At 40.8% G+C, this 115,343-nt stretch carries 113 protein-coding genes, 1 tRNA gene, 1 other RNA gene, 1 pseudogene and 1 riboswitch (1 of these 117 only partly in view); of the genes and pseudogenes, 98 read left to right on the plus strand and 18 right to left on the minus strand.

From position 1 onward, the window contains the following. Positions 1-99 precede the first annotated feature (99 nt). On the minus strand, positions 100-2,379 hold the full coding sequence (locus tag FC33_RS03910; protein WP_146993436.1) for a transglycosylase domain-containing protein: 2,280 nt from the start codon (positions 2,377-2,379) through the stop codon (positions 100-102). Then, positions 2,372-3,004 carry a Holliday junction resolvase RecU gene (gene recU / locus FC33_RS03915; protein ID WP_057827319.1) on the minus strand — a complete coding sequence of 211 codons (633 nt, stop codon included), beginning with the start codon at positions 3,002-3,004 and terminating at the stop codon, positions 2,372-2,374. The genes FC33_RS03910 and recU overlap by 8 nt, the downstream gene beginning before the upstream one ends. 76 nt (positions 3,005-3,080) lie before the next feature. Between recU and FC33_RS03920 the strand changes: the two genes are divergently transcribed. From FC33_RS03920 to FC33_RS04095, 36 genes are all read left to right on the plus strand, one after another. After that, positions 3,081-3,632: an SLOG family protein gene (locus FC33_RS03920; RefSeq protein WP_057827536.1), complete on the plus strand. Its 552-nt coding sequence runs from the start codon at positions 3,081-3,083 to the stop codon at positions 3,630-3,632. 63 nt (positions 3,633-3,695) lie between these two features. Continuing rightward, positions 3,696-4,037, plus strand: coding sequence for a cell division regulator GpsB (gene gpsB / locus FC33_RS03925; RefSeq protein WP_057827320.1), 342 nt, complete (start codon positions 3,696-3,698; stop codon positions 4,035-4,037). A gap of 26 nt (positions 4,038-4,063) precedes the next feature. Next, positions 4,064-4,433: RNase P RNA component class B (gene rnpB, locus FC33_RS08190), an RNA gene on the plus strand. A 59-nt stretch (positions 4,434-4,492) separates the two neighbouring features. Then, a complete protein-coding gene (locus FC33_RS03930) occupies positions 4,493-5,623 on the plus strand; it encodes a THUMP domain-containing class I SAM-dependent RNA methyltransferase (RefSeq protein WP_057827321.1) in 1,131 nt (376 codons plus the stop codon). Positions 5,624-5,637: 14 nt separating this feature from the next. Beyond that, entirely contained in the window at positions 5,638-6,027 is a 390-nt protein-coding gene (locus FC33_RS03935; protein WP_146993437.1) for an EbsA family protein, read from the plus strand. Positions 6,028-6,224: 197 nt separating this feature from the next. After that, positions 6,225-6,713 (plus strand): 5-(carboxyamino)imidazole ribonucleotide mutase, encoded by a 489-nt coding sequence (gene purE / locus FC33_RS03940; RefSeq protein WP_057827323.1) that lies wholly within the window; start codon positions 6,225-6,227, stop codon positions 6,711-6,713. Then, entirely contained in the window at positions 6,706-7,830 is a 1,125-nt protein-coding gene (gene purK / locus FC33_RS03945) for a 5-(carboxyamino)imidazole ribonucleotide synthase (RefSeq protein ID WP_057827324.1), read from the plus strand. Before purE ends, purK begins: the two co-directional genes overlap by 8 nt. A gap of 294 nt (positions 7,831-8,124) precedes the next feature. After that, on the plus strand, positions 8,125-8,838 hold the full coding sequence (gene purC, locus FC33_RS03950; RefSeq protein ID WP_057827325.1) for a phosphoribosylaminoimidazolesuccinocarboxamide synthase: 714 nt from the start codon (positions 8,125-8,127) through the stop codon (positions 8,836-8,838). A 13-nt stretch (positions 8,839-8,851) separates the two neighbouring features. Then, positions 8,852-9,100, plus strand: coding sequence for a phosphoribosylformylglycinamidine synthase subunit PurS (gene purS / locus FC33_RS03955; RefSeq protein WP_057827326.1), 249 nt, complete (start codon positions 8,852-8,854; stop codon positions 9,098-9,100). Next, positions 9,101-9,766: a phosphoribosylformylglycinamidine synthase subunit PurQ gene (gene purQ / locus FC33_RS03960; RefSeq protein ID WP_057827327.1), complete on the plus strand. Its 666-nt coding sequence runs from the start codon at positions 9,101-9,103 to the stop codon at positions 9,764-9,766. Between the two features lie 19 nt (positions 9,767-9,785). Then, the gene (gene purL, locus FC33_RS03965; protein WP_057827537.1) at positions 9,786-12,011 is read left to right on the plus strand and encodes a phosphoribosylformylglycinamidine synthase subunit PurL; all 2,226 of its coding nucleotides are present in this window, start codon (positions 9,786-9,788) and stop codon (positions 12,009-12,011) included. Further along, positions 11,987-13,444, plus strand: coding sequence for an amidophosphoribosyltransferase (purF, locus tag FC33_RS03970; RefSeq protein WP_057827328.1), 1,458 nt, complete (start codon positions 11,987-11,989; stop codon positions 13,442-13,444). The genes purL and purF overlap by 25 nt, the downstream gene beginning before the upstream one ends. After that, the gene (purM, locus tag FC33_RS03975) at positions 13,434-14,498 is read left to right on the plus strand and encodes a phosphoribosylformylglycinamidine cyclo-ligase (protein ID WP_057827329.1); all 1,065 of its coding nucleotides are present in this window, start codon (positions 13,434-13,436) and stop codon (positions 14,496-14,498) included. Before purF ends, purM begins: the two co-directional genes overlap by 11 nt. Continuing rightward, positions 14,495-15,094 carry a phosphoribosylglycinamide formyltransferase gene (purN, locus tag FC33_RS03980; RefSeq protein ID WP_057827330.1) on the plus strand — a complete coding sequence of 200 codons (600 nt, stop codon included), beginning with the start codon at positions 14,495-14,497 and terminating at the stop codon, positions 15,092-15,094. Before purM ends, purN begins: the two co-directional genes overlap by 4 nt. Next, complete coding sequence (purH, locus tag FC33_RS03985) at positions 15,091-16,629, plus strand: bifunctional phosphoribosylaminoimidazolecarboxamide formyltransferase/IMP cyclohydrolase (protein ID WP_057827331.1); 1,539 nt, start codon at positions 15,091-15,093, stop codon at positions 16,627-16,629. Before purN ends, purH begins: the two co-directional genes overlap by 4 nt. A gap of 18 nt (positions 16,630-16,647) precedes the next feature. Further along, on the plus strand, positions 16,648-17,898 hold the full coding sequence (purD, locus tag FC33_RS03990; protein WP_057827332.1) for a phosphoribosylamine--glycine ligase: 1,251 nt from the start codon (positions 16,648-16,650) through the stop codon (positions 17,896-17,898). Between the two features lie 59 nt (positions 17,899-17,957). Beyond that, entirely contained in the window at positions 17,958-19,616 is a 1,659-nt protein-coding gene (locus FC33_RS03995) for a formate--tetrahydrofolate ligase (RefSeq protein WP_057827333.1), read from the plus strand. A 70-nt stretch (positions 19,617-19,686) separates the two neighbouring features. Further along, positions 19,687-20,139: a signal peptidase II gene (lspA, locus tag FC33_RS04000; RefSeq protein WP_057827334.1), complete on the plus strand. Its 453-nt coding sequence runs from the start codon at positions 19,687-19,689 to the stop codon at positions 20,137-20,139. Then, positions 20,132-21,037: an RluA family pseudouridine synthase gene (locus tag FC33_RS04005; protein ID WP_057827335.1), complete on the plus strand. Its 906-nt coding sequence runs from the start codon at positions 20,132-20,134 to the stop codon at positions 21,035-21,037. Before lspA ends, FC33_RS04005 begins: the two co-directional genes overlap by 8 nt. Before the next feature lie 138 nt (positions 21,038-21,175). After that, positions 21,176-21,703: a bifunctional pyr operon transcriptional regulator/uracil phosphoribosyltransferase PyrR gene (gene pyrR, locus FC33_RS04010; protein ID WP_057827336.1), complete on the plus strand. Its 528-nt coding sequence runs from the start codon at positions 21,176-21,178 to the stop codon at positions 21,701-21,703. A 181-nt stretch (positions 21,704-21,884) separates the two neighbouring features. Continuing rightward, the gene (locus FC33_RS04015) at positions 21,885-22,835 is read left to right on the plus strand and encodes an aspartate carbamoyltransferase catalytic subunit (RefSeq protein ID WP_057827337.1); all 951 of its coding nucleotides are present in this window, start codon (positions 21,885-21,887) and stop codon (positions 22,833-22,835) included. Continuing rightward, positions 22,835-24,115: a dihydroorotase gene (locus tag FC33_RS04020; RefSeq protein ID WP_057827338.1), complete on the plus strand. Its 1,281-nt coding sequence runs from the start codon at positions 22,835-22,837 to the stop codon at positions 24,113-24,115. The genes FC33_RS04015 and FC33_RS04020 overlap by 1 nt, the downstream gene beginning before the upstream one ends. Position 24,116: 1 nt before the next feature. Next, positions 24,117-25,202: a carbamoyl phosphate synthase small subunit gene (locus FC33_RS04025; protein ID WP_057827339.1), complete on the plus strand. Its 1,086-nt coding sequence runs from the start codon at positions 24,117-24,119 to the stop codon at positions 25,200-25,202. Beyond that, complete coding sequence (carB, locus tag FC33_RS04030) at positions 25,195-28,371, plus strand: carbamoyl-phosphate synthase large subunit (RefSeq protein WP_057827340.1); 3,177 nt, start codon at positions 25,195-25,197, stop codon at positions 28,369-28,371. Before FC33_RS04025 ends, carB begins: the two co-directional genes overlap by 8 nt. Positions 28,372-28,384: 13 nt before the next feature. Further along, positions 28,385-29,329 (plus strand): dihydroorotate dehydrogenase, encoded by a 945-nt coding sequence (locus FC33_RS04035; RefSeq protein ID WP_057827341.1) that lies wholly within the window; start codon positions 28,385-28,387, stop codon positions 29,327-29,329. After that, the gene (gene pyrF, locus FC33_RS04040) at positions 29,319-30,035 is read left to right on the plus strand and encodes an orotidine-5'-phosphate decarboxylase (protein WP_057827538.1); all 717 of its coding nucleotides are present in this window, start codon (positions 29,319-29,321) and stop codon (positions 30,033-30,035) included. The genes FC33_RS04035 and pyrF overlap by 11 nt, the downstream gene beginning before the upstream one ends. A 1-nt stretch (position 30,036) precedes the next feature. Further along, positions 30,037-30,660 carry an orotate phosphoribosyltransferase gene (gene pyrE / locus FC33_RS04045; RefSeq protein ID WP_057827342.1) on the plus strand — a complete coding sequence of 208 codons (624 nt, stop codon included), beginning with the start codon at positions 30,037-30,039 and terminating at the stop codon, positions 30,658-30,660. Between the two features lie 294 nt (positions 30,661-30,954). After that, a complete protein-coding gene (locus FC33_RS04050) occupies positions 30,955-31,920 on the plus strand; it encodes a LysR family transcriptional regulator (protein WP_057827539.1) in 966 nt (321 codons plus the stop codon). 40 nt (positions 31,921-31,960) lie between these two features. Then, positions 31,961-32,887, plus strand: a complete 927-nt coding sequence (locus FC33_RS04055; protein ID WP_057827343.1) for a manganese-dependent inorganic pyrophosphatase — start codon at positions 31,961-31,963, stop codon at positions 32,885-32,887. Positions 32,888-33,020: 133 nt separating this feature from the next. Next, the gene (locus FC33_RS04060; RefSeq protein WP_057827344.1) at positions 33,021-33,947 is read left to right on the plus strand and encodes an alpha/beta hydrolase; all 927 of its coding nucleotides are present in this window, start codon (positions 33,021-33,023) and stop codon (positions 33,945-33,947) included. Between the two features lie 143 nt (positions 33,948-34,090). Beyond that, entirely contained in the window at positions 34,091-34,588 is a 498-nt protein-coding gene (locus tag FC33_RS04065) for a DUF4947 domain-containing protein (protein WP_057827345.1), read from the plus strand. 12 nt (positions 34,589-34,600) lie between these two features. Continuing rightward, positions 34,601-35,197: a hypothetical protein gene (locus tag FC33_RS04070; protein WP_057827346.1), complete on the plus strand. Its 597-nt coding sequence runs from the start codon at positions 34,601-34,603 to the stop codon at positions 35,195-35,197. Continuing rightward, on the plus strand, positions 35,190-36,158 hold the full coding sequence (locus FC33_RS04075; protein ID WP_057827347.1) for a hypothetical protein: 969 nt from the start codon (positions 35,190-35,192) through the stop codon (positions 36,156-36,158). The genes FC33_RS04070 and FC33_RS04075 overlap by 8 nt, the downstream gene beginning before the upstream one ends. A gap of 65 nt (positions 36,159-36,223) precedes the next feature. Beyond that, positions 36,224-36,835, plus strand: a complete 612-nt coding sequence (locus FC33_RS04080) for a DUF443 family protein (RefSeq protein ID WP_057827348.1) — start codon at positions 36,224-36,226, stop codon at positions 36,833-36,835. A gap of 224 nt (positions 36,836-37,059) precedes the next feature. After that, positions 37,060-37,482: a hypothetical protein gene (locus tag FC33_RS04090; RefSeq protein WP_146993439.1), complete on the plus strand. Its 423-nt coding sequence runs from the start codon at positions 37,060-37,062 to the stop codon at positions 37,480-37,482. Between the two features lie 36 nt (positions 37,483-37,518). Continuing rightward, positions 37,519-38,124, plus strand: coding sequence for a DUF443 family protein (locus FC33_RS04095; RefSeq protein ID WP_162257618.1), 606 nt, complete (start codon positions 37,519-37,521; stop codon positions 38,122-38,124). A gap of 28 nt (positions 38,125-38,152) precedes the next feature. Here FC33_RS04095 and FC33_RS04100 read toward each other — a convergent pair whose 3' ends face one another. After that, a complete protein-coding gene (locus FC33_RS04100) occupies positions 38,153-38,752 on the minus strand; it encodes a hypothetical protein (protein WP_057827352.1) in 600 nt (199 codons plus the stop codon). 18 nt (positions 38,753-38,770) lie between these two features. Further along, positions 38,771-39,115 (minus strand): hypothetical protein, encoded by a 345-nt coding sequence (locus tag FC33_RS04105; protein ID WP_057827353.1) that lies wholly within the window; start codon positions 39,113-39,115, stop codon positions 38,771-38,773. A 243-nt stretch (positions 39,116-39,358) separates the two neighbouring features. Here FC33_RS04105 and FC33_RS04110 point away from each other — a divergent pair, with 243 nt between their 5' ends. From FC33_RS04110 to greA, 9 genes are all read left to right on the plus strand, one after another. Continuing rightward, positions 39,359-39,547: a hypothetical protein gene (locus tag FC33_RS04110; RefSeq protein WP_057827354.1), complete on the plus strand. Its 189-nt coding sequence runs from the start codon at positions 39,359-39,361 to the stop codon at positions 39,545-39,547. Positions 39,548-39,710: 163 nt separating this feature from the next. Then, positions 39,711-40,481, plus strand: coding sequence for a TrmH family RNA methyltransferase (locus FC33_RS04115; RefSeq protein WP_057827355.1), 771 nt, complete (start codon positions 39,711-39,713; stop codon positions 40,479-40,481). 114 nt (positions 40,482-40,595) lie between these two features. After that, positions 40,596-41,084, plus strand: coding sequence for an HD domain-containing protein (locus FC33_RS04120; protein WP_057827356.1), 489 nt, complete (start codon positions 40,596-40,598; stop codon positions 41,082-41,084). Positions 41,085-41,224: 140 nt separating this feature from the next. Beyond that, positions 41,225-41,566 carry a winged helix-turn-helix transcriptional regulator gene (locus FC33_RS04125; protein WP_057827357.1) on the plus strand — a complete coding sequence of 114 codons (342 nt, stop codon included), beginning with the start codon at positions 41,225-41,227 and terminating at the stop codon, positions 41,564-41,566. Positions 41,567-41,893: 327 nt separating this feature from the next. After that, positions 41,894-42,940: a phenylalanine--tRNA ligase subunit alpha gene (gene pheS / locus FC33_RS04130; protein ID WP_057827358.1), complete on the plus strand. Its 1,047-nt coding sequence runs from the start codon at positions 41,894-41,896 to the stop codon at positions 42,938-42,940. A 14-nt stretch (positions 42,941-42,954) separates the two neighbouring features. Beyond that, the gene (pheT, locus tag FC33_RS04135) at positions 42,955-45,375 is read left to right on the plus strand and encodes a phenylalanine--tRNA ligase subunit beta (protein WP_057827359.1); all 2,421 of its coding nucleotides are present in this window, start codon (positions 42,955-42,957) and stop codon (positions 45,373-45,375) included. A gap of 202 nt (positions 45,376-45,577) precedes the next feature. Further along, on the plus strand, positions 45,578-46,645 hold the full coding sequence (gene mltG / locus FC33_RS04140; protein ID WP_057827540.1) for an endolytic transglycosylase MltG: 1,068 nt from the start codon (positions 45,578-45,580) through the stop codon (positions 46,643-46,645). A gap of 18 nt (positions 46,646-46,663) precedes the next feature. Next, positions 46,664-47,320: a uridine kinase gene (gene udk, locus FC33_RS04145; RefSeq protein ID WP_057827541.1), complete on the plus strand. Its 657-nt coding sequence runs from the start codon at positions 46,664-46,666 to the stop codon at positions 47,318-47,320. A gap of 14 nt (positions 47,321-47,334) precedes the next feature. Next, on the plus strand, positions 47,335-47,808 hold the full coding sequence (gene greA, locus FC33_RS04150; RefSeq protein WP_057827360.1) for a transcription elongation factor GreA: 474 nt from the start codon (positions 47,335-47,337) through the stop codon (positions 47,806-47,808). Between the two features lie 279 nt (positions 47,809-48,087). Here greA and apf read toward each other — a convergent pair whose 3' ends face one another. Next, the gene (apf, locus tag FC33_RS04155) at positions 48,088-49,197 is read right to left on the minus strand and encodes an aggregation-promoting factor (protein ID WP_057827361.1); all 1,110 of its coding nucleotides are present in this window, start codon (positions 49,195-49,197) and stop codon (positions 48,088-48,090) included. A gap of 218 nt (positions 49,198-49,415) precedes the next feature. Between apf and FC33_RS04160 the strand changes: the two genes are divergently transcribed. Further along, positions 49,416-49,898, plus strand: coding sequence for a DUF6568 family protein (locus FC33_RS04160; RefSeq protein WP_057827362.1), 483 nt, complete (start codon positions 49,416-49,418; stop codon positions 49,896-49,898). A gap of 45 nt (positions 49,899-49,943) precedes the next feature. On the opposite strand, the gene FC33_RS04165 is transcribed toward FC33_RS04160, so the two are convergent. Further along, a complete protein-coding gene (locus FC33_RS04165; protein ID WP_057827363.1) occupies positions 49,944-50,294 on the minus strand; it encodes a hypothetical protein in 351 nt (116 codons plus the stop codon). Positions 50,295-50,410: 116 nt separating this feature from the next. After that, on the minus strand, positions 50,411-51,370 hold the full coding sequence (locus FC33_RS04170) for a nucleoside hydrolase (RefSeq protein WP_057827364.1): 960 nt from the start codon (positions 51,368-51,370) through the stop codon (positions 50,411-50,413). 306 nt (positions 51,371-51,676) lie between these two features. Here FC33_RS04170 and FC33_RS04175 point away from each other — a divergent pair, with 306 nt between their 5' ends. The 12 genes from FC33_RS04175 to FC33_RS04230 all read left to right on the plus strand — a co-directional run bounded on the left by FC33_RS04175 (position 51,677) and on the right by FC33_RS04230 (position 63,053). After that, entirely contained in the window at positions 51,677-52,753 is a 1,077-nt protein-coding gene (locus tag FC33_RS04175; RefSeq protein WP_146993472.1) for an ABC transporter ATP-binding protein, read from the plus strand. 2 nt (positions 52,754-52,755) lie between these two features. Beyond that, on the plus strand, positions 52,756-53,634 hold the full coding sequence (locus FC33_RS04180; RefSeq protein WP_057827366.1) for a carbohydrate ABC transporter permease: 879 nt from the start codon (positions 52,756-52,758) through the stop codon (positions 53,632-53,634). After that, positions 53,631-54,449, plus strand: a complete 819-nt coding sequence (locus tag FC33_RS04185) for a carbohydrate ABC transporter permease (protein ID WP_057827367.1) — start codon at positions 53,631-53,633, stop codon at positions 54,447-54,449. The genes FC33_RS04180 and FC33_RS04185 overlap by 4 nt, the downstream gene beginning before the upstream one ends. Then, positions 54,433-55,719, plus strand: a complete 1,287-nt coding sequence (locus FC33_RS04190; RefSeq protein WP_057827368.1) for an MBL fold metallo-hydrolase — start codon at positions 54,433-54,435, stop codon at positions 55,717-55,719. The genes FC33_RS04185 and FC33_RS04190 overlap by 17 nt, the downstream gene beginning before the upstream one ends. A 28-nt stretch (positions 55,720-55,747) precedes the next feature. After that, complete coding sequence (locus FC33_RS04195; RefSeq protein ID WP_057827369.1) at positions 55,748-57,034, plus strand: extracellular solute-binding protein; 1,287 nt, start codon at positions 55,748-55,750, stop codon at positions 57,032-57,034. Positions 57,035-57,147: 113 nt separating this feature from the next. After that, complete coding sequence (locus tag FC33_RS04200; protein ID WP_057827370.1) at positions 57,148-57,630, plus strand: DUF3013 family protein; 483 nt, start codon at positions 57,148-57,150, stop codon at positions 57,628-57,630. Positions 57,631-57,640: 10 nt separating this feature from the next. After that, positions 57,641-58,525 (plus strand): 50S ribosomal protein L11 methyltransferase, encoded by an 885-nt coding sequence (prmA, locus tag FC33_RS04205; RefSeq protein ID WP_057827371.1) that lies wholly within the window; start codon positions 57,641-57,643, stop codon positions 58,523-58,525. Position 58,526: 1 nt separating this feature from the next. Further along, complete coding sequence (locus tag FC33_RS04210) at positions 58,527-59,288, plus strand: 16S rRNA (uracil(1498)-N(3))-methyltransferase (RefSeq protein WP_057827372.1); 762 nt, start codon at positions 58,527-58,529, stop codon at positions 59,286-59,288. 35 nt (positions 59,289-59,323) lie between these two features. After that, the gene (locus FC33_RS04215; protein ID WP_057827373.1) at positions 59,324-59,653 is read left to right on the plus strand and encodes a hypothetical protein; all 330 of its coding nucleotides are present in this window, start codon (positions 59,324-59,326) and stop codon (positions 59,651-59,653) included. A 63-nt stretch (positions 59,654-59,716) separates the two neighbouring features. Beyond that, positions 59,717-61,942, plus strand: a complete 2,226-nt coding sequence (locus FC33_RS04220; protein ID WP_057827374.1) for a RelA/SpoT family protein — start codon at positions 59,717-59,719, stop codon at positions 61,940-61,942. 13 nt (positions 61,943-61,955) lie between these two features. Next, positions 61,956-62,402, plus strand: coding sequence for a D-aminoacyl-tRNA deacylase (dtd, locus tag FC33_RS04225; protein WP_057827375.1), 447 nt, complete (start codon positions 61,956-61,958; stop codon positions 62,400-62,402). An 18-nt stretch (positions 62,403-62,420) separates the two neighbouring features. After that, positions 62,421-63,053, plus strand: a complete 633-nt coding sequence (locus tag FC33_RS04230; RefSeq protein ID WP_057827376.1) for an HAD-IA family hydrolase — start codon at positions 62,421-62,423, stop codon at positions 63,051-63,053. Positions 63,054-63,231: 178 nt separating this feature from the next. Here FC33_RS04230 and FC33_RS04235 read toward each other — a convergent pair whose 3' ends face one another. Continuing rightward, on the minus strand, positions 63,232-64,125 hold the full coding sequence (locus tag FC33_RS04235; RefSeq protein ID WP_057827377.1) for an N-acetylmuramoyl-L-alanine amidase: 894 nt from the start codon (positions 64,123-64,125) through the stop codon (positions 63,232-63,234). A 373-nt stretch (positions 64,126-64,498) separates the two neighbouring features. Here FC33_RS04235 and hisS point away from each other — a divergent pair, with 373 nt between their 5' ends. From hisS to FC33_RS04275, 8 genes are all read left to right on the plus strand, one after another. Then, positions 64,499-65,776, plus strand: a complete 1,278-nt coding sequence (hisS, locus tag FC33_RS04240; protein ID WP_057827542.1) for a histidine--tRNA ligase — start codon at positions 64,499-64,501, stop codon at positions 65,774-65,776. Positions 65,777-65,791: 15 nt separating this feature from the next. Beyond that, complete coding sequence (gene aspS / locus FC33_RS04245; RefSeq protein ID WP_057827378.1) at positions 65,792-67,573, plus strand: aspartate--tRNA ligase; 1,782 nt, start codon at positions 65,792-65,794, stop codon at positions 67,571-67,573. 178 nt (positions 67,574-67,751) lie between these two features. Next, positions 67,752-69,101 carry an AbiH family protein gene (locus tag FC33_RS04250; protein ID WP_057827379.1) on the plus strand — a complete coding sequence of 450 codons (1,350 nt, stop codon included), beginning with the start codon at positions 67,752-67,754 and terminating at the stop codon, positions 69,099-69,101. 98 nt (positions 69,102-69,199) lie between these two features. Beyond that, positions 69,200-72,061, plus strand: a complete 2,862-nt coding sequence (locus tag FC33_RS04255) for a type I restriction endonuclease subunit R (RefSeq protein WP_057827380.1) — start codon at positions 69,200-69,202, stop codon at positions 72,059-72,061. Positions 72,062-72,086: 25 nt separating this feature from the next. Beyond that, a complete protein-coding gene (locus FC33_RS04260) occupies positions 72,087-73,688 on the plus strand; it encodes a type I restriction-modification system subunit M (RefSeq protein ID WP_057827381.1) in 1,602 nt (533 codons plus the stop codon). Further along, a complete protein-coding gene (locus FC33_RS08445; protein ID WP_146993416.1) occupies positions 73,688-74,878 on the plus strand; it encodes a restriction endonuclease subunit S in 1,191 nt (396 codons plus the stop codon). Before FC33_RS04260 ends, FC33_RS08445 begins: the two co-directional genes overlap by 1 nt. Positions 74,879-74,984: 106 nt before the next feature. After that, positions 74,985-76,178 carry an ATP-binding protein gene (locus FC33_RS04270; protein ID WP_057827382.1) on the plus strand — a complete coding sequence of 398 codons (1,194 nt, stop codon included), beginning with the start codon at positions 74,985-74,987 and terminating at the stop codon, positions 76,176-76,178. A gap of 387 nt (positions 76,179-76,565) precedes the next feature. Next, complete coding sequence (locus FC33_RS04275) at positions 76,566-77,495, plus strand: restriction endonuclease subunit S domain-containing protein (RefSeq protein ID WP_057827383.1); 930 nt, start codon at positions 76,566-76,568, stop codon at positions 77,493-77,495. A 33-nt stretch (positions 77,496-77,528) separates the two neighbouring features. Here the strand turns inward: FC33_RS04275 and FC33_RS04280 are convergent, their stop codons facing one another. The 5 genes and pseudogenes from FC33_RS04280 to FC33_RS08455 all read right to left on the minus strand — a co-directional run. After that, positions 77,529-78,452 carry a site-specific integrase gene (locus FC33_RS04280; RefSeq protein ID WP_057827384.1) on the minus strand — a complete coding sequence of 308 codons (924 nt, stop codon included), beginning with the start codon at positions 78,450-78,452 and terminating at the stop codon, positions 77,529-77,531. Positions 78,453-78,516: 64 nt separating this feature from the next. Continuing rightward, entirely contained in the window at positions 78,517-79,734 is a 1,218-nt protein-coding gene (locus tag FC33_RS04285) for a restriction endonuclease subunit S (protein ID WP_338033103.1), read from the minus strand. Positions 79,735-79,948: 214 nt separating this feature from the next. Beyond that, positions 79,949-80,719, minus strand: a complete 771-nt coding sequence (locus tag FC33_RS04290; protein WP_146993415.1) for a hypothetical protein — start codon at positions 80,717-80,719, stop codon at positions 79,949-79,951. Between the two features lie 165 nt (positions 80,720-80,884). Next, positions 80,885-81,031 carry a hypothetical protein gene (locus FC33_RS08450; protein WP_235803889.1) on the minus strand — a complete coding sequence of 49 codons (147 nt, stop codon included), beginning with the start codon at positions 81,029-81,031 and terminating at the stop codon, positions 80,885-80,887. A gap of 187 nt (positions 81,032-81,218) precedes the next feature. Continuing rightward, a pseudogene (locus FC33_RS08455) lies at positions 81,219-81,458 on the minus strand (MFS transporter); the annotation flags it as partial. A 219-nt stretch (positions 81,459-81,677) separates the two neighbouring features. Here FC33_RS08455 and FC33_RS04300 point away from each other — a divergent pair. The 3 genes from FC33_RS04300 (at position 81,678) to FC33_RS04305 (ending at position 83,670) form a co-directional block, all read left to right on the plus strand. Next, complete coding sequence (locus tag FC33_RS04300) at positions 81,678-83,183, plus strand: Y-family DNA polymerase (RefSeq protein ID WP_057827388.1); 1,506 nt, start codon at positions 81,678-81,680, stop codon at positions 83,181-83,183. A 10-nt stretch (positions 83,184-83,193) separates the two neighbouring features. Next, positions 83,194-83,367, plus strand: coding sequence for a hypothetical protein (locus tag FC33_RS08290; RefSeq protein WP_155519393.1), 174 nt, complete (start codon positions 83,194-83,196; stop codon positions 83,365-83,367). Positions 83,368-83,457: 90 nt separating this feature from the next. Beyond that, complete coding sequence (locus FC33_RS04305) at positions 83,458-83,670, plus strand: AbrB/MazE/SpoVT family DNA-binding domain-containing protein (RefSeq protein ID WP_057827389.1); 213 nt, start codon at positions 83,458-83,460, stop codon at positions 83,668-83,670. Between the two features lie 533 nt (positions 83,671-84,203). Here FC33_RS04305 and FC33_RS04310 read toward each other — a convergent pair. Both FC33_RS04310 and FC33_RS04315 read right to left on the minus strand, forming a co-directional pair. Continuing rightward, a tRNA-Ser gene (locus FC33_RS04310) sits at positions 84,204-84,291 on the minus strand. Between the two features lie 82 nt (positions 84,292-84,373). Then, positions 84,374-84,748, minus strand: coding sequence for a hypothetical protein (locus FC33_RS04315; RefSeq protein ID WP_057827390.1), 375 nt, complete (start codon positions 84,746-84,748; stop codon positions 84,374-84,376). A gap of 297 nt (positions 84,749-85,045) precedes the next feature. On the opposite strand from FC33_RS04315, the gene FC33_RS04320 reads away from it, so the two are divergent. The 15 genes from FC33_RS04320 (at position 85,046) to FC33_RS04390 (ending at position 98,286) form a co-directional block, all read left to right on the plus strand. Then, complete coding sequence (locus FC33_RS04320) at positions 85,046-85,501, plus strand: DUF441 domain-containing protein (RefSeq protein WP_057827391.1); 456 nt, start codon at positions 85,046-85,048, stop codon at positions 85,499-85,501. A 16-nt stretch (positions 85,502-85,517) separates the two neighbouring features. Beyond that, positions 85,518-86,387 carry a CvfB family protein gene (locus tag FC33_RS04325; RefSeq protein ID WP_057827392.1) on the plus strand — a complete coding sequence of 290 codons (870 nt, stop codon included), beginning with the start codon at positions 85,518-85,520 and terminating at the stop codon, positions 86,385-86,387. An 89-nt stretch (positions 86,388-86,476) separates the two neighbouring features. Further along, positions 86,477-86,845: a hypothetical protein gene (locus FC33_RS04330; protein WP_057827393.1), complete on the plus strand. Its 369-nt coding sequence runs from the start codon at positions 86,477-86,479 to the stop codon at positions 86,843-86,845. Beyond that, positions 86,826-87,608, plus strand: a complete 783-nt coding sequence (locus tag FC33_RS04335) for a segregation and condensation protein A (RefSeq protein ID WP_057827394.1) — start codon at positions 86,826-86,828, stop codon at positions 87,606-87,608. The genes FC33_RS04330 and FC33_RS04335 overlap by 20 nt, the downstream gene beginning before the upstream one ends. After that, on the plus strand, positions 87,583-88,179 hold the full coding sequence (scpB, locus tag FC33_RS04340; protein ID WP_057827395.1) for an SMC-Scp complex subunit ScpB: 597 nt from the start codon (positions 87,583-87,585) through the stop codon (positions 88,177-88,179). Before FC33_RS04335 ends, scpB begins: the two co-directional genes overlap by 26 nt. Continuing rightward, positions 88,179-88,916, plus strand: coding sequence for a pseudouridine synthase (locus FC33_RS04345; RefSeq protein WP_057827396.1), 738 nt, complete (start codon positions 88,179-88,181; stop codon positions 88,914-88,916). Before scpB ends, FC33_RS04345 begins: the two co-directional genes overlap by 1 nt. A 54-nt stretch (positions 88,917-88,970) precedes the next feature. Then, a riboswitch (FMN riboswitch) is annotated at positions 88,971-89,087 on the plus strand. Between the two features lie 76 nt (positions 89,088-89,163). Beyond that, positions 89,164-89,715 carry an ECF transporter S component gene (locus tag FC33_RS04350; RefSeq protein WP_057827397.1) on the plus strand — a complete coding sequence of 184 codons (552 nt, stop codon included), beginning with the start codon at positions 89,164-89,166 and terminating at the stop codon, positions 89,713-89,715. A gap of 100 nt (positions 89,716-89,815) precedes the next feature. Beyond that, positions 89,816-90,856, plus strand: a complete 1,041-nt coding sequence (locus FC33_RS04355) for a helix-turn-helix domain-containing protein (RefSeq protein ID WP_057827398.1) — start codon at positions 89,816-89,818, stop codon at positions 90,854-90,856. Further along, positions 90,849-92,309: a RecQ family ATP-dependent DNA helicase gene (locus FC33_RS04360; protein WP_057827399.1), complete on the plus strand. Its 1,461-nt coding sequence runs from the start codon at positions 90,849-90,851 to the stop codon at positions 92,307-92,309. The genes FC33_RS04355 and FC33_RS04360 overlap by 8 nt, the downstream gene beginning before the upstream one ends. 72 nt (positions 92,310-92,381) lie before the next feature. Further along, positions 92,382-93,035 (plus strand): LysM peptidoglycan-binding domain-containing protein, encoded by a 654-nt coding sequence (locus FC33_RS04365; protein ID WP_057827400.1) that lies wholly within the window; start codon positions 92,382-92,384, stop codon positions 93,033-93,035. Positions 93,036-93,106: 71 nt separating this feature from the next. After that, on the plus strand, positions 93,107-93,778 hold the full coding sequence (gene cmk, locus FC33_RS04370; protein WP_057827401.1) for a (d)CMP kinase: 672 nt from the start codon (positions 93,107-93,109) through the stop codon (positions 93,776-93,778). 86 nt (positions 93,779-93,864) lie between these two features. Beyond that, positions 93,865-95,064, plus strand: a complete 1,200-nt coding sequence (rpsA, locus tag FC33_RS04375; RefSeq protein ID WP_057827402.1) for a 30S ribosomal protein S1 — start codon at positions 93,865-93,867, stop codon at positions 95,062-95,064. An 89-nt stretch (positions 95,065-95,153) separates the two neighbouring features. Continuing rightward, positions 95,154-96,464 carry a ribosome biogenesis GTPase Der gene (gene der / locus FC33_RS04380; protein ID WP_057827403.1) on the plus strand — a complete coding sequence of 437 codons (1,311 nt, stop codon included), beginning with the start codon at positions 95,154-95,156 and terminating at the stop codon, positions 96,462-96,464. Between the two features lie 176 nt (positions 96,465-96,640). Then, positions 96,641-96,916: an HU family DNA-binding protein gene (locus FC33_RS04385; protein ID WP_057827404.1), complete on the plus strand. Its 276-nt coding sequence runs from the start codon at positions 96,641-96,643 to the stop codon at positions 96,914-96,916. A 110-nt stretch (positions 96,917-97,026) separates the two neighbouring features. Further along, a complete protein-coding gene (locus FC33_RS04390) occupies positions 97,027-98,286 on the plus strand; it encodes a tetratricopeptide repeat protein (protein WP_057827405.1) in 1,260 nt (419 codons plus the stop codon). A 143-nt stretch (positions 98,287-98,429) separates the two neighbouring features. Here the strand turns inward: FC33_RS04390 and FC33_RS04395 are convergent, their stop codons facing one another. Together FC33_RS04395 and FC33_RS04400 are read right to left on the minus strand one after the other, a co-directional pair. Further along, positions 98,430-99,248 (minus strand): site-specific integrase, encoded by an 819-nt coding sequence (locus FC33_RS04395; RefSeq protein ID WP_057827406.1) that lies wholly within the window; start codon positions 99,246-99,248, stop codon positions 98,430-98,432. Positions 99,249-99,343: 95 nt separating this feature from the next. Next, a complete protein-coding gene (locus FC33_RS04400; protein ID WP_057827543.1) occupies positions 99,344-100,165 on the minus strand; it encodes a YitT family protein in 822 nt (273 codons plus the stop codon). Between the two features lie 225 nt (positions 100,166-100,390). On the opposite strand from FC33_RS04400, the gene FC33_RS04405 reads away from it, so the two are divergent. The 14 genes from FC33_RS04405 (at position 100,391) to FC33_RS04470 (ending at position 114,675) form a co-directional block, all read left to right on the plus strand. Then, positions 100,391-101,596 (plus strand): CCA tRNA nucleotidyltransferase, encoded by a 1,206-nt coding sequence (locus tag FC33_RS04405; RefSeq protein ID WP_057827407.1) that lies wholly within the window; start codon positions 100,391-100,393, stop codon positions 101,594-101,596. Between the two features lie 14 nt (positions 101,597-101,610). Then, positions 101,611-103,512 carry an ABC-F family ATP-binding cassette domain-containing protein gene (locus FC33_RS04410; protein WP_057827408.1) on the plus strand — a complete coding sequence of 634 codons (1,902 nt, stop codon included), beginning with the start codon at positions 101,611-101,613 and terminating at the stop codon, positions 103,510-103,512. 18 nt (positions 103,513-103,530) lie between these two features. Continuing rightward, positions 103,531-104,490: a thymidylate synthase gene (locus FC33_RS04415; protein WP_057827409.1), complete on the plus strand. Its 960-nt coding sequence runs from the start codon at positions 103,531-103,533 to the stop codon at positions 104,488-104,490. Between the two features lie 11 nt (positions 104,491-104,501). Next, the gene (locus FC33_RS04420) at positions 104,502-104,987 is read left to right on the plus strand and encodes a dihydrofolate reductase (RefSeq protein WP_057827410.1); all 486 of its coding nucleotides are present in this window, start codon (positions 104,502-104,504) and stop codon (positions 104,985-104,987) included. Between the two features lie 102 nt (positions 104,988-105,089). Then, the gene (locus FC33_RS04425; protein WP_057827411.1) at positions 105,090-106,043 is read left to right on the plus strand and encodes a GDSL-type esterase/lipase family protein; all 954 of its coding nucleotides are present in this window, start codon (positions 105,090-105,092) and stop codon (positions 106,041-106,043) included. A gap of 4 nt (positions 106,044-106,047) precedes the next feature. After that, on the plus strand, positions 106,048-106,665 hold the full coding sequence (locus FC33_RS04430; protein ID WP_057827412.1) for a YpmS family protein: 618 nt from the start codon (positions 106,048-106,050) through the stop codon (positions 106,663-106,665). A gap of 6 nt (positions 106,666-106,671) precedes the next feature. Next, a complete protein-coding gene (locus tag FC33_RS04435; RefSeq protein WP_186806288.1) occupies positions 106,672-106,902 on the plus strand; it encodes a YozE family protein in 231 nt (76 codons plus the stop codon). 10 nt (positions 106,903-106,912) lie between these two features. After that, complete coding sequence (gene ylqF / locus FC33_RS04440) at positions 106,913-107,779, plus strand: ribosome biogenesis GTPase YlqF (protein ID WP_057827414.1); 867 nt, start codon at positions 106,913-106,915, stop codon at positions 107,777-107,779. After that, the gene (locus tag FC33_RS04445; protein WP_057827415.1) at positions 107,769-108,521 is read left to right on the plus strand and encodes a ribonuclease HII; all 753 of its coding nucleotides are present in this window, start codon (positions 107,769-107,771) and stop codon (positions 108,519-108,521) included. The genes ylqF and FC33_RS04445 overlap by 11 nt, the downstream gene beginning before the upstream one ends. Before the next feature lie 53 nt (positions 108,522-108,574). Beyond that, positions 108,575-109,438: a DNA-processing protein DprA gene (gene dprA, locus FC33_RS04450; RefSeq protein WP_057827416.1), complete on the plus strand. Its 864-nt coding sequence runs from the start codon at positions 108,575-108,577 to the stop codon at positions 109,436-109,438. Between the two features lie 67 nt (positions 109,439-109,505). Beyond that, entirely contained in the window at positions 109,506-111,629 is a 2,124-nt protein-coding gene (gene topA, locus FC33_RS04455; RefSeq protein ID WP_057827417.1) for a type I DNA topoisomerase, read from the plus strand. A 200-nt stretch (positions 111,630-111,829) separates the two neighbouring features. After that, positions 111,830-112,357, plus strand: coding sequence for an HslVU peptidase proteolytic subunit (hslV, locus tag FC33_RS04460; RefSeq protein WP_057827418.1), 528 nt, complete (start codon positions 111,830-111,832; stop codon positions 112,355-112,357). A gap of 10 nt (positions 112,358-112,367) precedes the next feature. After that, positions 112,368-113,780, plus strand: coding sequence for an ATP-dependent protease ATPase subunit HslU (gene hslU / locus FC33_RS04465; RefSeq protein ID WP_057827419.1), 1,413 nt, complete (start codon positions 112,368-112,370; stop codon positions 113,778-113,780). Between the two features lie 19 nt (positions 113,781-113,799). Continuing rightward, entirely contained in the window at positions 113,800-114,675 is an 876-nt protein-coding gene (locus FC33_RS04470) for an aldose 1-epimerase family protein (RefSeq protein ID WP_057827420.1), read from the plus strand. A gap of 56 nt (positions 114,676-114,731) precedes the next feature. Here the strand turns inward: FC33_RS04470 and plsY are convergent, their stop codons facing one another. Beyond that, positions 114,732-115,343 carry the 3' portion of a glycerol-3-phosphate 1-O-acyltransferase PlsY gene (plsY, locus tag FC33_RS04475; RefSeq protein WP_057827421.1) on the minus strand. 15 nt of this gene lie beyond the right edge of the window, so 612 of the gene's 627 nt are visible here — the last part of the coding sequence; the start codon falls outside the window, past its right edge; its stop codon occupies positions 114,732-114,734.

Below are 115,343 nucleotides of genomic sequence, written 5' to 3' on the forward strand. Positions count from 1 at the left end.
GCTTAGCTCGTTTGTTTTGGAGCCCAATTATAGGGATAGATACAACAAAAGAGGTTGCGATTTGTTATATCACAACCTCTTTTTAGCAGCTAAATAACATTAATGATGATCATTGTTATTGTTTTGATTATTATTGTTGTTATTATTCTGCTGATTATTATTTTGATTATTGTTGTTCTGGTTATTATTGTTATCGCTTTGCTGTTGTGATTGGCTATTTGCCTGAACCTTGCTTTGCTGGTCTGAATTTGAATTTGCCTGCGAGTTACTATTTTGACTCTTTTGTGAATCATCGATCTTTGAAAAGACGCTTTGGAATTTCGCCATGCTGCTCTTCTTTGAGAAGATCTCACTTGAAGGCGGTTGGGAACCAGCTAAGTAAAGTTGCCGGACACCGTTGATGTACTTAACGTAAACGTTGCTTGGCTTTACCCAGTCAGTGTTTGATACATCTTCGGACATGTATTCCATAATTTGCTTATAGAATTGCGAAGCGAGGTTCGCCGTCGGTTGCGTCATGTAATTTCCTGGTTGATACTGGTGATCATATCCAAGCCATACGGATACCGAGTAGTTCTTCGTATAACCATTGAACCATGAATCCATGATCGCGTTGGATGGAAATTCATTCGCAACATCTGATGGATAAGCGTTTGTTCCGGTCTTTCCGGCTTGGTAAAGGCCAGGAATATTCGCTTCCGTCCCAGTTCCCTTTGGTGAAGTAATAACCTGTTTCAACATGTCAGTGATCATGTATGCCGTTGACGGTTGCATTGCCCGTTTTCCTTCGTTAGAGTACTGTTTAACCGTTCCATCAGGCGTTTCGATCGCATTGACATATTGTGGCTTATAGTAAATTCCGCCATTAGCAAATGCTGCGTAGGCCGCTGCGTTTTGTAACGTTGATGATGGAAGTCCGATCCCGTTTGAATAGTGCAATCCAGACCTATAGTTAAAGCCAAGTCCTTGAAGGAACTTCGTTGCTTTTGGAAGACCAACACTGGCTAATGTTTGAATTGCAGGGATGTTCCGGGATTCAATCAAGGCTTCCCGCATTGTCATGTTACCTTCATATTTATGGTCAAGGTCATAAAGGGCAGTGTTTGAACCTGGATAGTTATATGGTTCATCTTTCAACATATGGTACGTTGCCCATTGCTTGTACTCGATTGCTGGACCATAATCCATTAACGGTTTAGCAGTTGAACCGTCAGTCCGATCAGTCTGAACGGCACGGTTCAGGCCGAAAGTAACGTTTCCTAATTTCCGTCCTCCAATCATTGCGACAACCTTTCCGTTGTGCGGGTTAATGATTGTTGAGGCAACCTGGATCTTGTTATTCGGGAAGTAGACGTAATTGTTAGTATTGGCAATTTCGTACAACTTTTCTTGAATATTCATATCAAGGTTAGTGTAGATTTTGAGACATTGAGCAAATGGATCGTATCCTTTGGCTTCAACGTCTTGAATAACTTCCTTCAAGTAAGGATCAGCGATTTTAGCTTTTTCGCTGTCTTCCACGTTGTTTTGGTGGACTGGAAGAAGTCCGTTATTGATATCTTCGGCTTGCGCTTGCTGTTCTTGACTCTTTGAAATCTTGTGATTTTCATACATTGCCTGAAGAACTTCATTCCGCCGTTCTAAGGCCAATTTTGGATTCGAATACGGGTTATATGAAGATGGCGCATTCGGAATTCCAGCGATCAATGCAGTTTGGGCTAAGTCAAGCTGACTTAATGATTTACCGTAATAGAATTTGGCAGCCGTTTCCATTCCATAGTTACCATATCCCATAAAGACCTTATTAATGTAGAATGTTAAAATTTGATCTTTTGAGTAATGCTTATCAAGCTGCAGAGCCAACCAAGCTTCTTGCGCTTTCCGTTTAAGTGTTTGGTCAGATTTGGAAGTTGAGAAGTATGACAATTTAATCAATTGCTGATCGATCGTACTTCCCCCTTGAAGGCCTGAACCTGGATTAAGGTTGTTTAAAAACGCCCCCAAAATTCGTTTCGGGTCAATTCCTTTTTGTTGATAGAATTGCCGGTCTTCAATTGAAACAATCGCATCTTTTAACTGTTGCGGAACCTTATCTTCAGCAATCAAAGTCCGATTGTCAGACCCCAGTGAAGTAATCTTTTTATTGTTCGCGTCATAAATGATCGTCGAACCTGGACTTGATAATTTGCTTGTTGAAAGTTCAGGTGCACTTTTTGCATAGTAGAAGAAGAGGGCTGAACCAGCCGCAACTCCAAGGACAAAGATAATCAAAATAACTAGCAAAACGCGCTTGATAATATGCCAAGGGCCCTTTGCGCGAACCGCTTCTTCAGCTTCTCGCCGATTAACTCTTGAATATTCTGGATCTTGATTACTCATTATTATCTCCTTCGATTTGGTTAATTAGTAAATCCACCGCTTTAAGGTATGGAATTCGAGGTTGCAAACTATATTCAATTTTAAAGCTCACGTCTTCGATTTCCTTTTTCGGGATCGACTTGCGTCCATGAGCTTGATTGTCCCAATAATTAAATAGAAGGGATGTCGGCATTAAATACAGTTCATCTTGCGAAACAAAACGAACGATTGTAAAACAGATTCCGTGTTGTTTTTCACAAGCTTTCATATGTTTGATTTGGTGATCATGAAAGTTGCTTAACGGGAAGGCGGTCTTATTTTTGGTTTCTTTTGCTTCAAAATCAAGGTAGTAACCCCGATAAATTCCGTTGTAGTCAGTCGTTGACGGCGTTTTGAAATACGCTTTTTTAATTACCGCTGCACTTCGCTTCGGGTAATCAACGTCAACAATTTGAATTGGAATGGGTTTCTTGTGGATGACGGCGATCTCGCGTTCAAGGTAGTATTGATTACTATCATTGATTTCCTGTTCAAGCGTCATTCCGCGATTGCCATAAACAATTCGACTTGGCGATTTATGTTTCGCCTTGAATGTGGTACTCTGCTTTTGAGAGTAGTGCTGACCATTCGGATAGTTAAGTGTCATCAAAATCACACTCCTATCCCGGTATTTTACCATTTATCAAGATTTTAGGCAAAATCGTGAAGGGCAGGTGAAGCAGTTGCGGTTATGGGTAACTGGTTATCGAAGTTATGAACTCGGAGTTTTTGCAAATAATGATCCGAAAGTCAAAGTGATTAAGTATTTACTAAAAAAACATTTTGAACAGAAATTTAATGATGGGCTTGAGTGGGTGATTACCGGCGGCCAACTCGGGGTTGAACAATGGGCTGCGGAAGCGGCAATAGAATTGAAGGAAGAGTATCCAGAATTGAAAGTTTCACTGATGTACCCGTTCAGTGAGTTTGGCAGTCAATGGAACGAACAGAATCGGATGCTGTTAAGCGATTTGGAATCCAAGGTTGATTTTTGTGCAAGTATCAGTAAACAACCATATCAATCGCCGGCACAATTGAAAAATTTTCAAAAGTTTATGCTGGACCATACGGACGAGGCAACGCTGATCTATGATTCGGAATATCCTGGAAAACCGAAGTATGATTATCAAGCCGTTCAACAATACGCAGAAAATCATGATTACCCGGTTACGATGTTTGACATGGATAATTTGCAAGACGCTGCAAATGAATTTCAAGAAAATCTTGGCAACTAAAAACAATTCTGCTATAATACTACTGTTATGAGTTAAGTACCTATCGGAGACGAGGTGTAATTTATGGAAAATGTCAATCTTACGCCTAAAGAAATCGTAAACAAGCATTTTAAACCTAAAATGCGCGGTTATGATCCAGCGGATGTTGATGAATTTTTAGATAAAGTTATCCAAGACTACGAGACTTTCACTAAAGAAAATCAACGGTTACAAATGGAAAATGATCGGCTTGTAAGCAAAGTTGACGAACTTACAAAGCAAGTTGCTGTTGGTAAGTCTGGTCAAGCTGCAAGACCAACTTCAAATGTCAATAACATGGACATTTTGAAGCGGCTTTCTAATTTGGAACGGCGCGTTTTTGGTGCTCAACTTAATGATGATAATGACCAAAATAGTCGTTTTTAATAATTAAATATGTTAATTAGCGTGTAGTGTTCGGGTAATCGCGGGCTGCATATGCAGTCTGAGGAAAGTCCAAGCTTGCACAGGCTGCGATGCCTGTAGTGATCGTGCTTGCTGAAAAAATAAGGCAAGGTACCTACATTGTAGGTAACGGCAGATAAAAAGGCTAAAACTTCGGTCATGCCTGAGTAGTCTTGAAAAGTGCCACAGTGACGAAGTAGTATTGGAAACGGTACTAGTGGAACGCGGTAAACCCCTCGAGCAGGTAACCCAAATTTTGGTAGGGGCGCTTCATGACGGAAATGAACTAATCATGGGGGCGAGTTTTTAACTCGGAGATAGATGATTACCACCGATTCCAGTCCTGGCTGGATGACGTACGGAACGTGGCTTATAGAGCACTACATATGACAGGAGGAGGTTGCGACATTGTTGCAACCTCCTATTTTTAATTAAGGATGAGGGAAATGGAAATAATCGCAACGTGCGCAGCTGGAATTGAAGGAATTCTTGGAAATGAACTGAAACATCTTGGTTATCATGCCAACGTTGAAAATGGGCGGGTACGCCTTGAAGGTGACTTTCAGGATATTATTCGCTTAAATTTGTGGCTTCGGACTGCTGATCGGGTAAAAATTGTTTTGGCAAAGTTTATGGCGAAAACCTTTGATGATTTGTTTGAAAATGTAAAACAAATTCCGTGGGAAGATTGGCTGGCACTCGATGCGGCTTTCCCGGTAAGCGGTAAATCGCAAAAGTCGCAATTGCATAATGTTCCAAGTGTTCAGGCAATTACCAAAAAAGCAATTGTCGAACGGATGAATCAAACTTATCACCGGCGGACAAAGTTTCCGGAAACGGGGGCTGAATATCCGGTTCAAGTTTCAATCAATAAAAACAAAGCAATGATTACCCTTGATACAACGGGATCAAGTTTATTTAAGCGCGGATATCGGTTGGATAAAGGGGGCGCGCCGATGAAGGAAAACATGGCTGCCGCTCTTGTTTTATTATCGCATTGGTACCCAGAAGATCCGTTTATGGATCCGGTATGCGGTTCAGGAACGCTTCCGATTGAAGCTGCTCTTCTTGGACGCAACATCGCACCGGGAATCAACCGCCATTTTGTTTGTGAACAGTGGCAGCAAGTCGATGAAGCAATGGTTACCAAACTTCGCGAAGAGGCCCGTGCAGTTGAAAACCATGACATTGACCTCGACATTGCCGGTTACGATATTGACGGACGAATGATCAACATTTCAAAGGTCAATGCGAAGGCGGCTGGCGTTTTACATGATATTCATTTTAAACAGTTAGCGGTTAAAGATTTTAAGACTGATAAGGAAAATGGCGTGATTGTTGCTAATCCGCCATACGGACAACGGTTAAGCGACCGGGACAGCGTTCATGTTTTATATGAACAAATGGGAAAAATCTATCGTCCAATGACTACGTGGAGTAAGTACATTCTTACAAGTGATTTAAATTTTGAAAAATATTATGGCGAACAGGCGACAAAAAGACGTAAACTATATAATGGTTCGCTGCGAACGGACCTCTTTCAATATTGGGGAAAGAAGAAACGTTAATTGAAGGTGAAGAAATGAAACAAAAGAGATATTACAGTCAACCAGATGTTCCAACCTCGATTGTTTGCTGGTCATTCACATGGATGATTTTTCTTTTCAGCATGCTTTTATGGCTGGAAATTACGGTCTTTCAAGTTTGGACTTTGATGACTTTGATTTTATTTTTGATCGTGGCCTTGGTCGAACTTCGGGGGCGGTATCTTCAAATTGAAGACGGAAAAATCAATTACCATGCATTGATCGTTTTTAATGGTCAAAGCATCAAGTTAAGCGATATTAAAGAAGTGAAACATAACCGGTGGGGTGTTGTCCGGTTCGTAACGGAAAAAGCGACCTACAGCTTTTTGATGATGCCGAAGACGGCTGCCCGGTTGGCAACGGATGTTGCTGAATTAATTAAATAAGAGAATTTGGAATGAAAGTCCAAAGGAGACCGTAACTGAAAACTGCGGTCTCTTTTTTGTTCGATTTTAGCTTTGATAACTCTTAATTTAATTCTGTTATTAATATTATTACACAATAAACGAACAATAAAAATAAATAATGTTTACAACGTTCAATTTATTTGGTAAGCTAACCTTAATGAAGGAGGAAGATATTCATGAATGCTCAAGTTAGTGTAGTTATGGGAAGCATCTCAGACTGGTCAACCATGAAGTTGACGGGTGAGATTTTGGATAAATTGAATGTTCCGTATGAAAAGCAGGTGGTCTCCGCTCACCGGATGCCGACTGAATTGATGAAATTTGGTCAAACGGCCCGTGAACGGGGAATTAAAGTAATTATTGCAGGGGCTGGCGGGGCAGCCCATCTTCCAGGAATGCTGGCGGCCAATACGATCATTCCAGTCATTGGGGTTCCAATTCAAACCCATGCACTTGGAGGAATGGATTCATTACTCTCAATCGGTCAAATGCCAGCTGGCGTTCCGGTTGCTACCATGGCGATTGGAGCAGCGGGAGCCCGGAATGCGGCTTTGATGGCATGCGAAATGTTGGCTTTAAATGATGATGCACTTGCAGACCGCTTAGTCGATTACCGGAGACAGCAGCATGATGCTGCCGTAGAAAGCAGTGCGCATCTTGAATAAGCAAATTGAACAGGGCGATACGATCGGAATTATTGGCGGCGGTCAATTAGGCCAAATGCTGGCATTTTCAGCTAAAGCAGCGGGAATGAAGGTCATTGTTCTTGATCCGGATCCAACTTGTCCAACCGGCCAGGTTTGTGATCGCCAAATTGTTGCGCCGTATGATGATGTGAATGCAATTCAGCAGTTAGCTGACGAAGCCGACGTGTTAACGTATGAATTTGAAAATGTTGATTTGGACGCGTTAGATGCGGTTAAAGATGTTGTTTCAATTCCTCAAGGAACAGAATTGTTGCGGATCACCAAGGATCGGATTCGTGAAAAAACATTTTTGAAAGAACACGGCTTTCAAACCGCCAAGTTTGCTGCAATTAACAGCGCGCAAGATTTTGAAGATGAATTAAAACGAATCGGTTTTCCATGTTATTTAAAAACTTGTGAAGGCGGCTATGATGGAAAAGGCCAGGTCCGGCTTAATAGTGAGGAAGATCTAGGACAAACTACAGAAATTTTGCGGCATTGTCCATGTATTTTGGAAAAGGCCGTTGATTTTAAGTGCGAATGTTCCGTGATGGTCGGACGGAATGTTGACGGCGATTCAAGTGTTTTTCCAGTCAGTGAAAACATTCATCGTAATCAGATCCTCCACGAAAGCATCGTTCCGGCAAGAATCCCAAGTGAAGTTGCGGCGCGGGCAGAAGAAACGGCCGTGGCCATTGCCCAGGCCCTCGACCTTTGCGGCATTTTAGGGATTGAAATGTTTATCGGAACTGATGATCAAGTTTACATTAACGAATTGGCACCGCGGCCGCATAATTCAGGTCACTATTCAATTGAAGCATGTAATTTTTCGCAATTTGACATTCATAACCGGGCAATTTGCAACTGGCCAATGCCGCAAATTAAGCTTCTGCAACCCGTTGTGATGGTTAACGTTTTAGGCCAGCATGTTTCTGGGGTGCGGAATTTAATTTTTGAGAAACCTAACTGGCATTTTCATGATTATGGAAAAAGTGCAGTTCGGCTGAATCGGAAAATGGGTCATATTACAATTTTAACGAATCAGCTTGATCAGACGTTGAAGGAAATTAATCAAACTGGAATTTGGGGACAATAAAAAACGAACATTTTTAATAATTGAAAATATAAAATTTATGTGTTTAAACCGTTAAAAGGCATCTTTGAAAAAAGATGCCTTTTTGTTTTATTCGAATAAATGCTGAATAAACAATTATAATTGATAATTTATAAAATAAAATTATATAATCATGAACAATAAAAACGATAAATGATAAAATTGTTTGAATATTTTGTTGACATTCGGTTATTCTTGGAATATTCTGAATGTATAATAATTGATTATTCAAAAATGTTCGCATAATAGTGAACAATATAAAGGAGATTATGATTGATGGTACATCAAATTTATGCTGGGAAAGCAAAGGAAATGTGGACAACGGAAGATGAAAATGTTTTGCGGGTCGTTTATTTAGACCAGGCGACAGCCTTAAACGGCAAGAAGAAAGACCATATCGATGATAAGGGGAAAACGAACAATGCAATTTCGACGTTGATTTTCAAATATTTTGAAGCAAACGGAATTGAAACCCACTTTATTAAAAGGATTTCGGATACCGAAGAACTTGTCAAAAAAGTCAAAATCATTCCGCTTGAAATGATCACCCGCAATTATTCTGCTGGCCACTTTGCAAGCCGTTACGGCGTTGAAGAAGGCAAAAAATTTGAAACTCCAGTTGAAGAGATGTGCCTTAAAAGCGATGAACTTGATGATCCTGCAATTAATGCTTCTCAAGCAATCGCCCTCGGAATTGTTACCCAATCGCAATTAGATACGATGTGGGTAATTTCACGGAAAGTTGATCAATTATTAACCCCGTTATTTGAAAAAGCAGGCATGCAACTGATCGATTTTAAGCTGGAATTTGGAACTTTACCAAACGGAAAAGTGATTCTTGCTGATGAATTTTCACCAGACAATTGCCGGTTATGGGATACGAAAACCCATCATCACTTAGATAAGGATGTTTACCGGAAAGACTTAGGCGAGTTGACCCCGGTTTACCAAGAAGTTCTTCAACGGTTAGAAAAGGTAATTTTACTTTAAAAGGAGGAGCACAATGAAAAAGTTTCGGGTATATGTAACGTATAAACCATCCGTTTTTGATCCCCAAGGTGATACGATCACTGACGCAGCAAAAGATTTAGGATATCAAACTATTCAGGCAATTCATGTTGGAAAATTCTTTGATATCGAAGTCGATGACTCAGAGGGAACGGCTGCTCAAACGGTTGAAGAATTAGCTGAAAAGTTGCTCGTAAACTTTAATCTCGAAGTTTATCGTTATGAACAATTGGGGGAAGATTAAATGAAAGTTGCAATCATTGTTTTTCCAGGATCAAATTGCGATAGCGATTTGCATTACGTTTTAGAAAACCTGTGCCATGTCAGCGCTGAATACGTTCCGTCAACGGCAACGAGTTTAGATGGATTCGATGCGGTCATGCTTCCTGGTGGATTTTCATACGGGGACTATTTGCGGTGCGGCGCCATTGCTGCTTTAACACCGATTATGGGAGCAGTTCGTCAATTTGCCGATTCAGGCAAGCCCGTGATTGGAATCTGTAATGGATTTCAAATTTTGACGGAAGCCCATTTGTTACCAGGGGTTTTGAAGAAAAATGATAATCTGAAGTTTATCTGCCGGCCAGTTGCGTTGCAGGTTGAAAATAATGCCACGCCTTTTACAACGAAGTACGTTAAGGATGAAAAAATTCATTTGCCGATTGCCCATTCAGATGGCAACTTCTACGCCGACCCGGCAACGATTGATGAGTTAGAACAAAATCATCAAATCGTTTTCCGTTATGTTGATCAAAATCCGAATGGAAGTGTGAACGATATTGCGGGAATTTGTAATCGGCGCGGTAACGTTGTTGGAATGATGCCTCATCCGGAAAGAGCGTCCGAAAAAATTGTCGGCAATGATGACGGCTTCAAAGTTTTCCAATCGTTGCTTACGCTTAAGCACTAAAAATGGAGGTTAATTTATGATTGATCAAGAAATGACACCCCAGGAAATCAAAGCCCAAAAGCCATATCTTGAATGGGGACTAACTGAAAAAGAATATGATTACATTTGCGATCATCTGATTCACCGGTTACCAAATTACACCGAAACGGGATTATTTGCGGTAATGTGGAGTGAACACTGTTCGTATAAAAAATCCAAGCCGTTGTTGAAACTTTTCCCGAATAAAAACGAACGCGTTTTACAAGGACCAGGGGAAGGGGCCGGCATCGTTGATATCGGTGATGATCAAGCCGTTGTTTTCAAAGCTGAAAGTCACAACCACCCATCAGCCGTTGAACCTTACGAAGGGGCAGCAACCGGAGTCGGTGGAATTTTACGCGATATCTTTAGTATGGGTGCCCGGCCGATCGCATCGCTTGATTCATTGCATTTTGGGGAAATCAATAATGCGCATACTCGTTATTTGATCAACGAAGTCGTTGCGGGAATCGGTGGTTATGGTAACTGCATGGGAATCCCAACCGTTGCGGGAGAAACGACGTTTGATGAATGCTATGAAGGCAACCCGTTAGTGAATGCTATGAGTGTGGGGTTGATGAATAAAAAGGATATCCAAAAAGGTCGCGCTTCAGGCGAAGGAAATCTGATCATGTATGTCGGTGCCAAAACCGGCCGGGATGGTATTCACGGTGCCACCTTCGCATCAACCGACTTTGACAGTGAACATGAAACCCAACGGTCAGCGGTTCAAGTTGGTGATCCGTTTATGGAAAAACTGTTAATGGAAGCCTGCCTTGAATTGATTCAAAAGCATGCTGACTGGTTAGTTGGAATTCAAGATATGGGAGCTGCTGGTTTAGTTTCATCAAGTTGTGAAATGGCCTCTAAGGCAAACAGCGGGGTCAAGATGAACCTCGATTTGGTTCCGCAACGGGAAAACGGGATGTCAGCATATGAAATCATGCTGAGTGAATCACAAGAACGAATGCTTTTATGTGTAAAAAAAGGAAATCAAGAAGATGTGCGGCAACTCTTTGAAAAGTATAACCTTGATGTTGTCGTTATTGGGGAAGTAACTTCTGACCATCAATATGTATTAACACATCATGATCAAATCGTAACCGATATTCCGGTATCGTCATTAACCGACGATGTTTTGCAAGAAAAGTGCCCTGAACGGCAACCGGAACGATTAACCCATCTTAAAGCAAATTCTCTTCCAAAAATTGATGATCCTGCACAAACGTTAGTTGGCTTATTACAACAACCAACCGTTGCATCAAAGAAAGTTTTAACGCAAACGTATGACTCGCAAGTCCGGGCTTCAACCGTTGCCGGCCCGAATGCAACCAACGATGCCGGCGTGATTCGGGTTCGCGGAACGCAAAAAGGATTGGCGATGACCACGGACGGAAACGGTCGGTTTGGATATTTGAATCCGCGGGTCGGCGGTCAAATTGCGGTTCTTGAAGCCGCAGCCAATGTGATCGCGAAGGGGGCTCAACCGCTTGCGATTACTGACTGTCTAAACTTTGGTGACCCAAATGACCCTGAAGTATACTGGGAGTTTCACCAATCAATCGCCGGAATGGCAGAACTTTGCCGGGAACTTAATACCCCAGTCATTTCAGGAAATGTTTCCCTTTATAACGAAAATAATGGTCAAGCAATTTATCCGACACCAATGGTTGGAATGGTCGGACTGATTTCAAATGTCGATCATGCAGTTTCAAATCATATCATTCAGGATGAAAACCTAGTTTATGTTGTCGGCCAAACGAAAGATGATTTCAGTGGTTCAGAACTTCAAAAAATGCTGACCGGCAAGATTGATGGGAAGGTCAATGAATTTGATTATCATCAAGCTGCATCAGCTTTGCAAAAAGCACTTACGGCCATGCAAGACCAACTGGTAACCGCTGCGCATGATGTCAGCGAAGGTGGCCTTGGGGTAACCCTTGCTGAAATGATTTTTGACACATCACTTGGAATGGACGTTGAAATGAACGATCAGGCCAACCGGTTGTTTAGTGAAACTCCGGGACGAATCGTCTTAACGGTTAAACCGGCGGACCAAGCTGCCTTTGAAAAGGTTCTTGGAAGCGCCGCAATGTTGATCGGGAAGACAACGGCGACCCATGAATTAAAAGTCAAGACAACCGATGCGGAATTCAAGTTGAACGGAACGCAGCTTCAACGTCAATGGGAGGATGCAATTCCATGCTTAATGAAATCAAAGGATTAAATGAGGAATGCGGCATTTTCGGGGTCTTTAACTCACCGCATGCCAATCAGTTAACGTATATTGGACTGCATGCTTTGCAACACCGTGGTCAAGAAGGAGCAGGGATCGTAACGGTCGATGACGATCATCATTTTTATCAACACCGTGATCGCGGATTGTTGAGTGAAGTCTTTAAGGATTCAAATGACCTTCATCGGTTAGAGGGCCAAACCGCGATCGGTCATGTGCGTTATGGAACAAGCGGTAATAATTCGATTGCGAATGTCCAACCGTTTCTCTTTAAATTTAACGATGGTGATCTCGCATTAGCCCACAACGGTAATTTGACAAATGCCCGGTCATTAAAGGTTCAATTGGAAAATAAAGGAGCGGTTTTCCAATCGAACTCAGATTCAGAAGTGCTGATTCACTTGATTCGGCAAAAACATTCAATGCCGTTTATGGATGCATTGAAGCAAAGTCTGAATGAGATTCACGGCGGCTTTGCATTCTTGATTTTAAAGCAGGATGCCTTGATTGCCGCGTTGGACCCGAACGGAATCCGGCCATTATGTGTGGGTCAATTATCAAACGGGGCATATGTTGTTGCCAGCGAAACGTGTGCGCTTGACGCTGTAGGGGCAACGTTTGTCCGCGATGTTCAGCCGGGTGAATTGATCATCATTGACCGCGACGGCATGCACATCGATCATTACACGACCGAAACGCAACTGGCAATTTGTTCGATGGAATATATTTATTTTGCTCGACCCGATTCGAATATTCACGGGGTGAACGTTCACCGGGCACGGAAGCGGATGGGAATGCGGCTTGCAAAAGAACAACCGGCGGATGCCGATATGGTGATCGGTGTTCCCAATTCGTCATTATCAGCAGCATCCGGGTATGCTGAAGCCGCCCATCTTCCGTATGAAATGGGATTGATCAAAAATCAATACGTTGCACGGACGTTTATTGAACCGACCCAAGAACTGCGGGAACAAAGCGTCCGGATGAAGTTGTCAGCGGTCAGCGGGGTCGTTAAAGATAAGCGGATCGTTGTTGTTGATGATTCGATCGTTCGCGGCACCACTTCGATTCAGTTAGTTAAACTGTTACGCAATGCCGGTGCTCGCGAAGTCCATCTCCGAATCGCTTCACCGCCATTCCGGTTCCCGTGTTTTTACGGAATTGACGTTTCGACCCGGGCGGAGTTAATGGCTGCTAACCATAGTATTGCGGAAATGCAACGGTTGATCGATGTTGATAGCCTTGGATTTTTAAGTGTTCAGGGATTGATCGATTCAATTGCCGTTCCGGATGCGGGCGATGCACCCAACGGAGGGATGACCGTTGCTTATTTTACCGGCAAGTATCCAACACCATTGTACGACTATGAAGCGGGATATTTAAAGTCATTAAAACAGCAAAGGGGAATGTTTGATGAAGACTAATCGATATCAAAAAGCAGGCGTGGATATTGAAGCCGGGAATCAATTGGTTGATCAAATCAAAAAGGATGTCCAATCAACGCAACGGATTGGCGCTGACGGAAAAATCGGCGAGTTTGGTGGAATGTTTGACTTGAGTGCGCTTGGTCATTATCGGCAGCCGGTGCTTGTTTCCGGAACCGATGGCGTAGGAACCAAGTTAATGATTGCCCAAATGATGGATCGCCACTCAACGATTGGAATTGACTGTGTTGCAATGTGTGCCAATGACATTTTAGCCCAGGGAGCAGAACCATTGTTTTTCCTTGACTACATTGCGACGGGGAAAAATGATCCGGATAAACTTGCTGAAGTCGTTAAGGGCGTTGCGGCCGGTTGTCGCCAGGCTGGAATGGCAATCATTGGCGGTGAAACGGCGGAAATGCCTGGAATGTATCCGGCTAACGAGTATGACATTGCTGGCTTTGGAACGGGAATTGCTGAACGTGATCGGTTATTGACCACTGATGATCCGCAAGCTGACGATGTCTTGATTGGCATTGCATCATCTGGCTTGCATTCAAACGGCTTTTCCCTTGTTCGGCAAATCTTATTCAATGAAGCGGGGTTCAAGGTTACGGATCAACTTGATGAGCTTGACGGGCAAACCTTAGGCGAAGCATTGCTTACACCGACAAAAATCTACGTTCAATCAGTTTTGCCGTTAGTCAAAGCAGGACAGATTCACGGCATTGCGCATATTACCGGTGGCGGGTTGCTTGAAAACGTTCCGCGGATGTTTGCGTCGAATTTAAAAGCTGAAGTCACGGTTAACTGGTCGATTCCAGCAATCTTTAACCTTTTGCAAAAGCAAGAAAATTTAGATTGGCATGATTGTTTCCTGACGTTCAACATGGGAATTGGCCTCGTGTTAGCCGTTGCCCCGCAAAATGCGGATACAGTTTTGAATCAATTGCGGGCGCAAGGTGAAACGGCGTGGATGATCGGCAAATTATCAAGGCGGCAAGCCAATCAAGCCTCAATCAAAATTTTGGTCGATGGGGGTGAGATCGAATGAGAGTTGCAATTTTTGCGTCGGGCAACGGAACAAATTTTGAAACGTTAGTCCAGGCATTCAACCGGCATGAAATTCAGCATGGCAAGGTGGTTTTACTTTTCTGTGACCATCCGAATGCCCCGGTGATCCAGCGGGCAAAGCGGTTGCAGATTCCGTACGAAACCTTTCCGTTGAAACAGTTTGCTTCGAAAGCAGAATATGAACAGGCAATTTTAACCAAGCTTCAGGAATATCAAGTTGATTTGATTGCCCTTGCCGGTTATATGCGGGTGATTGGACCGACGATTTTGAGTCATTATCCAAAACGAATCATTAACCTTCATCCGGCATACTTGCCTGAATTTCAAGGATTGCATGCAATTGAACGCGCGTTTGATGATCACCTGCAAAATGGCCGGACACAAACCGGGGTAACGCTGCATTACATTGATGAAGGATTGGATACTGGTCCGGTAATTCGCCAAGAGCATGTTCCAATCAAGCCGAATGATACGTTGGATGAACTTGAAACGCGGATCCATCAAACCGAACACCGGCTTTATCCTCAAGTATTAAATGAAATCATTTGTCAAATCAGTAAAGGAGAAAAAGAATGAAAAAAGCATTAATCAGTGTTTCAGATAAAACGAATCTTGTTCCTTTTGCCCAAGCATTAATTGAAAACGGCTATGAAATTATTTCAACGGGGGGCACCCGGAATTTCTTAAAACAAGTCGGCGTTCAAACGATTGACATTCAAGAAGTAACTCATTTCCCAGAAATTTTAGATGGCCGGGTTAAAACCCTTCATCCGAATGTCCATGCTGGTTTGCTTGCTAAACGTGATCATGCCGATCATATGCAAACCTTAGCCGACCACGGAATTGATCCGATTGATTTGGTATGCGTTAACTTGTATCCATTTAAAGAAACCATTTTAAAGGATCAAGATGATTTTGAAGGGGCAATTGAACAGATCGATATCGGTGGTCCAAGTATGTTGCGGGCAGCGGCCAAGAACTTCAAGGATGTAACTGTTGTTACGGACATCAACGATTATCAAAAGGTGATCGATGAAATTCAAGCCAATGGGGAAACGAGTTTGGCAACCCGGAAAGAGTTGGCAGCAAAAGTCTTTCGCGAAACAGCCGCCTATGACGCCTTGATCGCCCAATACTTCGATTACCAAACTGACGATCCAGCACCGCAAACATTGACTTTGCCATATCAATTGAAGCAAACGATGCGGTACGGTGAAAACAGCCACCAAAAAGCATGGTTCTACGAAGACGTTATCCCGAAGAGTTTTTCAATCAGCCAAGCTAAACAACTTCATGGTAAGCAACTTTCATACAATAACATCAAGGATGCGGATGCGGCATTACGGATCATCCGCGAATTTGATGAACCAACAGCGGTTGGCTTGAAACACATGAATCCATGCGGAATCGGTTGCGGAAAGACCATTGAAGAAGCATGGGACCGTGCTTATGAAGCTGATCCGGTTTCAATTTTCGGCGGAATCGTTGCCTTGAACCGGAAAGTTGATTTGGCTACGGCTCAAAAATTACACAAGTTGTTCTTGGAAATCATTATTGCTCCGGCATTTGACGATGATGCATATGATATTCTTGCCAAGAAGAAAAATGTGCGGTTGTTAACGCTGGACTTTGATCACCGCAGTGAACAACCGCGGCTTGAGACCGTCTCGGTAATGGGCGGCATGTTGATGCAAGAACAGGATGACTTAGAAGAAGATCCAACTCAATGGAAGATCGTTACCCAAAAGAAACCAACCGCTGACGAATTGAAGACAATGGCATTTGCATGGAAGGCCGTTAAGTTTGTTAAGTCAAATGCAATCTTAGTTGCTAACCCCAATCAAACGATTGGCGTTGGCGCTGGCCAACCGAACCGAATCGATGCGGTCAAAATTGCAATTGACCATGCAAAGGATAAGTTGAATGATCAATCTGTGCTTGCCAGTGATGCCTTCTTCCCAATGGATGATTCCGTTGAATATGCTGCTCAGCACGGAATTAAGCTGATCGTTCAACCGGGTGGCTCGATTCGGGACGAAGATTCGATCAAGATGGCTGATAAGTATGGAATTGTAATGGTGATGACCGGTCACCGGCACTTCCGGCACTAAAAAGAAACGGTGAATAAGATGAAGGTATTAGTAATTGGAAGCGGCGGCCGCGAATTTGCGATTTGCCGAAAATTGAAGGCGAGTGCCCTGATCGATGAAGTTTACTGCGCGCCGGGCAATCCTGGAATGGAACGGATCGGTGTTCATTCAGTCGGAATTCAAGAAAATAACTTTGAAGCATTGGCGGCATTTGCAAGCCAATATGCCATTACGTGGACAATGGTGGGGCCGGAAGATGCATTAGCAGATGGAATCGTGGATTACTTTACGAGCAATGGTTTGAAAATCATCGGGCCGGATAAACAAGCGGCCCAATTGGAAAGTTCAAAGGATTTTGCGTTGAACTTTATGCAAAAATTCCATATTCCAACTGCGCAACATCAAACATGCACTTCAATGGAAGAGGTTGATGCGGTGCTTGCCCAAACTTCATACCCAACGGTCATTAAGGAAGATGGTCTTGCTGGTGGGAAGGGCGTCTTTATCGTTGAAAATCAAAAGGAAGCCCTGAAGGTTCTTGCAACCCTGAAAGTTTCGCCGCAAACCCCAGTGATTTTTGAAGAATATCTTGATGGTCCGGAATATTCGATTTTTGTTTTGCTGAACCAAAAGTCATTTCAAATTTTACCGGTGGCACAGGATCACAAAAAAATCTTTGATCATGATCGCGGACCAAACACGGGCGGCATGGGGGCTTACAGTCCCGTTCCGCAATTTGATCAGGCGGCGTTTGACCGGACAGTCAAAGAAATCGTTGAACCAACGATCAACGGAATTCACACCATGGGTTTCAATTATACCGGAATTATTTATATTGGAATCATGATGACGGCCAATGGTCCGAAAGTGATCGAATATAATGTCCGGTTGGGTGATCCTGAAACCCAGGTCGTTTTGCCGCGGATTAAAAATGATTTTGGAAAATTGCTGACTGAATGCGTTGATCAGGAAGTCCTTGATCCGATTGAAGTCGATCCGCAAGCCTACGTCAACGTTGTCCTTGCAGCCAAGGGATACCCGCAAAACTATGTTAAGGGTCAATTATTACCGAATTTTGAAATTCAAAGCCGGGGGATGATCGATTACGCCAACGTTGCTGTTGATGACCAAGAACGATTGATCGGAAACGGCGGTCGGATTTTATCCGTAATCGGGATTGGCGATTCGATCAGAGAAGCCCAAGCGAATGCCTACGAAATCCTAAGCAATCATCCAGTCAGCCAAACATATTACCGGCATGATATTGCAAATCGCGCAGTTCAGAAATGAGTTTTTGGCTTAAATAAGATATAATAAAAATTACTTAATTTACATAGGAGGTTTACGCAATGAATGATATTGAAATTGCTCAACAAACAGAAATGGAACCAATTGTTGATGTTGCTCACAAAGTTGGTTTAACTGAAGACGACCTTGAATTATACGGGAAATACAAGGCCAAGGTTTCACTACCATTGAAGAAGAAAACGCAAACCAAAGGGAAGATGATCCTGGTAACGGCGATCAACCCAACACCTGCGGGTGAAGGAAAATCAACCGTAACGATCGGGTTAGCCGATGCAATGAGTGCAATCGGTAAAAAGACAATGGTTGCTTTGCGTGAACCTTCTTTAGGACCGGTTATGGGCGTTAAAGGCGGTGCAACCGGTGGTGGTTATTCACAAGTTGTCCCAATGGAAGACATCAACTTGCACTTTACCGGTGATATGCATGCCTTAACTGCCGCTAACAATACTTTAGCTGCTTTGATCGATAATCATATTTACCAAGGCAACGAACTTGGAATCGATCAACGGCGGGTGATTTGGAAACGCGTTTTGGATATCAATGACCGGGCATTGCGCCATACAGTGATCGGTTTGGGCGGTCCAACTCAAGGGGTTCCGCGGGAAGACGGTTTTGATATTACGGTTGCTTCTGAATTGATGGCTGTTTTATGTTTGGCAACGGATCTGAATGATTTGAAAAAGCGGATCGGTCAAATCGTAATCGGCTATAACTTTGACCGCGAACCAGTAACGGTTGATCAATTAGGCGTAACTGATGCGATCACATTGCTTTTGAAGGATGCCATCAAGCCAAACCTGGTTCAAACCCTCGAACATACTCCCGCTTTAGTTCATGGCGGCCCGTTTGCAAACATTGCTCATGGCTGCAACAGTATTATTGCAACCCGGACAAGTATGGAATTAGCTGATTACACGTTGACGGAAGCCGGTTTTGGAGCTGACTTAGGGGCTGAAAAATTCTTAGACATTGTATGTCCCCGGTTAGGCAAAACACCGGATGCAATCGTGATCGTTGCTACTGTTCGCGCATTGAAGATGAACGGCGGCGTTGCCAAGGACAATTTAAATGAAGAAAACGTTGAAGCTGTTCAAAAGGGATATGTCAACTTACAACGGCACATCCGTAACATGAAGCGCTATGGCATTCCGGTTGTAGTTGCGGTTAATAAATTTGCCACGGATACCGATGCTGAATTAAATCAGGTGATTGACCTTTGCAAGGCTGATAATGCGGATGCGTACATTTCAGATGGTTGGGCAAAAGGTTCAAAAGGCGTAATCGATTTAGCCCACGCAGTTGTCGATGCTTGTGACCAAGAATCAGACTTCAAGCCGCTTTATCAACCAGAAGATTCAATTGAACAAAAGATTGAAACCTTGGTTACGAAGTTCTATGGTGGCGCAAAGGTTGAATACAGTCCAAAGGCTAAACGCCAAATCAAACAATTCGCCAAACTTGGCTGGGATAAAATGCCGGTCTGCATGGCCAAGACCCAATATTCATTCTCAGATAATGCGAAGTTGCTTGGCGCTCCAACCGGCTTTACCGTTCACATCCGGGAATTTGTTCCAAAATTAGGGGCTCAATTTATCGTTGCGTTGACCGGAAATGTATTAACCATGCCTGGTTTACCAAAGGTTCCAGCCGCCAACGGAATGCATGTTGATGAAAACGGCAAGATCAGCGGCTTGTACTAATTTTGGAATTATACAAATCACTCAAAAAAAGGTAAACTAAATATCGAAGTTTAAAAACGGAGGTAGGAAGATGCCTTTAATTGGTTATCTAGCGGTCAGTCTGATGATTTTCGGACTTGACCAGTTAGTGAAATATCTGGTCGTAACGCATATTAAACTTGATACGACGATCAGCTTTATTCCGCATGTTCTCTCGTTGAGTAATGTACGCAATGATGGCGCAGCATGGAGTATCCTTCAAGGGCAGCAGTTATTGCTGTTTGTGATTACGATTGCAGCGTTAGTGGTTATGCTTGTTTTGCTGAAGAAAAATCGGAATGATCGGTTGTTTGTCTGGGCATTGACCCTGATGATCGGGGGGACATTGGGTAACTTTCTTGACCGGTTGCGGTTAGGGTACGTGGTTGATATGTTTACCTTTGATTTTATGAACTTTCCGATTTTTAACGTTGCTGATTGTGCGTTGACGGTCGGGGTGATTTTACTGATAATTGCGTTATTTACAGGTGATGACAATGAGTGATTATGTAATTACTGATCAAACAGGAAGAATTGACAAAGTGTTAACGGCCCTTGAACCGGGAATTACCCGCTCGCAGTTGAAGAATTTGATCAATGACGGGCATGTGACGGTCAACGGGCAGGCGGTGAAACCAAAATATAAGGTGCACGCTGGCGATAAAATTTCACTGGTCAAACCTGAACCGCAATCGTTAGAATTAACGCCTGAAAATATTCCGCTTGATATTGTTTATGAAGACGATGACGTGATTGTCGTCAATAAACCGCAAGGAATGGTGGTTCATCCTGCTCCCGGGCATCCGGATCACACGCTGGTCAATGCGCTGTTATACCATTCGCCGTTATCAACGATCAACGGAACCTTCCGCCCGGGAATCGTTCACCGGATCGATAAGGATACGTCTGGCTTATTGATGGTTGCGAAAAATGACTTAGCGCATCAAAGTTTAGCTGAGCAGTTACGTAACAAAACTAATAAGCGGGAGTATCTCGCCTTGGTGTACGGTCAGATCAAAGAAGATGAGGGCACGATCGATGCGCCGCTTGGCCGAAATCCGCAAGATCGCAAGAAGCAAGCGGTCGTGAAGGGCGGCCGCTATGCCGTGACCCACTTTAAGGTAATCAAACGGTATGATAACTTTACGCTTGTAAAATGTATTCTTGAAACCGGTCGGACACATCAAATTCGGGTTCACATGAAGTACATTGGGCATCCGCTTGTCGGCGATCCGTTATACGGTCCGCGCAAGATGATCGGGAAGAATGGGCAGTTTTTACATGCTGCATTATTAGGGTTTAAGCACCCGCGGACGGGCAAGGAAATGGTCTTCGAAGCCCCGCTTCCAGAAAATTTTCAAAAAATGCTGGATAAGCTTGACAAGCAACAGCACAAAGGTTAAATTTAAATTGATAAAAGACCTTGAAACTAGTCCCGTGAGGCTAAAAAGGTTCGCAAACGTTCGTTAGCAAGCTGGCTTAGTCGATACGAAATTAGTTTTGTAGAGGCTGAGCCCTTTTGTTTTTGAGGAGGAATCAATATGGCAAAGGAAATTTATGATGAAATGGCGGTCAAACGGGCGCTTACCCGGATGACTTACGAAATCATCGAACGCAACAAAGGAATTGACAACCTGGTGATTGTTGGAATTAAGACCCGCGGAGCATACCTTGCTCAACGGATCGCTAAGCGCTTGGAACAACTTGAAGGTGCAAGTGTTCCCGTTGGCGAACTTGACATTTCAATGTACCGGGATGACCGGAAGCATACTGATGATCCGGTCGTAAAGGATTCGCAATTGCAATTCGACATTACCGGCAAACACGTGATCTTAGTTGATGATGTGCTTTTTACCGGCCGGACGATTCGGGCTGCATTGGATGCCTTGATGGATCAAGGCCGGCCAGATCGAATCAACCTTGCCGTATTGGTTGACCGGGGGCACCGTGAACTTCCAATTCGGCCAGACTTTATTGGAAAGAACATTCCAACAGCGATGGACGAACAGGTTGCCGTTTACGTAAAAGAAATTGACGGTAAAGATGGAATTGATTTAATTAAAAACTAAACATTTATATTAACCATTTAATTGACTCCAGAGAGGGCAAAACGGTTGGTATTCTGTTCTGAAATATAATTGTAATCGATAACTGTATTCCAAAATCAGAACCATAAAAAGGGTAACGCCTATCTGAAGTCAAATTCAGGTAGGCGTTTTTTGATACGCAAAATAAAGGAGAGAAATCATCATGGAAAATGAAATTGCATTTAACCATTTTGTTTCAGTTGAAAATTTAACAAATGATCAAATTTTAACATTGATCCACAATGCAGAAGGATTTAAGAATCAAACCCGGAAAGTGAGCTTAACCGAACCGGTATATGCGGCCAACCTCTTTTTCGAAAATTCAACCCGGACACACACCAGTTTTGATATGGCAGAACGGAAATTAGGAATCCAAGTTATTCCGTTTGATCCGAGCCACTCATCGGTCAATAAAGGGGAAACATTATATGACACGTTATTAACGTTGGAAGCTTTAGGGGTTCAATTAAGTGTGATTCGGCACTCAACGAATAATTACTACGAATCATTGATCAATTTAAATGATGATCAACACCTTCACATGGCAATTATGAATGGTGGCGACGGCAGCGGCCAGCATCCATCCCAAAGCATGCTTGATTTAATGACGATTTATGAAGAATTCGGTCATTTTGACGGGTTAAAGATTGCGATTGTCGGGGATATTACAAGTTCTCGGGTCGCCCGCAGTAACATGCAAGCTCTTCACCATTTAGGCGCTGAATTGTACTTTGCTGGTCCGGATTACTGGTATGATCCCCAATTTGATAAATATGGCAAACACGTTGACCTTGATGATGTGATCGATCAAATCAACGTTGCAATGCTTTTACGGGTCCAGCACGAACGCCACGCCGGCGATGAAAATGAAGACCAATTCTCAGCAACCAGCTACCATGAAAAATACGGGTTAACAAATAAGCGGTATCAGCAAATGAAGAAGAAAGCCATTATCATGCATCCGGGTCCGATCAACCGCGATGTCGAATTTTCATCAAACTTGGTTGAAGCTGAAAAATCACGGTTCTTCCGGCAAATGCAAAATGGCGTCTTCATGCGGATGGCAATGATCGAAGCCGTTTTGCGCGGCAATCATCTTGGAGGGCTTCAATAATGCAATTATTGTTAAAAAACGGTCAGGTTTATCAAAATAATAGCTTTATCAAAGCGGATGTTTTGATTGAAGATCAGAAAATCAAGGCCATTGGCAAGTTAAATTATAGCGCCGATCAGGAAATCGATGTTACCGGTAAGATCGTTGTTCCCGGACTGGTTGACGTTCACGTTCATTACCGTGATCCGGGTCTAACATACAAAGAAGATGTTCATACCGGGACAATGGCAGCGGCGCATGGCGGCTTTACTACCACCTGTGCGATGGCAAACGTTGATCCGGTTCCGAATACGCCAGAATTAATTCACCAGATGATGGCGCATAACCGGCAAATCGGGGTTGTGCATGTTTACCAGTATGCTCCGATCACCGCTGATCTAACTTCAGATCAATTGATCGACTATCAAGCAATGCAACAACTTGGAGTTTGTGGCTTCAGTAATGATGGGCACGGCGTTCAGCATGGCGGCACAATGTACAAGGCAATGCAGGGGATTCAAGCAGTCAACTTGCCATTGGCGGAACATGTTGAAGATGATTCACTGAAATTCAACGGGGTGATGAACGAAGGCGCAAACGCGGAGAAATTAGGATTAGCCGGAATCCCAGGGGAATGTGAATCTTCACAATTAGCACGGGATTTGGTTTTAGCAGCAAAAACGGGCGTGCATTATCATGTCTGCCATGTTTCAACGAAGGAAAGCGTGGAGATGATTCGCATCGCCAAGTCAATGGGAATCAACGTAACCTGTGAAGCAGCGCCGCATCATTTGTTATTAAATGACGGGATGATCACGACGGATGATGCGTATTACAAAATGAATCCGCCGTTGCGGACTGCTGAAGACCAGGAAGCCCTGATTGAAGGATTGCTTGACGGAACGATCGACATGATTGCCACTGATCACGCACCGCATGCAGATGATGAAAAGCTGCATGGAATGGTTGGTGCGGCATTCGGAATCACTGGCAGTGAAACGGCCTTTTCAAGTTTGTACACGCACTTGGTAAAGCCGGGTAAGTGTTCGCTTGAACAGTTGATTGATTGGCTGACCGTGCAACCCGCAAAATTATTCAACTTAACGCGGGCTGGAATGCTGCGGATCGGCGATGCCGCTGACATTGCGGTGTTTGATTTAGATCATCCATTCAAATTCAGTGAAGCAGACTATTTATCAAAAGGAAGAAATACACCGTTTACGGGACGTGAATTGTACGGGCAAACGGTAATGACAATTGTTGATGGCGAAATTAAATACCAACGAGAGAAGGAGCTTTAAGATGAAACGATACTTGGTTTTGGAAGACGGAAATGTGTTTGAAGGCGAAGCATTTGGTTCAAGTCACATTACGACTGGTGAAATTGTTTTTTCAACCGGAATGACGGGTTACCAAGAAGCAATCACCGACCAATCATATGCTGATCAGATTTTAGTATTTACAAACCCGCTGATTGGAAATTATGGGGTCAACCTTGATGATTATGAATCGTTGCAACCGAAGTGCCGCGGGGTCGTTTGCCGCGAATTGGCCCGGTATGCAAGCAACTGGCGCAAGCAGGACACCCTTGATCACTTTTTGAAACAGAATCACATTCCGGGAATCAGCGGAATCGATACCCGGCGGTTAACAAAAATCATTCGCGAACACGGGACGATGAAGGGGTGCCTTGTAAATTCGATCGAAGATAAGGAACACACGATCGAACAATTACGGGCAACGGTTTTGACCGACCAGCTGGTTGACATGGTTTCAACCAAACAACCGTATCCAAATCCAGGGACGGAACGGAATGTGATTGTCGTTGACTTTGGCGCCAAGCACAGTATTTTGCGGGAATTAGCTAAACGTAATTGCAATACGATCGTGATGCCGTATACCGTAACGGCGGAAGAAATTTTGCAACTTCATCCGGATGGCGTTTTGCTTTCAAACGGCCCTGGTGACCCGAAGAGCCTGCCGCAAGCCATCCAGATGATCCAAGGCATTATGGGAAAAGTCCCGATCATGGGTGTTTGCTTAGGTCATCAGTTAATGTGCCTTGCAAACGGGGCGGACACGTTCAAGATGAAATTCGGCCACCGCGGATTCAACCACCCGGTTCGGGAAATTGCGACGGGTGAAATTGCATTTACTTCCCAAAACCACGGATATGCCGTTGATCCGGAATCATTAAAGGGAACCGACTTAATGCCGACCCACATTGAAATCAACGACGGAACGATCGAAGGCGTTCGGCACCGCAAGTATCCGGCATTTTCAACTCAATTCCACCCGGATGCAGCTCCGGGGCCGCACGATGCAGTTAGTTTGTACGATGACTTTATGCAAATGATCGACAAGAGAAGGGGCGAACAAGGTGACTAAGAGAACTGATATTCACAAGATTATGGTACTTGGATCTGGACCAATCATCATTGGCCAGGCGGCTGAATTTGATTATTCCGGAACGCAAGCATGTTTGGCGTTGAAAGAAGAAGGGTATGAAGTTGTGTTAGTCAACTCCAACCCCGCAACGATCATGACTGATAACGAAATTGCCGATCATGTTTACCTTGAACCGTTAACGGTTGAATCGGTTGAACGGATTATTCGGCAAGAATATCCGGATGCGATTTTACCAACTTTAGGCGGTCAAATCGGATTGAATTTGGCCATTGAATTAGACAAAACCGGAATTTTAGATGAATTCAACATTGAATTGCTGGGAACGAACCTTCAAGCTATTGATGAAGCTGAAGACCGGGAAAAATTCAAGGCATTGATGAAACAATTGAATGAACCGGTTCCGCCTTCACGCAGTGTCAATACGGTCAAGGAAGCAACGGACTATGCTGAAGAAATCGGCTATCCGGTAATTGTGCGGCCAGCCTTCACGATGGGCGGAACTGGCGGCGGCATGTGCAAGAACCGCGAAGAACTTGAACGGATCGCCGCAAACGGGCTTGATCTTTCACCCGCAACCCAATGCTTGATTGAAAAATCAATTGCCGGGTTTAAGGAAATTGAATTTGAAGTAATGCGCGATGCTGCGGACAACGCAATGGTCGTCTGCTCGATGGAAAACGTTGATCCGGTCGGAACGCATACCGGCGATTCGATCGTGGTTGCACCAACCCAAACGTTATCGGATCGTGATTACGAAATGCTGCGGGATTGCTCATTGAAATTGATTCGCGCGTTGAAGATCGAAGGCGGCTGCAATGTTCAGCTTGCGTTGGATCCAAAGAGTTACCAATATTACATTATCGAAGTTAACCCGCGGGTTTCACGGTCATCAGCGTTAGCCTCAAAGGCTACCGGTTACCCGATTGCCAAGCTGGCAGCGAAGATCGCGGTCGGCTTGACCCTTGATGAAATTAAGAACCCCGTTACCGAAACGACCTTTGCGGAATTTGAACCGGCATTGGACTACGTTGTTACGAAGATTCCGCGCTGGCCATTTGATAAGTTCCGCGATGCTGATCGGCGGTTAGGCAGTCAAATGAAGGCTACTGGGGAAGTCATGGCTTTGGGACGCAACCTTGAAGAATCCCTTCAAAAGGCGGTTCGGTCATTGGAAATTGATGAAGATGATTTGATTTCTGAAACATGCCGCCAAGCTTCAGATGAAGAAGTTGAAAATCGGTTAGTCAACGCCCAAGATGACCGGATCTTTTATCTGGTAGAAGCTTTCCGGCGCGGTTATACCTTAGAAGAAGTGCATGAATTAACCAAAATTGACCGTTACTTCCTCGATATTTTGATGCACATTGTGGAAATTGAAAAGGAACTTGCGGAAAATGTCAATGACCTTGCAACCCTGAAAAAGGCTAAACGTTATGGCTTTAGTGATTTAACGATTGCGAAGTTATGGAAGACAACGCCGGATGACGTGCGGCAATTCCGGTTGAGTAATCACGTGATTCCGGTCTATAAGATGGTTGATACCTGCGCCGCTGAATTTGCTTCTGAAACGCCATATTTTTACAGTACATATGATGAAGAAAACGAAAGCCGCAAGTCAGATCAAAAATCAGTGCTGGTTATTGGTTCAGGCCCGATCCGAATCGGTCAAGGGGTTGAATTTGATTACGCAACGGTTCACTGCGTTAAGGCATTGCAAAAGCTTGGGTATGAAGCAATTGTTATGAATTCGAATCCTGAGACGGTTTCAACGGATTTTTCGGTATCCGATAAGTTGTACTTCGAACCATTGACCCTTGAAGATGTCTTGAATGTGATCGCCCTTGAACAACCGGAAGGCGTCATTCTTCAATTTGGCGGTCAAACCGCAATCAACCTGGCGGCCGGATTGGATGCACACGGTGTTCGGGTATTAGGAACAACCGTGAAGGATCTTGACCGGGCCGAAGACCGTGAATTGTTTGACCAAGCAATCAAGAAACTTGGATTGAAGCAACCGCAAGGCGATACGGCAACGACTCCGGAACAGGTTAAGGAAATCGCTCATCGGTTAGGTTATCCCGTTCTTGTACGACCAAGTTATGTTCTCGGCGGCCGGGCAATGGAAATTATTTATTCAGACGATGAACTTGATGAATACTTGAGTCAGCACGCCCCGGCCAACGGCGACCACCCAATTTTGGTCGATGCCTATCTTGAAGGCAAAGAATGTGAAGTTGATGCCATCTGTGACGGTGAAAATGTTTTGATTCCAGGAATCATGGAACATATTGAACAAGCCGGAATTCACTCTGGGGATTCAATGGCCGTTTACCCACCGCAATCATTCAGTCAAAAGATCAAGGAACAAATCGTTGAAATTACGGCTAAATTGGCGGTCGAACTGAAATGCGTCGGGATTATGAACATTCAATTCATCGTTCACCAAGGCGAAGTTTACGTTCTCGAAGTTAACCCGCGGGCAAGTCGGACAGTGCCGTTCTTAAGTAAGATCACCGGAATTCCAATGGCACAAGTTGCAACCCGGGCAATTATGGGCGAATCCCTTGTTCAACAAGGATACAAGCTTGGATTGGCTCCCGAAAGCCAAAACGTTTCGGTTAAGGCACCAGTCTTCTCATTCAATAAATTAGCCGATGTTGACAGCTACTTAGGACCGGAAATGAAGTCGACTGGGGAAGTCATGGGAACCGACCGTGAATTTGAAAAGGCATTGTACAAGGCTTTTGAAGGGGCTGGAATGCAGTTACCAGAAACCGGAACGGTCTTGTTGACGATCGATGACCACAATAAACAAGAAGCCCTTCAAATTGCCCGGCGCTTTGAAAAGATGGGTTACCGGATCGCAGCTACTAAAGGAACGGCGAAGTTCTTACAGGACAATGGCTTACACGCTAAGGTGGTTGGTAAGATCCACGATTTGCAACCTAACTTATTAAATGAGATCAAAGACCGGAAACTTGATTTGGTAATCAATACAATGGGTCATGATCAAGCCCACAATTCGGACGGCTTTATCATCCGGCAAGCCGCAATTCAACACAACATTCCGTTGTTAACTGCTTTACGGACAGCGGATGCGTTATTGAAAGCCATGGAAAACCGGACATTTATGACCAATGCACTGTAAGGGGGAAGATGAGATGAATTCACGATTAACAGTCAAGCTTCCAGGATTAACGATGAAAAATCCGTTGATGCCTGGAAGCGGAACGTTTGGCTTTGGGGACACCCCCGCTGCTGAAAAAATGGACCTTAACGGGTTAGGAGCATTGGTGATCAAAACAACGACGCCGCATGCGCGGAAAGGTAACCCGCATCCGCAGATCGCAATGTTGAAAAATGGCGTGATCAACTCGGTGGGGTTAACGAATCCTGGGGTTGATGCGGTTGTAAATGAAAAATTACCGTATTTACGGCAAAAGTATCCGGACCTTCCAATCGTGGGCAGTATTGGCGGTTCAAGTGTTGCTGATTACCGGGGCGTTGCACAAAAATTAGCGGATTCCAACATGTTAAACGCATTGGAACTCAACATTTCATGCCCTAATGTTCAAGAAGGCGGAATGGCATTTGGAACGAACCCGCAAACCGTGGAAGAAGTAACCCGCAAGGTGAAGGAAGTAACCGGATCGATTCCGGTTTACGTCAAACTTTCACCCAACGTAACGGACATTACGGCGATTGCCAAGGCGGCTGAACGCGGCGGAGCAGACGGCTTAACGATGATCAATACTTTGCTGGGATTGCATATTGATGTTGAAACCCGGGAATCAGTGATTGGCAACGGAATGGGCGGCTTGTCGGGCGCCATTCTCAAACCGCTTGCCGTGCGGATGATCTACCAAGTTGCGCACGTAACTGATTTACCGATTATTGGAATCGGCGGGGTCGAAACGGTTGACGATGTGCTTGAGATGTTTTTGGCAGGCGCTTCCGCCGTTGGGGTCGGCGCGGCTCACTTTGATGATATGGAAGTGATCCCGCACCTTGCCGCCCAGCTTGAACAGCGAATGGATGAACTGAACATTGAATCACTTGAAGAATTACGAAAAGAAGTAAGGAATGAATTTCGAAATGAAGATTAGTGAACCGATTATTGCGTTAGATTTTCCGGATAAACAAACGACGATCAATTTTCTTGATCAATTTCCGCGGGACCAACACTTGTTTGTGAAGGTCGGAATGGAACTGTATTACAGTGAAGGGCAGGAACTGATCAAGGAACTCAAAGATCGTGGCTACTCAATTTTTCTTGATTTGAAGTGCCATGACATTCCGCATACGGTTGAGCGGGCAATGAAGGTCATTGGAAAGTTACACGTTGATTTAACCACGATCCACGCTGCAGGCGGCTCTGCAATGATCCAAGCTGCCAAGGAAGGAATGCTTGCCGGCAGTAACCAGCACGCGCCAGCTAAGATCTTGGCAATCACCCAGTTAACGTCGATCACCCCGCAAATGCTTGCGGATGAACAGTTGATCACGGTGCCGCTTGAAGACAGTGTCAAGCACTATGCGCAGGTTGCCCAGCAAAACGGCGCGGATGGGGTTGTGTGTTCCGCCAATGAAGCGCAGATGCTGTATCAAACATGCGGCGAAGACTTTTTGAAGATCACCCCTGGAATTCGGTTAGCCGGGGAAAGTGCTGACGACCAAAAGCGGGTCATGACTCCTGGCAAGGCAGCTCAACAACACTCAAACGGACTGGTTGTTGGCCGGTCGATCACCCAAGCAGCCGACGTTCAAGCCGCATATCAACGGGTCAAAAATGAATGGTTGAAGGAGAATTAAGATGAAAGAAATTGCAAAAGACTTATTAAAAATTAAAGCAGTGAAATTATCACCGAACAAACCGTTTACATGGGCCAGCGGAATCAAAAGCCCCATTTATTGTGATAACCGGTTGACAATCAGTTACCCTGAAATTCGCAAACAGATTGCTCAAGGATTAGCAGCGCAAATCAAAGCTGAATTCCCCGATGTCGAAGTGATCGGCGGAGTTGCAACGGCCGGCATTCCGCATGCTGCATGGGTTGCGGATGAATTAGGATTACCGTTGATCTATGTGCGGTCAAAACCCAAAGATCATGGACGCGGAAAACAAATTGAAGGAGTTTTACCAGCCCATGCGAAAACAGTTCTGATCGATGATCTGCTTTCAACGGGCGGCAGTGTGTTAAAAGCTGTTCAAGCAGCTCAAAATGAAGGCGCCGATGTGATCGGCGTCGGCGCAATTTTCAGTTATCAATTACCAGCAGTATCAGCGAACTTTAAACACGCCGGCCTTTCATTTACAACGCTGACCAATTACTCTGAATTGCTTGAAGCGGCAACTGAAGAAAATTACATTGCCGCAGACCAATTAGAAACGTTGGAAAAATGGCGCAAAGCACCCGAAAAGTGGAACAATGACTAGAAATGAGCCTAACAAATAATTTAATTCATTCTTTATTGTTCAGTTATCATTCAATTAGATTTTGAATAAAATTTAGTTAAAAAACAAGCATAAGTGAATTTTTTATTATCAATTTGAATAAATATTAGCAGAAGAAACATTATTTAAATGCTATTTTTAATAGAATGAAAAATTTTCCTATTTTTTTTATTGAATTTATGGTACTATAAAAGACCGGGTGATATTTAATTGATATTATCGTTCGCTGACTGCCGAAAGTTAACGAGATTAGGCTGAGTGAAAGGAATTTTGGATATGAAAGACACGCGGGGCAGCTTTTTGCCATCAAGATCGCTTGATTATTTTCTGCAATTGACTGAAACGATGAATTATACCCAAGCTGCACAAATTTTAGGGATTTCGCAACCTGCATTGACCCAACAGATCAAGAAGTTAGAGAAAAGCATTGGGGCACCGCTTTTTTATAGTGTAGGGAAGAAGCTTCACTTATCTGATGCTGGCTACACGATGTTAGATGCAATTCATCAAATTTATGAAACTGTTAGTCAGGCGACAGACCAAATTCAACGTTCAACTGAAATTAATCAGGGACGTGTGAACATTGGAATTTTAGCTTCAATTGAAAATGATGTCTTTACTGACTTTGCAATTTCATATTACAAGTCTCATCCTGATGTTGAAGTTTCATTCCACACACTGACCCGGCACGAGTTGTGGAAGCAGCTTGAAGATAACCGGATCGATATTGGAATTATGTACCTTCCAGATTCAAGTATTAAAAATTGGAAACCTTACGTTAAAAAGACGATTATTCGGGATGAATTGATCTACTTAGGGCATGACGAACAGATTGCTCATAAGACCCGAATCGATTTGAAAGACGTGGTTGATCAGCCATGGGTTGATTATCCGCAAAACTACTATTTAAGCAATATTATTAATGAACAATTCCGTAAAGCAATGTTGAATACCCCGAAAAGCGTTGCGCACTTTACCCAATCACGGGCATTGTATCACTTTGCCAAGGAAGCAAAGGTCAGCACCGTTTTGCCGGCGTCATGTGCGAATGCATATAACTATGGCATTGATCGGATGGCAAGTGCGTTCTTTAATCCGAAGATCGAATTTGAGCTTTCATTTGTCTTTCGAAAGGGGAAAGAACGGATTCCGCGGATCTCAAACTTGCTTGACGAATTTGATGAATATTTAGTCCAAAAAGACTACATTTCTCGCTTGACAGAGCTTAATAAAATGGAATAATCTTAAAGTGATTTTATTATTGAGTTAAAGGAGCATTTCGATGAAAGAATTAGTTTTTGGACACAAGAATCCAGATACAGATGCAATCGTTGCCGCAAAGGCATACTCATACTTACAAAATAAATTAGGTGCTGACACTGAAGCCGTTGCTTTAGGCGAACCAAACGAAGAAACGCAATTCGTTTTGGATTACTTCAATGAACCAGCACCACGGGTAATCAAGACAGCTTCAAACGAAGTTGACGCTGTAATGTTGATCGACCACAACGAAGCTCAACAAAGTGTTGCCGACATTAAAGACGTTCAAGTAACGCATGTTGTGGACCACCACCGGATCGCGAACTTTGAAACTTCAGCTCCATTATACTACCATGCTGAACCGCTTGGATGCAGCAGTACGATTATCTTGAAGGAATTCAAGCAACACGGCGTTGAAGTTCCTGCTAACATTGCCGGCATGATGTTATCAGCAATTATTTCAGATACATTATTATTGAAATCACCAACAACAACTGACGAAGATGTTGCTGCCGTGAAGGAATTAGCAAAGATTGCTGGCGTTGATTATGAAAAGTACGGTTTGGATATGTTAAAGGCCGGGACAAATCTTGCAAGCAAGTCAGACGAAACATTGATTTCACAAGATGCAAAGTCATTTGATATGAACGGTACTCAAGTTCGCGTTGACCAAATCAACACCGTTGACTTGAATGAAGTCTTTGATCGTGAAGATGGCTTGCGTGCTGCTATTGAAAAGCAAAACAAAGAAAACGGCTATGACTTGTTCTTATTGATGGTTACAAACATCCTTAACTCAGATACACGGTTATTGGTTGTTGGTGAACCGCAATCAGTTGTTGAACAAGCATTCGGTAAGAAGCTTGAAGATAACAAGATGGACTTGCCGGGCGTTGTTTCACGGAAGAAGCAAATCGTTCCTCCACTGGAAGCAGCATTCAATGCTTAATTAAGATTAGAGTAAATACTGAGATACTGAGAGGAAAAGCTATGACATTTGTCATGGCTTTCTTTTTAATTACAGCATTCATTTAATTTGATGTATATTAAAGTTGAAAACATTTCATATGAGGGTGAGTAAGATGCTTTTATTATTAATGATCATCATGATGATCTTGATGTATTGTTACCGGACGGCATTTTATGTTAAGCCGGGCCATCATGAAGATCCGTATAATTTACCGCAAAACGAACAATATCAGCCATACTATCATGCGATGGTCCACCTGGTTGATGCGTTGAATAACGAACCGTATGAGGCGGTTTCAATCAAATCGTTTGATGGATTGACGTTGCGCGGCAGGTTATATATTTATGATGAACATGCACCGATCGAACTGGCATTTAACGGCTATCGAACCGATGGAATCCATGATTGCGGCGGTGTATTTCAGATTGCCCGGCGGTTAGGGCATAACATGCTGGTCGTTGATCAACGGGCAACCGGGGATAGCGACGGCAATGTCATCTCATTCGGGATCAACGAACGGTACGATGTTGTTGCCTGGGCAGAGTATATTGCGCACCATTACCCGCAGATGAAAATTGTTCTGGTTGGCGGGTCGTTAGGCGCAGCGACCGTTTTAATGGCTTCGGAATTGAAGTTACCGGTCAACGTTGTCGGGGTGGTGGCTGACAGTGCATACACTTCGCCAAAAGCCATCATTAAAAAGGTCATTCAGCGAATGAACCTTTCGCCAACGATCATGTATCCGTTCGTGAAGTTGAGTGCCAAACTTTTCGGGCATTTTAACTTGGAGGCATCATCGCCGATTCAGGCGGTTCGGAAAACCAAGTTACCGGTTTTGATCATTCATGGCGAAGATGACCGCTATGTCCCGTGTTCAATGGCCCATCAAAACTACGCAGCATGCAAATCACCGATCAAAATGTTATTGACGATTCCAAAGGGACCGCATGATATCAGCTTATTGGTTGATTGGGACAAATACCAAGGAACGGTTGTGAAGTTCTTCAAGCGGATCGGCGTTCCGGTGAAAAAGGAATGATTTAGTTAGAGGCTGTGACATAAGTCGCAGCCTCTTTTTGATAAATTAAACTTTATGATTTTCTTTTAAAATCCAAAGATTAATTTACAAAATACTTTGAAATTGATAAAATTTACTTATTTGATTTAAAGGAGTTAGTGTAAATGAAAAGGAAGTTTTTAGGATTAATGGCATTTTTAATGCTTTTCTTGTCAGGAAGTTCGGTCATGGCGGCCGGTCCGCAGCATAAAATGACGGACTTGAAGGACAAGGTTGAACGCAAGAAGACGAAGCCGGGAGACGTTGACGCCACGGTTCCAGACTGGTCGAAGTATAACCGGGCCGATGTTATCCGGATGTATGGTCAACCGGAACGCGATGAAAAGAACGGGCAAATTGTTTATAATTCATTGCTTAATCATGAGTTTGCCTTAAATGAAATTCTTGCGCATGATGGCAAAATCACCACGAACGAAGGATGGGCTTTTGGCGACCAAATTGCTGACTGTTCAATGGGTGAAGACTTTGGCAACGATAAAGGTCAAGGCGCCCACGTTGAAGAATTAAGTTATGATCACGACCGGTTCAACGTTTACCTTGATACGCAAAAGGACCAAGTCTTTTACGCTACACCTGACAAAGATTTTGTAACATTCAGATAGGGGGATCACATCGTGAAAAGGATTCAAAAAATTGGATTAAGTTGTTTAACACTTCTTTTGGGCGTTGGCTTGATTTCTGGTCAAGTCAGCGCTGATCAATACCGTACATATCAGGTCGGAAAAGATTTAAATCCCGGAAAGTATACCGTCACTTCCAAGAACGGAACGGGTGATCTTTACAATTCAACTTACGACTTTGACTTTGTTCTTACAAACGGCAAACGCAAGGTCAATGGCATTCATAAGTCAGAACACTTAAATGTTCAGGCAGAACAACAGATCATCGTGAATGACTTTGATGCCAACTTCCAACCGGACAATTCACCGAAAATTACCCAACAGGGAAAAGTTACCTATGGTGAATACCGGGTCGGCAACGATGCCGGGGCCGATATTCAACCGGGAATGTATGTTATCAAACCCGGAAAGTGTGCCGGCGAATATGCAGTCAACAGCTCATTCATTGGCCGGGGTGCCGTTAATCTTTCAGGTTTGAAGAAGCTTCAAAGTGATGAACACCGGCAACATCGCGTCCAACTCAAAGACGGCGACCATTTGTATGTTGACCTTCAGGATGCTACGTTGACGCGGATTGGTAACAATGATTAACGAAAAGCATGAACGCGGAGTTTTTAAAGGCCGCTCACCGCTGTTTAAGAATTTATTTGTTTGGTTAGCAGTTGGATATATTTTGACCGGATTGGTTGGTTCAACGTGGTGTGCCCGTGATGTTTTGACCGGTGCGGGTCCTTGGATATTGATTTTTACTATGGGAACAGTATGTGTAATTTTTATTGTTCCAGAGATTTTAATGGGAATTGCGTTAAAAAATAAGAACAAAGAAGTTATAGTTGCTTCCGTAGTTGTTAATATTATTTATTTACTTATTTTCGGCGGATTATTAAAACGTCCACTTGTTTATGTCGATGAAGCTGGAGTAGAGTACCACTACGCTTTCAATTGGCGCTTTATCGCATTAAGCGCATTAAGCTGCCTGATTATTAGTATTGCGCTTGGGATTGCCCTGTTGATTTTGATCAACCACGCAAAATGGTCTTTGAGAAAGAATAAAATTGTGTTATTGATAACAGCAATCGTGAGTTGTGGACTGATTGGCGGGGTTGGAGTGCTGACCCTTGTTCAACGGCATTCAACGTTAGTAATGATGAAAACCCAGTACGTCAAAAATTGTGAAGCAACTGAAGACAAGCAATTATCAGATTTAAGTTCCGATGTGGTCGGAATTAAAACGGCAAAGTTTGCGGTCGTTCCAACTTCCAAAATCACATTGGCTTCAACGGACGTATGCGGAACGGATTCTGATCTTCAAGATAATGTGGCTTTAATTGAAGTTAACGGGAAACCAATTTCGAATCATGATTACAATTATTTGATTGGTCAAGAAGATGAAAATGAACCATTCAGCAAACGGCAAGCCTTGGCTGCGAAGTACGGGTTAACGATGCGGAAACATGGCAAACCAGCGCGGCAATCATTGAAGCAGGTCAAAAAGACAGAAGTTAATTGGACGGAAAAGCAGATTGATAAGTATAACGATATTGGAAATTAACAAATAAAAAACTTTTAGTGTGCTTTTCGAAAAAGGATTATTGAAATAAGATTGGATGAAAATATATGAAAGCCATCGAAGCGGACGGTGAACCGTTAAAGAATAATCAATTTATTGAATTAAGAACTGAAGATCATCAAGTCCTTTTGCTAGATGTTGGTCAAAATTTAAAATTTATTTTATTTCCTTTTTTACTTTGGATTTTACCTTTGAAGGCCTATAAGGTTAATGACAAAGCTAACCTAGAAAAAGCTCATGATTATCTTTGGTTAGCAGCAATCATTGGCGGATTAATGACAGATCATTCATCAATGGTTGATAAATTAATTTCAGAATTTTCGATTAAAATTAATTTATTTTGGAGCATTGTTTTAGTGGTCATTATTACGATTATAGTGCGTTTTTGTTTAATAAAACATCCATCCCCAAAAACGGGACAGGAAGTTTATATTAAGCTGCGTCCTTTTTATGTTACTAATGTTGGACGAATATTTGCAGTCTTTATCGGTGATTGTTTTTTGATATTTATGGCAATTGGACTTCTCACTTATAGTCCAGGAAATATTTTTTATGAAAGTTATGGAATTATTACAATTTATTCTTTAATGACGATTAATAGTCAATTTGGAGATGGATGTTTTTATATTTATTTTATAAAGAAGAATTCAACTAACTAAATAGGAAAGTATAAAAGCAGGGTAAGTAAAATGAGAAGCATAATCGGCGAAATATGGCGGATTCCTCATAGAGGAGTAATTATCAACGGCGATGATGGGAAAGATTACGTATTGTTGTGTGATCAAAAAATTCGCTATATCTTCTTTCCATTTCTTTTATGGGTATGTCCGCTAGAGTTTATCGAAGTCAAGAAAGATAGTATTCGGCAAGCACGAGATAATAGTTGGGTAATGTCGATAGCGCCTGCAATTGCACTAACTATTGGACCGATCGGGGGGCAAAACTATCAGATCAAATTTTGATAAATATTCCTATCCCAACGTCGTACTACTGGATGATGGTGTTAGGTATTGGTCTTCTATTACGAATTATTTTTAGAAACAATAAGCGTCCCGATAGTAAAAATATTATAGCTATTTATCATGCCAAGTTAAAACCATTAAAGAGATATTATGTGATAAAAGCACTGGTTGTATGGATAATGGCAATTATCGTTATTTTTTTAATAACACTTATGAGTTCAGCCTCTTTTGCACGAGGAGAAATAATAATGTTAGTGGCTATCACATATACAATTTATGCATTTTTATTATTCAATTATCCATTTATTGATGTAGCCAAAGCTAAAATTACTTTTTTAGATTAAGAAAGGAGGAAATTAACATCTATGTTCAAAAAGTACATGAATGTTGAAATGGTAATTGAACCAGGGACTCATTGTTCATGGGTGAATGCTGAAAATGGAAAGCTTTATGCCATCGACGCAGATCAAAATTTGTTGTTTTCGATCTTTCCAATTTTATTTTGGATACTTCCGGTAAAAATTTATGAAGTAGATTATGGTGAAGGTGGACCTTCTCAATCAGCTAATTCGAAAATTCCAGGAGTTGCTGGTATCGGTTATGCGCTTGGAACGTGTTTATTTTATCTTATTAAAAAATTTGATATTTTTAATTTTAATGTTTCTCCTATACTATCAATTATTCTGGCAATTATCGGTGGAATTCTTGTGCATCTCGTTGTTGATAAAAAGAAAGTAAATTTTGTGATCAGAAAGACTTTTTGGTGTCGATATTTTCCAATCGATATTCTTGCGATTAGAAATCTGATGGCATATTTCGCACTGCTTTTTTTAGCTTATATGACGATGTGGGAACTGGCATATGACCCTAGTAATATAATATTGTTTTTGATAGGTATTTTTGTTGTTTGGCTCTCATTTTTAGGAGAAAATGCGTTCATAAAAGGAAAAATGAAATTGAGAATTATATCTGAAATAACGAAGTAACCCCTCGCCATTACAGCGAAGGGTTATTTTAGTGTTGATATCCTAATAAATTTAAATGTTTCCGAAATTCGTATGCCTCCACACTGCGCGAATACGGGGTAACGATCTTTTTACCGTCATCGGCGAAGAAACGGTACTTGCCTTTTCCGGGATTTTCAATGCACTTGCCAACGTAAACTTGATTTTGATACTTGAAAGTCAATGTTGGCGGATAGAAGGTGCAAACTCTGGCCGTTGAATAGCTTTGGTAAACGACCGGTTTGATTGCCAGCCGCCGTTCCCAGTAAGCAAGGTCGCCACTGAAAGTGCGCGCCCGGTCATAGTACACCACGTTGATGGCGGCTTGTGCGCCGGTGAAGACCCGGAAAACGATCAGTTCATAATTCGATTTATAGATTCCAGGAATTTCGGTAAAGTAGTTCAACCGGACATTGAAGTCGATGGCATCCAGGTCGGCAACATCTTTAAGCTGCTCTTTGATTTCCTGCGGTGGCCGGACATTAAAAACGATACACCGCCCGTGATGATCTGAAAGAAAAGTCGTTTTGTTTAAATCAATAAATGCGGTCAAATCAACCGGAATTTCATTGATTGTTAATGTTAAAATGTCGCTGTGAATTGCTGCCATGACTGTGCCTCGAAATTATTAGTTATTAAAATACAGGCAAAGAAGTTTGATGAATTTAACCTGCAAGGCGTTAAACAAAACTTCAACGCTGTAATTATTGATGTAGTGAATAAGATTACCATCTTCATCAAAATCAAGGTTCAGGTGTGAATGATCGGCTGCGGGTTGTTGAATCAATTTGATCAGGTAAACCAGTTCTTCGCTTGAAAAGAGCTGGTTGTCGTGAATAAAAATCCCATGGGTATTCATCGTTAAATCCTTGATTTTTAAATTGATTGCGTCCCGATAATACTCAGCGTTGATCAACATCCAAATTGCGTTTTGCTGATTTGGTGAAAATGGAATTAAACTGTCTTGAATCATTTGCATACTCCTTAATTATAACGTGGAGACTTCAAAAGGGGTTCGCTGAAGCCTCTCAATCACTAAAATTGTACTGACAATGCCAAAAGAAATCAATGTTTGATTGGTATTAGCTGAACTTATCGGAAAAGATTGATAAGTAAAATTTACGTTATCTTTCAACTTATTTATAACAAGCACTTATCACTGAATGAATTCAGATAAAATGATATAATGTTTATTGAAATGAAGAGGGTGAAAAACATGCGTGAATTGTTACAAAAAGATTTTTGCTGGGTTGTCGGGGTTTTTTGTATCGGATTAAGTTTATTTTCATGTCTTTTCCCATTTATCGGCAAAGTTCCCGGTGTTTCATTTGCCCAACACGGATTAGTTGTCGTCGGTGTGATTTTGATGCTGGCGGGTATGGTTAGATATCGAAAGAAAGATTAAATGAAGAAAATGTGTTTCAAAACATTCATTTTGATGGTTTAGAACCCGTTAATCATGAGGTTGAGAATTGTTCTCAGCCTCATTTGTTTTTAAAGATGAAATTCGCTAACTTGATATAGTATAATGAAAACGGAATTTTTACATCGAGGAGATCAAAACAAAATTGAAGATTATTACATCAGTTAACAATTCACAGGTTAAAGCATGGTCAAAGTTGAATACGAAGAAGGGCCGCTTGAAGCAGGGCAAGTATTTGCTTGATGGGTGGCATTTAGTTAAAGAAGCGATTCGGACCCACGAACCGATCGAAACAATCATGGTGCAACCAGATTTCAAGCATTTGCAAGAAATTGAAGTTCCAGAAGGCGCTGACTTGATTCAAATTACGGATAACGTGGTCAAGCATTTAAGCGACACGAAACATCCGCAAGGGGTCATGGCCGTGATCAAGATTCCGGAACAACAAGAAATCGCACCGGAAGACGTTACGGGCGCATGGCTTTTCATGGATAATGTTCAAGATCCCGGTAACATTGGCACGATGGTGCGGACGGCGGATGCAGCCGGCTTTAGCGGAATCGTCTTTGGTGACGGGACCGCTGACGTTTACAATCCGAAGATCGTGCGTTCAATGCAGGGCAGTCAATTCCATTTGAAGATGGTCACGGCCCCGCTTGAACCATGGATCAAAGCCTTTAAAGCGCAAAACAAACCGGTTTTCGGAACCGAATTAAATCCAGATGCGCGGCCGTATGATCAAGTCGGCAAGCATGCCGATTTTGCATTGATCATGGGGAATGAAGGTAACGGGATGAACAAGGATCTTTTGAAACAAACATCATTGAACCTTTACATTCCAATTATCGGGAAAGCCGAATCATTGAATGTCGCGGTTGCGGCCGGTGTTTTGATGTTCCAGCTTAAAGCAAATTAATCTTATTTAAGATTGTTAAGTTATTAATACAATTCGGTTATAACGTTTGCTTTTTGAAACCAAGCCCGTTAGCATATGGATTGTAAGAACTTAATGAAAAGATCGTGAGGCTCTATGAAAGAAAACGAATGGCGTAATGATGCGGAATACATGAGTTACGTTGGGAATTTATTAGTCAAGCCGGAAGTTCAAAAATTATCTGAATATGAACAGCATCATTTTTGCACGCGACTTGATCATGTGATCACGGTGTCATATGAATCATACAAGATCGCCAAAAAGATGAATCTCGATGCCCGGGCAGTTGCGCGGGCTGGATTATTGCATGACTTATTCTACTATGACTGGCGCGATACCAAGTTTAATCTTGGAACGCACGCCTGGATTCACCCACGAGTAGCCGTGCGCAATGCCGAAAAGATTACGACTTTAACTGCCAAAGAAAAAGATATTATTATCAAGCACATGTGGGGTGCAACGCTGATTCCTCCGAAATATCCGGAAGGGTTTATTGTGACGGCCGTTGATAAGATTTCAGCGGTTGACGAATACAGCCATCACCTTGTTGACAAGGTTGAACGGATGGTGCGGTCAGCATACTAATTTACTTTGCAAAAGTAAGGTTATAGTGTACAATAATCACAGTAAAAAGTGCGCCAAAGCACTTAATTGTGGTTGGAACTCAAAAACATTCAAGAGGCCATGATGAATATCATAGTCTCTTTTTGAAGGGCGGAAAGTAAATGGCAGACTGTAATGGTGAATTTAATCTATGTCCGAAATTTAGTAAGACCTTCAGCATTCTTGGCCGGAAATGGAACGGCTTAATTATCGAAGTATTGCTATGCGAAGGTCCGCAACGGTTTAAGGACATTGCAAGCAAAGTCAAAAAATGCAGCGACCGCGTTTTAGTTGAACGGTTGCGCGAACTTGAGAATGAAGGATTGATCAAGCACACGGCGACTGATTCAGCGCACAGTGTGTATGAATTAACGGACCGCGGAAGTGACCTGAAAGACGTGATGGATGCAATTCACACGTGGGCCGATAAATGGTATTCACTTGCGGATTGTCATCAAGATTAAACTTGACGAAATGCCGGTTTCACGGTAAACTGTCTAGTTAGAAAAGCGTAGACGGAAAATAGTAAGTCAATGGGTAAATTTCAGTGAGAACCAGAGAGTGTGAATGGTTTAATTTGTCCGTGACCGAATTCACTTCCTGAGTGGTTACTGGGAAATGACGAAGGTAGCCCGGTGTTAGGCCGTTATCTGACTTAGTGAGTGTTGCATGCTTATTTTAGAAAAGGAGATAAGCGGCAAAACAAGGGTGGTACCGCGAAGCCTCGTCCCTTTTTGAGGGATGGGGCTTTTCTTTTTACGCAAATTGTGGTTGAGAAAGGAATGAAACATATGAATTTACAAGATCGCCTTGAAGAATTACAAACTGAAGGGTTAGCAGCCATCAAAGCTGCCAATGATACCAAAGCGGTTAACGATATTCGGGTAAAGTATCTTGGAAAAAAGGGCCCAATTACGGAAGTTTTGCGCGGAATGCGTGATTTAGACAAGGAAGAACGACCAAAAGTCGGAGCTTTAGCTAACAAGGTGCGCGATGCATTGGCAAATGCGATTGCGGATCGGTTAAATGAACTTGAAATTGAAAAGACAGCAAAGAAGCTTGAAGCTGAAAAAATCGATGTTACGTTACCAGGAGTTCCGGTAAAGGCTGGTCAGCCGCATGTGCTTGTCCAAATCATCGATGAAATTGAAAAGTTATTCTTAGGCCTTGGATTCCAAATTATTGAAGGACCTGAAGTCGAAGAAGATCACTATAACTTTGAAATGTTGAATTTACCACCGGATCACCCAGCGCGTGATATGCAAGATACGTTCTACATTACAAAGAAGACGTTAATGCGGACTCAGACATCACCAGTTCAAGCCCGGACATTGGAAAAGCACGATTTTTCAAAGGGTCCATTAAAGATGATCTCACCTGGGAAAGTTTATCGGCGGGATACTGATGACGCAACGCACTCGCACCAATTCCACCAAGTTGAAGGATTAGTGGTTGATAAGAACATCACGATGGCCGACTTAAAGGGAACATTGGAATTAGTTGCGAAGACGATCTTTGGCGAAGACCGTGAAATTCGGTTACGTCCAAGTTACTTCCCATTCACTGAACCATCTGCCGAAGTGGACGTTTCATGCTTTAAGTGCGGCGGCAAAGGATGTGCCGTATGCAAGAACAGCGGCTGGATTGAAGTACTAGGCGCCGGCATGGTTCACCCGAACGTTTTGAAGATGGCTGGCGTGGATCCGGAAGTTTATGGCGGATTTGCCTTTGGATTAGGCCCAGATCGGTTTGCAATGTTGAAGTACGGCGTTGATGACATTCGGGAATTCTACTTGAATGACATGCGCTTCTTAAATCAATTCTCACAGAAAGGTTAGGAGGGTGTTAATCAATGAAAGTTTCAACCAAATGGCTTAATGAATACGTTAAAGTTGATGATTTAAAACCAGAAGAACTCGGCGAAAAAATTGAACGCACAGCCGTTGAAGTTGATGGCGTTTCTCGGCGCGCAGACGGTCAAAAGAAAATTGTTGTTGGTCACATCTTAGAATGTGTGCCGCATCCGAATTCAGACCACCTGCACATTTGCCAAGTCGATGTTGGCGATGAAGAACCATATCAAATCGTCTGCGGGGCACCAAATGTTGCTGCAGGTCAAAATGTAATCGTTGCGTTACCAAACTCATGGATCGCCGGCCACATTAAGATCAAGAAAAGCAAGATGCGTGGCGAACTTTCAATGGGAATGATTTGCGGGTTACAAGAAATCGGCTTCCCGGATGCAGTTGTTCCTAAGGAATTTGCTGATGGAATTTACGTTTTACCAGAAGATGCTGTTCCGGGCGAACCAGTTTGGGATTACCTTGGAATGGATGAAAGCATTATTGATGTTGACATCACGCCGAACCGCGGTGACATGTTAAGCATGCGCGGGGTTGCTCATGAAGTAGCAGCAATTTATGATCGTCAAGTTTCCCTTCCACACCCAACGGTTAAGGAAGACGTTTCTTCAAAGATCGAAGACTTATTAAGCCTTGAAGACGCTGATCAAGAATTAGTTGCGCCATACAAGTTACGGATGGTTAAGGACGTGACGATCAAGCCAAGTCCGATGTGGATGCAAAAACGGTTATGGAATGCCGGTATTCGGCCAATCAATAACGTGGTTGACGTTACAAACTACATTTTGATGGACTATGGTCAACCATTGCATGCTTTTGATTATGATAAATTTGATTCAAAGAAGTTAACGGTGCGCTTAGCTAATGAAGGTGAAAAATTGACGACCCTTGATGATGAAGAACGTGAATTAAAGGCAACGGACTTAGTAATTGCTGACGGTGACCGCGCAATTGCGCTTGCCGGTGTAATGGGCGGTGAAGATACCGAGGTTTCTGATAAGACGCAAACCGTTGTTTTGGAAGCTGCCGTTTTCAATTCATCAAAGATTCGGAAGACTGCGCGGCGTGAAAACTTGCATTCAGAAGCATCCCAACGATTTGAACGCGGAATCAACGTTGCAACGGTCCAAGAAGCATTGGATGCCGCTGCTCAAATGATCGCTGAATTTGGTGATGGCCAAGTGGTTAGCGGAACATTGGAAATCAACCACGTTGATCCTGAAAACGTGGATGTTGAAATCATGCCGGAACGGATCAACAAGGTCTTAGGAACTGATTTAACGGATGAAGCAATCGTCGGAATTTTTGAACAACTCGGATTTGGAGTTGCGAAGGATGAAACCGGCACATTAACGGTGAGCGTTCCGCCACGCCGCTGGGATATTGCGATCCAAGCCGATTTAATTGAAGAAGTTGCCCGGATCTACGGTTATGACAATATTCCAACAACATTGCCAACTATGCCGTTAACGGAAGGCCATTATACAAAAGCACAAAAGATTATCCGCGACGCCCGCGCAATTCTTGAAAGTGCAGGATTAAGCCAAGCAATTTCATACGGATTGACAACGGAACTAAAGGCCAAGCGCTTTATGCTTGATGAAGCCGAAATGACGCAATTAGACTTCCCAATGAGTTCAGACCATACAACATTGCGGATGAACTTGATCAGCGGCTTGTTAGATGACGTGGCATACAACCAAGCCCGGAAAGTCAATGACGTTGCTTTGTATGAACAAGGACGCGTCTTCTTGCGGGAAAAGGATGCTGAACGGCCAAATGATATCGAACACATTGCTGGGGCATTAACTGGATTATTCCATGAAGCAACATGGCACGATGCCAAGAAGCCAGTTGATTTCTACTTAACAAAGGGAATCGTTGAATACTTGATGAGCTCGCTTGGAATTACGGATGGCATTCGGTATGAAGCAACCGCTGAATACGAAGAAATGCATCCTGGCCGGACAGCCAAGATCTATGTCAATGACGAATTGATCGGCTTGATTGGGGAAGTTCACCCAAGTCTTGCTAAAGAATTGAAGATCAAACCAACTTATGTCTTTGAATTAGACTTGCAAAAACTGATCGACTTGCCAAAGAATGCCGAAACATACATCCCAGTTTCGAAGTATCCAGAAGTTACCCGGGATATTGCATTACTTGTTCCAAATGAAATTACGAATGACCAAATCGTTGAATCGATCAAGCAAAATGGCGGCCGCTTCTTAGCTGACATCAAGCTCTTTGATTTGTACCAAGGCGAGAAGATCGATGACGGCTTCAAGTCACTTGCTTATACCCTTGTATACCGCAACAGTGAAGGAACATTGAGCGATGATGAAATTAACCAAGCATTTGATAAGGTTGTTAAGAAACTTCAAGAAGAACTTGAAGTCACCGTTCGGTAATTGATTAAGGATAAGACTTTAGCTTGATTCAAGCAAAATCTTGAGGAGGAATATTTTGACTCAAAATAATCAACAACATCAACCAGAATCAAATTCGAAGGCGGAAAAGAAGCAACCATCAACGACGCCATCACGGGTTGAAACGGCAAAGACGAAGTCAACTTCCCACGTTGCCAAGGAAGCTCCAAGTTCAGCGAAACGAATTATTCACTGGACGATCGGCGTGCTGGTCGTTGTGATCCTCTTTTTCTGCTTCTTAGGTTACCGGTATGTTCAACGGTCGCTCAAACCGCTTGACCCAACTTCAAACGAATCGATCGAAGTTAAGGTTCCGATTGGAAGTACAGACAAACAAATTGGCGATATTTTACAAAAGAAAGGCGTTATCCGCAGCGGTTTCGTCTTCAATTACTATGTTAAGTCAAAACAACTGGCAGCATTCAAAGCCGGCTACTATGATTTTAAACCGTCAATGACTTTGGCCCAGATCGCAACGGAATTGCAAAAGGGCGGTTCAAGCACCCCAATCGGCTCAGGTAAAGTTTTGGTGCGCGAAGGGGTCATGGCTGATCAAATCGGCGACGTGATCCAAAAGAATACGAAGTTTGAAAAGCAAGACTTTTTGAATTTGCTGAATGATCAGCAATTCTTAAATGAATTAAAGAAAAAGTATCCTGATTTGCTTTCATCAGCGGTGGGAGCGAAGGATGTTAAATACCAACTTGAGGGTTACTTATACCCAGCAACGTATTCAGTTTCAAAAAATGAAACGTTGAAGCAATTAGTTGAACAAATGGTTGCCAAGGAAAATCAAGAAATGCAACCATACTATCAAAAGATCAAGGACGACCATATGTCAGTTCAGCAAGCGTTGACGCTGGCTTCCCTTGTTCAAGGTGAAGGAACAAACCAAGATAGTTTGGAAATGATTGCTGGGGTATTTGAAAACCGGCTGCAAAAGAATATGAAATTGCAAACTGATGTGTCAGTGTCATACGCATTAGGCAAACATCAACAAAACATTTCATATAATGATTTGAAGGTCAACTCACCATATAACCTGTATCAAAATAACGGCTTAGGACCAGGACCAGTCAATAATCCGCCAATCAATGCGGTCAAGGCGGTTCTTTATCCAAAAGACCGGGATAAGGGATACTTGTACTTTGTTGCCAATATGAAGACGGGTAAGATCTACTACACGAAGTCATATCAACAACATCAAGAAAATGTAAGTAAAGTTCAAAAAGCAAACGGATACGAAAAATAGGAAGTCGAGGAATTGGGAATGACAAACAACGAAAAGAAACATCGTCCGGTAATTATTGGGGTTACAGGGGGTTCAGGAAGCGGAAAGACGACCGTTTCAAATGCGATCCTTGAACAACTTCATGGCCACTCACTTGCAATGATCCAAGAAGATGCATACTACAAGAGTCAGGACGACGTTCCATTTGACGAACGGACCAAGGTCAACTATGACCACCCGAACTCATTGGATACAGACCTTTTGGTTGAACAACTGCATGATTTACTTGAATGGAAAGCAATCAATATTCCGGTTTACGATTATGCAAGCCACAACCGAAGCAAGGAAGTTATCCATCAAGAACCGAAAGAAGTTATTTTGGTTGAAGGAATTTTAGTATTAAACGATCCACGGCTTCGTGATTTAATGGATATCAAGATCTTCGTTGATACCGATGATGATATTCGAATCATTCGGCGGATCCAACGGGATATTGAAGAACGAGGACGTTCATTGCAATCAGTAATTGACCAGTATTTAGCAACGGTTAAACCAATGTATCACCAATTTATCGAACCAACGAAACGGTACGCTGACATTATCGTTCCTGAAGGTGGCGAAAACCAAGTTGCAATCGACTTGTTGGTAACAAAGATTCGTGATATTATTCAAAAGAACAATTTAAGTGCTGAATAAGAGGAGGACTTTAAATGGCTGAAGAAAAAACATTTCCAATGACATTGGAAGGTAAGAAAAAACTTGAAGAAGAACTTGAAGATTTAAAGACAAATAAACGGGCTGAAGTTATCAAACGGATCAAAATCGCCCGTTCATTCGGTGATTTATCTGAAAACTCAGAATATGAATCAGCTAAGGATGAACAATCATTTGTTGAAGGCCGGATCAAGGAAATTGACAACATGTTGAACCACGCTGAAATCATCGACAACGAAAACGTTGATGTTGATGAAGTTTCAGTTGGAAAGTCAGTAACATTCCAAGAAGAAGATGACGATCCAGAAACATATCAAATCGTTGGGGCTGCAGAAGCTGATCCATTGAACGGCAAGATTTCAAACGAATCACCAATTGCTAAAGGATTAGTTGGCCACAAGAAGGGTGAAAAGGTAACTGTTACAACTCCTGGTGGCGAAATGACAGTTACGATCATTGATGTAAAATAAGAAGGCGTGCCAAAACAGTAAAAACGAGCGTGGTGGAAGCAGAAAAACAAATGAATCGCGCCCCAGCATAGATTCAGAGGTTTTCGAATTAGCTTCGCGTCACCACTCAGCTCGTTTGTTTTGGAACCCGATTATGCGGATAACAAAGAGGTTGTGATTTGATCACAACCTTATTTTTTTATGAAGATTTAGTTGAAAGCAGGGGAGCCATTAAGCTATAAAAAAGAGACTGAACAAAATTTGTTCAGTCTCAAATTATTTATGTTGACTAATCTTATCTTAGTACCAACCACATTGTTCCCAGTGCTTTTGAGCGTTTACCCAGTTACCGTAACGACTTGCAACGTATTGGTTTGCAACCCGATCTTGGTTAGCTTGTGAGTAGTCGCCGTGTAAGTAACTTGCACTTAATTGGTAAGCACCGATGTATTGACCGTTGCGAGCACTGTAATTACCGCCTGATTCATGAGCAACGATCCATGCTTTTGCAGCAGCTTCTGAAGAATTGCTGTTGTTATTGTTGTTTGATTGTTGGTTGTTGTTATTAGCAGCTTGTTGTTGTGTGTTTTGTTGAGCAACTTGTTGCTTTTGTTGTTGCTGTTGAGCTTGTGCTTGTTGTGCGGCCCGTTGTTGAGCAGCCTTAGCCTTAGCATTTGCAGCAGCTTGAGCAGCGGCAGCTTCCTTAGCTTCTTGAGCCTTTTGAGCAGCGGCTTCTTCAGCTTGTTTTTGAGCAGCAGCTTGTTGTGCTTGTTGAGCAGCTTTTTCTTGTTGTTCTTTAGCGGCTTGAGCAGCAGCGGCTTGTTGTTGAGCTTCTTCTTGAGCTTTCTTAGCAGCAGCTTGTTCTTCAGCTTGCTTTTGGGCAGCGGCTTGAGCTTGTGCAGCTTGTTCTGCCTTTTCTTGTTGTTCCTTAGCAGCTTGAGCAGCGGCAGCTTCCTGTTGAGCTTTTTGAGCAGCAGCTTGTTGTGCGGCTTGTTCTTCAGCTTGCTTTTGAGCGGCAGCAGCTTGGGCAGCTAATTGTGCTTGTAATGCAGCTTGAGCTTGTGCAGCCTTTTGTTGAGCAGCTAATTGTGCTTGACGTTGTGCTGCTTGTTGTTGGGCAATTGCAGCTTGTTCTTGTTGAACTTGGGCTGCATTTGCTTGAGGTTGTTGAACTTGTTGTTCAGCGTTGTCATTTGTTGGGATGTTTAATTGTTCCCCAACTGTAATAAAGTTTACGTTTTGTAAATTGTTTGCTTTTTGAATTGCTTCAACTGTTGTGTTGAACTTTTGAGCAAGTTCTGAAACAGTGTCCCCTGCTTTAACTGATACTGTATCAGCATTAGCGGCTGTTCCTGCTGCAGCGATTCCTGAGAGGGCAGCAGCTGATACTAAAACTTTGTTTAACTTCATGTAGAAAATTCACTCCTAAAAGATTTTTAATCTATCTAATATCTATCCATATAGTTCAAATCTATTGAACCGTCGTCTAAAAGTATAACTGACTAACATAACAATAAGGTAGCAATAATGTTACTTTTTGATATTTTTTTGTAACATTTGTAACATTAAAGCATAAAATCTGATTAATAGGGTATAATGTTAAATAGAGTGATATGGAGGCGAATTTAATGGATAAGAAGAACAATTTGAAATTATTGCTTGGAATCTCTGGATTAACAGCGGTTGCCGCCATGGGTTGGGAACATTATCGCAATCATTATAATTTAGATAATCATTTGTCGTTTGCTGAAAAAAGCATTATCTTTTGGCAACGTAGGGTATATGACCAAAAGATCAAATTCTTTATTCGATTAAAGGCGCATAACTGGAATGAATTGTTACAGAATCGTGATCACTTCTTTGTATACATTGGAACGCGAAATAATCCGCAATGTTTAAGCTTTGCGCCGCGGCTGAGTTACGCTGCACAACAAGCAGGGAAAAATGTTTATTACTTAGATACAACAAAGGAAGCAACGAATCCGATTTTGCGTCATTTGCTTGAAGATTTACAGGTAAAAAATCCGCCGGCATTGTTATGTGTTGATCATGGACGGATCATTCGGTATGACTTTGACGAAAAGATTACAGATTTTATTAATGCTCATTAAAATTAAAACGGTTATGACAATTTTGCCATAACCGTCTTTGATTTATTACATTTTAAAAATAAACAGTCCGCTCAAGATCCCGCAAATAACTGCACCCATCAAAAATCCTAAGTCGATCCATGGATTTCCGACCAGATTAAAGAAGTTGCGCAGACAGACGATTCCTAAAATGATACATGAAATAAGAATTAATAAGTAAATAATTTTAAGCGGGGCGTAGATCACGGTAATGACTACGGCCGCCGCAAATAATAGCGTTCTTAAATTGTGATACCACACAATGTTACCGAAAAAAACATCGCGATACGACAAATTCCGATCTTTGGGCATCGACTCAAATTTAAACATTGTTAAAAGTAGCCAAAAAACGTATAAAGCTACACCAACATATTTCATGATGGTTCTCTCCTCATGATTAAAATGACTTGTTATTTCACTTATTCATATAACATCTATTTAAGAATACCATATAAAAACCGGCTTGCAAGTTCAGCAAGCCGGTAAGTTTTTGATTAATGTTCTTTAAAGAAGACGGAAAGTTTGGTCATAAACATGTCCAAGAACCGGGGAACATCGACGTTCACGGCAACTTGGGTGGTTGTTGCCGGTTCATTTAACCGTTTCTCATCGCCAATCGTTCGCCCAGCATAAGCACCTTCAGTATCAACTTTCATATTTAAGTAAATGGTTTGTAAAAGACTTGGATCAACTGCCGCAGCAACTGCTAATGGATCATGCAATCCGCAGCCGTGAAGGTGAGGACTGGTGATTTTGTATGCGTTGATGTAGTAGTCAACGATATCTGCGTATTTGGTAGCGGATGTTGTTCCGATTTCACGCCACTTTTGAGTTTCTTTTTTTGTAAGCAATGTCCGTAAAGTAACATCAAGGCCAACCATTGTTAATGGAAGTTTGCTGCGGAGAACTTGATCGGCAGCTGGCGGATCTTGGTTGATGTTAGCTTCGGTTACTGGGTTAACGTTTCCGGGAACGGTCAATGCGCCGCCCATTAACGTTACATGCCCGATCAAATCAATGATTTCAGGATCTTTTTCAATTGCGGCAGCAAGGTTCGTTAATGGACCGGTTGGAACGATCAACAATTGACCTTGATATTTGTGCGCAGCTTCGATGTAAAAATCGATTCCGTTTTGGCTTTCAATTTTCCGCTTAGCGGTTGGTAATTCAACGTTGCCCACACCGTTCATTCCGTGAATCGTTTGACTGATCGGCATGACTTCAAAGTGATCCGTATGTGAAGAATGGGTTGCGCCGATGAAAACTGGAACTTCAGGATGTCCGAGCATTTCCAATAAATTAAGCGTGTTTTGGGCAGCTTCTTCAGGAACGATGTTTCCAAAAGAAGCAACGACGCCGATTAAGTCACATTCGGGAGTGGCGAGGGCATATGCGAGTGCTAAGGCGTCATCAACGCCGGTGTCGAGATCTAAAATCATTTTGTACTTAGCCATGAAAAGTTCTCCTTTAGTATTTGATATTTGATTTTATTTTAGCAGAAGTGAAGCCTAATTGGAGAGACTTTTTTCTGGATTTTTTGGAGCGGACCAATTATTAAAATGGAAATCGGATTGTTCAGGAAAAGACGAATAATTTGTAAGAGGGTTATATTGCGTAAAATTTACTTAAAATGATGAATTTTTTACGAATTTTATATTGATTATTTTGGAATAATTGATACAATTTGTTGTAGTTAAATGATTAACAATCATCATATTTTGTGGATATTAGCGGATCCGCGTAAAGGAGAAAGTAACAGAATGATTGAAGTTTCAAACCTCAATAAGACATATGAGAACGGATATGAAGCATTGAAAAATGTTAATTTTTCAGTGGAAAAAGGTGAATTAGTTTGCTTATTAGGCCCAAGTGGTTGTGGTAAGTCAACATTGCTTAATATCATTTCAGGTTTGCTTGATGCAACCTCAGGTGATGTGAAATTTGAAGGAAAATCAGTTCTTGATGTTGCCCCAGAAAACCGGGACATTGGTTTTGTATTTCAAAATTATGCATTATTCCCGCATATGACAGCTGAAGAAAACGTAATGTTTCCATTAACTGTTGGTAAAAATAAAAAAGCGAAAGCCGAAGCACGTGAAATTGCACAAAAATATATGGAATTAACTCATATTACCGATATTGCGAAGAAGAAGCCGGGCCAGTTATCCGGTGGACAGCAACAACGGGTTGCAATTGCACGTGCTCTTGTTCAACAACCGAAAGTTCTTTTAATGGACGAACCGTTGAGTAACTTGGATGCACGGTTACGGCTTCAAATTCGGGAAGAAATTCGGGCATTGGTTAAGGAAGTTGGAATCACAACGATTTTCGTTACTCACGACCAGGAAGAAGCTCTTTCAATCGGTGATCGGATCATCTTACTTAACAATGGGGTCGTTCAACAAGCGGATAAGGGACAAAACCTTTACCTTGATCCAGCCAATCAATTTGTTGCCAACTTTATCGGTAATCCGGTAATTGACTTGTTTGATGTTCAATTCGATGGTAATCAATTCAATAATGAACATTTCAACTTGTTAGCTGAACGCTTAGCAGATGGTAAGTTGAAACAAAAGTTAGCTGCTGGTGATTATGTGATTGGAATCCGGCCGGAAAACTTGCAACCGTCAACGGCTGAAATGGCAGATTTCACAATTAAGGTTGATGATATTGAATTGATCGGCCGGGAACGGATCTTGAAGTTCTACTTTGGCGATAAGCAGTACCGGTCATTAGTTGATATCGAAGATCAAATCGGAGCGGGTGATGAAGTCAATTTACGGTTTGATATGAAGAAAGCATTTATCTTTAACAAGGATGGAGAGCGGGTATATTAAAAATGAAAAATAAACGGCGAAAAAATCAATGGAGCGCATGGTGGTTCCTTGGACCAGCTCTTTTAGGAATTATCCTTTTTAGTGTTTTCCCAATTTTACGGGCATTGGTAATGAGTTTTCAATCTGGTTCATTAATTTCAATGCACTGGACAGGGTTGAGCAACTATAAATATGTAATTCAAGATCCGTACTTTGCGAAGGCACTTCAAAATACCGCTTTGTATGCCTTTACGGTTGTTCCAATCGGAATGGTGATCTCAATTGCGATTGCATGGAACTTATTTAACCGGATCAAGCATTCGAAGTTCTTTGAAGCATTATTCTTCATGCCATACGTTACAAGTACGATTGCGATTGGAATCGTCTTCCGTTACATTTTCAACGGGCAGTACGGGTTATTGAACTATATTTTACGATTCTTCCATTTAGGAACCCCGAACTGGTTAGATAACCCTAGCATGAACATGATCACCGTGATCATCTTTGGGGTTTGGCTCAGCTTAGCGTTTAACATTGTTATTTTGATGTCAGCTTTACGGGGAATTGATCCGCAACACTACACGATTGCCAAGATGTACGGGGCAAGCGATTCGGAAATGTTCTTCCGGATCACCTTGCCGCAATTGATCCCAACCTTAGCATTCCTGTTGACTGTGAACTTGATCAGTGCGTTCAAAGTATATACATCAATTTATGCTTTGTTTAACGGGCAACCGGGAATCGCGGGCAGTGCGATGACGGCGGTTTACTACATCTTCAACAAGTTCCAGACAGTTGGAACTCCAGGGGTCGCAATGGCCGCAACCGTCTTACTGTTCTTGATAATTTTAGTTGTATCATTCCTTCAAAATAAGTTATTGAATAAGGTGGGTCGCAGATGAAAAAAGTTACCGGCGTAATTACGTGGATTTTTATCATTCTTCTAAGTATCATTACGGTTTTCCCGTTTATTTACATGGTCCTTGGCGGATTGATGTCCTATGCAGAAACAACAAGTATTCCACCAACGATCATTCCGCATCATTTACACTTTGAAAACTACGTGCAAGTCTTCCATCAGGCACCATTTTTGAAGTATTTCTGGAATACGTTGTTAACATCGTCAATTGATACCGTGTGTGTATTGATTACTTCATTGTTTGCTGCATTTGCATTAACAAGTTTAGATTTCAAAGGCAAAAAAGCCATTAAGATCTTGATGATCTCATTGTTGATGGTTCCTTCAGAAGCAATCATTTTCACAAACTACAATACGATTGCTAAGTGGGGCTTATTGAACACCTATGTTGGATTGTTCTTACCATTTACAACGAGTGTCTTCTATATCTACTACTTAAACAGTTACTTCCAAGGAATTCCGCGCAGCATTTACCAAGCAGCCAAGATCAGCGGGGCAAGCAACTGGCAATATGTATGGAAGATTTTAGTTCCAATGTCAAAGCCGGCATTAACGACGGTGGGGTTACTTTCATTCATCGCCGGCTGGAATTCATTCCTCTGGCCATTATTGGTAACGAATAATGATAATATGCGGCTGTTGAACAACGGGCTAGCCAACTTCGCATCTGATGGCGGGGCCCAAACGCAGTTGCAATTGGCAGCAGCCACATTAACCGTTATCCCGATTTTGATCATCTACTTCATCTTTAGAAAGCAAATTATTCAGGGGGTTACACGTGATGGTCTTAAAGGATAAGCAAACACGCGTAACTTACCATAAAGGGGTCGATACGATTGGCGGAACAAATATTGAAATTGCGTATGGGGATGCGCATATTTTCTTCGACTTGGGAACCGAGTATCGGCCAGAACTCGATTTGCCGGATGAATCTTATCAAACCCTGATTCAAAATCATTTGATTTCAGAATTGGATGATTTTTATGATGAACATTTGACGGGAGCACCGCGGTGGAAAGGAAAGTTTCAACACAGCGCGGCGTTTATCTCACATTTGCATTTAGATCATACTAAAATGGTAAATTTTGTTGATCAGCGCATTCCGGTTTACAGTACTCCGGCAACAATCAAGTTGTTGAAACGGCTAAACCGGGATGGTAATTTTCTGCTTCCGGCAGCTGGGCATCCGAAAGAATACCTACGGCCGTTGACCGAATTGCCGGTTCATCACAAAGTAAAGGTCGGCGAGATCGAGGTCGAATTTTATCCCGTTGATCATGATGCCGATGGTGCAGTTGCGTTCTTGATCCATACACCGGATGCATTTATCGTTTATACCGGTGATTTACGGTTACACGGATATCATCCGGAATGGACGCGGGCAATGATGAAGGCGGCTGTGGGATGCGATCTGCTGATCAGCGAAGGCGTGGGGGTCAGCTTCCCGCAAGATTTGGATAAGCCGCGCAAACCGTGGAGTGAACAGCTTTTGATTGAAAAGCTGGTTGATCTTGTTAAAAATGCCGCTGGACGGCCGACGACCTTTAACACCTATCCGGGGAATATCAGTCGGTTAGAAGCAATTTGTGATGCACAACCGCGGACAGTCGTTTTAACAGCTGACCGGGCATGGCTGCTTCAACAGATTACGGGACGGAAGGTCAACTATTATTACTCGCCGTCCGCCAAGCCACTTCCAGAACTTGATCCAAGTTTGGAAGTTGATTACCAAACCCTTTTGGCTGATAAGGGGACGTATTTGTGGCAGGTTGAAGATCATTTCGAAAATCTGCAACCAAATACCTTGTACATTCATAGTGATGCGGAACCGCTGGGCGACTTTGATCCGGCATATCAAAAGTTCCTTGATATGTTAGCGGCCCATCACGTTGAATTTGTTCGGCTCGCATGTTCGGGGCATGCAACGGCAGCCGAGCTGGATGAAATCGTTGCGGGCATCAAGCCGCAATTATTGACCCCCATTCATAGTTTTCATCCAGAAAATTTGAAAAACCCGTTTGGAAGTCGTGTTTTACCGCAAAATGGGCAAACGCTCGTTTTGCATTAAACAAAAAATTTTAAGGAGGAGAGCTTTTATGAAGTTCATCAAAAAACTTGCAGTTGCCGCAACAACTGCAGCAACTCTTTTTGCAACCGTTGCAGGTGGTTTATCATCAACTGTAAGTGCTGACAGTATCCCAACAAAGGTTACAAAAAAGACAACCATTACATTTTGGAATGGGATGTCAGGTAATCAACAAAAGGCTTTGCAAACCTTAACCCAAGAATTCGAAAAAGAAAACCCGAATATCACGGTTAAGCTTGAAAACCAAGGCCAATACAAAGATTTGCAATCAAAGATCACATCAACATTGCAATCACCAAAGAATTTGCCAACCATTACGCAGGCATATCCAGGTTGGTTGTACAATGCATCAAAGAATGATTTATTAGTTGATTTAAAGCCATACATCAATAACTCAAAGATTGGCTGGGGAAGCGCTGCAAAAAGCGGCATCAAACCATCATTGATGAAGGGTGCTCAAATCAACGGGACGCAATATGGAATTCCGTTCAACAAGTCAGTTGAAGTTTTAGTTTACAACAAGACAATGCTTGATAAGTACGGCGTTAAGGTTCCAACAACCATGGCGCAATTGAAGTCAGCAGCTAAGACAATTTATGAAAAATCAAATCACCAAGTTGTCGGTGCCGGCTTTGACTCATTATCAAACTACTATGTTTTAGGAATGAAGAACGAAGGCGTTGACTTCACTTCAAAGATCAACTTAACATCAGCTAAGTCAAAGAAAGTCATCGACTACTATGCTGACGGAATCAAGGGTGGTTACTTCAAGACTGCTGGTTCACAAGGTTACCTTTCAGGCGACTTCGCTAACCAAAAAGTCGCAATGTTCATCGGAACAAGTGCTGGTGAAAGCTTCGTTAAGAAGGGTGTTAACGGCAAGTTCGATTACGAAGTTGCTCCTCGTCCTGGCAAGTGGAACATGCAACAAGGAACTGACATCTACATGTTCAAGAACGCAAGCAAGGAACAACGGACAGCAGCCTTCATGTACATGAAGTTCTTGACAAGCAAGAAGTCTCAATTATACTGGGCACAACAAACAGGTTACATTCCAGTATCACAAGACGTAATTAACAGTAGTGAATACAAGAACAACAAGGATTCAAAGGTTCCAGCCCAAGTTGAAGCTGCAACGAAGAACCTTTACACCGTTCCTGTAACCAAGAACTCAAATGCTGCATATCAACAAATGAACACGATCATGCAAAACATCTTGAGCCATGCTAAGAACGGCAACCTTAACTCACTCATCAAACAAGGTGAAAGCCAATTCAAGAATGCATGGAACCAATAAAATAGCGTTCAGCAATTAAGCTAAAGAGTCGCGATGAAAATCGCGGCTCTTTTTGCATCATCGACTAAATCACGCTAAAATATTACTAACACATAAAGTGAAAGGATTCGAAAATGAAGAAGCAATCATTAATTGATTACCTTGACGATGGGGTTCAAAATTTAGATTTTGATGGGACATTGGCTTGGAACTGGCTCAAGCATGAACGGGCTTTTGAACTTGAAATGGAATTTTACGTTGAAAATCAAAGCGGGCATAAAATCGTTGATTCGGATGATACAGAATCCGTTGAACCAATCATCACGTTTGATGATGCGATTTTGCTGTATGATCAAACCAAGCCGTTTGATTTTGATCCGGAAGATTATTTGGTAACCCTGGGATTCAATGGCAAAAAAGGCTGGACGAAGGGGCAAGCCGATGCCTTTTTAGACGTCTTGCAAGATACCCTTGATAATGGCGAATCAGACTTGCTTGATTTTGTAAGTGATGATTCAATTCAGACATTTAATCTTAAATGGGATGAAGTTGAATTTCAAAAGCAACTAGCAGCCCGTCAAGATGAAACCCAACAATTAAACTATCCGAAATTCTAGGAGGCTGAACATGGACTGGACAGAACTTGTAGTTGAAACGACAAACGAAGCAATTGACGCGGTGACGAATATTTTAATGGAAAATGACGCGGGCGGCGTTCAAATTGATGACAACGATTTAAATGACGTGCGGATTATCACGTATTTCCCAGCCAACGTCAACGTGGCGGAAAAGGTTCCGGAATTGGAAATGCAGATCAAGGGATTAAGCCAATTCGGGATCGACCCGGGAAAAGCAACCGTGAAGTTAAGTGATGTTAACGATGATTCATGGCGCGACGTTTGGAAAAAATATTACCATCCAGTACGCATTACGCGGTATTTAACGATCGTTCCAAGTTGGGAAGACTACCAACCTGAAAATGATGATGAAAAGGTGATTCGGCTTGATCCGGGCCGCGCATTTGGAACGGGAACACACCCGACGACCAGTCTGGCACTCCTAGCACTTGAAAAGGAAATTCGTGGAAATGAATCAATGATCGATGTCGGCACTGGTTCAGGGGTTTTAAGTATTGCAGCGAAGTATCTTGGAGCTGGCGAAATCGATGCGTATGATATTGATGACGAGGCAATCAAAGCCACGAAGGAAAACGTGGCGTTGAACCCGGTTGCACAGGACATTAATATCGGAACGAACAGTTTGCTTGATGGAATCAGTAAGAAAGTTGATTTGATCGTGGCTAACATTTTAGCAGAAATCATTGTCCCGCTGATTCCGCAAGCCAAGGAATGCTTAAATCCTGGCGGAAAATTCATTACTTCAGGAATCATCAATGATAAGAAAGATTTGATTGTGAACGAATTGACAGCCCATGGCTTTGTGATCGATGAAATCTTAAACCAAAAGGACTGGTATTCGATCATTGCCCATTTGCCGAGCGAAGGAGAATAGGATGCAACGCTTTTTTACAGTTCAAAAATCAACTGAATTAAAAAATGAAAAGTTACTTTTACCACAGGAAATTTTTCATCATGCCGTTGATGTTTTGCGGATGAAGGTCGATGATCAATTTGAGTTAGTGACGGCCGATGAAAAGGTTTATCAGTGCCAACTAACAAAAGTTGAGAAGCATGAAGGGCAATTTACGATCGTAAAAACAATTGACCGGGAAGTTGAGATGCCGGTTAAGGTTACGATCGTTTGTGGCGTTTCGAAGGGCGATAAGGCCGAAGAAATCGTTAAGAAGGGCACGCAACTTGGAGCAGCCCGGTTTATCTTTTTGAACAGCCGGTATTCAGTTGCCCGGTGGAAGAACCAAAAACAAGTTAAGAAAATCAAGCGGCTGCAGACCATTGCGTTAAATGCAGCAGAACAGTCGCACCGTAACCATGTTCCAAAAGTTAAGTGGGCTGATTCACTGGACGATGTGATTGCCATGAATGCGGATGCGGACTTTAAGGTCGTGGCGTATGAAGAATCGGCCAAGCAAGACGAAAAAACGGTTTTAGCGCAGATCGCAACGCAGGCCCGGGCAAAGGAATCAACATCATTAGTGGCATTCTTTGGCCCAGAAGGCGGGATTGCCCCCGAAGAAATTGAACAGCTCACGGCTGCAGGATATCAATGTGCCGGACTTGGACCGCGAATCTTACGGGCAGAAACCGCCCCGCTTTATTTACTCGCGGCGCTTTCCTTTGCTGCGGAGTTGGAGTAGAATAATAACAAAGATTTGAATTGAAGAGGATTTATATGACTGACGAAAAAAAGACCTTTATTATTCGCATGCTGTGGTATTTGGTAGCGGCTGCAATTTTTGCATTGATCATTCCGATTATTTTTAATGTATGCAAAGCCAACGATGTCACGAAGATTGGCTTTGTTATGTTTGGTTTTGATATGTTTTTTTCAATTCTTGTGGGTTTATATGCCGGTAAGAACGAGGATTCATGGATTCCGTTGTTGTTTTTCCCGCTTTTGTTTGTGATCACGGCGGGAAGCTTTTTTATGGGAATCTTACGGATTGTTGGAGTAGTCTACCTTGCAGCAAGTCTTTTGGCGTACGGAATAACGAAGAACTAACGAAAGTGAGGCTGGTAACAGTCTCATTTTTACTATGATTTAAATTGAAACGGGTGAAGATGAATGGATAAAGAAGTGATTTGGACTGCTGACGATGTGCTTCAAATGTGCAGTCAATATATGAATGAAGAACACGTTGAATTAGTAAAGAAAGCCTGCAAGTTTGCGACTTACGTTCACCGTGAACAAACCCGGCAATCGGGTGAACCATACATTATTCATCCGATCCAGGTTGCGGGAATTTTAGCTGATTTGAAGATGGATCCTGAAACGGTTGCGGCCGGCTTTTTACATGACGTTGTTGAAGATACGAACGTGACATTGGGAGACATTGGTGAGCTTTTCAACCATGATGTTGAAGTAATTGTTGATGGGGTTACCAAATTAAGTAAGATTCGCTACAAATCGCATCAGGAACAGTTAGCTGAAAATCATCGGAAATTATTGCTTGCGATGGCTAAAGACTTGCGGGTAATCATTGTTAAATTGGCGGACCGTTTGCACAATATGCGAACGTTGAATCATTTGCGACCGGATAAGCAACGCCGAATTGCAAATGAAACCCTTGAAATTTATGCACCATTAGCTGATCGGCTTGGAATCAGTACGATCAAATGGGAACTTGAAGATATTTCATTGCGCTACTTGAATCCCCAACAGTATTACCGCATCGTGCATTTGATGGATGCCAAGCGGACGGAACGGATTAAATATATCAACGAAGCGATTGAAGAGATCAAAGATGCTATTAAGGACTTGAACCTTGATTGTGAGATTTATGGCCGGCCGAAACACATTTATTCGATTTACCGGAAGATGCGTGACCAGCACAAGCAATTCAGCCAGATTTATGACTTGTTAGCGGTACGGGTCGTTGTCAAATCAATCAAGGATTGCTATGCCGTTTTAGGAGCGATTCATACGCGGTGGAAACCAATGCCAGGGCGGTTTAAAGACTACATTGCAATGCCGAAAGCCAACATGTACCAATCACTGCACACAACGGTTATCGGTCCGCAAGGCAAACCGTTTGAAGTTCAGATTCGGACTGAAGAAATGCACCGGGTAGCGGAATACGGGATCGCAGCACACTGGGCCTACAAGGAAGGCAAGAAGAGTCCAGTCAAGGAAACCGCAACGGGCGACAAGCTGAACCTGTTTAAGGAAATCATCGAATTGCAAGATGAAGCAGCCAACGCCAAGGACTTTATGGAAAGCGTTAAAGGCGATCTATTTAGTGATCGTGTTTACGCCTTTACCCCGAAAGGCGATGTAACCGAATTGCCAAAAGGCGCCGGTCCGCTTGATATGGCCTATGCGATCCACACGGAAATTGGAAACCATGCCACGGGCGCCAAGGTCAATGGCAAGATCGTTCCGTTGGATTATCAAATTAAAAACGGCGACATTGTCGATATTTTAACGTCGGCGAACTCTGCCGGCCCAAGTAATGACTGGTTGAAGCTCGTTCACACGAACCGCGCGCGCAACAAGATCCGGAAATTCTTTAAAAAACGCGATTACATTCAAAACCGGGAAAAGGGCCAAGAGATTTTGCATAATGCGTTAGTTGAAGAAGGCTTTGACCCGCGCGAAGTTTTAACTGACAAAAACATTCAACGAGTGCTTGATAAAAAGCAACTGCCATCGGTGGATGAGTTGTATGCCGGAATCGGCTTTGGTAACGTGCAACCGTTGGGAATCGTGAACCTGCTGACAAAGGATATTCGGCAACAGCGGGCGGATGAGCAACGCAAGCAACAAGAAAAAGAGCTGCTTGAAGATCACAAGCAAATTGAAAATCCGGCGAAGGAAGCTCCCCGAAGCGGGAAGAATAATGACCATATTTTAATTGCCGGGATCGATAACATGATGGTGCGCCTTAGTCGGTGCTGCAACCCGATTCCAGGTGATCAAATCGTGGGTTACATTACGAAAGGGCGCGGGGTATCGATTCACCGCGTTGACTGTCCAAATGTGCAGGTTGAAAATGAAAACGGCAGCCGGTTGATCGATGTTTCATGGAACGGGCTGCCAAGTGAACATAAGTTATATGATGCAGAATTGAAGATTCAAGGCTATAATCGAACTGGATTATTAAGTGATATTTTGCAAATGGTCAATAATTCAACGAAGACGTTGAAGTCTGTTAACGGAAATGTTGACCATAATCAAATGATGGTGATCAGTATCGTGGTCGGCGTTCGCAATAAGGAACACCTGCAACGGCTGATCGACAACATCAAACGGGTACCGGACGTTTACCTGGTTGAACGTCCAATTCACTAAAGGAGATCATAAGATGAGAGTAGTTTTACAACGGGTTAAATCCGCAAGCGTTACGGTTGATGATCAGGTGATTGGCAAAGTCGGCAAGGGCTACATGCTATTAGTCGGCTTTACCCATGATGATTCGATCGAAGATATCGACTATATTGCGCGCAAAGTTGCAAATGCTAGGTTGTTTGCCGATGAAAATGGTAAAATTAACCTGTCAATCAAACAGGTTCAAGGCGCAATTTTATCGGTATCACAATTTACTCTGTATGCCTCAACGAAGAATGGCAACCGGCCAGGCTTTGGGGCAGCGCAAAAGCCAGAATTGGCCAAGGAAAACTATCATTACTTTAATGAAAAACTCCGGTCATACGGCATTGAAGTTCAAACCGGTCAGTTTGGAGCCGACATGGACGTGGCATTGGTCAATGACGGGCCGATAACGATCATTTACGATTCGAACCAAAAATAAGCGGAAAGAGTGACGATAATGTATCAAGAATTTTTCTGGGATTTTGACGGAACGTTATACAACACGTATCCGGGCATGGTTGAAGCCTTTATGGATGTCTTTGAACAAAAAGGCTTCAAGCTTGATCAGGATGAAGTTTACCGGCATATGCGGCAAACTTCGTTAGGAAAGACGTTTGCATACTACCGGACTCAAAACAACCTTGAAGAAGAACCAGAAGCATTGCGTGAAGAATATAATCCAATTGAAGCCAAGCTTGAAGACAAGATGAAGCCGTTTGACGGGGTTCAAGAAGTGTTGGCTAAGGTCGTTGCGAATGGCGGGCACAACTACTTAATGACCCACCGGAACAAAAGCTCATTGGAAATGTTAGCCAAGTTTGACTTGAAGAAGTACTTCACGGATGCGGTCACAGCTGAAAAGAAGTTTCCACGAAAACCCAATCCAGCTTCATTAAACTCATTAGTTGAAAAGTACGATCTTGATCCGCAAAACTGCGTCATGGTCGGTGACCGGGTGCTTGATATTGCAGCGGCTCACAACGCTAAGATGAGCGGAATTTTATTTGATCCGGATGATCTGATCATCGAACCAGCATCACCGGAACACCGCATTCAAGATATGCATGATATTTTGAATTGGATTAAATAGAAAGGTGTGACAAAACAGTAAAAACGAGTGTGGTGGAAGCAGAAAAGCGAACGAATCGCGTCAGCATAGATTCGGTGGTTTTGAACTTCACTAGCTTCGCGTCGTAGCTCGTTTGTTTTGGAACCCGATTATGCAGATATAACGAAAGAGGATGTGACTAATCACATCCTCTTCTTTTTTAATTTGGATCATTCGCAATCAACGCGTTTTCATCTTTACCTTCAAAGTATAATTGCAAGCCCTTAACGACATCGTTTGTGACTTTATTTTCATAACTGCTGTCATCGATAAAGCTTAAATCACGGTCAGAATTGATATAGCCGCTTTCAAGCAAGACGGCTGGTTGGGTGTTATCCCGTAAAACTAAGAAGTTCCCGAAATCAACGCCGCGATTATCTAAGCCAAGAGAAGTCAGTTGGCTGTTGATGTCTTTGGCTAACCGGAATGAACCATTATCCTTATGGTAGTAGTACGTCGTGTATCCGCTCGCGCTGTTGTCCTGCGGTGATGAGTCAAAGTGGAAACTGATGAACGCATCGGCATGTACTTTTTCAGCCAGTTCAGGCCGCTTGCTTAAGCTGACGGTTTTGTCGCTGTCACGTGTCATGTAAACGCGCGCCCCGGCTTTTTTCAATTTTGATTGAAGCTGTTTAGCGTAACGCAGGGTGAAGGTCTTTTCTTCTTTCTTGCCATTCGTTGATAGGGCGCCGGAATCCGCACCGCCGTGGCCGGCATCGATCACAATCGTGGCTTCAGAAAGGTTATTGACTGGATTTTGATACTTTGAATTGATCATCCATGTTCCCATCCAACCGTACTGATCTTCATTCGTTTTCACGTAGACCCAGTTGTATTTATGTTTTAATACCTTGACCCGGCTGCCCTTTGCCAAGTCGCGGTCTTTATGTGCAAACACACTGGGTTGCTGGTAAAGTGCGGCATCTTCGGTTTCAATTGGCATTTGCTGCATGTAGGTGAAAGTCCGATAACCTAAAAAGGCAGCAACACAAAGCAAAAGAATCCAAAGAAAGCCGAACGTATCCTCAACTTTTAACTGATTGTTTTCTTTCATAAATCAAATCTCCAAAGATATTATCAAATACCATATTAGCAAAATATTTTGACTTAGTGCAACTAACCGCGGAATTTAAGAGTTTTGTAACAATCACGCTTGACTTTGTTAATTTTCCTTTGTAAACTTTAGGTAACGAAAAAGACCGGTGAGAAAGACCAGTAGTTGAGTTCGCAGTTTCAGAGAGTAGATGGTTGGTGTGAATTTACAGGTGCGATTTAACGAAGACACTTTTGAGGTGTACTGATGTACCGTGATGAGCGTTATTCTAAAGTAAGAAGTTAAGGTGGTACCGTGCACAGTGTGCGCCCTTGTCAGTAATGACAGGGGCGTTTTCTTTTTGATCGGAATTTGAATGGAAGGAATGAGTCTTTTGAAGTATCAAAAACCAAAGGGAACAGCTGATATTTTGGCAGATGAATCTGCAAAATGGCAATACGTTGAAGGCAAAGCACGTGAATTATTCAAGAAGTACCGTTATCACGAAATGCGGACGCCAACATTTGAAAACTTTGAAGTCTTTTCACGGACTTCAGGGGAAACGTCTGACATCGTAACGAAGGAAATGTACGATTTCCACGATAAAGGCGATCGCCACATCACGTTACGGCCGGAAGGGACAGCGGGCGTTGTGCGGTCATTTGTTGAAAACAAGTTATACGGGCCAGAATACCAAAAGCCATACAAGGTTTACTACATGGGACCAATGTTCCGTTATGAACGGCCGCAATCAGGACGGTTACGTGAATTCCACCAAATCGGGGTCGAAGCTTTCGGCGTTGACAATCCAACGCTTGACGTTGAAGTCATTGCAATGGCGATGGACTTATTGAATTCAGTGGGCGTTCACAGTTTGAAGCTGGTTATCAATACCTTAGGTGATTTGGAAACACGGAAGAATTACCGCCAAGCATTGATCGACTACCTTGAACCGTTTGAAGATCAATTATCAGAAGACTCAAAGGAACGCTTGCATAAGAATCCATTGCGGGTCCTTGACAGTAAGGATGAAAATGACCAAAAGATCGTTGAAAATGCACCATCGATCCTTGATTTCTTGACTGAAGATTCCCAAAAGCACTTTGATACGGTTAAACAATTGCTTGAAGACCTGGGGATTGAATATGAAGTTGACGCCAACATGGTGCGGGGATTAGATTACTATAACCACACGATCTTTGAAATCATGAGTGATTCAAAGGCCTTTGGTGGCAAGTGGACAACGGTATGTGCCGGTGGTCGTTACAACGGGTTGGTTGAACAACTCGGCGGTCCTGCAACCCCTGGAATCGGCTTCGGTCTTGGGGTTGAACGGTTATTACTTGTTTTGGATGCTGAACAAGAAAAATTACCGTTGGATGATGAATTAGATGCTTACGTTGTTGGCATTGGCGGTGAAACGAACGTTAAGTCATTAGAAATCGTTCAAGCATTGCGGCATCAAGGATACACTGCTGATCGGGATTACCTTGACCGGAAGCCAAAGGGTCAATTCAAGACTGCAAGTCGCTTGAATGCGAAGTACACGATCACGATCGGTGAACGTGAATTACAAGAAAACAAGGCAAACGTGAAGAACATGGAAACTGGAAACGAAATCAGCGTTTCCCTTGACGATGTGATCAACGATTTTGCAAAAGTAATTAAGTAGCGGAGGAAGTTTATTTTGAGAAGAACGACATATGCAGGCCTCGTTGATGAAAAGTATTTAGGCCAAGAAGTTGTATTAAAAGGTTGGGTTCAAAAACGGCGGAACCTTGGAAACTTGATCTTTATTGATTTACGGGACCGGGAAGGCATTGTTCAATTAGTCTTCAGTCAAGAATTCGGCCCGGATGCATTGAAAATTGCCGATTCATTGAGAAGCGAATACGTCATCGAAGTTGTCGGTAAAGTTGTTGCGCGGGATGAAAATGCCATCAACCCGAACATGAAGACCGGGAAAGTTGAAGTTGAAGTCAGTGACGTGCACGTTTTAAACAAGGCTAAATTAACGCCATTTGAAATCACTGATAACACCAATGCAACCGACGATATGCGGTTGAAGTACCGTTACCTTGATTTGCGCCGGCCAGAAATGCAAAAGGCATTGATGATCCGGAACCGCATCACCCAAACGGTTCACCGTTACCTTGATGAAAACCACTTCATCAACATTGAAACGCCATACTTGACACGGTCAACTCCTGAAGGGGCGCGGGATTACTTGGTTCCTTCACGGGTCTACCCAGGACACTTTTACGCATTGCCGCAATCACCACAATTGTTCAAGCAATTGTTGATGGGCGCCGGATTTGATCGTTACTACCAAATTGCACGGTGCTTCCGGGATGAAGACTTGCGGGGCGACCGGCAACCAGAATTTACCCAGATCGATATTGAAACGTCATTCATGGATCAAGACGAAATCATGGAAATGACGGAAGGTTTATTGAAAGCCGTAATGAAAGATACGCTTGGGATTGACATTCAAACGCCAATCAAGCACATCACATGGGATGAAGCCATGGATCGTTACGGTTCTGATAAGCCAGATATCCGCTTCGGCATGGAATTGAAAGACATGTCAGCTGCCGTTAAAGGTGCCGGCTTCAAGGTCTTTGATTCAACTCTTGAAGATGGCGGCCAAGTTAAGGCAATTGCCGTTCCTGGCGGTGCTGACGCTTACTCACGGAAACAAATCGATGCTAAACAAGAATACATCAAGCGTTTCGGTGCCAAGGGCTTAGCATGGATGAAGGTGACTGACGATGGCTTGCAAGGACCAATCGCCAAATTCTTCAAGGATCGCCGTGACCAAATTCTTGAAGCTGCTGAAGCTAAACCAGGCGACTTATTGCTCTTCGTTGCTTCAACGCGCAAAGTCGTTGCCGATTCATTAGGCTACTTGCGGAAGGAAATTGCTAAGGAACAAGGAATGATCAACGAAGATGAATTCGCATTTATCTGGGTCGTTGATTGGCCATTATTCGAATACAGCGAAGAATTCCAACAATACATCGCTGCTCACCACCCATTCACAATGCCGAATGAAGAAGACCTTGAATTATTAAAGACGGATCCGCACAAGTGCCACGCTCAAAGTTACGACATCGTCTTGAACGGTTACGAACTCGGTGGCGGTTCAATCCGGATCCACCAACGCGAAGTTCAAGAAGACATGTTCAAAGCTCTTGGATTCACCAAGGAACGTGCCGAAGAACAATTCGGCTGGTTCATGGATGCGTTGGACTACGGCTTCCCACCACATGGCGGCCTTGCCTTAGGGTTAGACCGGTTCGCAATGTTGCTTGCGAAGAAGGACAACATTCGTGAAGTCATCGCCTTCCCGAAGAACTCCAAGGCAACCGAACCGTTGACTCACGCTCCAAGCGAAGTTGCACCGCAACAGCTTGAAGACTTGCACATCGAAGTTGCAGATGAGGGCAAGGAAGACAGTGAAGAATAGTTAATAACTGAATAGATTGGAAACACTTCCGACGAGATGGTTGGGGGTGTTTTTTGTTAGAAAAAAGTTTTGATTAAATACTTACAACTTTATATAATTTAGGAACAATGTCTTGAAAAGTCTTAATTTGAGAGTGAAAAAAATAAAATTTAATTATTAGACGGTGAATGAATAGAAAATGGATAAAGAAAAAAACATTAAACAATTAGTTATTATTGGAAATGGATTTGATCTTCAATGTGGATTGAAATCAAAATTTACAGATTATTTTAATTATGTAAAAAGTAAAATGAATGAACAGGATGAAACCTTATTAAAAGGAAACGAAATCAATTACGGAAACACGCTTCCTCATAGTGAATTTTATTTGAATTTTGCATCTTTTTGGGATTGTTATTTTCTATCTCTTGAATTACTTGAAGATAACCAAGATTATGATTGGTGTAATGTTGAAAAACAAATTGAAATATTGCTAACATCAAATAAAAATGAGAATATTGGTGAAATAAACGGAAAAATTCTATTTGATCTTTTATATTTAGGAAGTTTAAATGGTTTAACTAATCTTAAATTTCATAGTCAACTTAATAATATGATGAAAAAGCAAATTAAAAGCAAAATACAAAACGGAAACCAAATTTCTTTGGTTGAAAATATAATTAATAAATTGAGTTTTTATATATCATTAAGTTTGGATAAAAGAATTCAAGATAATTTAAAAAATAATGATAATCTAAATGAATTAATATCTAATTATAAACCTATATTTTATTCATACTTATTTAAACAGCTGGAAAAGTTTGAAAATAATTTAAAAGCGTATTTACAGTTATTATTTCAAAAAAAAGAGTCAACGGATTCAAAAGCTAATAAAGAAAATAATGCAATAAGCTGCAGCGAAGTAGCTATGGATTTTAGTTATTATCTGCAGTGTTATAGGAAAATATTATATAAAATTACTGAAGGTAATAAATATAATTTATTGTCTTTTAATTACACTTACTTTTCAAAGGCATTATTATCAACAACTTCAAGCTTAGGAATGATTTCTCCAGTTGTAGAGAGGATGCACCCTATTAATTGTGTAGTTTCCAAAAATATTCATGGAGACTTGGATGGCCATATTATTATTGGAATCGATGAATTAAGTATTAATGAAAGTGATCCATTATATAGATTTACAAAGACTTATCGAATATTAGGGCTAGAAGATCATGAAGAATCCTGTTTAAGTAAAAGCATAAAAGAAATTATATTTTATGGACACTCGTTGGCTAAGGCAGATTATTCATATTTTCAATCAATTTTTGATTTTTATCACATTTACGATAGTAATGTAAAACTAATATTTTATTATTCAGATTATTGTAATAATAAAGAAAAGTGTAAATTCGAAACAGTAAACAGAGTTATCAAATTAATTAAAACTTACGGTAATACTTTAAATAATAAAGACCATGGTAAGAACCTTTTACATAAGTTAAAGCTTGAAAACAGATTAGTAATAAAAGAATTAAAAGATTGGTAGAATAAAGATTTGATTATATTTACCTCACTATCTCTGATATAATAACTATATCTAAAATATTTTCGTTTGCAGTAAGCGATAGTATCGGAGTTGAGAACATGGATTATGAATCAGAGGAACAGCTTGAGGAAAGCTTGATTCAAAAGTTAGTTGGATTAGGATATACCCGGGTGAATGTTAAAGATATTGCTTCGTTGGAAAACCATTTTCGCCAAAAGTTAAATCGAATTAATTCTGAAAACTTGAAGGGGCAAGAACTTTCAGATAAAGAATTTGAACGTGTTAAAAATGAAATGATTGGAACTTACTCAATCTTTGAAACCGGAAAGTTGTTACGGGGTTCAGAATTACAACCTTACGGAAAAATTAACATCACAAGAGATAACGGTGAAAGTGTTTATCTTACATTTTTTGATGCAAAGAATTATCAAAATAATGACTTTGAAGTTACTAATCAAGTTAAAAGCGAATCCAAATATAAGAATCGGTATGATGTTACGATCTTGATTAATGGATTGCCGTTAGTTCAAATTGAGTTAAAGCGGCGCAATGTTGAAATGAGCCAAGCCTTTAATCAAATTATTCGTTATCGTGAGGAAACGATGAAGGATAATCTGTTTAAGTATGTCCAACTTTTTGTAATTTCAAACGGAGTTGACACCCGCTATTTCTCAAATCAAGAGGTTGGGAACTTCAACTCGAACTTTATGTTTGTTTGGACTGATGAAAAGAACAAATGGATTAACGAAATTGATGAATTTTCAGCATCGTTTTTGAATCCGCAACGTTTGCATAGCATGATTGCGCGTTACACCATTTTTGATAATGCACACAAAAGTATGTTAGTCATGCGTCCATATCAGGTTTATGCGACTGAAGCCATTCTTGAACAAGCTCTTAACCATCCAGAAAAGAATGGTTTTGTTTGGCATACGACTGGTTCAGGAAAGACAATCACGTCATTTAAGGCTGCGCAATTAATGTCACAGCAGGAAAGCATTGAAAAGGTTATCTTTATGATCGACCGGCGTGATTTGGATACGCAAAGTATCAAGAACTTTAATTCATATCTATCGGATGCTAACCAGATTGATATGACAGATAGCTCATTTAAGTTAGTTAAGCAATTGAATTCAAACGATAGTAAGTTGATTGTTACGACGATTCAAAAAATGAGTAATGCAATCAAAAATGAACGGCACAATCGGAAACTTGAACAGTTCCACAATAAGCATGTGGTTTTCATTGAAGATGAATGTCACCGGACACAGTTTGGCGAGATGCGGATTGCGGTCAATAAGTGGTTTGAAAACGCCCAACACTTTGGCTTTACTGGGACCCCAATTTTTGAAGAAAATATGGGTCAGAATAAACGGACGACTGAAAATCTTTATGATGAATGTTTACATAAATACTTAATTAAGGACGCGATTCGTGATAAGAATGTTTTACCTTTTAATGTTCAATATATGGCAACATTTAAAGATAAAGGGATTGATTATGGCGATGAAAAGGTTGAAGGCATTGATACTCAAGAAGTTTTTGAATCCGAAGTGCGGATGCGGAAAATTGTCGAACACATCTTATTAAATCATCGAAAGCTTTCCGGAAATGGAATGTATAATGCAATTTTCACGGTTTCAAGTACTGAAATGGCGTTGAAGTATTATGCACTGTTTAAAGAATATATTGATAAGATGGATGATCCGATTAACGTGACGACAATCTTTACATGGCAAGCAAACGAAGATTCGAATGAAGGCAATCAAAATTCTGAAAATTCAACTTCGCGTCATGGTTTAGACAACGTAATTAAAGATTACAATCAATTATTTGGTACCAACTTTGATACCAATAATTTTGATGATTATTTTGCTGATGTTACTAATCGGATGGTTAACCATCAAAAAGATACACCAAAGCAAAATATTGACATTTTGATCGTTGTTAACATGTTCTTAACAGGATTTGACTCCAAGCGCCTTTCAATGCTTTACGTTGATAAGAAGCTTCAATGGCACGGGTTAGTTCAAGCATATTCACGGACAAACCGGGTTGAAAAAGATACTAAACCATTCGGAAACATTATTTCGTATCGCAATTTAAAGAAAGCAACGGATGATGCAGTTCAATTATTCTCAGCAGGCGATATGAGCAGCTTCTTGGTTGAACCATACGAAAATGTTTTGGAACGATTTAAGCAAGCGGTATTAGCGTTGAAGAACTATGTTGCTAAACCTGAAGATGTTGATAGCTTATATGATCAGGGCGATGAAGCAGTTAAGAAATTTATCGAATTAGCACGGGATGTTTTTCGGAAGCAAAATCAACTGCGATTTTATGAAGAATTCGACTGGAATAAGATTAGCGATGTAATTGATGAAGGCACGTTCCAACGTTTCCAAGGTAAGTATCTTGACGTAAAAGATGAGTTTAAAAAGTGCCAAGGAAACAAAGAATCAATTCTCGATGATATCGACTTTGAACTTTCCTTGTTAGCAGTGGATCAAATTGATGTTCGCTATATTTTGAATCTTGTTCAGTCAATTGATCTGACTTCAAAAGATCAACAAGAGAAAGATATTGAAGTGATAAAAAAGGCAATGGAAAACACCGCTAATACTGATGGTTTACGTCTGAAAGCAGATTTAATTCGGAAGTTCCTTGAAGAAGTTATTCCAACTTTAGGACCGAATGATAGTATTGGAAATTCGTTAAATGAATTTCTTGCTAAAGAACGCGAAAAAGCGGTTGATGACTTCTCTAAAGAAACAAAATTATCAGAGAGTCAAATTGACGAAATGTTTAACGAATACAAGCTTAGCGGCGGAATTGACTCAGAAAAATTAACGACTGAATTAAATGACTTAGGGTATGGATTTTTACAAAACCGAAAAGTCGTTAAAAAGACGATCAGTTTCATTAAAGAAACAAGTGAAAAGTATACAGCTGAAATTTAAAGCAGATTAGAGAGGATACTCAATAATGACGGAAGAAACACATGATATTCAAAAGCAGCAACAAGCCGAAATTCAAAAGCGGTTATGGGCAATCGCGAATGATCTTCGGGGAAACATGGATCCAAGCGAATTTAAAAACTATATTTTAGGATTCATCTTTTATCGTTTTCTTTCAAATAAGGTTGAAAATTATGTAAATAAGCTCTTAAAAAATGATGGGGTCTCATATGAAGAAGCCTGGGAAGATGAAGAATTTCAAGGTGAGTTAAAGGATGCCTTAATTAAGGATATTGGATATTTGATTGAACCAGAATACCTTTTTTCAAACTTTATCAAGAAGATTAATGCTGGTGAATTTGATATTGAAGAACTTCAAAAGGCAATCAATGCGGTTGAAAATTCAACGGTTGGTGCAGAATCAGAAGGCGACTTTGTAGGCTTATTTGCAGATTTGAATCTTCAATCACCAAGTTTAGGATTAACCGTTGCAGATCGCGGAAACCTTGTTTCAAAAATTTTGCTTCAACTTTCTGACATTCCGTTTGAACAAGAAGACCTTGAAATTGATGTTTTAGGAGATGCCTACGAATACTTAATTGGCCAATTTGCTGCGAATGCTGGTAAAAAAGCGGGCGAATTCTATACGCCGCAACAAGTTTCAAAGTTGTTAGCTCGAATTGTTACTCTTGGTAAAGATGAATTACCTAAAGTTTACGACCCAACAATGGGTTCAGGCTCATTATTACTTCAAGTTGGGGATGCCATTGGAAAGGAACATGTTGGAAATTTCTTCGGTCAAGAATTAAATCGTACGACATACAACTTAGCACGAATGAACATGATCATGCACGGAATTAATTATCGCAATTTTGACTTTAAATTAGGCGATACTTTGGAGCATGACATGTTTCCTGGTTTAAAGGCGGATGCAGTAGTTGCTAACCCACCATATTCTGCTAAATGGGATACAACTGATAAATTAGATGATCCACGTTTCAAGAAATACGGAAAGACATCGCCAAAGTCAAAGGCGGATTTTGCCTTTGTAGAACACATGCTTTATCACTTAAAAGATGATGGAACAATGGCGGTCGTATTGCCTCATGGGGTTTTATTCCGGGGAGCAGCAGAAGGTGTAATCCGGAAGTACATGATTGAACAAGATAATGTATTGGATGCAGTTATTGGATTACCTGCAAACTTGTTCTATGGAACATCAATTCCAACGGTTGTCTTAGTCTTTAAGAAGAACCGGACAAATAAGGATATTTTCTTTATTGACGCTTCAAAAGAGTTTGAAAAGGGTAAGAACCAAAACATCTTAACCGATGAAAATATCGATAAGATTGTCAAAACGTATTCTGAGCGAAAGGATATTGAAAAGTATGCTCATGATGCAGATTTTGATGAAATTCAAGAAAATGAGTTTAATCTCAATATTCCCCGCTATGTAGATACGTTTGAGGAAGAACCTCCCGTTGATATTAAGAAAGTGTCTCAAGAACTTCAAGATATTAACAAAAAGATTAAAGAAACTGAAAGTGAATTCTTATCAATGGTTGACGAATTGCAAGTAACTGATGAGTCAAAAGACATCATTGAGGCGATTAAGGAGGCGTTTAAATAATGACAAAAGCCGATAAAGAAGGGCGAAGAAAGGCGCCAATTCTTCGTTTTAAGGGATTTACTGATGATTGGGAGCAGCGAAAGCTATTATCCAATATTGAAAGTATTATAGATTACAGAGGAAAGACTCCAAAAAAATTAGGACTTAGTTGGAATGGAGAAAGAGAGTATCCTGCTTTATCTGCAGTAAATGTTGAAAATGGAAAAATCAATTTAAGTAAAACAGAACATTTTGGAGATGCCTATTTATTTTCTAAATGGATGAAAAAAGCTTTAAAACTAGGACAGGTTATATTAACTACTGAAGCTCCAGTAGGAAATGTAGCACAAATAAAGGAAAAGAAACATTATATTTTAAGTCAAAGAGTAATAGCATTTGAGACAGATAAAAATCTATTAGATGACTTCTTATATTTCTTGCTTCAACGAAACAATTCAACTTTACTTCGATATTCTACAGGTGGTACTGCTAAAGGAATTAGTCAAAAATCTTTAAAACAAGTTAAGATAAATCTAACGCCAAATATCAGTGAGCAGAAACAAATTAGCCAATTATTAAATGTAGTCAAAAATCTAATCACTTTATATGAGAAGAAAAAACAGCTCTTAACCCAGTTAAAACAAGGAATTGTAAATTTTTTAATTACTAAAAATGGACAAAAACCTCAATTAAGATTCAGCGGATTTAATAATAATTGGGAAAGTAAATCTTTTGAAAAATTACTAAATTATGAGCAACCAACAAAATATATTGTTAAAAAGGCAGATTATATATCTCAAGGAACTCCTGTACTTACAGCTAATAAATCTTTCGTTTTGGGTTATACAAATGAAACTAATGTTTATCAAAATATTCCTGCAATTATTTTCGATGATTTTACTCTTGAATCAAAATATGTTGACTTCCCTTTTATGGTTAAATCATCTGCCATTAAAATTCTAACGAGTAAAAATTCAAATTTGTTTTTTATTTATCAATTATTAAATAACCAAAGATTTGTTCAAGAAGGACACTCTAGACACTATATATCTGTTGTTCAAAAGAAGAAAGTACTGGTTCCATCTATTCAAGAGCAAAATAAAATTAGCGATTTAATTAAACAATTAGAAGATAATATTGAACTAAATTCTAATACTATTGTCTTATTGAAAAAGTTAAAAGAGTTTTTACTTCAAAATATGTTTTTATAATTACATTTATAAAGCGTTCTTTCATTTGAATAATTATAATTACGTTTATAATTATTCAAAATTGATGTACAATTATAATTGTATTTATAATCAAGGAGATAAAACTATGTTTGAACGACCGCTTTACTTGAATCGCCTTCGCAAATACCGTGATACCGAGTTCATTAAAGTTATCACTGGTGTTCGGCGTTCTGGTAAAACTTTTCTGTTGCAAATGTTGAAGAATGATCTTTTAAAAAGTGGCATTGCACCTGAACAAATAATTGATATCAATTTTGAATCAATGAAATATTCAAAATTAACTGAAAAGGAACCATTTTATAACTATGTAATGCAGCATGCTATTTCGGGAAGGAAAATGTACCTCTTCTTTGATGAAGTTCAACGGGTAAATCAGTGGCAAGATGCAGTTAACAGTTTCCGGGTTGACTTAGATGCTGATATATACATTTCAGGGTCGAACGCTTCCCTTTTGTCTGGCGAATTAGCGACTTTTCTTACAGGAAGAATGGTTGAAATTCCAGTTTACCCATTGTCGTTTAAAGAATATTTATTATTCAAACAATCAACAGATAACCCTGATATTGAATTTTATCGCTACATCAACGAAGGCGGATTTCCTGCAGCAGTTCTAAGTCCTGATCCAGAGGTTAAAGGAACTGTAATTGATGGAATATATAGCTCCATTCTTCTAAAAGACGTCACTGAGCGTGCCAAAATTCGCGATGATCAAACATTAATCCGTCTTTCACAATATCTTTTAAGTGAAGTCGGAAATCAAATTTCAGCTAATAAAATTGCTGGCGTTTTGAAAAATGAAGGGTTTAAATCAGCAAATAACGTTTCAATTTCTAGATATTTGCATTATTTGACTGACGCATACCTATTCCATGAAGCAAAGCGATTTGATATTCGGGGAAAGAATTACTTACGTTCGAATTCTAAATACTATGCGATTGATTTAGGATTGAGAAATACTACGCTTAATAAGAACTATAAGGATAACATCGGCCATCAAATTGAAAATGTCGTTTACCTTGAACTTCTTCGCCGTGGATATAAAGTTGATGTTGGCAAAGATGGAAATCAAGAAATCGATTTTGTTGCGAAAAAAGGAAATGAAATTGAGTATTATCAAGTTACTCAACAAATTCCAGATAATAGCGATCGCGAAATTCAAAATTTGATGAATATTTCAGATAACTATAAAAAGACATTGATTACCGCTAATCGAATGGATGTTGGCGAACAAAATGGCATCCCAATTGTTCATATCGTTGATTGGTTATTAGAAGAATAGAATTTAATGAAATCCATTAGTCAGTTTAAATTGGCTGATGAATTTTTTTGTACATTCAAACTAGCGAAAATATTAAATGCTTTATTATAAATTTAGATTTATCTAAAAATTTGAATAATTTCAATTTGGCCATTACTTCTCGCAACGAAAGTCTGGGAGCAGCGACAGTTAAATGAAGTAACCACACGTGTTCTGAGAAAAAACAAAAATTTAACTTCTAAGCGTCCATTAACTATTTCATCTCAATATGGATTAATAGATCAGCAAGCTTTTTTTAATAAGCAAGTTGCTAGTTCAAATTTAGAAAATTATCTCTTATTAGAAAAAGGAGAATTTGCATACAATAAAAGTTATTCTGATGGTTTCCCATATGGCACAATAAAAAAATTGAATCTATATGAAAACGGCGCGGTTTCAACCTTATATATAGCATTCAAAGCAAATGCTGATATAAATTCTGATTTTCTAGAAAACTTATTTTCATCCAATAAATGGAACAATGAAGTATATAAAATAGCTGCTGAAGGTGCTCGAAATCATGGTTTGCTTAATATATCACCAAATGATTTTTTCAATATAAAAATAACAATATCTAAAGATTCTCAAGAACAGGCTTTTATTTCAAAATTTCTTAGAGTATTTGATAATCTTCTCGCCTTATATGATCGAAAACTTAAACTACTTTCACAGATGAAAAAGTATTTTTTAGATAATTTATTTACCGAGAAAGAATATCCTAACTTGAGATTCAAAGGATTCACTGATGCGTGGGAGCAGCGAAAATTAAATGACATTGCAAAAGTATATGATGGAATTCATGAAACACCAAATTACACAACGTATGGCATACCATTTGCAAGTGTAGAAAATATAAGAACTCTCGCAACTAAAAAGTATGTTTCTAAAAATTTTTATGAAGAAAAATTTAAAATTAAACCTCAATATAACGATATTTTAATGACTAGAATTGGGGATATCGGTACATCTAATGTGGTTTCTAAAGTACCATTAGCTTACTATGTAAGTTTAGCTTTAATTAGATTAAATGCAGACCAAAATGCACATTTTTTTAAATACTATTTTGATAGTGAATATGCTCAAAAAGAACTTTGGAGTCGTACGCTTCATATTGCTTTTCCTAAAAAAATCAATAAAAACGAAATAGGAAAAATAAACATCTATACTACCTCCATTAAAGAAGAAAATAAAATTTCTCAATTATTTAATAAATTAAATTATCTTCTTACTTTATATGAAAACAAGCAACAACACCTGAATGAAATTAAAAAAACTCTTTTAAACACCATGTTCATCTAACAAACACCTCGTCAAAATGGCGAGGTGTATTTTTTACAATGCGGCTAAATGACGCATAATTTTATCGTTATCTTGATTTTCAAGCTCCTCAATAATGTGAATGTATGTGCTTTGAGTAGTTGTCATATCAGCATGACCTAATCGCTTAGCAACACTTGCAGTTGAAACGCCAGCGTACAAAAGAAGTGAAGCATGTGTATGTCGCAATCCGTGAACTGAAATTACAGGAATTCCTGCATGTTTACATTTCTTTTCAAGAAAGAAATTGACCGTAGAATTGTATATTCTTTTAGTCACAAAAATTGGCTTATCCGTAGGTAGATTTCTAATTAAACCACTAAACTGCATACATAATTTCCAGTCTAATTGAATTTTTCGGACTGAAGATTTGTTTTTAGTTGGTTGAAAACCGCCTTTCTTATCTTTGTAATTCCATGTCTTAGTTACTGATAAAGTCTGTTCTTCAAAATCAAAGTCACTGGGTGTTACGCCAAGGGCTTCTGCAAATCGAAGACCAGTTTTTGCAATCAGTAAGACCAACCAATCAATTGATGGCTTATCTCCTAAATCAAGCTCTTTAATTAGCAATTTCAGTTCAAATTCACTTAAAAATTTGGTTTTCTTTTTCTTGGGATCTTTCCCTTTAATGATTGCGCGACGAGTAGGATCGTGTTTGATAATTCCATCATCGTATGCATCTAAGATTGCAGCTTTAACCTGATGATGAAAATCCATCACAGTTTGGCGCTCATGATTAATAGCATAGTCATTAAGTAATTTTTGATATGTTTGACGATTTAAATCTTTCATCATTAAAGTAGGCGCAAGTCCCTTGATCTTACGATAGGTTACCCAATATTTTTGAAGGGTTACGTCCCGAATTGCACCGACCTTATAAAGTTTTACCCATGACTTAAAGTATTCATGTAAATATTGTGATTTTGTTCTTCTTGGCATAAGAAAAACCTCCCATAATAAATTTTTGGCAAGAGCCAATTTTTATTATGAGGAGGTTGAATTGTTAGATGAACATGGTGTTTAAAAGAGTGTTTTTGATTTCAGCAAAATGTTGCTGCTTGCCTTTGTAAAAAGAAATTGTCTTATCTATAGTTTTTAAAATATTAGATATTTTTTGTTGCTCTAACAGTAACGTTTTAGGAACAACAATAGTTTTTAACTGTTGAAGTGGTAACTGTTTGAGTGCTGTTCCGGTTTGCCTTGATAATAATTTCGATTTTCCTTTTGAAGATAAAAAGAAGTATAAAAGGAATTTACCAATTAACTCATTTTTTGAAGTACGAATAATAGCCAATTGAGAATTTATATTCCAATCAATGTTTTGCTTTGTAACGTATCCCAATTCACCTAATGATCCTCTAACTGCTATAACAATGTCATCTTCTTCAAGATGACCAGATTTTAATTGACTGTGCTTTTCTTTTGTAATATATTTTGCATTTTCTAAATCAAGTATGCCATTTTTTAAATTACCACCTGTTAAAAATGGAATACCTTTATCGGCGTCTGTCATATCAGCTGGTTTAGGATATAAATTCGCGTAGTTACCATCTGTTAGAGTCGTTTGCGTATCTTTTAATTTTATCTTCTCCCATGCATCAGTAAATCCTTTAAATCTCAAGTTAGGATATTCTTTTTCTGCAAACAAATTATCTAAAAAATACTTTTTCACCTGTGAAAGTAGTTTAAGTTTTCGTTCATATAAGGCGAGAAGATTCTCCAATATATTAAATAGTTTTCCAATTTTTATTTGCTCGTTTATTTGTGGAGTAGAAATAGGCGTTTTTTTAGCATTTTCAATGGTATACGTTCCGACAGTACCTGTACCAGTTATTTTAAAAAGATAATTTTTAAAAAGATTAGTTGTAAAGAAATAAAATATAAAATTTCCATCATAATTATTGTTTTTTAGCCAAATAACATTACCATCTTTAAAATATAATGGTGAATCATCTGTAATTAAATAAGGGATTCCAATTGTTCCCACACCCGTAATAAGCAATTGTCCTTTTTTCACTTTTCCACTTTTTAAAATATTGCTATTGTAGGTTTCTTCTGAAATATAAATAGGATCTGAAATTTTTTTGTTATTAAATTTTGCAACAATATCTCTAGCACGAAAAAATGGTACTCCTGTATTTTTCCATTCATTCATATGGATTCGCTTAACAGATCCAATTTCCATAAGCTGACCTAACTCACGCTGCTCCCAAATTTTTATTGAGAAAAAATAACTGTCAAATCGAAATCATTTAAGCTTTTAAATAAATCTAAATTTATAATAAAGCATTTAATACTTTCGTTAGTTTAGAATGTACGAAAAAATCCATCAACCACTTTAAACTGACTAATGGATTTCATTAAATTTTATTCTTCTAACAACCAATCAACGATGTGGACATGTTTCTAGAAAGCAAAGTTCATAAAATTCAAACCTATTTCACGTTGAGTTCCCAGTCATTTTTTAATAGAGCATGAGCACATTCACGAATCACCTGACTTTCATTAGAATCAAGTCTTTCGTGTATTATGTCGTCTATTTTTAAATCAAAGATAGTTTCATTATGAGTTTTCATTGCTTCTGGTGGCAGCATTCCGGTATACTTATCAGTTTCTTTTTTTATTTTCTGGAATTCTTTCAGGTCACGTTTAATCTTTGAATTATTGGGATAATGCTTTAATAAATGATCTTTTACAACATGCGTACATACTTTGTTTATGAAGTAATCGATGTTTTTTTCTTTATGGTACGGATTGATAAAAGAATTTAGTTCAAGGATGTCATTAATAGTTAAAGAGGGTTTAGTTTCGATCTTAACTAATTTATTTCTCCAATTCATTTCAGAACGAATTTTGACAATTCGATCTTGTTTTTTTGAATAATACTTAAGTAGTGCAGTGACTATTATTGATATTAGAGTGATGCTTCCGGCAAATATAGTAGCAAGTAAAGTTGCATTTGCCTGGTTTTCAAGATTAAGTTTAATCGGTAGTATTTCCAAAATTCCAACAAATAGGAAAAAAATAATAATGAAAAATAATAATGGGGCTGTGAAAATAGCAAACTCATTTGTTAAAAAATTTAATATTGATTGAACCGGTAGGCGGTCAATGAAGAGTTTTGATTCTTTAAGTTGAGGATGGAAAACTACATATATTGATATAATCATAGAAATAAAAAGGGCACATATCATAACTAATTTCATGTGCATGACAATCCCTCCTTCATGGTTCTACATGAATTATCACAAAGTTCAAAGCAATAATATTCGAAATGTCACATCCGTCAAGTTATTTAGAGAAAATACCAAAATAATTTACTAAAAAAGCACCGATGATCTTCTCACCATTGCTAGATATTCAATCAAATTTTAATGCCGCAATTCATTTTTGTTATTAATCGACAATGCAATCAGTAATTCAATTACAGCGAGCACGACCGTAAAGATGATTCTATTATGAACTCCGTGTGTAAAGGCCACGGCACTGCTTGCACCATGAGAAGCAGTGATCCCCATTTGAAGCAGGCTGGTTGCGGTTGCGATTGCGCCGACGATCTGTTGAAGAGTGTTGATGATCGTGCTCTCATCGGCTGATTCATAAATTTCAAGTGAATTTAAGGCGTGCGTTTGAGATGGTGATATTGCAAGCGGAAACCGATCATTAAAATCACGTGGGCGGCGATAATGCGCCGATACCAGTGGTAATGATTTGCCGGGTCGTAAACCATTTAGTTAAGAGGCTTGAAAGTGGAAGGATAATTCCGATTACAAGCATATAACCGGTAACGATCCACTGAAGGGTCGCATTACCGATGTTAAGACTTTGCGACAATTGCGGAAGTGCAATGTTTAGTGAAGTTTCGGAAAGCATTCCAACGAACGCCCCGGTAATTGGGCCCATCAAAGCGAGCCACGGATGTTGAATTTCATTTTGATGATCCATTATAATCTCCTTTCATTTCTCCAGTATGTTTTTTAAACACGATGATTAGCATATCGAATTTTAAAATTTCATGTGAATAAAAAATTATTAAAAATAAGGATTTTATGAATCATAAATTCAAATCGCTTAAATAAATATTTTTTATAGGTGTTTTTCGAAAAAGAATATGCTATATTATAATTTGTAAAAAACAAACATATGTTCGATAAGGAGGAAAACATGAAACGCAAAAGTTACATTGCCATCGATTTGAAGTCATTTTATGCCTCTGTTGAATGTATTGCGCGGAATTATGATCCATTACATACAAATTTGGTAGTTGCTGATGAAAGTCGGACAGATAAGACGATTTGTTTGGCGGTTTCACCGGCATTTAAAAGCTTTGGAATTTGCAGTCGGCCACGGCTATTTCAGGTCAAACAGAAAGTTGATGATTTTAATTACCGCCGAAAGCGGCAGGTGGTCGGTCATCGATTGAAAGATTATTCGGTTGACCGGAAAGAAGTTCGATCAAATCACGCAGTTGGTTTAGATTATGTGATTGCGCGACCGCGGATGAAATATTATGAAGAGGTCAGTGCTCAGATTTACGGTATCTATTTGCGGTACATTGCGCCGGAAGATGTTTATGTTTATTCAATTGACGAGGCATTCATTGATGTTACACCGTATTTAAAGGTATATAACTGCACAGCGCGGGAATTGGCTGAAAAGATCATTGATGATGTTTATCATGAGACGGGGTTAACAGCGACGGTTGGAATTGGGACTAATCTATACTTGGCAAAGGTCGCAATGGATATTTTAGCTAAGCATATGACGCCTACCAAGCATGGCGTTAAGATTGCAGAACTAAATGGCATGCAATACCGCAAGCTGTTATGGAATCATGAGCCGATCACAGATTTTTGGCGGGTTGGAAAGGGTTATGCACGCCGGCTAGATAAGCTGGGAATTCATACTATGGGAGAAATTGCGGCATGTTCTGCTAATCAGTTAAAGTTGAATGACCAGTACAATGATGAATTGCTGTATCGAACTTTTGGTAAGGCTGCAGAGGTTTTGATCGATCATGCCTGGGGTTATGAACCATTAACGATTCAAGACATTAAAGCGTATGAGCCGAAACAGCATTGTCTGTGTGTGGGCCAGCTATTAATGAAACCATACACGTTTGCGCAAAGTCAGGTGATCCTAAGCGAGATGAGCGATGAGATCGCGTTGAAGCTGGCAGGAACTCATCAGCTTGCGCAAGAATTAAACTTAAGTATTCACTATGATGAAAAAACATTTGGTTTGGTTTCCAATGTTGATGAGGTCGAAATTGACCGGTTTGGCCGCAAACGGCCGCATTCGATTCGAAAAAGCGTTGAATTACCGCATCCGACAAATGCGAATTCCGTTATTCGGAAAGCCTTGCAACAGCTCTTTGATGACTACGTTAATCCACGCTATTTAATTCGGCGAATCACAATTACAGCTGAAGAGGTGATTGATGAAATGGCGGCTGATGATTTTCAAGAGTACGAACAAACTGATCTTTTCTTACAAGATCAACCGCAGGAAAAATCTAAGGATGATGAACAGCGTGAAATGGATTGTCAAAATGCGATTTTAACAATTAAAGATCGTTTTGGTCAAAACGCAATTTACAAGGCAATGGATCTTCAAGAAATTTCGATGACTCGCCGGCGTAACCTGCAAATTGGCGGTCATCTAGCTTAGGAGGAGCAAAATGAAGTACGACTATCGCCAAATTATTAAGATTCCATACCATCAATCGTCAGCGCATCCGCGAATGCCGATGACTGAACGTGCCGCAATTTTTTTACCGTTTGCAGCTTTAAGCGGCTTTGAAGATGAAATCGAGCGGGTCAAGAAGGAAAGTCAAGATGCAGCGGATCAATAAAAAGTTAAAAAGATTGATTTGCTTCCATATTTTGATAATGATACCATTCTAAAAAAGATACCATCACGAAATATGTCAGGGGAGATTTAGATGTCAATTTTAGTTAATTTATATAAGTGGGGAAATGCGCAGGGAGTGTTGATTCCGCGTGAAGTTTTAAAAGAAATTGGAATTGATGATTTACAAAATGCCAAGTTGGTGTTGGATGTAAAAGATAATGCAATTATTTTGAAAAAGAAATCGCTGGAGTTAGGCGATGAAATTCGGGAGAATGTTGAGGGATATTTGTTGGATGAAGAATAAGTTGTATATTTGGGATAGTTATTTATCTATAATGCTAAGATAATAAAAGTGTTGACTAACTGGCCTAATCATATATAATTCTAAGTGGAAAGTAGGCCACTTACTTTCCGTTCAATTTTTGTTGGTCAGTCTTTACACGAAACTAACCCAACTATATTTGATCAACAATTACTCATGAATCCTCACCGTTTTGCTTAATTAACGGTGAGTTTTTTTTATAAAAAAGTACTTGACAATATATATATACTGCGACGTAGACAGTGATTGTTACCTATTCACTATCTACTAAATCTATTTTTGTCGTTAGTTATTTTACTAACATTACTCATGAGTTCATCACATATGTGTGGTGAACTTTTTTTGTATTATTATAGATAATTTTCGGCTTTTCAAACCCGTCAAAATTGGATGAGTGTGCACAAGACGTGCACAAAAATTTCAAAAACATACGAAAACATATGAATTAAGAAAAACAAAAACACCGTAAAATCAACGTTTTACGGTGTTCAAGTAAAGGATAAGATTTATCAAAAAGGAGAGTACAGGATTTGAACCTGCGCGCCGGTTATAGCCGGTTCGGCGGATTTCGAGTCCGCTGCATTACCACTCTGCCAACTCTCCATAACAGCTAGTATTATATCAGTAATTATTCATGCCAGCAATAAAAAAATGCCGCATCGGCGACATTTTTTATAATTTTCAGTTATTGGTTTTGGTTACCATTGTTTGCAGGATGTTGTTGGAATAAGAACACGCATGAAATAATTAAAAGAACAATTGCTGGGAATGCAAGCACTGCAGTTAATCCAAAACAAACGCTGCCAATGGTACCTAAAATTCCGCCTGTCATTTTAATGCCATACTTGTGTGATTGGTAAATGCAGATTGCATTTAAAACAACCCCAATCCAGGCCATGACATAAAAGAACGTTGCAGCTCCGCTAGTTGCATTCGCTGTTGAGCCTAACGCATCGGTGAAGGCTGTTCCAAAAATGACAAACCATGAAATGGTAAATAATACACAGTTCACAATATTAAGAATTGCGGTCCAGGTATTAATTTTTAATTTCTTAGACATACTCCAAGCTCCTTTCTTCAAAAAATACTTTACTATCATATCACAATTTTAGTTAAACTTTTTACCAAAACACTTGGCGGCGTTTCTTAAAGCAAAATTCTTGGAAATTAGAGCCGATGGAACTACACTAAAGATGGTTGATGAAGGAGCTTTCATTCTAGTAGGTGAGTGAAAGAATATCGACCAAATCTTCGCTCCGGATACGGAGTGAAGTTTTTTTTATCTTAAGCAATTTTGAAAAAAAGCATTAATTCCGTTAGAATAAGGAGTATTAGATTTTGAAACGAGGAATTAACGATGGAAAGTTGGCTGTTTTTAGCATTAATTTTAGCAGTCGCAATTTTTGGAAAGAATAATTCATTGATTTTTGCAACGGTGGTTGTGATGTTATTGAAATTATTGCCATTTGCTCAAAAGTGGATGGAAACGATCCATAGTAAAGGAATCAACTGGGGCGTTACGATTATTTCAATTTCAATTTTAATTCCGATTGCGACCGGCCAAATTGGCTTCAAGGATCTAATTGATGTTTTTAAATCGCCTGGCGGCTGGGTTGCGATTGGATGCGGAATCTTAGTTGCAATCCTTTCAAAATGGGGCGTTAACCAATTATCAGTTTCGCCGCAAGTCACGGTTGCGTTGGTATTCGGAACGATTCTCGGAGTGGTTCTTTTTAAGGGAATTGCTGCGGGACCGGTAATTGCGAGTGGAATTACCTTTGTAATTGTTTCATTGTTGCATTTAAGTTTATAGGTAAAAAGGTGAAGACATGTTAAAGGATATTATGGCACAAAACGTTACGGCAACGGTAACGGATGAAAATGACGAATTTGTTTTTGCACAAATTGACGGTTTAACTTTTAAATTAGATAAAAGTGAACTGATTAAAATGCCGAAGATGGGATCAAAGATTTCTGGCTGGGCTTATGAAAATGAAAATCATGAACTCCAATTAACGAAAAATCCACCGAAAAGCGGGATTGACAAGTATGCTTGGGGAACAGTCGTTAAGGTTCAACGTAATCTAGGGGTCTTTGTCAATATCGGCTTGCCAAATAAAGACGTTGTCGTTTCAATGGATGATATGCCGGCAATGGCTGAATTGTGGCCGGCAAAGGGTGATCGGTTGATGGTTGCATTATCAGTTGACGATAAGGGCCGAATTTGGGGTAAGCTTGCAACGGACTCAATGTTTCATGGAGTCAGCGATAAGGCGGATGCTTCAATGAAAAACAAGGATGTGACCGCAACGGTTTACATGTTAAAGATTACAGGAACCCATGTCATTACCAATGATTACCAGTTAGGATTTATCCATCCGTCTGAACGGGAAGTTGAACCGCGGTTGGGTGAAGTGGTCAATGCGCGGGTGATCGGTGTCAATGATCGCGGTGAATTGAATTTATCATTAAAGCCGCGGGCATTTGAAGCAATTGGTGACGATGCGCAAATGATTTTAGCAGCTTTGCAACATTCCCAAGCTCACGTGTTGCCATATACGGATAAGAGCAGTCCGGATGAGATCAAAGCATACTTTGGAATCAGTAAGGGGGCCTTTAAACGGGCGGTTGGTCATTTAATGAAGGCCGGCCTTGTTCACCAAGAAGATGGCTTACTGATTTTGAATGATCAAAATTAACCTTTTTGTCATTCAGATTGAAATATGGTACATTAACGTAAAAAGGTTATACCCTTGCATAAGAGGAAAGCATTTATAGGAGATTTAAAATGTTAGTTAAGTATAAGAGCGACTATAAGAAAATCGCGATGGGGCTGTTGTCCTTTATCCCTGGATTAAAGGACGTTAACCGCCTTGAAGCCGAAATTTCCTGGTATCAGGATGACGATAGTCGGGTTCTTTATTTATGGCGTAATGAAAATGGGGATTTTAGCGGAATCGTCGGGGTTGAAGTCAGTGACGAAATTGTCGTGATTCGGCAAATTGCACTGTCACCGTCAGAGCGAAGCCAAATTGCATATAATCAAGTATTAGATGAAGTCGCTCATCAATATCCAGATTGTAAGATGATGGGCAGCCTCGACGTTGCTTCAATTATTGCAAAATGGGAACACCAAAATGAAAGCAAACACGAATAACGATCATCAATTAACGTTTAAAGTTGAAAAATTTGAAGGCCCGTTGGATTTGTTATTGCACTTGATTCGTCAGAATAAAATGAACATCAATGATATTCCAATGGCTGAGATTACTGCCCAGTACATCGATTATTTACATCAAATGCAAACTTTGAAGCTCGATGTTGCTGGGGAGTATTTGGTTATGGCGGCAATGCTGTTAAACATTAAGAGTAAGATGTTGCTGCCAACCGAACAGGAACAAGCAGAAGAATTTGAAGAAAATTATGAGGACCCGCGGGAAGAGTTGGTCCAGCAATTGATTCTTCACCAGACATTTCAGGATGCTGGAACCCAGTTGCAGGTCCTTGCAACTGAGCGGCAAAAACAATATTCGCGTGAGCAGGCAACTATTCCGGCAGACGCTAAACTTGGCAAGTTGTCAGATGAAGAATTGTCAACGGAAATGTTGCAACGAGCTTTTGCCCGAATGATTGCTCAACGGAAAATTGCCAAACCGGTTCGCCGGAAACTTGAAACTGAGAAGTATACCATTAAAGGTGAAATTAAACGGGTCCAGCAACGAATTCAAGAAGCTGCGCAGCCGCTTGAATTTCAAAGTTTATTTGGCGACCAAATTGAAGCAGAACAGCTGGTAACGACTTTTCTTGCGTTGCTTGAATTAACCAAACGGGGCGAGGTAACCGTTAGTCAAACGACTCAGTTAGGACCAATTATTTTAGAAAGAGGAACGAAGAATGCTGTCAAACCAAGCAAAGGTTGAAAGCCTGATTTTCGTAAGCGGAAATGAAGGTATATCGATCACCGATCTTGCTCACTTAACGGGCTTGTTAAAACCAGCAATTAATGAACAATTAAAATTGCTGATAAAAAAGTATAATACTGATAAGACTTGCAGTTTCGAATTGGTTCAAACGGGTGAAACGGTTAAATTTACAACTAAAAAGGCGTTTGCCCCATTGATCAAAAGCTACTTTGAAGCTCCGGCAACGACCACGCTTTCGCAGGCAGCAATTGAAACCTTGGCGATTATCGCGTATAAGCAGCCGATTACCCGGATTGATATTGAAGAGATTCGTGGTGTTAAGGCGAGCGGAATGATTCAAAAATTAATGGCGTTGGAACTGATCAAGGAAGATGGGCGGTTAGATGTTCCTGGACGGCCGATTTTATACTCAACGACGGAAAAGTTTCTTGATCACTTTGGAATCAAGTCGTTGGATGAATTACCGCCGCTTCCACAAGATGAAGCAGATGAGTCAAATGATAATGAAAGTGATCCAAACGATTTAATGGAATTATTTGAAAAAACAATTGGAAAGGAGGAAGAATAATGGCAGAACGACTGCAAAAGGTAATGGCCCAAGCGGGTGTTGCTTCACGGCGGGCCAGCGAAAAGATGATTTTGGACGGCAAAGTGAAGGTCAACGGGAAGGTCGTCACCCAGTTAGGAACGAAGGTAACGGGCAACGATGCGGTTGAAGTTAATGGCAAATTAATTGAACAGGCCGAAACGAAGGAATATTTTCTTTTCTATAAACCGCGTGGCGTGATTTCAGCAGCCAAGGATAATAAAGGACGGAAAGTTGTTACGGATTATTTTAGCGACATTCCGGTTCGGTTATATCCGGTTGGCCGGTTAGATTATGATACTTCAGGATTATTGATCATGACGAATGATGGTAAATTAGCGAATATGCTGATGCATCCGCGGTACAAGATTGAAAAGACCTACGTGGCAAAAGTTAAAGGAATTCCAACAAATGATGACTTAAAACATTTGCGTTTAGGCGTGAAGTTGGATGCCAAGCATAAATCTGCGCCAGCCAAAGCAAAGATCCTATCAAGTGATAAACGCAGCGACACGGCAATTGTATCATTAACGATTCATGAAGGCCGGTATCACCAGGTAAAATTGATGCTTGAAAAGGTTGGGCACCCGGTGAAAAAGCTGAAACGCGAAAAGTATGGTTTCCTGACGCTTGACGGGTTGACGGCAGGTCAATTCCGGCCGTTATCACATAACGAAATTCGCAATCTTGAAAAATTAGTCGAAGGAAAACGATTTTAACTTTGACAACTAAGAAATTTAAAATTAGAATTGATTTAAATTAAATAGTAATCTGAATGTCTTCAGGGCAGGGTGTGATTCCCGACCGGCGGTGACAGTCCGCTACTCCGCAAGGATCGAACCGGTGAAATTCCGATACCGACAGTAAAGTCTGGATGGAAGAAGATACAAAAAGATTTGCAACTGGCAGCAATGTCAGGTTATTTGCATGTATCTCCTTCTAAATTTGATTTAGGAGGATTTTTTTATGAAAAAATCATGGCGAAATTTAACGATTGCAGCGCTTTTAGGAGCGATGGCATACCTTTTGATGTACATTGCAATTCCAATTATTCCAATCGTTCCCTACATGACGTTGGATTTTTCCGGAATTCCAATTTTACTAGCATTTTTGATTTTTGGGCGCAAAGATGGCTATGTTGCACTGCTCATTAAAGAGCTTTTACACCTGATTTTGGCAGGAATAGCAATCAGTAATTTAATTGGGGTTCTGGCAGATGCGATTGCGTTGATTGTCTTCATCGAAATTTTTAATTATTTCTCAAAAGCGGGTACCCAGCACTATGTTCGCGCAATTGCACTTGCCACATTAGGAATGACGGTAATCATGGCGGCTGCCAATTATTGGATCATTACGCCGCTGTACATTAAAGTTTTAGGAATGAAAATTACCATTCCGCTTGTTAAAATGGTTTTGCTCGGTGTTGTGCCGTTTAATTTGATCAAAGGAATCGTGATTGGTGGGTTGACAACTTTACTGGTTCCAAAATTGAGAAAAGTGTTAACGGTTGCGCGTTAATTGATTTTTAAAAGGCCGGTTAACGGTCTTTTTATTATGCTGTGAAGTTGCTAAAAATGCTATAATTTTGATATTCATAACGATGAAGGGAGGCAACATAATGACTGACTGGCATCTTCTCCATTTTTTCGATCAGCAGCAACCGCGAAAAGCAACGGTTTTACGGCAAATCTTAACGAATAAGCGTACTGGCTCCACGTTATTTTGGGGACTACGGTACCATTATTTGGACTACTTAAACGCCGTTCCGCGGTTGGATGTAAAAAAATTTGATGATGCGATCGATGCTCTGATTGCCCAAAATTGGTTACATTCTTCAAGCCAGGGATTACTATTGACTTCTCACGGGCAGGAAGTGCTTGCGACGAAGCAAACACCGTATTCGTTTGCCGACCATCCGGAGTTGAATCAAAAGTTCGATTACCAGTTGTGGCAGGCAATTTTATTATTAATGGTTCAAGTTGCCTCGGAATATCGTTATCACAATTCAAACTATTACGTTGCAAATCAAAACTTAAAGGCGCAGTTCTTAATTAAAAGCTGGTTGCAAGTTAACTCCTTTGAAACGCTTACGGCAGAAGTTTCAGAATGCCTTGAGCAATTTTTAGATCAATGTGATCCTGCCAAAGCTGATCTTTTTACCGCTAAATTAGTTGGACATACTCAAAATGGATTGTCAGATGGTCAGATTGCTTCCCAGCTTGGAATTTGTCCGTTAGAAGTTTCGTGGACGTGGCGGGATCTCGCATTTCAGTTTGCGGCCTTTGTTCAAGCACGGTCAAGCCTAAAAATCAGTCAACTTGTTCAGGTTACTGCCTTACCCGGAGCGTTGACCCCAACGATTCAGCAAACTGCAAGATTGTTTAACGAAGGAAAAACGGTTGATCAAATCATCCAAATTCGACGGTTACGGCGCAGTACGATCGAGGAGCATTTGCAAGTATTGGCAATTTTCCAGTCAGATTTTCCGTATGAAAAAATTTTAAGTGAATCTGATTTGAAGACGTTGGTAAGGGTCTATGCGGGGACCGAGATTGATCAGTGGCGGTATGCAGACTTGCAGCAACAGGGCGTTGAATTGCCGTTTTTGAAATTTCGGCTTTACGCAATTATGAAAACGCATGGTGAATACAATGAATGAAAATAAAATTCAAACGAAATTACAGCAAGCCTTAAAACAAGAATTTGGTTTCGAAGATTTTAAACCGGGTCAAGCTGAAACCTTAACGAGTTTGGTTGAAGGTCATTCAACCTTGGCGATTTTACCGACAGGAACGGGGAAGTCACTTTGTTACCAGCTTTATGGAAAGTTCACTCATCAGCGGGTTTTGATCATTTCACCATTGATTTCATTAATGCAAGACCAGGTCGAACAAATGAAGTATAATGGGATTTCGCAAGTGGTGGCGTTGAATTCAAAGTTAACGGGACAGGAACGCGACTTTGTGTTGCATAATTTGGCGAATTACCAGTTCATTTTTGCCTCGCCGGAAATTTTGCAAAATGAGTTGATTTTTAACCAGATCCAGCGGTTGCAGATTGGATTACTGGTCGTTGATGAAGCACATTGCATTGCAAAGTGGGGACCAGATTTCCGACCGGATTATTTAATTTTAGGAAAGATTCGGCAACTGCTTGGACAACCGTTAACGTTGGCTTTGACCGCAACGGCAACGCCTGATGTTGAGATGGCGGTCAAAAAACAACTGCGGTTTGAAGATGATTCGCAAGTGATTCGGTATTCGATCGACCGGCCGAATATCTTTTTAAACGTTGAAGAAGTTGAGTCAGAAGCGGCGAAAATTGATCGGTTGCTTGAATTGGTGACCACGATTCAAGGACCGGGGTTAATTTACTTTTCAAGTAAGAAAAAGGCGGATGAAATTGTTGAATTTTTATCGCGGAAGACGAGTTTGCGGGTTGCGGCCTACCATGCCGATTTGAATTTGGAAGACCGGTTCTCAATTCAGCATCAGTTCATTGAAAATCAATTGGATGTGATCTGTGCAACGAGTGCATTCGGAATGGGCGTTAATAAAAAGGATATCCGGTATGTGATCCACTATCATTTACCAGCAGATCTTGAAAGTTACGTTCAGGAAATTGGACGGGCCGGACGGGATGGCCAGCAAAGCATTGCGATTTTATTGTATGTTCCGGGAGATGAAAGTTTACAGTATACAATGCAGATCGATTCGGCGCCGCAAAAAAATGAGATTGACTATTATTATCATCATCCGGAATTATTAAAAGACCTTCAAGATGAGAATCATCAATTTTTGAAGGCGTTTATCAATACTCAGATTTCGCTTCCACGGCTTGAAAGCTTTTTTACGAAGCATCGGCAAGATAAATCAGCAGCACTCAATCAAATGATTGCATATATCCATACTGATCAATGCAAACGTCAATTTATTTTGGATGCATTTAAAGAAAATCGAACCGTTCAGCACAATGAAAAGTGTTGCCAAAGTGGGCCGGTGGATGTCGCGTTGCTTGGATTGGAAAAACAGGAACAAGCGGAACCGAAATCAACAATCAAAATGCAAGATTATCGTCAGGTTCTTGCAGAATTATTTGCGCAAGAAAAATAAATTTAGTATGGTAAAATTATTTTGAGATGTGGTAAGATATTTGAGGACACGTTTTAGATATGGGGTGTAATTTTGAGTCAAAAAAAGTCAAATGACCATGCAAAGAAGCCTTGGGAAAGTACTTTTGAAGAAGAAAAAGACGAACAAGGCAACTTATCACGGACCGCAAGACGTCAAAATACCAAGAAAAATACGGCGTTAACGACGTCATTGCTGGTCGTGTTTATTATTATCATTATTGGTGTGGTAGGTCTTTATTTTTTATCGCAAAAAACGGCTAAGCAACATACAACGCACAGCGACAAGATCGAAGTTGTATCTTCATCAAAGAAAAAGAAGAAATCCTCATCCAAGAAGATTGTAAAGAAGTCATCAAAGAAGGATGACAAGAAAAAGGATGAAAAGAAAGCTAGCTCAGTCGTAAGTCAACCTGCACAGCAACAAAATAATAATCAACAGCAAACGAATGCTCAGCAAGGAAATAACAACCAAGCTCAAGCAAATCAAACCCAACACAATACTACAAACCAGGGACAACAAAATCAGACTCAAGGTCAAACCAATAACCAACAAGGTGGCGGCAATGGGTATGCAACAGTTGGCGCTGGTCAAGGAATTTACCGGGTAGCTGTAAATAACGGGTTAACCGTTCAACAATTATTGCAATTGAATCCAGGACTTGCTGGAACAGAACTTAAGCCAGGACAACAAGTTCGGGTCAAATAATAATTTAATTCGAGGTCAGACGAAGGTCGCGACCTCAATTTTTTTGAAAGAAACATCAGGAGGTTTATTTAATGAAGAAAATTCAAGTAGCAATTGACGGGCCGGCATCAGCAGGGAAAAGTACCGTTGCAAAGATCGTTGCTAAGAAATTACATTTTATTTACTGTGATACGGGGGCAATGTACCGTTCAGTAACCTTTGCGGCGTTAAAAAATCACGTTAAGCTGGATGATGACCAGGCATTAAAGAAATTGCTTAAAACAATTGAAATCCGGTTTGTTCCGGCTGAACCTGAACAACGGGTTTTTGTGAACGATGAAGAAGTTACCCAAGCAATTCGGACTCCTGAAATTACCAATAACGTTTCATTGGTATCCGCGCAACCAAGTGTGCGGGCTGAATTAACCAAACGGCAACAAGAAATTGCTGAAGCTGGCGGAATCGTAATGGACGGTCGGGATATCGGAACAACGGTTTTGCCAAATGCTGAAGTGAAGATCTTCTTGGTTGCCAGTGTCCATGAACGGGCAGTGCGGCGGTTTAAGGAAAACCAAACAAAGGGGATCGACACACCGCTTGATATTCTTGAAAAGGAAATTGAAGAACGGGATTACAAGGATTCACACCGTGAAATTTCACCATTGACCCAAGCAAAAGATGCGGTTTTGGTCGACACAACGTCACTGACCATTGACCAAGTTGTTGATCAGATTTTAGAAATTATCAATCAAAAAACAAATTAATATTAAAATCATTAATAATACTGGAAATATTTATAAATATCAGTTAAAATACTATTTAGAGTTAGTCGTTAAGGAGGACATTGTCCATGAGTGAATCAGAAAACAAGGATTTATTAGAAGCTTTAAACAGCGTTAAGGAGGTAAATGTCGGCGACGTCGTTAAAGGCGAAGTTTTGGCATTTGATGAGAATAAGCAAGTTATCGTTGGTATTGAAGGAACAGGTGTCGAAGGTGTCGTTCCTGCCCGTGAATTAGGCGTTAAGGCAGACGAACTTGAAGACAAAGTAAGTGTCGGCGACATGTTAGACTTAGTTGTTATTTCTAAGATCGGTTCCGACAAAGAAGGCGGCAGCTTCTTATTGTCACAACGTCGTTTACAAGCTCGCAAAGTTTGGGATGATATCGAAAAGAAATTTGAAAATGGTGAAACAATTACAGCACCTGTAACGCAAGTTGTTAAGGGTGGTTTAGTTGTTGATGCCGGTGTTCGTGGATTTATCCCAGCTTCAATGATTTCAGACCGTTATGTTGAAGACTTGAACCAATACAAGGGTCAAGAACTTAAGTTACAAATCGTTGAAATCGAACCAAGCGAAAACCGTTTGATCTTATCACACAAGGAAGCCGCTAAAGAAGAACGTGAAGCACAACGGAAAGAAGCAATGGACAAGTTAACGGTTGGTGAAACCGTTGAAGGTAAAGTTGCACGCTTAACAAACTTTGGTGCATTCATCGACCTTGGTGGCGTTGACGGTTTAGTTCACGTTTCAGAAATTTCATACGATCACGTAAACAAGCCATCAGATGTTTTGAAGGTTGGTCAAGATGTGAAGGTTAAGGTCCTTGATGTTGATGAAGAACACGGCCGAATCTCATTATCAATCAAACAAACATTACCACAACCATGGGATGAAGTTGGCGAAAAGATTGCTGAAGGCGATGTTCTTGACGGAACAGTTAAACGCTTAACAAGCTTTGGTGCATTCGTTGAAGTTATGCCTGGGGTTGAAGGTTTGGTTCATATTTCACAAATCTCACACAAGCACATTGCAACTCCAAACGAAGTCTTAGAACCAGGTCAAGAAGTTAAGGTTAAAGTTCTTAGCGTTGACCCAGCAGCTCACCGTTTGGCATTGTCAATCAAAGCTTTACAAGAAAAGCCAGCAGCTGAAAAGTCAGCTCCAAAGAAGAATAACAATAATGCTAAGAAAGTTGAAATCCCAGAAGAAGAAACAGGATTTACTTTAGGCGACATTATTGGTGACGAATTAAAAGACCAAAAATAATTTAATTTAAATTCTTAATTGATGGCCTAAAAGCATGACTTTTAGGTCATCTTTTGTTTTTTAAATCTTTTCAGAATGGAGGGAATTAAATGGCAAATCCAGTAGTTGCAATTGTTGGCCGGCCAAATGTCGGTAAATCAACAATTTTTAACCGGGTCGCAGGTGAACGAATCTCAATCGTTGAAGATACCCCCGGGGTTACTCGTGATCGAATTTACACGCATTGTGAATGGCTTGGAAAGAAATTTAATATGATCGATACTGGTGGGATTGATATTGGTGATGAACCATTTATCACCCAGATTACCGAACAAGCTGAAATTGCGATCGATGAAGCCGATGTAATTATCTTTGTTGTGAGCGCCCGCGAAGGCGTGACGGATGCCGATGAAAAGGTTGCAAAGATCCTTTACAAGACAGATAAGCCTGTCTTTTTGGCGGTTAATAAGGTCGACAATCCCGAAATGCGGAATGAAATTTATGATTTCTATTCATTAGGATTCGGTGATCCAATGCCAATTTCTGGGGTTCACGGAATTGGAATCGGTGACTTGTTAGATAAGGTCATCAATGCCTTTCCTGAAAATGCCGATCAAGAAGAAGATCAGAGTATTAAGTTCAGCTTTATCGGCCGGCCAAATGTTGGGAAATCATCACTGGTAAACGCAATGCTTGGCGAAAACCGGGTGATTGTTTCAAATATCGAAGGAACAACCCGGGATGCAATCGATACGAAGTTCCAAACAGAAGACGGAACGGAATATACAATGATCGATACGGCCGGAATTCGGAAAAAAGGCAAGGTTTATGAAAATACCGAAAAATACTCTGTCTTGCGGGCGATGCAAGCCATTGATCGTTCAGATGTAGTTTGTGTTGTGCTGAATGCCGAAGAAGGAATTCGTGAACAGGATAAACACGTTGCCGGGTATGCGCATGAAGCTGGTCGTGGCGTAATTATTGTCGTTAATAAGTGGGATACCTTGAAGAAGAATAGCCACTCAATGGCAGACTTTGAAAAGGCTATTCGGCAAGAATTCCAATACCTAAGTTACGCGCCAATCGTTTTTGTTTCAGCCAAGACGCATCAACGGCTGAATACGTTGCCGGCATTGATCAAGAAGGTTAATACCAACCATGAACGGCGGATTACATCATCTGTCTTGAATGAAGTGATCTTGGATGCGATTGCTCAAAATCCAACTCCAACTGACAATGGCAAGCGGTTGCGGATCTACTATGCAACCCAGGTTTCAGTTAAACCGCCGACATTTGTTGTCTTTGTCAATGACCCTGATTTGATGCACTTTTCATACGAACGATTCCTTGAAAATCAGATTCGGGCGTCATTTGACTTTACGGGAACCCCGGTTCATTTAATTATTCGGCGGCGTAAATAATAAACGGTTACAAACATCCTAATTTTGCTTAATTTATATTGAAAAGCCTTGTTATATTAGGTTTTGTATGCTATCTTAATTATTGAGCAATGATTTGTTAGTCATTGTGTCAATCATTAATTTGATATTCAATAACAAGTTGTACAACTGTTATCTATTCGAGGAGGTGGAAACACATGGCAAACAAAGCACAATTAATCGAAAAAGTTGCTGAAAAGACAGGCTTAACAAAGAAGGACGCAACTACAGCAGTTGATGCAGTATTTGGTTCAATCCAAGACTTTTTAGCAAACGGTGAAAAAGTTCAATTAATCGGTTTTGGTAACTTCGAAGTACGTAACCGTGCTGCTCGGAAAGGCCGTAACCCACAAACAGGTGCAGAAATCCAAATTCCTGCAAGCAAAGTTCCAGCATTTAAGCCAGGTAAGGCTCTTAAGGATGCTGTTAAATAATCTTCCTGTAAATGAACTTTAAGGGTTGTGACGAGTTGTTGTCACAACCTTTTTATTTTGTTAAAGTATGTTTACGTTAATGATTTCAAAAGAAAGGCGAACAAATCTGAATGACATTTGCAGAAAAAACACTCGACTTAATTAGTAAAGGTCAAATTGATGAGGCACATAAAGAATTTGGATGGTCATTACGCAAAGATAGCGATGATATGGTGTACAGTCTTGCGGAAGAGTTATATTCGCTCGGGTTCACTAAGTGGGCGAAAAGGGCGTATGAAAAGCTGCTTGAACGCCATCCGGATGCTGATGAATTTCGGACATCATTAGCGGATATTGCGATTGGCGAAGGAAATGATGACGAGGCATTAAATTACCTTGCGCAAATCAAGTCGGATTCAGATGCTTACCTTGAAAGTCTTTTGGTTGCGGCTGATTTATATCAAACTCAAGGAATGTTTGATGTCAGCGAGCAAAAGCTTTTGCGGGCATATGAATTGGCGCCGGATGAACCAGTCATCCAGTTTGCATTAGCTGAATTGTATTTTGACATTAAAGAATACCAAAAGGCGATTCGGTTGTATCTTGGATTGATCAAACAGGGGGTTACGGAACTTTCACGGGTCAACTTGGTTCAGCGCTTGGGAATTTCGTATGCTGAAAGCGGAAAGTTCGAACAGGCCTTAGGTTATCTGGAACAGATTCACGATGAAGATATGGATGACGATACGCGGTTCCAGCTGGCGTTCACGAAGCTAAAACTTGGGCAATATGACGAGGCAATCAAAGAGCTGAATGATCTCAAAGAAACCTCTTCGGATTACGCAACGCTTTATCCAGCCCTTGCCGAAGCATATGAACAGCAAGGAAAACTAAATGATGCCTTGATTACCCTACAAGAAGGAATGGGCGTTGATGAATTCAACTTGCAGTTGTACGTTAAAGCGGCAGAAATTGCCCAAAAGCTTGGGAAAGATGATCAAGCTGAACGGTATTTAACAACGGCGTTACAACAAGATCCAGACAATCCAACCCTTGTTTCTTCGTTGAGCCGGTTGTTCGTTGCTCAACGCCGGCATGAAGAAAATATCAAGTTGTTGAATGATTATCTTCAAAATAATGAAGTTGATCCTTCGTTTTACTGGTTACGCGGGCAGTCGTATGCTGCATTGGAAGATTATGCGCATGCGATCGATGATTATCGTGCAGCACTGAAGGATCTTGGCGATTCAGATGACTTTTTACGCGACGCAGCGCAATTCTTCCGGATGGCCGGATTACGGGATCTGGCATTGGATTGTGTTAACCGTTACCTTGTCCATGAACCAAACGACGGAGAAATGGTTGAATTACAAGAAGAATTGATGGATTAAAAATAAGAAGGTGTGACAAAACACTAAAAACGAGCGTGGTGGAAGTAGCGAAACAAACGAATCGCGCAGCATAGATTCGGAGGTTTGCGTCCTTCCACGTAGCTCGTTTGTTTTGGCGGATATAGCAAAGAGGTTGCAACCTTTTACAATCCCCGATAATAATTTAATGATTCGCGTGAAAGCCGCAAGTCATGCATCAACCGTTCATCTGAAAGATTTTGATGATGGTGAACGTAATTTAAAATTGCATTTTGATAAAGAACCGATGGCTTTAATGGAAGATCAACTTTGGGTTGGTCTTTTTTTAATATTTTGTGTAATCCGGCAAGACTAAGGGTCGGATTTGCAAGGTTGATTCGCTCTTTAAGGAAAATTGCTTGTGAATGCTGAAGGTTAACCGCAGCTTCATGTTCTTTCGCAAAATGTTTCAAAAATTCCGTTTCAAACGGTTGCCAGTTAATTTCTGGAAGCAGCTGATAAAAATTAGGCTGGATGAACTCGGCAGTTGTGAAGTAGTGGGCCGTTAAAAGCAACGTCATTCGGGTGTAATATGCCAGCTGGTCGTTTGCAAGATAATCGGGAAGTTTCTTTGTCCAATTAATGGTTTCCTTTGCAGGCGGAGTTGATTTGCTCTTCTTCATTCCCTTTATGCCAATCGTTGGGAGGGTTGTTGCTAATCCGTTTTGAAAAAGAAAAATAAAATAGCTGTTTAAATGGGTCAGGATTTTATTGTAAGTTGAATTTTTAATTTGGCGTTGGATCTGAAGCCAACTAAGATATTCTTTGATCTCAAGTTCAGTGATTTGATTTAAATCGGCCGTTGATTGGTATGTCGGATTATTTTCACGCAGATAATTGAACAGGCGTTGGACATCTTCAGTTAAATCTTTGATCGTTGAATCAGCAAGGAAACGATCATTTTTCAAATAGTTGATAAAGCGTTCCTTATATGGGAAATCCATCGTTTTGTCTCCTCAAGTATAAATTGTTATTTTAACTACGAAAAGTATAACAAAAAAAGGAAGGTGCAATCAATATCACATCTTCCTTAGTTTAATTAATTGATCTTGTCATACGTGAAACCTTCACCGACAACTTCATTGACGTCAAGAATCGAAACAAAGGCGCGCTTGTCATATTTCGTAATGATCCGCTTGACTTCAGTAACTTCGCTTTGACTAACAACGCAGTAGAGGGCTTTGCCTTCTTTTTTCGAGTATGCTCCTTGCGTTTGCAAATACGTAACTCCGCGATCCATCGTTTTCATGATTTCACTTGAAATCTCATCTGGATGTTGGGTCATGATAATAATTCCGCGAGCTGAGTATCCGCCGTCTTGAATAAAGTTAACGACTCGTGAGAAAACAAATGAACAAACCAGGGTGTACATCATGCGACGGAGATCAATGTAAGTCAATGATGCAACTAAAACGCAGACATCAAGGGCAAACAATGATTGGCCCATTGGTGCGCCTTTTTTCTTTTCAAAGATTCGGGCAATGATATCCGTTCCGCCAGTCGTTCCGTTGAACCGGTAAACCAGTCCTAAGCCGAATCCACCAATGATTCCGGCAAGAATCGCTGCAATAAATAAATCGTGGTGAACGTTTAACGAAACGGGAAGCAGTTGCCACAGCCAGATCCAAAATGAAAGGGCAAGGGTACCATAAATTGTATAAATCAAAGATCGTTTTCCCAAGTACCGGTAACCAATGATCAAAAGCGGAATGTTGATCAAAATTGTTGAAAATGCCGGGTTAACCCCAACCAAAAATTTTAATAACAAGGTAATTCCGGCAATTCCGCCTTCCGCCAACCGGTCTGCAATGTTGACCGTTACAAATCCAAACGCATAAAGCGCGGTTCCAACCGTAATCATTAAAAAGTCGATCAACCGAACTCGTTGATTTTTATTTTGTGTCAATCTCTTTCCTCCTTCTAAAAAACATCGCTATTTAAAGGGTATCAGAAATCAAGGAACGATGCTACTAATGCGGGTTAAGATTTATTAAAAGCAATCATTTATTGAAAATATTATTTAATAGTCACAGTCTAATTGATTTGGTAAAATGAAAATTAGAAATTACGATGAGAGATGATAACTGTGAAAATTACTAAGTTTCCAAACGAATTTGTAAATGCCATTCCAGTTTTAAAGACGATCGAAAAGGCCGGATTCGAAGCTTATTTTGTTGGCGGGTGTGTTCGGGATACGCTCCTCGGGATTCCGCTTCACGACGTTGACATCACAAGCAGTGCTTATCCGGCAGAAATCAAGGAGATTTTCAACCGGACAGTTGATACCGGAATTGAACACGGAACGGTCATGGTTCTGGATCATGGGGAAGGCTATGAAGTAACCACTTTCCGGACTGAATCAACGTATCAAGACTTTCGGCGGCCGGATCATGTAACCTTTGTTCGTTCATTAGACGAGGACTTAAAACGTCGTGATTTGACGATCAATGCATTGGCAATGGATGCCGATGGAAATGTCGTTGATCTTTTTCATGGCCTTGATGATTTGAAGAATAAAATTATTCGGGCGGTTGGTAATCCGCATGAACGGTATCATGAGGATGCATTACGGATGATGCGTAGTATTCGTTTTATGAGTCAGTTAGACTTTAACCTTGAAAGCGAAACTGAAAAGGCAATTGAAGATAATGCTCATTTACTTGAAAAAATTGCGGTTGAACGAATTCACGTTGAATGGATCAAGACGTTGCTTGGGCAACGGCCGCAACTTGGAATTCAAAAATTTATTTCAACGGGATTGTATCAGTATTGCCCAGACTTTGCCAACTTTAAGGATGGGTTAACGGCCATGAGCAAGCTTGATCAGTTGCACCTGGATTCAGAGATTGAATGTTGGATCTTAATGGGGCATATGTTTGGCTTGAAACCGCAAAAGATCGCAAAATTGATGCGGGATTGGAAATCATCAAACGATTTGATCAACCAGGTCGAATTAGCTCAAACAGCGCTTGAAAATCAAGCCGGTTTGGATGATCCGCACGTTTTATTTGAAACGGGAAAGGATTTAACGTTGGCAGCCAACCATATTCTTAACCTTTTGAATCAGTCAACGGTTACGGATGAAGAAATCAAGACCGCATATGAAAAGTTGCCAATTAAAAGCAGCGCGGATATCGCCGTTGATGGCTCAGCCTTGATCAAGGAACTTGGGATGAAACCGGGACCGCAATTTGGCAAAGCCTTAACGGCGATTAAGGATCAAATTTTAGATGGCAAATTAGCAAACGACCATGACCAGCTATTGACGTTTGTTCGTGAGAATTTTATGTAGAAAGTGTGAGTTGAATGCAGACTTTAAGGGTTGAACATTTAACGAAAACGTACGGCGAAAAGACCTTGTTTAAGGACGCCAATTTTATTATCAATGAACATGACCGAATCGGTTTGATTGGCACAAATGGTTCGGGGAAAACAACGTTGTTAAACGCAATTGCCGGAATCGATCCAGCAGATAGCGGCGAACTTGTTATGCCGAATGATTATCGAATCGGATATTTAAAGCAGACCCCGGATCTGGATGAAACTAAAACGATCATGGATGCAGTTTTTGACGGGGCTGCTCCCGTTTTTCAAACGATTCGGCAGTATGAAGATGCGGTGGCTAAATATGCTGAACATCCTGAAGATGAAAAGTTACAACGCCGGTACGACCAAGCCGAAAAAAAGATGAATCAGGAAGACGCGTGGAATGCGGATAGTGAAGTTAAAACGATTTTGACCCAGCTTCAGATCAAAGATTTAAATCAAAAAATCGGGACGTTATCAGGGGGCCAAAAGAAACGGGTCGGTTTGGCTCAAGTTTTGATTCAAGCACCGGATCTTTTGATTCTTGATGAACCGACAAACCATTTGGATTTTGATTCGATCAGCTGGCTTGAAAAATACCTTGCTTCGTATAAAGGCGCTCTTTTAGTCGTTACGCACGACCGGTATTTCCTTGATCAAGTAGCCACCCAGATCATGGAACTTTCATTTGGAACGTTGTATGCATATGAAGGCAACTATGAGGATTATGTCCGCCAAAAAGCTGAACGGGTTGAACGCGAACTTGTTCAGGAGCATAAAACGCAGCAGTTATATAAAAAAGAATTAGCATGGATGCGAACGGGAGCCAAGGCCCGGACGACCAAGCAGCAAGCACGGATCAATCACTTCAATGAATTGCAAAAATCAGTTGATCATAAGGTCCAGGTCGATCAAGATGTTCAGATTAATTTAGGATCGAAACGTCTCGGAAAGAAAGTTCTTGAATTAAAGGATGCATCGGCTAAGTTAGGATCGCATCAAATTATTAAAGACTTTAATATGATGATCAACGCGGGTGATCGGATTGGAATCACGGGCTTGAATGGGGCCGGTAAGTCGAGTTTATTAAATATTCTTGCCAATAAAATTCCATTGGACCACGGTGAACTGATCACTGGCGAAACCGTTCGAATTGCATATTACCAGCAGCAAACTGAACCAATTCCGGATGATAAACGGATGATCAATTATTTGAATGAGGTGGGTCAAAGCGTTGTTAATAAGGACGGTGAACGGATCAGTACGACACAATTGTTGGAACAATTTCTTTTCCCGCGGTTCATGCATGGAACGCTGATTCGGAAATTATCTGGTGGCGAAAAACGGCGGCTGTATTTATTGAAACTTTTAATGCAGCAACCGAATGTTTTACTCCTGGATGAACCTACAAATGACCTAGATATTGGAACGTTGACTGTTTTGGAAGATTACCTTGATAATTTTGATGGAACGGTAATTACGGTTTCGCATGACCGGTATTTCCTTGATAAGGTTGCTGATCAGCTTTATATTTTTGAAGGCAACGCCAAGATCGATCGGTATTCAGGAAAATTCACTGATTATTTGGCAAACGTTCAGTCTTCATCAAAGAAGAAGGCGGTCAAAGCTTCAAAGAAAAACGATGAGGCTCAACCGAAAAAAGCGAATGCACCGAAGGAAAAGACCAAGTTAACGTATGCTGAACGGCTTGAGTATGAAAAACTTGAGAAGGAAATTAACGCGCTTGATGAAAAGCGTTCCGAACTTCAACGCGAGATGGAAAATACACCGGGAACGGATTATACTAAACTTGGTGATTTGCAACGTGAAATTGATGAACTTGATGAAAAATCAATGGCAAAAATGGAACGTTGGGAAGAACTGGCACAATACATTGATTAGAGCAAAGGGGAATGAAGAATGACAGAAATTGTTGAAGAATCATATTTACAACTGATTCGTGATATTTTAGATCATGGTCATATGAAAGATGACCGGACTGGAACCGGAACGAAAAGTCTTTTTGGTTACCAAATGCGATTTGATTTGAGTAAAGGCTTTCCGTTGCTGACAACGAAAAAAGTTGCCTTTAATCGGATCAAAAGCGAATTACTTTGGTTTTTAAGAGGAGATACGAATATTCGTTTCCTTCTGCAACACAAAAATCATATTTGGGATGAATGGGCATTTAAAAAATGGGTTGAAAGTGACGAATATCAAGGCCCAGATATGACTGATTTTGGATTGCGTTCGCAATCGGATGCAGAATTCAAAAAGGTCTATCGCGAAGTCAAAAAAGATTTCTGTCAACGAATTCTTGATGACGATGAATTTGCCGCTAAATATGGAAATTTGGGTAATGTTTATGGCGCTCAATGGCGGCATTGGCAAACTCGTCGCGGTGGCACGATCGATCAAATTAAGAATGTAATTGAACAGATCAAAACGAATCCTAATTCACGGCGGTTGATCGTAACGGCATGGAATCCGGAAGATGTTCCATCAAGTGCGCTTCCTCCATGTCACACTTTGTTCCAATTTTACGTGGTTGATGGCAAGTTAAGCTGCCAGCTGTATCAACGAAGCGGTGATACGTTCTTGGGAGTGCCATTTAACATTGCAAGTTATGCGTTATTGACGCATTTGATTGCGCGGGAAACCGGCCTTGAAGTTGGCGACTTTGTTCATACGTTAGGTGATGCTCACATTTACCGGAATCACTTTGACCAGGTTAAGGAACAAATCAGCCGGACACCGCACAAGGCCCCAACATTGTGGTTGAATCCCGAAAAGAAACATATTGAGGATTTTGAAATGGACGACATTAAGGTCCTTGATTATCATCCAGAACCGGCAATTAAAGCTCCGGTTGCTGTTTAAGGAGATTGGCCATGTTAGCATATATTTGGGCAGAAGATCTAACCGGTGGAATCGGTGTTGATGGTCATCTTCCGTGGCATTTAGCAGCTGATTTGAAGCGGTTTAAGGAAAAAACAATGAACCATCCAATGATCATGGGACGAAGGACGTTTGAAAGCCTACCGGGAATTTTACCTGGGAGAAAGCATATCGTGCTGACACATTCCAACCTGGATACTTCTGATCCTAACGTGAAGGTCGTGCATTCCAAAGAAGAACTGGATGAATGGCTTGCAACTCAAGATCAGAATCAATTGAACGTGATTATTGGCGGGGCAACGTTGTTTAAAATGTATCGTGATCAAGTCGATATTCTATACCAAACAATCGTTAAAGATAATTTTCAAACGGATACTCAAATGCCAGCGATTAATCATGCCGATTTCGAAAAAGTTGAAGATCAGCGGTTTGATGATTCAAATTTAAAATATGAATTTGTAACGTATAGGCGAAAATAAATGTAGTATACACTTTATTGTTACGGCAGTTTTTAAATGCAATATCAATCAGATAAAATTTGATGATAAATGTATATTGCAATTAATTGAAAGAGTGATTTTGTGCGGATCAACGGAAAGAAAATAATTCGGTATATTCTTGGAGTATGTTGTTTATCTTTCTTGATTGGCGGAGGATTTTTTCTTGCTTCGCGTTCAGGCCATTTAAAAAATGAAGTGTCTGTGTCGAAATCGGCTGCGCGTCAATCCCATAAGACTCATTTTCAGAAAATCAGTCTTGTCGGTTTAGGCGATTCGTTAACGTTTGGTCAACAAGATCCAACGAATCGAGGCGGATACGTTTACTTGATCAAGCAGAAGTTGCAGCAAAATTATGATGTGAGGGTAACGACTCATAATTATGGGAAAACCGGAGATCGGACGGATCAAATTCAAGCGCGGTTAGAAAATGATCCTGCAATGCAAAAACAAGTTAGTGAGGCAGATGTCATTACGATGACATTTGGCGGAAATGATTTGATGCAAATTTTGCAAAATAACTTTCAACTTTTGTTTGCGAATAAACTCTCATCGATCATGCCTCAACGGGAAAAGCAGTATCAACAAAAGGTTGAATCCTTAATGCAGACTGTTCGGCATTATAATCCAGCGGCTCCAATTTTTGTGATCAGTGTCTATAATCCGTTTTATGTTTACTTTCCAACGGTGACCGCTCTTCAAAAATATACTGGCCAGTGGGTGGAATTAACTAAAAAAACGGTAACTGCCCAACCACGCGTTTATTTTGTAAATGTCAATCAGCGTTTATCGCAGGGACAGTATTTAGGCAAAAATCAAACGGAACTGAAGAAACAAAGTAAAATGAATCTTGAAAATCTGTCTAGTCAAGAAGTTGAGCAAACGTTAAATGATCATCACGAAAAGAATGAATATCTTTCACCGAATGATCATTTTCACCCCGATCTAAAAGGATATCAGTATATGACTGATCAGCTGTATAAAGTGATGATGGCTCATCGAACAACATGGCTGAATTCAGAAACAACAAAGAGGTAAATAAATGAAAAGAACGGATCAAACGTCATCAAAGCGTGAATTTAACCCGTGGAAATGGGCATTTACAATTTTACTTGTTGCCGTGCTGAGTTTTGTAGTTTTTATCACGTTAAAGGTCACGGTTCCAAGTACCCAACAGGAAAATGAAACGCAAGTTGTTAAGGTCGCTTCCAAAGATTATTCCAAGGTGAACGTGACGATGAATGAACAAAACTTTAGCGCAGCGATTAACTATCTGCTTCGGAATGTTGAAAAGGGAAGCGGCATCAAGTATCGTTTTATTTTGAATAAATCAGCCGTTTTAATGGGAACGACAAGTGTTTTAGGAAAGAAAATCACTTTTTCTGTGTATGCCAAGCCAAGTTTAGATTCAAACGGAAATATTAAGTTAAAGATTAAGTCTGTTGGAGTCGGGTCTTTGAATGCACCGCCAGCATTTGTTTTAAGTTATATCAAGAAGAACTATGATTTGAAGGGAATTGTGGCAATCAACTCAACCCAAAAAGTAATCACGCTTCGACTTGATAAACTTACAGCAAAGGACGGATTACGAATTAAAGCGAATAAAATGAATCTTGATAATAATCAAATCGATTTTTCAGTTTTAATTCCAAACAAGTAGGAGGAAATTATGCGACGGCAAAGTTTTTACCGGTATTTAATGTCTTTGCGTGATCCGAATAAGCATGATGAGGTCACGCAGTTTGCCAATGATGCGTTTTACGACCAAGGATTTCCGAAACAAGCGGATGATTACCATGAAGTGTCGGATTATTTAGAAATGAACGCATCTTACTTGCCCTCGATGAGCATTTTTGATCAGGTTTGGCAAGGATATACAGATAAAATGGATAATTAAGGAGAATGATATGACAGTAATTCAATGGTATCCCGGACACATGGCGAAAGCGGTCCGGCAAGTAAAGGAAAACTTGAAACTCGTTGACATCGTGCTTGAACTCGTTGATGCACGGTTACCGGAATCGTCTCGTAATCCGCAACTCGAAGAAATTTTACAAAATAAATTAACGATTCGGGTCTTAACGAAGGCGGATCTAGCTGATCCTAAGTTAAACCGTGAATGGGTCAAATATTATGAAGACCACGGCCAGCCCGCGGTTGCAATTAACAGTAATCAAGGATCGTTGAAAATTATTGAAAAGAAGATCAAAGAAGTCATGGCGGATAAACTGGCCCGGCGGCAAGAAAAAGGCATTATTAATCAACGGGTTAAAGTGATGTGCATTGGAATTCCAAACGTTGGAAAGTCAACATTGCTTAACCACCTTGTTAAAAAGAACATTGCCCAAACAGGAAATAAACCTGGGGTAACCAAGTCTCAACAATGGTTGAAAGCCGGCAAGACGTTACAGTTGCTTGATACCCCTGGGATTCTGTGGCCGAAATTTGAAGATCCATTGGTCGGCAAAAAGCTGGCTTTGACCGGAGCAATCAAGGATACGCTATATGCTAAAGATGACGTTGCGTTGTACGCATTGGAATATTTTGTTGAAAATCATCCTTCAGAATTAATGGATCGTTACCATCTAACCGAAGATGAAATTCATGATACAACCGTTAATTTGTTGCTGAATTTAACCAAAAAAATGGGCTTTAAGGAAGATTATGACCGGGCAAGCGAACGGTTGATCTTTGAAATTCGAAAGAGTAAACTCGGACGATATACACTTGACTCTTTGCCGGGTGAAAATCAGGAAGATTCAAATGAAAATTAGTGAAATCAAAACCCAACTAAATGAAAATCCAACTGAAAGTTTCATTAATGAATTGCAAGATGATCCGCGCAAAGGAGTTCAACAGGCCCTTCAAAGTTATTTTCGCCGGAAGAAACGTGAACGTGAAAAGGAGGCTGCGTTTGAGCACCGGCTGCAGTATGAACGGTCATTTTGGAATCAGGGAATTGATTTGATTGCTGGCATTGATGAGGTCGGTCGCGGCCCATTAGCTGGACCTGTCGTTTCAGCTGCGGTAATTTTACCGCACGACTTTCATGTGATTGACGTGAACGATTCAAAACAACTTTCTGAAAAGAAACGTGAGAAATTGTATCAGCTGATTCTTGAACAAGCAGTCGCTGTTGGAATTGGGATTGCTGATGCTGCTGAAATTGATGAGTTGAATATTTATCAAGCGACGCGAAAAGCAATGTTGCAGGCGGTTCAAAATCTTCAAGTTATTCCGCAACAGTTGATCATTGATGCGATGGAGATCGACACTTCGATTCCGCAGCTGAAGTTGATCAAGGGCGATGCTAAATCGGCGTCGATTTCAGCTGCCAGTATCGTTGCAAAGGAATTTCGTGATCACTTAATGCAATTTTATGACCGGATTTATCCGGGCTATGATTTTGCGCATAATGTTGGTTATGGAACGGCCAACCATCTTGATGGATTGAAGAAATTCGGAATCACTCCGATTCATCGCAAATCATTTGAACCTGTAAGTAAATTTAAATAAAATCAGACTTCTTTGCGTAGCTATTAGTAGGCGGGCGTGAAAGGAGTTTTTTTATGGCGTTTGAAGAATTTATTTTACGGGTGCGGGCGTGTATTGGAATCGGGCTGGCAACCGAGTTTAAGATTTACCAATTTATTAAGCAAAATAAGCGGGTTCCAAATTTAAACGATTTTATTCAAATTATGGATGGAAAATATGCAATTGCAAGCGATGCGTATATGCGGATCTTTTCAAAGAAGACAACTGAACTTTTGCAACAAACCTTAGCATTTTCAAAGTATATTACGATTTTTGATCAGGCTTATCCGGTCAAGCTGCGGGAAATTTATCATCCGCCGCTCGTTTTGTTTTATCGTGGGAACCTTGAGTTGCTCCAAAGAAAAGCGTTAGCAATCGTTGGTGCTCGCCAGCACAGTTCATACTCGCATGAAGTGTTGCAAGGACTGATTCCCCCAATCGTTCAGAATAAAATCATAACGATTAGCGGACTAGCTCAAGGAGTCGATAGTTTATGTCACCGGTTAACGATCAATTCTGGCGGGGATACGGTTGGCGTGATTGGGACCGGGATGAATCGGGTTTATCCGCGATGTAACCAGGAGCTTCAGTATGAAATGATGCAAAATCATTTAGTGATTTCTGAATACGTTTATGATGAAGAACCGCGAGCATGGCATTTCCCTGAGAGGAACCGAATCATTGCAGGCCTATGCGATTCATTGATGGTTACGGAAGCTAAGGAACGCAGCGGCAGTTTGATTACGGCAAATCTTGCGCTGCAAGAGAACCGTAATGTTTTGGCAATTCCAGGAAAAATCAACGCGGGACTTTCACGCGGATGCAACCTTTTGATTCGTGAAGGAGCCAAACCGGTTTTAGAAAGCCAAGACATTCTCGAAGAATTTTTAGTACAATAACTTGACAAGGTTTATTCGTTTGTCCTAACATGTATACCGATTTTAGAGAATGTTAAGGAGTGGTTGGATGCCTGCAGCCAAAACGAAAACAACAGGTCGAAAAACGAAAAAGAAAACCACGAGAAAAGTTAAAAAGAATTTAGTGATTGTGGAATCACCATCAAAGGCTAAAACGATTCAAAAGTATTTAGGATCACGGTATAAGGTAATGGCAAGTTTAGGTCATATTCGTGATTTACCTAAAAGTAAAATGGGAATCGACATTGAAAATGATTATGAACCACACTATATTTCAATTCGTGGTAAAGGCGACGTTATTAAAGAACTTCGCAAAGAAGCAAAGAAAGCAAACCATGTGTACCTTGCATCTGACCCGGACCGTGAAGGGGAAGCAATCGCATGGCATCTTTCATACTTGTTAGGACTTGACCCGCATGATAAAAACCGGGTCGTATTTAATGAAATTACTAAGGATACAGTCAAGAATGCATTTAAAACTCCGCGATCAATCGATATGAACTTGGTTGATGCCCAACAAGCACGGCGGGTTCTCGACCGATTAGTTGGATATTCGATTTCCCCTATTTTATGGGCCAAGATCAAAAAGGGGCTATCGGCTGGTCGGGTGCAATCGATTGCCTTAAATTTGATCATTAAGCGGGAAGAAGAAATTAAAAAGTTCGTTCCGGAAGAATATTGGACAATTGATGGTCAATTCCAAAAGGGACGTTCAAAGTTTAATGCCGATTTTTATGGTAAGAACGGTAAAAAGGTTAAACCGAAAAATAATGATGAAGTGCAAGCAATTTTAGCTGATCTTGATTCGAAAAAGCCATTTACGATTGCGAACGTTGAAAAGAAAGAACGGCGGCGGCAACCTCCATTGCCGTTTACGACGTCAACGATGCAACAGGTTGCAAACAACTCTTTGAAGTTTAGAACTTCAAAGACAATGATGGTTGCACAACAATTATATGAAGGAATCAATATTGGACGCGGCGGGGCCGTCGGATTGATCACTTACATGCGGACGGACTCAACTCGAATTTCAGCGGTTGCTAAGCATGAAGCCTCGAAGTTTATTCATGATGAATATGGGGCTGAGTATGCAGCTCTTAAACCGCGAGTTGGTAAGTTGCCTGAAGGGGCGCAGGACGCTCACGAAGCGATTCGGCCATCGTCTGTAATGCGCACCCCAGCATCTCTTAAGAAGTATTTGACTCCAGATCAGATGAAACTTTATTCATTAATTTGGTCACGGTTTGTTGCGAGTCAAATGACTCCGGCGGTTTATGATACTGCTCGCGTTGACCTTGAACAAAATGGAATTACTTACCGGGCAAATGGTTCGCAAATGAAATTCCCAGGATTTACAAAGGTTTATCAGGATGCTTCTAAGAAGGATAATAAGTTACCTGACTTAGCAGTTGGTGAAGAAGTCAAAATGGTTAAAAATCAACCGAACCAACACTTCACGTTGCCACCTGCACGGTATACTGAAGCGGCTTTAATCAAGACGTTGGAAAGCAATGGTGTTGGGCGACCATCAACGTATGCGCCAACCTTAAATACCATCCAAAAACGGTACTACGTAAAACTAGTTGCGCGGAAGTTTGAACCGACTGAATTAGGTGAAATTGTAAATCAAATGATCAAGGATTGCTTCCCTGATATTTTGAATATTGATTTCACGGCTGATTTGGAGGACCAACTTGACGAAATTGAAGAAGGAAAACGTCAGTGGGTCAAGGTGGTTGATGAATTTTACAAGCCATTTGAAAAGGAACTTAATAGCGCTTCTGCCAAAATTGAAAAAGTCCGTATCAAAGATGAACCGGCTGGGTTTAACTGTGAAATTTGCGGTGCACCAATGGTTGTTAAGATGGGCCGGTATGGTAAGTTTTATGCTTGCAGCCGTTTTCCAGAATGTCGAAATACAAAAGCCATTACAAAGGAAATTGGAGTTAAATGTCCGAAATGCAAGCAGGGCGAAATCCTTGAACGAAAATCAAAGAAAAACCGGATCTTTTATGGTTGTTCGCGGTATCCGGATTGTGATTTTGTTTCATGGGATATGCCGGTTGGACGTAATTGTCCGAAAGATGGACACTATTTGGTATACAAAAAGAGTCGCAAGGGTCGGCAAGTTGTATGTCCAAACGGTGATTATGAAGAACCAATTGAAAAATAGATCTCAGAGAGGCTGCGACGGATGTCGGAGTCTCTTTTTGCTGAAAAAATACTTAAATCGCTTTTTTGAAGTGAATTTGTTAAAATACTGGTATCAGTGGTGATTGATTTATTCTTGACTAAATTTGACCATTGGTTAACAATGGACATTATAAATAAATTTATGAACTGAAAATTAATGAAGAATAAGGAGGAGTTACGATGACAACAATTTGTGCCGTAAAGCATAATGGAAAGACCGCAATTGCGGGTGACGGTCAAGTAACACTTGGTGAAAAGGTAATTGCAAAGGGGCAAGCACGGAAAGTTCGGCGAATCTATGATAATAAGGTTGCCGTTGGGTTTGCCGGTGGGGTTGCCGATGCAATCAATCTTGAAGAACGGTTTGAAAAGAAATTAAATGAATTTAATGATTTGAAACGGGCAGCAGTCGAACTTGCTCAAGAATGGCGGTCAGATCAAACCCTTCAAAAACTTGAAGCAATGCTGATCGTAAGTGACAAGGATAACTTATTGATCGTTTCTGGGGGCGGCGAAGTCATTGAACCGGATGATGATGTGCTTGCAATTGGTTCTGGTGGTAATTTTGCTCAAGCAGCGGCAATTGCAATGACAAAGTATTCACCAGAGATGTCAGCGGCTGAAATTGCGCATGCTGCCCTTGATATCGCAGCGGATATCGATATCTTTACGAACCACAACGTAATCGTTGAAGAACCAGAAGAATAGAGGAATTGAAATGCAAACAAGCGAAAAAACTCCAAGTCAAATTGTGAGTGAACTTGATAAGTATATTATTGGGCAAAAGCAAGCGAAAAAAGCAGTTGCAGTTGCTTTACGAAATCGTTACCGTCGAATGCAATTAAACGATGAAATGCAAGAAGAAATCAAGCCCAAGAACCTGCTAATGATCGGGCCAACAGGGGTTGGAAAAACTGAAATTGCGCGACGGCTTGCTAAAATTGTCAATGCGCCGTTTGTCAAGGTTGAAGCTACTAAATTTACAGAAGTCGGTTATGTAGGACGTGACGTTGAATCAATGGTCCGGGATCTTGTTGAAGTTTCATACAAGATGGAACAGGATGAAATGTACGCCCGGGTTCGCAGCCAAGCAGTGCAAAAAGCAAATGAACGGTTAGCAAAGATTATCGTTCCAGCACAACGAAAAGAAAAACGTCAAAATCAACAAGCCGATTTCATGAAAATGATGCAGGATTTGCAACAAGGCAAGTTACCAAGCTTTGAAGATCCAAATAAAGAAGAACCGGTTGATGCTGAAACCCAAAGTAAGCGGATGAGCGTTAAGGATCAACTTCAACGCGGTCTCTTAGAAAATCAAGAAGTTACGATTGAAATGGACGATCCACGGCAACAGTTCAATAATGAATCAGGCATGCTTGGCCAGATGGGAATTGATTTGAATGACCTTGGTTCAATGATGCCGAAGAAACGGGTAAAACGGACGTTACCTGTTAAGGAAGCCCGGGAAGTCTTCATCCGTGAAGAATCTGAAAAGTTAGTTGACTCAGCTGATATTGGAGCTGCCGCCATTAAGCGGGCTGAAAATTCAGGAATTATTTTCATTGATGAAATTGATAAAATTGCTTCAACGGGCAAGCAAAATAGCAGTGAAGTTTCACGTGAAGGGGTCCAACGGGACATCTTACCGATCGTTGAAGGTTCACAAATTAAGACAAAGTACGGAATTGTCAAAACCGATCACATTTTGTTTATTGGTTCGGGAGCATTTGCAGAAAGCAAACCAAGTGATTTGATTGCTGAACTTCAAGGACGGTTCCCAATTCGGGTCGAACTTGACGAATTGAAGAAGGAAGATTTCGTGAAGATTCTAACTGAACCGAAGAATGCCTTGATTAAACAATATATTGCATTGATTGGAACGGATAACATTTCAGTAACCTTTACGATCGAAGCAATTGAAAAGATTGCTGAAATTGCATACCGGGTTAACCATGAAAATGAAAATATTGGTGCGCGACGGTTGCATACAATTTTGGAAAAATTGCTTGAAGATTTGCTTTATGAAGGCCCAGATATGCAAATGGGTGAAATTACGATTACCGAATCATATGTTGAAGACAAGATTGGATCAATTGCAGCTGATAAAGATTTGTCACGTTACATTTTGTAATTGAAGCGGAGGCTTAAAAATGGCAATTACGATCGAAAATCAAAAGATGGCAGCAACCATCAATGAACATGGAGCAGAATTAGTCAGTTTAATCAATAAAACAAACGGAAAAGAATATATGTGGAGTGGCGACGCAAAGTATTGGGGACGACACGCTCCGGTTCTTTTCCCAACGGTTGGACGATTAAAGGATGACACTTATACGGTTGATGGTCAGGAATATCATATGAACCAGCACGGATTTGCACGCGATATGGACTTTGATGTTTTAAAGGTTGAAGCCGATCAGGTTATCTTTGAATTGCATTCATCTGATCAAACGAAAAAGTTATATCCATATGATTTCATTTTAAGATTAGCATTTAAGTTAACGGATAATGGGGTTCAAGTTGGCTATGAAGTTGAAAACCCGGCGGATGAAGAAATGTGGTTTGGAATTGGCGGGCATCCGGCTTTTAAAGTTCCAATGGATGGTGATCACTTTTACGATGACTATGTTGTTAAGCTTGAACCGCAAACTGCTCGGAACATCATTCCGTTGAACGGACCGTATGCTGATATTGATCATTTGAAAGAAGAACGGACATCTGAAATTGAAGTAAGCCATGAACGTTTCAAAGATGATGCGGTTATTTTAGATCTTGGAGAGGAACCAACAACGGTTACGCTGACCGATAACGATCAGCGGCATGGAGTTCAATTAAAGACCGCGGACGCGAAGTATGTCGGTGTATGGTCATGCTATCCGCAAGAAGGTCAATATGTTTGCCTTGAACCATGGTGGAGTATTGCTGATACGGTTGATTCAGACCACGATTTTAAACATAAATTTGCTAATAATCATTTGGCAGCTCATCAAACATTTAAAACTGAATATGAAATTGATGTCTTTTAAAGATGACAAAAGCGGTTGTGCTGAATAACACAACCGCTTTTTATGTAATATTTATTTTATTTTTTCTTTTCTTTGCGTTGACGCAACCAATATCCAAGGCCAAATGGAACCATATTTTCCGTTCCGTTTTTAATTCGTTCGATATTTTTCCAGTGACGAATGAAAACAAAAATCGTTAGGACAACTGCCACGCCGATCAAGACCGGATCGCCAAAGAAAAATGAAACGATGGTAATGATCGTAAAGCCAACCATACTTGCCATACTAACCATACTTGTAAGTAAAATTGTAATTAAGAAAATCGCCCATGCTAAAAGGAAAAACTTCCAATTATAAACTAACAGGGCTCCCGCACTGGTTGCAACGGCTTTTCCACCTTTGAAACCGGCAAAGATTGGGAAAACGTGGCCGATGATTGCTGAAAGGGCAATCAGCATTGGATTGGCACTTGAATGAAAGAAGTACGGCAACAATGCTGCAAGGGTCCCCTTTAATGAATCCATTAATAAAACAATGATTCCGGCTTTTTTGCCTAAAACCCGAAAGGTATTGGTTGTGCCCATGTTTCCGCTGCCGTAATCACGGACATCTTTACCATAGAAAATCTTACCGATCAACACTCCCGAGGGAATTGAACCTAAAAGGTATCCAATTACGAGCATTACAGG

The sequence above is a fragment of the Ligilactobacillus aviarius subsp. aviarius DSM 20655 genome (assembly GCF_001436315.1).
In the GTDB taxonomy this organism is placed as follows: domain Bacteria; phylum Bacillota; class Bacilli; order Lactobacillales; family Lactobacillaceae; genus Ligilactobacillus; species Ligilactobacillus aviarius.

What these genes read in the sequence shown, in the direction of transcription:
- FC33_RS03910 (WP_146993436.1), bottom strand. Translation starts at nt 2,379, where the DNA reads ATGAGTAATCAAGATCCAGAATATTCAAGAGTTAATCGGCGAGAAGCT.
- recU (WP_057827319.1), bottom strand. Translation starts at nt 3,004, where the DNA reads ATGACACTTAACTATCCGAATGGTCAGCACTACTCTCAAAAGCAGAGT.
- gpsB (WP_057827320.1), top strand. Translation starts at nt 3,696, where the DNA reads ATGGAAAATGTCAATCTTACGCCTAAAGAAATCGTAAACAAGCATTTT.
- FC33_RS03930 (WP_057827321.1), top strand. Translation starts at nt 4,493, where the DNA reads ATGAGGGAAATGGAAATAATCGCAACGTGCGCAGCTGGAATTGAAGGA.
- FC33_RS03935 (WP_146993437.1), top strand. Translation starts at nt 5,638, where the DNA reads ATGAAACAAAAGAGATATTACAGTCAACCAGATGTTCCAACCTCGATT.
- purE (WP_057827323.1), top strand. Translation starts at nt 6,225, where the DNA reads ATGAATGCTCAAGTTAGTGTAGTTATGGGAAGCATCTCAGACTGGTCA.
- purC (WP_057827325.1), top strand. Translation starts at nt 8,125, where the DNA reads ATGGTACATCAAATTTATGCTGGGAAAGCAAAGGAAATGTGGACAACG.
- purS (WP_057827326.1), top strand. Translation starts at nt 8,852, where the DNA reads ATGAAAAAGTTTCGGGTATATGTAACGTATAAACCATCCGTTTTTGAT.
- purQ (WP_057827327.1), top strand. Translation starts at nt 9,101, where the DNA reads ATGAAAGTTGCAATCATTGTTTTTCCAGGATCAAATTGCGATAGCGAT.
- purF (WP_057827328.1), top strand. Translation starts at nt 11,987, where the DNA reads ATGCTTAATGAAATCAAAGGATTAAATGAGGAATGCGGCATTTTCGGG.
- purM (WP_057827329.1), top strand. Translation starts at nt 13,434, where the DNA reads ATGAAGACTAATCGATATCAAAAAGCAGGCGTGGATATTGAAGCCGGG.
- purN (WP_057827330.1), top strand. Translation starts at nt 14,495, where the DNA reads ATGAGAGTTGCAATTTTTGCGTCGGGCAACGGAACAAATTTTGAAACG.
- purH (WP_057827331.1), top strand. Translation starts at nt 15,091, where the DNA reads ATGAAAAAAGCATTAATCAGTGTTTCAGATAAAACGAATCTTGTTCCT.
- purD (WP_057827332.1), top strand. Translation starts at nt 16,648, where the DNA reads ATGAAGGTATTAGTAATTGGAAGCGGCGGCCGCGAATTTGCGATTTGC.
- FC33_RS03995 (WP_057827333.1), top strand. Translation starts at nt 17,958, where the DNA reads ATGAATGATATTGAAATTGCTCAACAAACAGAAATGGAACCAATTGTT.
- lspA (WP_057827334.1), top strand. Translation starts at nt 19,687, where the DNA reads ATGCCTTTAATTGGTTATCTAGCGGTCAGTCTGATGATTTTCGGACTT.
- FC33_RS04005 (WP_057827335.1), top strand. Translation starts at nt 20,132, where the DNA reads ATGAGTGATTATGTAATTACTGATCAAACAGGAAGAATTGACAAAGTG.
- pyrR (WP_057827336.1), top strand. Translation starts at nt 21,176, where the DNA reads ATGGCAAAGGAAATTTATGATGAAATGGCGGTCAAACGGGCGCTTACC.
- FC33_RS04015 (WP_057827337.1), top strand. Translation starts at nt 21,885, where the DNA reads ATGGAAAATGAAATTGCATTTAACCATTTTGTTTCAGTTGAAAATTTA.
- FC33_RS04020 (WP_057827338.1), top strand. Translation starts at nt 22,835, where the DNA reads ATGCAATTATTGTTAAAAAACGGTCAGGTTTATCAAAATAATAGCTTT.
- FC33_RS04025 (WP_057827339.1), top strand. Translation starts at nt 24,117, where the DNA reads ATGAAACGATACTTGGTTTTGGAAGACGGAAATGTGTTTGAAGGCGAA.
- FC33_RS04035 (WP_057827341.1), top strand. Translation starts at nt 28,385, where the DNA reads ATGAATTCACGATTAACAGTCAAGCTTCCAGGATTAACGATGAAAAAT.
- pyrF (WP_057827538.1), top strand. Translation starts at nt 29,319, where the DNA reads ATGAAGATTAGTGAACCGATTATTGCGTTAGATTTTCCGGATAAACAA.
- pyrE (WP_057827342.1), top strand. Translation starts at nt 30,037, where the DNA reads ATGAAAGAAATTGCAAAAGACTTATTAAAAATTAAAGCAGTGAAATTA.
- FC33_RS04050 (WP_057827539.1), top strand. Translation starts at nt 30,955, where the DNA reads ATGAAAGACACGCGGGGCAGCTTTTTGCCATCAAGATCGCTTGATTAT.
- FC33_RS04055 (WP_057827343.1), top strand. Translation starts at nt 31,961, where the DNA reads ATGAAAGAATTAGTTTTTGGACACAAGAATCCAGATACAGATGCAATC.
- FC33_RS04060 (WP_057827344.1), top strand. Translation starts at nt 33,021, where the DNA reads ATGCTTTTATTATTAATGATCATCATGATGATCTTGATGTATTGTTAC.
- FC33_RS04065 (WP_057827345.1), top strand. Translation starts at nt 34,091, where the DNA reads ATGAAAAGGAAGTTTTTAGGATTAATGGCATTTTTAATGCTTTTCTTG.
- FC33_RS04075 (WP_057827347.1), top strand. Translation starts at nt 35,190, where the DNA reads ATGATTAACGAAAAGCATGAACGCGGAGTTTTTAAAGGCCGCTCACCG.
- FC33_RS04080 (WP_057827348.1), top strand. Translation starts at nt 36,224, where the DNA reads ATGAAAGCCATCGAAGCGGACGGTGAACCGTTAAAGAATAATCAATTT.
- FC33_RS04095 (WP_162257618.1), top strand. Translation starts at nt 37,519, where the DNA reads ATGAATGTTGAAATGGTAATTGAACCAGGGACTCATTGTTCATGGGTG.
- FC33_RS04100 (WP_057827352.1), bottom strand. Translation starts at nt 38,752, where the DNA reads ATGGCAGCAATTCACAGCGACATTTTAACATTAACAATCAATGAAATT.
- FC33_RS04105 (WP_057827353.1), bottom strand. Translation starts at nt 39,115, where the DNA reads ATGATTCAAGACAGTTTAATTCCATTTTCACCAAATCAGCAAAACGCA.
- FC33_RS04110 (WP_057827354.1), top strand. Translation starts at nt 39,359, where the DNA reads ATGCGTGAATTGTTACAAAAAGATTTTTGCTGGGTTGTCGGGGTTTTT.
- FC33_RS04120 (WP_057827356.1), top strand. Translation starts at nt 40,596, where the DNA reads ATGAAAGAAAACGAATGGCGTAATGATGCGGAATACATGAGTTACGTT.
- FC33_RS04125 (WP_057827357.1), top strand. Translation starts at nt 41,225, where the DNA reads ATGGCAGACTGTAATGGTGAATTTAATCTATGTCCGAAATTTAGTAAG.
- pheS (WP_057827358.1), top strand. Translation starts at nt 41,894, where the DNA reads ATGAATTTACAAGATCGCCTTGAAGAATTACAAACTGAAGGGTTAGCA.
- pheT (WP_057827359.1), top strand. Translation starts at nt 42,955, where the DNA reads ATGAAAGTTTCAACCAAATGGCTTAATGAATACGTTAAAGTTGATGAT.
- udk (WP_057827541.1), top strand. Translation starts at nt 46,664, where the DNA reads ATGACAAACAACGAAAAGAAACATCGTCCGGTAATTATTGGGGTTACA.
- greA (WP_057827360.1), top strand. Translation starts at nt 47,335, where the DNA reads ATGGCTGAAGAAAAAACATTTCCAATGACATTGGAAGGTAAGAAAAAA.
- apf (WP_057827361.1), bottom strand. Translation starts at nt 49,197, where the DNA reads ATGAAGTTAAACAAAGTTTTAGTATCAGCTGCTGCCCTCTCAGGAATC.
- FC33_RS04160 (WP_057827362.1), top strand. Translation starts at nt 49,416, where the DNA reads ATGGATAAGAAGAACAATTTGAAATTATTGCTTGGAATCTCTGGATTA.
- FC33_RS04165 (WP_057827363.1), bottom strand. Translation starts at nt 50,294, where the DNA reads ATGAAATATGTTGGTGTAGCTTTATACGTTTTTTGGCTACTTTTAACA.
- FC33_RS04170 (WP_057827364.1), bottom strand. Translation starts at nt 51,370, where the DNA reads ATGGCTAAGTACAAAATGATTTTAGATCTCGACACCGGCGTTGATGAC.
- FC33_RS04175 (WP_146993472.1), top strand. Translation starts at nt 51,677, where the DNA reads ATGATTGAAGTTTCAAACCTCAATAAGACATATGAGAACGGATATGAA.
- FC33_RS04180 (WP_057827366.1), top strand. Translation starts at nt 52,756, where the DNA reads ATGAAAAATAAACGGCGAAAAAATCAATGGAGCGCATGGTGGTTCCTT.
- FC33_RS04185 (WP_057827367.1), top strand. Translation starts at nt 53,631, where the DNA reads ATGAAAAAAGTTACCGGCGTAATTACGTGGATTTTTATCATTCTTCTA.
- FC33_RS04190 (WP_057827368.1), top strand. Translation starts at nt 54,433, where the DNA reads ATGGTCTTAAAGGATAAGCAAACACGCGTAACTTACCATAAAGGGGTC.
- FC33_RS04195 (WP_057827369.1), top strand. Translation starts at nt 55,748, where the DNA reads ATGAAGTTCATCAAAAAACTTGCAGTTGCCGCAACAACTGCAGCAACT.
- FC33_RS04200 (WP_057827370.1), top strand. Translation starts at nt 57,148, where the DNA reads ATGAAGAAGCAATCATTAATTGATTACCTTGACGATGGGGTTCAAAAT.
- prmA (WP_057827371.1), top strand. Translation starts at nt 57,641, where the DNA reads ATGGACTGGACAGAACTTGTAGTTGAAACGACAAACGAAGCAATTGAC.
- FC33_RS04210 (WP_057827372.1), top strand. Translation starts at nt 58,527, where the DNA reads ATGCAACGCTTTTTTACAGTTCAAAAATCAACTGAATTAAAAAATGAA.
- FC33_RS04215 (WP_057827373.1), top strand. Translation starts at nt 59,324, where the DNA reads ATGACTGACGAAAAAAAGACCTTTATTATTCGCATGCTGTGGTATTTG.
- FC33_RS04220 (WP_057827374.1), top strand. Translation starts at nt 59,717, where the DNA reads ATGGATAAAGAAGTGATTTGGACTGCTGACGATGTGCTTCAAATGTGC.
- dtd (WP_057827375.1), top strand. Translation starts at nt 61,956, where the DNA reads ATGAGAGTAGTTTTACAACGGGTTAAATCCGCAAGCGTTACGGTTGAT.
- FC33_RS04230 (WP_057827376.1), top strand. Translation starts at nt 62,421, where the DNA reads ATGTATCAAGAATTTTTCTGGGATTTTGACGGAACGTTATACAACACG.
- FC33_RS04235 (WP_057827377.1), bottom strand. Translation starts at nt 64,125, where the DNA reads ATGAAAGAAAACAATCAGTTAAAAGTTGAGGATACGTTCGGCTTTCTT.
- FC33_RS04250 (WP_057827379.1), top strand. Translation starts at nt 67,752, where the DNA reads ATGGATAAAGAAAAAAACATTAAACAATTAGTTATTATTGGAAATGGA.
- FC33_RS04255 (WP_057827380.1), top strand. Translation starts at nt 69,200, where the DNA reads ATGGATTATGAATCAGAGGAACAGCTTGAGGAAAGCTTGATTCAAAAG.
- FC33_RS04260 (WP_057827381.1), top strand. Translation starts at nt 72,087, where the DNA reads ATGACGGAAGAAACACATGATATTCAAAAGCAGCAACAAGCCGAAATT.
- FC33_RS08445 (WP_146993416.1), top strand. Translation starts at nt 73,688, where the DNA reads ATGACAAAAGCCGATAAAGAAGGGCGAAGAAAGGCGCCAATTCTTCGT.
- FC33_RS04270 (WP_057827382.1), top strand. Translation starts at nt 74,985, where the DNA reads ATGTTTGAACGACCGCTTTACTTGAATCGCCTTCGCAAATACCGTGAT.
- FC33_RS04280 (WP_057827384.1), bottom strand. Translation starts at nt 78,452, where the DNA reads ATGCCAAGAAGAACAAAATCACAATATTTACATGAATACTTTAAGTCA.
- FC33_RS04290 (WP_146993415.1), bottom strand. Translation starts at nt 80,719, where the DNA reads ATGAAATTAGTTATGATATGTGCCCTTTTTATTTCTATGATTATATCA.
- FC33_RS08450 (WP_235803889.1), bottom strand. Translation starts at nt 81,031, where the DNA reads ATGGGGATCACTGCTTCTCATGGTGCAAGCAGTGCCGTGGCCTTTACA.
- FC33_RS04300 (WP_057827388.1), top strand. Translation starts at nt 81,678, where the DNA reads ATGAAACGCAAAAGTTACATTGCCATCGATTTGAAGTCATTTTATGCC.
- FC33_RS08290 (WP_155519393.1), top strand. Translation starts at nt 83,194, where the DNA reads ATGAAGTACGACTATCGCCAAATTATTAAGATTCCATACCATCAATCG.
- FC33_RS04305 (WP_057827389.1), top strand. Translation starts at nt 83,458, where the DNA reads ATGTCAATTTTAGTTAATTTATATAAGTGGGGAAATGCGCAGGGAGTG.
- FC33_RS04315 (WP_057827390.1), bottom strand. Translation starts at nt 84,748, where the DNA reads ATGTCTAAGAAATTAAAAATTAATACCTGGACCGCAATTCTTAATATT.
- FC33_RS04320 (WP_057827391.1), top strand. Translation starts at nt 85,046, where the DNA reads ATGGAAAGTTGGCTGTTTTTAGCATTAATTTTAGCAGTCGCAATTTTT.
- FC33_RS04325 (WP_057827392.1), top strand. Translation starts at nt 85,518, where the DNA reads ATGTTAAAGGATATTATGGCACAAAACGTTACGGCAACGGTAACGGAT.
- FC33_RS04330 (WP_057827393.1), top strand. Translation starts at nt 86,477, where the DNA reads ATGTTAGTTAAGTATAAGAGCGACTATAAGAAAATCGCGATGGGGCTG.
- FC33_RS04335 (WP_057827394.1), top strand. Translation starts at nt 86,826, where the DNA reads ATGAAAGCAAACACGAATAACGATCATCAATTAACGTTTAAAGTTGAA.
- scpB (WP_057827395.1), top strand. Translation starts at nt 87,583, where the DNA reads ATGCTGTCAAACCAAGCAAAGGTTGAAAGCCTGATTTTCGTAAGCGGA.
- FC33_RS04345 (WP_057827396.1), top strand. Translation starts at nt 88,179, where the DNA reads ATGGCAGAACGACTGCAAAAGGTAATGGCCCAAGCGGGTGTTGCTTCA.
- FC33_RS04350 (WP_057827397.1), top strand. Translation starts at nt 89,164, where the DNA reads ATGAAAAAATCATGGCGAAATTTAACGATTGCAGCGCTTTTAGGAGCG.
- FC33_RS04355 (WP_057827398.1), top strand. Translation starts at nt 89,816, where the DNA reads ATGACTGACTGGCATCTTCTCCATTTTTTCGATCAGCAGCAACCGCGA.
- FC33_RS04360 (WP_057827399.1), top strand. Translation starts at nt 90,849, where the DNA reads ATGAATGAAAATAAAATTCAAACGAAATTACAGCAAGCCTTAAAACAA.
- cmk (WP_057827401.1), top strand. Translation starts at nt 93,107, where the DNA reads ATGAAGAAAATTCAAGTAGCAATTGACGGGCCGGCATCAGCAGGGAAA.
- rpsA (WP_057827402.1), top strand. Translation starts at nt 93,865, where the DNA reads ATGAGTGAATCAGAAAACAAGGATTTATTAGAAGCTTTAAACAGCGTT.
- der (WP_057827403.1), top strand. Translation starts at nt 95,154, where the DNA reads ATGGCAAATCCAGTAGTTGCAATTGTTGGCCGGCCAAATGTCGGTAAA.
- FC33_RS04385 (WP_057827404.1), top strand. Translation starts at nt 96,641, where the DNA reads ATGGCAAACAAAGCACAATTAATCGAAAAAGTTGCTGAAAAGACAGGC.
- FC33_RS04390 (WP_057827405.1), top strand. Translation starts at nt 97,027, where the DNA reads ATGACATTTGCAGAAAAAACACTCGACTTAATTAGTAAAGGTCAAATT.
- FC33_RS04395 (WP_057827406.1), bottom strand. Translation starts at nt 99,248, where the DNA reads ATGGATTTCCCATATAAGGAACGCTTTATCAACTATTTGAAAAATGAT.
- FC33_RS04400 (WP_057827543.1), bottom strand. Translation starts at nt 100,165, where the DNA reads ATGATTACGGTTGGAACCGCGCTTTATGCGTTTGGATTTGTAACGGTC.
- FC33_RS04410 (WP_057827408.1), top strand. Translation starts at nt 101,611, where the DNA reads ATGCAGACTTTAAGGGTTGAACATTTAACGAAAACGTACGGCGAAAAG.
- FC33_RS04415 (WP_057827409.1), top strand. Translation starts at nt 103,531, where the DNA reads ATGACAGAAATTGTTGAAGAATCATATTTACAACTGATTCGTGATATT.
- FC33_RS04420 (WP_057827410.1), top strand. Translation starts at nt 104,502, where the DNA reads ATGTTAGCATATATTTGGGCAGAAGATCTAACCGGTGGAATCGGTGTT.
- FC33_RS04430 (WP_057827412.1), top strand. Translation starts at nt 106,048, where the DNA reads ATGAAAAGAACGGATCAAACGTCATCAAAGCGTGAATTTAACCCGTGG.
- ylqF (WP_057827414.1), top strand. Translation starts at nt 106,913, where the DNA reads ATGACAGTAATTCAATGGTATCCCGGACACATGGCGAAAGCGGTCCGG.
- FC33_RS04445 (WP_057827415.1), top strand. Translation starts at nt 107,769, where the DNA reads ATGAAAATTAGTGAAATCAAAACCCAACTAAATGAAAATCCAACTGAA.
- dprA (WP_057827416.1), top strand. Translation starts at nt 108,575, where the DNA reads ATGGCGTTTGAAGAATTTATTTTACGGGTGCGGGCGTGTATTGGAATC.
- topA (WP_057827417.1), top strand. Translation starts at nt 109,506, where the DNA reads ATGCCTGCAGCCAAAACGAAAACAACAGGTCGAAAAACGAAAAAGAAA.
- hslV (WP_057827418.1), top strand. Translation starts at nt 111,830, where the DNA reads ATGACAACAATTTGTGCCGTAAAGCATAATGGAAAGACCGCAATTGCG.
- hslU (WP_057827419.1), top strand. Translation starts at nt 112,368, where the DNA reads ATGCAAACAAGCGAAAAAACTCCAAGTCAAATTGTGAGTGAACTTGAT.
- FC33_RS04470 (WP_057827420.1), top strand. Translation starts at nt 113,800, where the DNA reads ATGGCAATTACGATCGAAAATCAAAAGATGGCAGCAACCATCAATGAA.